This window comes from Clostridium sp. Marseille-Q7071 (assembly GCF_965112025.1).
On record NZ_CBCOPR010000001.1, the window covers coordinates 1,996,917 to 2,112,259 of the forward strand.

Sequence of the window (115,343 nt, forward strand, 5' to 3'; positions counted from 1 at the left end):
ATGCAGGTATTAGGATTTTTCCTTCCAGTAGTTATTTACCTTTTAATAACTAAAGAAAATGTAAGAGATACTTTAAAGTTAAACAAACTTCCATTAAAAGATATTATACTAATAATTTTATTAGCAATAGCATGCCAACCTCTAGTAATGGGATTAAGTGGCATATCTTCTGTAATATCACCTAATAGCTTTAGTAGTGTAATGATGAATCCTGTATCTGAAACTTCTATGCTCTTAACTATATTCTTTGTGGGAGTTGTTCCTGCCATATTTGAAGAGTTAGTTTATAGAGGAATAATACTATCAGGGTATGATAATGTTAGTATTAAAACAGCAGCAATATTTTCAGGATTATATTTTGCTTATATGCATTTAGATATTCAAAGACTATTATATACTCTAACTTTAGGAATATTATTTGGATATCTTGTAAGAATAACTAAATCTATATATTCTTCAATGCTTTGTCATTTTCTTGTAAATTCTATACAGATGGTATTTTTAAAAGTAATGATGAGCCAAAATCAACATATGGATTCTGCTTCTCAATCTATCAAAGATTTACCGGGATCAGAACAAATAACTACAATCATAACATTAATTATCATGATAGCAGTTGGGATATTACTAACTAAATTAATAATGAATAAATTAAAGAAAAATCATAAGTTAGATAGTATAGAGCTTGATGAAGATACTGTAGTTGAAAAACCTGTAAATTGGCCATTTATAGTTACAACAATAATCTTTGTAGCTATAGTAATACTTAATTATATAGCCTTATCGGTTCTAAATGCTGCATAATAAAAGCCCTTTCTTAAATTAGAAAGGGCTTTTTATCTTATATTTATTAAAAGGATTTAAAATTAAAGACTAGAATAATAAATCATTGATTAAAAAATAGAGAAAAATTTTAAAAAGTACTTCTTATATATTGATGTAAGGAAGGTGAAAGAATGCTAATACCTAATTTATTAAAAGGAGATAGAATCAAATTATCTGCATTAAAAAAAGAAGATGTAGATAAAATTACAATGTGGTATGAGGATGTAGATTTTTTAAGAAATTATGATGGTGGGATAGCGTATCCAGAAACTAAAGAGTCTATGGAAAAATGGTATGAAGAAACTATAAACAGTAAAGAAAATTTCTGCTTTAGCATTAGAATATTAGAAGAAAAAAATATGATAGGTTTCTTAGTGCTTTCAAGTATAATGTGGAACAATGGTTCTTTCTGGATATCCATATGTATAGGTAATGAAGAAAATAGAAAAAAGGGATATGGCAGCGAAGCTTTAAAACTATTAATAGATTATAGTTTTAGGGAGCTGAATCTTCATAGACTTCAGCTAACGGTATTTAGCTATAATACTTCAGCTATTAAAACTTATGAAAAATTAGGATTTAAAAAAGAAGGAGTCTATAGAGAAGCAATCTATAGAGATAACAATAGATATGATATGTATTTATATGGATTATTAAAAAAAGAATGGTGTATGGATTAGAAAAAAAGATAAGATAAGCTTGAGGTGAATTATAGTGTTAATATATAAATAGTTAAAGTAGGAATATTCCTTCTTTAGCTATTTATATATTAGTTTTAATATTGTATTAAAATGTATCTAAAATTTTATTTTTGTAATGAGTTCATCTCTAGCTAGAAAAATGCTGGGTTCCATAATAAATATATTTAAAGCCTTTTAAGTTCTGTGCTCTTACTATACTTACAGACATTTTTTTATGCTTGGGATCTAACATATTTGCCTTATGTGAAGGTGAATTTAACCATAAGGTAAATAAATTTTTAGCATTATATTTTGAATTGTTATCTGATGCAGCCATAAGTATATTTTCACCATATCCACTATATTTATAATTGAAAGCTTCTGCTAGTACCTCTGGACCGGCATTACTATAATTAGGATTTCCATGACTAAAATAGTTTAGTTGTATCATAGAGTTAGATTTATATTTAGCTATAGGATAAATTTTCTCATCCCAAATCAATGGCTCAATACCATGCTTTTTTCTAAGTTCATTAGTTAAGTTAAAAATTTCTTTATCAAAAGAAGATATATATTCTACTTTATATTTGTTAGGTAAAATTTTAGGTGATTTTGGGATATGGCTATTTTTTTCATATATGAACTTTAAAAGGTGACTATCTATATCCTCTCCAACTAAAAACTTATTAATTATAGTTTTATTCTCTAATAAATTATCTATTTTAGGTACTGCGTCTTCGTTTATATTATTACTAAAAAGTAGTATAGGTGCTTTATTATTTCCTGCTACAATACCTATAGAAAGTGCATCAGGAAATTTAGAACCTTTTGTTATATATAGATTAGTGAAGTCTAACTCTCTTTCAAAGTGTTTTATTATATTAAAGTTGGTTTCATATCTATTTTTACCACCAATTCTCACTGCATTAGGTAAGAGGTTTTTTACTTGATCTGATATAACTCCATTACCACCTATTATATAAGAACTTTTTATCTCATTTTCTGATATATAATCAATAACTTCAGAAGGTATATAATTTTTATTGGTAAATAAAATAGGTATATTTTTTATTGCTGAAATCGTTGAGATAGAAAGTGAATCTGCAAAACTATCCACTGATACTATAAATACCTCATCTGCGTTTTCTATCATAGAGGCTATTTTTATAGAAGTTTCAAAATAATCTCTTCCATAAACTCTTTCAATATTTAGGTTAATTTCTTTTAATGTATTTTCTACAGCTTGAGATATATTACTATAATCTCCTACAATATAAGCATTTTTAGCCTTAAGATTAATTATTTCATCTCTTACTTTATCATTAATTTCATTTTTTGAAACAAGCAAAATAGGTGCATTTTTTGATTTAGCAAGTGTAATTGCCATAAGAGCATCTTGAAAATTTTCACCACTGGCTATTACTATATTATCGGTAAGATCAAAATTGTGATTAGAAATAATAGCAGAGGTTTCATATCTATTACTACCTTGATAAAGATAATATTCAATAGGTATGTTTTTAGCTTGTACTTTATTTAGATTAGAGAAGGTGAATAGGAATAAAGGTATAAGCAGTAATTTACAAAAAACATTATTTTTCATAAGTATTTTCCTCCAAGTTAAATTTTAATTGTTTATACATTATTATACATTTTTCCCTTTGTTTTTACAATTATATGTAATATAATCTGTGGAAAAATTTTAAATATTATAATAATATAAATGGAGAAGAAAAGGTAGTCTAGCTATCTATAGAGAAATTACTTTAAAATTAATCTATAACTAATAACTATGTGATTAAATATTTCAATTAACAACTTAAAATAATGCACAATTCAAAATTCACAATTAAGGAGGAAATTAATTTTATAAATTAATTTCTTTAACTATTTTCACATATACATTTAGAACTAGCATATCTGTATGGTCATAACTTAGAGTTTAGTAAAAATGAATTAGTGTCCAATGAAAAATAATTACGTAAAATATAATAAATAAGTATCAGAGGTGTGTTTATGTGAAGAAAAGAAAATTTATTACTAAAATTTTAATTTTATTTATTATATTTTATATGATACTTTATAATTTAAGTGTAAAATTTTATATAGATGAAGGAAAATTTGCATTAATCCATTATAAGTATGAAGAAGCTTACAACAAAAATGACTATATAAGTGTAATTAGATTAAATAAGCCTTTAGCTCGTATTGAGAAATATAAAATAGAAAAAGAAAATGTTGTAAATATAATCACTAAAGATGAAGAAAATATTATAGTATCTTTTTTAGGAGAAGCAGAACTTTGCAATATAGGGAATGAAAATGTAATAGATTGGATAGATACCTATTATTTAAGTCCTATAGAGCTGAACTTTAATATGGATTCCTATAAAGTAAAAAGAAAAAACTTTGTTTTTCAAGTAAAGAACAGTAAAGAAAATATTATAAGTTTTAAATATAGAGAAGAGATAATAAATGTAGTTTTAAATTAAAATAGCGAACTTATTTTTAAGTTCGCTATTTTAATTTAATAAAGATAAATTTCAGCTTAATGTGCAAACTATAACTTAGTTTTATAAGCGCTAGCGTCATATATAGATAGCAAAAAAAATTCTAATTGTGTTATAATTAAGTAAAGAGTCATAAAAGTTTTACGATTTTGGTGGTGATGAAGTGAGTTTAAATTTTGATTTAAAGCTTACAATGGAACAAAAATTAATTATGACTATGGAGATGCAACTATCAGTAAAGCTTCTACAAATGTCTTCATATGATTTATTGAAGCATATAAATAATGAGTTAGAAGAAAATATAGTTTTAGAAGCAAAATCACAAGAGAGTGATGAGCCAAGAAAAGAAGAGATTAATTATTCTAAGTTGATAAAACATTTAGAAAACGGTAACAAAACCTTTGAATATGGATATAAAGATGAAGAAGTTTCTCCTTTAAACTTTGTTTCTGCAAAAAAAAGCTTAAAAGATTTCCTAAAAGAACAGTTAATAGAAATAAGTCTGGAAAGGCCAATGATAGATTTATGTAATTATATGGTGGAGTGTATAGATGAAAGAGGATATTTAGATACTTCATTAGAACAGATAGCAAAGATTAAAAAACAATCATTAGAATATTGTGAAAGAGCTTTAGGGGTAATCCAAGATTTAGAACCTATAGGAGTAGGGGCTAGAGATTTAAAAGAATGTCTAAAAATTCAATTAAAAAGAAAAAAACTAGGGAATTCATATATATATGAAATTGTAGATGAATACTTAGAGCTAGTTTCTAAAAATAAATATAATGATATAGCTAAAAAACTAAAAATAGATAGTAAAACTGTTCAAGATTATGTGGACATAATTAAAACTTTAGAACCTAAACCTGCAAGAGGATATTTTACAGGTGAAGAAATAAGCTATATAATTCCTGATGCTACTATAAGAAGAATAGAGGATGACTTTATAATTATTATGAATGACACTATTCTTCCTAAGTTAAACGTAAACACTGTGTATAAAGAAATATTAAATAATAGTGAAGAAAAAGAAGTTGTGGATTATGTAAAAGAAAAGATGAATAAGGCAATGTTTTTAATTAAAAGCATAGATGAGAGAAGAAATACATTATATAAAGTTATAGAAGAAATAATTTCATTACAAAAACTTTATTTTATGTATGGAGAAGATTATTTAAAACCTATGACTATTAAAAATGTAGCAGATAATATAAATTTTCATGAATCTACAATAAGTAGAGCTATAAAGGATAAATATATTGCTCTTCACATTGGAAAAGTAATTAAAATAAAGGATCTGTTCACAAATTCATTAAATACTATGAATGATGATATTTCCACCAATAATATAAAGAAAAAAATTAAAGAAATAATTGATGGTGAAAATAAGAAAAAACCTTTTTCTGATTCAACTATATGTAATATGTTGAATAATGAAGGAATAATGATTTCAAGGAGAACTATAGCAAAATATAGAGAACAGCTAGGTATTTTCAGTTCTTCTCAGAGAAAAAGGTTATAATTTCTATTATTGAAAAAATGCACTAAAATATTATAAAAGCTATTCACAAAAATAGCTTTTTATAGTATAATATAAGAGGGACAAAAAATGACCTACGGGCGTTAAATGTCCAGGGGAGTACAATGATGCAAGAAATTTTAAAACTACAATTAAAGTTAGTACCAGAATTATTGGAAATTATGGAGGAACGGTATAACATTCTAAAAAATATTTACTATAATCAACCTATTGGAAGAAGACTTTTAGCAACAAACGTTAATTTAAGTGAAAGAGTAGTAAGGAGTGAAATAAACTTCTTAAAGGAACAAAAACTTATAGATGTTAATAGCTTAGGAATGACTATTACCAAAGAAGGAGAAGAAATATTACAGGGATTGAAAAATTTTATTGGAGAATTAAGAGGATTTCAATCTATAGAATGTTATATTAAAGGAATATTAAACTTAAGAGAAGTTATTATAGTTCCTGGAGATGTAGATGAAGATAAAGCTGTATTAAATGAATTAGGCAAAATTGCTTCTAATTATGTGAAAAATATTTTAAAGGATGGCATAATAATTTCTTTAACAGGAGGAAATACTGTAAAGGAGATTGTAGATAATTTTCCGAAAATAAACAATTTTAACAATATAACAGTACTTCCTGCTAGAGGTGGTATAGGAAAAGATATAGAAATTCAATCAAATACACTAGCTGGCAGATTAGCATCAAAATTAAATGCCAACTATGAAATATTAAATATTCCCGATAATATCAGTGAGGATACCTTCGAGGCCTTAATAAATGAGAAGGGAATAAGAGAAATATTCAGTAAGATAGAAAATTCTTATATAGTTATTCATGGAATAGGCGATGCTAATGAAATGTCTCAAAAAAGAGATTTAAGTAAAGAAGTTATTGAAAACATAAAAAAACTTAATGCAGTAGGAGAAGCTTATGGACATTATTTTAATTATAGTGGAGATATTGTCTATTCAATGCCTACTATAGGTATAAAAATTGATAAGATTTCCTCTGTAGAGAATATGATTGCTGTAGCAGCAGGAAAATATAAAGCTAAAGCAATTATATCAGCTATAAGAGATAGAAGTAATGAAGTTTTAATTACTGATGAAGCTACTGCTAAAGAAATTTATAACACATTATTAACTGATGGTATTAAACTTTATTAAGTTAAACAGACACTTAAAATATATAATTATTTTTTAGGAGGAGAACTTAAATGATAAAAGTTGGAATTAATGGATTTGGAAGAATAGGAAGAAATGTTTTTAAAGTATTAATTAAGAAATATGGAAGTGAATTAGAAGTTGTAGCTATTAACGATTTAACTAATCCAAAGACACTAGCTCACTTATTAAAGTATGATGCATTATATGGTAAATTTGACGGAACAGTAGAAGCTAAAGAAAATTCTATAGTAGTTAATGGAAAAGAAATAAGAATATTTGCAGAAAGAGAACCTAAAAATATTCCTTGGGGTATTTCAGGAGTGGATATTGTTATAGAATCAACAGGATTATTCACTGATGCAACTAAAGCTAAAGCACATATAGAAGCAGGAGCTAAAAAAGTATTAATTTCTGCACCAGCTAAAAATGAAGATATAACAGTAGTTTTAGGTGTTAATGAAGAAGAATATGATAGTTCAAAACACAATATAATATCAAACGCTTCTTGTACAACTAACTGTTTAGCACCATTTGCTAAAGTATTAGATAAAGAATTTGGAATAGTAAAAGGTCTTATGACTACTGTTCACTCTTATACAAATGACCAAAAAATATTAGATGCACCTCATAGCGATTTAAGAAGAGCGAGAGCAGCAGCAGAAGCTATGATTCCAACTACTACAGGAGCTGCTAAGGCAGTATCATTAGTTTTACCTCAATTAAAAGGAAAATTGAATGGTATGGCTGTAAGAGTACCAACACCAACAGTTTCAATGACAGATTTAGTTTGCGAATTGGAAAAAACAGCTACAGCAGAGGATATAAATGCAGCATTTAAAAATGCCGCAGAAGGCGAATTAAAAGGAGTATTAGAATATAGTGAGGAACCATTAGTATCCATTGATTATAGAGGAAATGAACATTCATCAATAGTTGACGGATTATCAACAATGGTAATTGAAGGCAATTTAGTTAAAGTTGTTTCTTGGTATGATAATGAATGGGGATACTCAAATAGATTAGCTGATTTAACAAAATATGTTGCTGACAGACTATAATTTTAAATTTGATTATAGTATAAGTAAAAATAAAAATCTAGTTCTGTAACATATGCGGGACTAGATTTTTTTGTTATAAAATATAAGGCATATTCAAGAAAATAACTATTCAGTATGCTTGTCTATTTTTAATCATACTGCGTCGTCAGAACTCCATGATAGCTAAGGCTATCACGAAAACCTATTTCCTTGTCTGATACAAAATATACACCCATCTTTGATTAGTTATTTTAGTTCATATACCTAAGCATCTTCAAAAAAATTATAAAGAATTAAATATGTTGTTTTAGTTAATTGCAATAAAATCCAAATTATTGTAGAATTTTAAGAGAAGTATCTAGAAGAATGAAAGGGGATTAACAATGGTATTCAACAAAAAAACTATAGAAGATGTAATTGTTAAAGGAAAAAAATTATTAGTTAGATGTGATTTTAATGTTCCAATTGTAGATGGATTAATAACAGATGAAAATAGATTGTTAGGTGCTCTTCCTACAATAAAATATTTAACTGATAATGGTGGGAAAGTAATCTTATGCTCACATCTTGGAAAACCAAAAGGAGAGCCTAAAAAAGAATTATCTTTAGAACCAATAGCAAAGAGATTGTCGGAGCTTTTAAATATAGAAGTTAAATTTGCAGATGATGATAATGTAGTTGGTGAAAATGCTATAAGACTAGTAAAGGAAATGAATGAAGGCGAAGTGGTATTACTTCAAAATACCAGATTTAGAAGTGAAGAAACTAAGAACGAAGATACATTTTCTAAAGAGCTAGCATCACTTTGCGATGTTTTTGTTAATGATGCATTTGGTACTGCACATAGAGCTCATTCATCTACAGTTGGTGTTACTAAATTTGTAGATGTAGCTGTTTGTGGCTATCTAATACAAAAGGAACTTAAATTTTTAGGCGAAGCAGTTGAAAATCCAGTTAGACCTTTCACAGCAATCTTAGGAGGAGCTAAGGTTTCTGACAAAATAAACGTTATAAATAATTTGTTAGAAAAGGTTGATACCTTAATAATTGGTGGAGGAATGGCTTATACATTTTTAAAAGCAAATGGACACCAAGTAGGAAATTCGTTAGTAGAAGAAGATAAAGTGAAATATGCACTTGATATGATGAAAAAAGCAGAAGAAAAGGGAATTAAACTTTTAATTCCTCTAGATCATGTAGTAGCTGATAAATTTTCAAAAGATGCTAAACCTATAATAACAGAAAATGAAAATATTAGTGATGGATATATGGGATTAGATATTGGGCCGAAGACAAGAGAGCTTTATAAGAGTTCAATAGCAGTATCTAAGACTATAATATGGAATGGACCTATGGGTGTATTTGAGTTTAGTAACTTTGAGGAAGGCACTAAAGCTGTTGGAGAGGCAATGGCAAATAATAGTGAAGCTACTACTATAATAGGCGGAGGAGATAGTGCAGCAGCGGTAAATATATTCGGATTTGGAGATAAAATGACTCATATATCTACTGGTGGTGGTGCATCACTTGAATTTTTAGAAGGTATAGAGCTTCCAGGAATAGTTGCTCTAAATGATAAATAAAAAATATTAGCTTCGGAGGGATAGTTATGAGAAAAGCAATAATTGCAGGTAACTGGAAAATGCATAAAACTGTAAGTGAAGCTACAGCTTTAGTAGAAGAATTAAAACCATTAGTTAAGGGAGCAACTTGTGACGTAGTTGTGTGTCCAACTTCTATATGTTTACCAGCAGTAGTAGAAGCAGTTAAGGGAACTAATATAAAAGTAGGGGCACAAAATATGCATTTTGAAGAAAGTGGTGCTTTTACAGGAGAAATTTCACCAATAATGCTTAAGGATTTAGGTGTTGAATATGTAATTATAGGACATAGTGAGAGAAGACAGTATTTCAATGAAACTGATGAAACTGTTAATAAAAAGCTAAAATCTGCTTTTAACCATGGATTGGTTCCAATATTATGCATTGGTGAATCATTAGAAGAAAGAGAAGCTAATATAACAGAGGAAATATTAGCTAAACAAGTTAAATTAGATTTAAATGGAATTACATCAGAAAATGTTAAGGAAATGATTATAGCTTATGAACCAATTTGGGCCATAGGAACTGGAAAAACAGCTACAGCAGATGATGCTAATGAAACAATTGGTTTTATAAGAAAAGTAATAGAGAAATTATATGGTAGCGAAGTAAGTGAAGCTGTAAGAATTCAATATGGTGGTTCTGTAAAACCTTCTACTATTAAAGAACAAATGGGAAAAGAACATATAGATGGAGGGTTAATTGGAGGTGCTAGTCTAAAAGCACAGGATTTTAGTGCCATTGTAAATTATTAATTTAAAAGGTGGGATAAATAATGGCTAAGAAACCAGTGATGTTAATGATTTTAGATGGATTTGGCTTAAGTGATAATTTAGATGGCAATGCAATAAGAAATTCATATAAGCCAAATTTTGATAAGCTATTTAATGAATATCCACACACTACATTAAAAGCTAGTGGCATAAGTGTAGGTCTCCCAAAAGGCCAAATGGGAAACTCAGAGGTTGGACATTTAAATATTGGTGCTGGAAGAATAATTTATCAAGAATTAACAAGAATAAGTAAGGATATAAATGAAGGTTCATTCTTTAAGAATGATGCATTTAATAAGGCGATAGATAATGCTAAAGTGAATAATTCTTCTATGCATTTAATGGGACTTTTATCAGATGGAGGAGTACATTCTCATATAGAGCATCTTAAAGCGCTAATTACATTATGTAAAGATAAAGGACTTAAAAAAGTATATGTACATTGTTTTCTAGACGGAAGAGATGTATTGCCTTCTTCAGCAAAGACTTTTATAGAAGAATTAGAAGCCCATATGAAAGCTGAAAATACAGGAAAGATTGCAACTATATCTGGAAGATATTATGCTATGGATAGAGATAATAGATGGGAAAGGATACAACTTGCCTATAATGCTGTAGTCAAAGGTGAAGGTATTAAAGCAAATAATCCTACAGAAGCTATTGATATGGCTTATCATGATAATAAAACTGATGAATTTGTTATTCCTACAGTGATATTAGAAGATGGAAGTCCTATAGCTAAAATATCTAATAAAGATTCGGTGATATTCTTTAATTTTAGACCAGATAGAGCAAGAGAGATAACTAGAGCCATAAATGATAAAGTATTTACTCACTTTGAAAGAGAATCTTTTGAATTAACTTATGTAACTATGACTCAGTATGATAAAACTTTAGAAAATGTAATAGTAGCTTATACTCCTGAGAGTTATAATAATACTCTTGGGCAATATGTGAGCTCTAAAGGTTTAAAGCAACTTAGAATAGCAGAAACAGAAAAATATGCCCATGTTACATTTTTCTTTAATGGAGGAGTAGAAGCTCCAAATCCTAATGAAGATAGAGTATTAATCCCTTCACCTAAGGTTGCTACTTATGATTTAAAACCTGAAATGAGTGTTTATGAAGTAACAGAAGAAGTTTTAAATAGATTAGATAGCAATGAGTATGATATGATAATATTAAATTATGCTAATCCAGATATGGTAGGTCATAGTGGTGTTATAGAAGCAGCAATTAAAGCCATAGAAGCAGTAGACATCTGTTTAGGTAAGGTAGTAAATAAGATATTAGAAATGGATGGAACACTATTTATAACTGCGGATCATGGAAATGCAGAGCAAATGATAGATTTCTCAACAGGAAAGCCAATGACTGCACATACAACAAATGAAGTGCCATTTATTTATGTTTCTAAAGAAGCTAAAGAATTGAGAGAAGACGGAATATTAGCGGATATTGCACCGACTATGTTAAAGGTTATGAATTTAGAGATTCCAAGTGAAATTACTGGAAAATCATTAATCAAATAGTAAATATCTTAATATATATTTCTAAATATTTACCTTATGAGGAGGAGAACTTATATGAAACAACACGTTGAAATTATTGACGTATACGCAAGACAAATATTAGACTCAAGAGCATTCCCAACTGTAGAGGTTGAAGTAACTCTAGAAGATGGAACAGTAGGAAGAGCTGCAGTGCCATCTGGAGCTTCAACAGGAATATATGAAGCTGTTGAATTAAGAGATGGAGATAAGTCAATATACAATGGAAAAGGTGTTCTAAAAGCTGTTGATAATGTAAATGACGTAATAGCTGAAGAATTAATAGGAATGAATGTATTTGATCAAGTTGTAATAGATAAAGCTATGATTGAAATTGATGGAACAGAAAATAAAGGTAAATTAGGGGCTAATGCAATGCTTGGAGTATCTTTAGCATGTGCAAGAGCTGCTGCTGAATATTTAGGACTTGGAATTTATCAATATATTGGTGGAGTAAATGCAAAGGTTTTACCAGTACCAATGATGAATATATTAAATGGTGGAAGCCATGCTGATAATAATGTAGACTTACAAGAGTTTATGATAATGCCTGTAGGAGCTAAGTCTTTTAGTGAAGCACTAAGAATGTGTTCAGAAGTTTATCATGAATTAAAAGCCATATTAAAAGCTAAAGGATTATCAACTGGTGTTGGTGATGAAGGTGGGTTTGCACCAGACTTAGCTTCAAATGAAGATGCTATAAAAGTTATCATGGAAGCTATAGAAAAAGTTGGATACAAAGCTGGCGAGGAGATATTTATAGCACTTGATCCTGCTTCATCTGAGTTCTATGAAGATGGAAAATATAATTTAGTAGGAGAAGGCAGAGTTCTAACTCCAGAAGAAATGGCTAATTACTATGTTGAGCTTTGTGAAAAATATCCTATAATCTCAATCGAAGATGGTATGGCAGAAGAAGATTGGGAAGGATGGAAGTATTTAACTGAAAAACTTGATAAAAAAGTTCAATTAGTAGGAGACGATTTATTTGTTACAAATACTAAGAGATTAGAGATGGGAATTGAAAAAGAAGTTGCTAACTCAATTCTTATAAAATTAAACCAAATAGGTACATTAACTGAAACAATAAATGCTATGGAAATGGCTTCTAGAGCTGGATACACTGCTGTTGTTTCTCATAGAAGTGGAGAAACTGAGGATACAACAATAGCTGATTTAGTTGTAGCAATGAATGCAGGACAAATTAAAACTGGTGCACCAGCTAGAAGTGAAAGAGTTGCTAAGTATAATCAATTGTTAAGAATTGAAGAAGAACTAGGTGACATGGCTGAATATAGAGGAATAAAAGCATTCTATAACATCAAAAGAAAATAATTTATTGTAGCACAGGAGATTTAACTCTCCTGTGCTAACTTTTATGGAATTTTATAGTTAAATTTTTATATACAATAATGACTTTACATTGTAAATTATAAATTAATATGTTAAAATAGGTACATTAATGGTTAGGTACAGGAGGGGTGTACAAGTGAAAAATACACTTTTAACGATTCAAATAATTTCTGCAATTGTAGTAATAGTGTCTATATTATTACAACCAAGTAAAGGAAATGGAATACAAGGGTTAGTATCAGGATCTTCAGATACATTTTATTCTAAAAACAAAACTAAAACTAAGGAATCTTTTCTAATGAAACTTACTATAGTTTCCTCAGTAATATTTATTATTTCTATAACATTAATAAATATGAATTTATAAAAGCTAAAGTAGCGCAGGCTGCTTTAGCTTTTTTTTAAGCTGTTATAACTTTTTAAATAGATAAATTTAGAAGATTAAACATAAAGTGTTTAACTTTTTTAAGATATTATTGAATAAGATTAAATTGTATATGAATTTTATTCAATTCACTTAGTGATTAGTTAAAATATTCCCTTTCCTTTGTTATAAATATTCCTTAAAATTTCTAATAATTATAATGAAAATAAAATATAATTTAACTTATTTGTAAAAATAATAATTAATTAACATTTATAAACTAAAATGTATTTTCCTTTATAAATTCATATTTACATGTTAAATCATTAAAGTATATAATTAAGATATGGTAAAGAATAGGTTTGTAACAAGGGGGAGAACTCATGGGGGAGTATAAATCAAAGCTAGAAAGCAAGGAAATGGACTTCTTATTTGAGGGAATAGCAAGTTTAAAAACTAAGGAGGAATTTTATAGATTTTTTGAAGACATATGTACAGTTTATGAGATAAAAGCAATTGAGCAAAGATTACAAGTTGCAAGAATGCTTATGGAAAAAAGAACATATCTTGATATTGCTAGTAGTACTGGAGCAAGTACTGCGACTATTAGTAGGGTAAATAGAGCTTTAAATTATGGCAGTGATGGATATAAAATTATTTTTGAAAGAGTAAAGTGGATAGAGGATAAATAGTTAATTATAGAGTAAGAAATCGTGGCATTAAGTCACGATTTTGTTTTTTAGGTTTATTACAAATGTATCTGTGTTATAATAATAAGATAGTATGTTCGTAACCTATATTTAGTTTAGGAGTGATTTAATGGACTTAAAACAATTATTAAACAAAGAACAATATGAAGCAGCAGTATGTGTTGATGGACCATTACTAATATTAGCAGGTGCGGGTTCAGGAAAAACTAGAGTTTTAACTTATAGAATAGCCCACATGATAGAGGATTTACATATATATCCTTCTCAAATTCTTGCTATAACTTTTACTAATAAAGCAGCAGGAGAAATGAAGGAAAGAGTTATGACTTTAGTAGGAGAAAAAGCAGAAAACATGTGGATTTCTACTTTTCACTCTAGTTGCGTAAGAATACTTAGAAGAGAAATTGATAAATTAGGCTATAATAAAAACTTTACTATATATGATAGCTATGATGCTAAGACTTTAGTTAAACAATGTATGAAAGAACTAAGTATAAATGAAAAAGACATAACTGATGGAGAAATTTTAGGTAACATTTCTTCAGCTAAAAATGATTTAGTTTCAGCGGAAAAGTTTAAAAAAGAAAATGAAAGCGATTTTAGAAAGAATAAAATAGCAGATGTTTATCTTTTATATCAAAAGAAACTTAAGGCTAGTAACTCATTAGATTTTGATGATCTAATATTTAAGACTGTAGAAATTTTAAGAAACTATCCTGATGTAAAAGAATTTTATCAAAAGAAGTTCAAATATATAATGGTTGATGAATATCAAGATACCAATAGAGCACAATATGAACTTGTGAAGCTTTTAGTAAATGAAATGGAGAATATCTGCGTTGTTGGAGATGATGATCAATGTATTTACCAATGGCGAGGTGCGGATATCAGAAATATCTTAGACTTTGAAAAGGACTATCCTAATACAAAGATTATTAAGTTAGAACAAAACTATCGTTCTAAGGGCAATATTTTAAATGCAGCTAATATGGTTATTAAAAATAATGCTCAAAGAAAAGAAAAAGTACTAAGAACAGATAGTGAATTAGGAGAAAAGCTTAAAGTTTATAGAGCTTTTAGCGACATAGATGAAGGAAATTTTGTTGCAAGTGAAATTAAAAGGCTTATGAAAGAGGAAAATAAAGATTTTAAGGATTTTGCTATACTTTATAGAATGAACTCTCAATCGCGTATTTTAGAGGAAGCCTTTAGGAAACAAGATATTCCATATAAAATTGTAGGAGGATTGAAGTTCTACGATAGAAAAGAAATTAAAGACATAATGGCATATTTAAAGCTTATAAATAATCCATTAGATGATATAAGCTTAAGAAGAATTATAAATGAACCTAAAAGAAGTATAGGGGATACCACTGTGGGTAAAATTCAAGAGGTAGCAAGTGAGCAGGAAGACTGTCTTTATAATACTCTTTTAGATGCAGATATGATACCTAATTTAACTGCAAGAGCGGTAACATCTATAAATAAATTCACCAGTCTTATTAATAGCTTTATAGCAAGAGCCGATGACATGCCTATTTCAGAGCTTATTATGGCAATTTTAGATGAAAGTGGTTATATGGCTATGCTTAAAAATTCTAATACTACAGAGGATGAAAGTAGGATTGAAAACTTAAAAGAATTAGTTTCTGATGCAGTAGAATTTGAGAAAACCAGTGATGATAAGTCACTAGCAGCATTTTTAGAAAAAGTTACCCTTGTTTCAGACATAGATAATTTAGAAGAAAAAGAAGAAACTACTGTAATGATGACTGTGCATAGTGCAAAAGGACTTGAATTCCCTGTTGTATTTTTGGTTGGTATGGAAAATGGAATTTTCCCAGGTATGAGTTCCTTAAATAGTTTTCATGAAATGGAAGAGTCAAGAAGACTTTGTTATGTTGCTATAACTCGTGCTAAAGAGAATTTATATATATCTTCTGCAGAAACTCGTATGGTTTTTGGAAGAACAGTAAATTATCCTGTATCAGATTTTGTATCGGAAATTCCTCAAAGTCTTAAAGAGGTAGTAGGTGGAGAAAAAGCAAGAGGAGTAAATACATTTAAAAGTAAAGCTAGGGCTTCTTCAGCAGTAAATCCACATTCTTTAAGGGGAATGGAAATGCAGAGAATTACAAATTCTATAACAAAATCAGCAACTTTTATTATAAATGGAGATGAAGATAGTAAAACTATAGATACAACTGAAGCTACTCCAGGAAGAAAAGTTAAGCACACTAAATTTGGTGTGGGAACAATAATTTCTGTTTCAGGAACTGGAGAAGATATGCTCTTAACTATTGCTTTTGACCAGATGGGAATTAAAAAGTTAATGCTGACTAAATCACCAATGGAATTTCTTTAAGGTCTCTGAAATAAAATAACTAGTCAAAGGTGGAATGAATATTTTTTTCATAGAGGTTGATAAAATTCATTAATAGTGATTTTATCATTAGATTTTGTGGAGAAAATATAATCTAATAGCATACCATATTGACTAGTTATTTTTAAGATGACTAACATTCGAAAGGAAGTTTTATGATGAATAATAGAGATAGAATGATTTCATTAATTGAGGAGCTTAATAAGCATGCATATGAATATTATGTTTTAGATAAACCTTCAATTTCAGATAAAGAGTATGATAAATTATATGATGAATTAGTTGCTTTAGAAAAGGAATTAGGAGAAATACTACCACATTCTCCAACTCAAAGAGTTGGAGATATAATATTGCCTGAATTTAAAAAGTATGTTCATAAAGGAAAGTTATGGAGCTTAGACAAGGCTCAAAATTTGCAGGGAATTATAGATTTTCATAATAGAAACTTAAAAGCAATAAGAGAATATAACAATAATCATGAAGATAAATTACCTAATCCTAGTTATATAGTAACTAAAAAATTTGATGGACTTTCTATAAACCTAACCTATAATGAGGATGGGGTATTGAGCACTGCAGCTTCCAGAGGCACTGGAGAAATAGGAGAGGATATCACTGCACAGGTTAAGACTATAAAATCTGTACCGCTTAAGATTAATAGTAATAGTGTGATTGAAGTACGTGGAGAGGCCATAATGACAAAGGAAGCCTTTGAAAGTTATAATGCTACTGCAGAAGTACCACTTAAAAATCTGAGAAATGGTGCAGCAGGGGCCTTAAGAAACTTAAATGTAAGGGAAACAGCAAAGAGAAATTTATCTGCTTTTTTTTATGATATACCATACAATGAAGGAAATGCTTTTAAAACCTATGAAGAAATGATAAATTTTATTATAGAAAAAGGTCTTCCAGTAGATTCCTATTTTAAAGTATGTACTACTATTGAGGAATTGGAAAGTGAAATATCTTATATAGAAAGCGTACGTAACGAATTAAATTATGATATAGATGGAGCAGTTATCGCAATAAATGATATGAAGACTCGTGAGCTTTTAGGATATACAGTAAAGTTTCCTAAATGGGCAATTGCTTATAAGTTTGAAGCAGAAGAGGCAACTTCTAAAATATTATCTATAGAATGGAATGTTGGAAGAAGTGGAAGAGTTACACCTACAGCCATATTAGAACCTATAGAATTAGGTGGTGTTACAGTAAAGAGAGCCACGCTTAATAATATGGATGATATTAATAGGAAAGGTGTTAAGTTAGGCTGCGATGTTTTTGTACGTCGTTCAAATGATGTTATTCCTGAAATTATGGGAGTAGTAGAAAGTACTATAGAAAATTCTTCTGAAATAGAACCACCTAAAGTTTGTCCAAGTTGTGGAACTGAGTTAATTCAAAATGGAGTTCACTATTTTTGTGAAAATACACTATCATGTAAACCTCAAATGGTAAAAAGCATAGTTCATTATGCTAGTAGAGAAGCAATGAATATAGAAGGGTTCAGTGAAAAAACTGCAGAGGCATTATTTGAGAAGCTGAATATAAAATCTATTCCAGATCTATATAAAATTAAAAAAGAAGAACTTTTACACTTAGAAAAATTTGGAGAAAAAAAATCTCAAAATTTAATTAATGCATTAGAAAAAAGCAAGAACTGTGAATTAGCTTCATTTATATATGCTTTAGGCATTCCAAATGTAGGAAAGAAAACTGCAAAAGATTTGGCTAATGAGTATAAAACAATGGAGAATTTAATGAATTCTTCTTTTGAATCTTTAATTAGTATTCCGGAAATTGGAGAAATTGTAGCTAAAAGCATTATAGATTTCTTTAATTTAGAGCAAGTTGTAGAAAATATTCAACAATTATTCCAATTAGGGATAAAACCTTATTTTGAGGAGATAGAGATAAAAGAAAATCCTTTTGCAGGTAAAACTATGGTAGTTACAGGAACTTTGGAAAATTATTCGAGAAATGAAATTAAAGAAAAATTAGAAGCTTTAGGAGTAAAAATATCTAGTAGCGTAAGCAAAAAAACTGATTACGTTTTAGTAGGTAAAGAACCAGGTTCTAAATATGCTAAGGCATTAGAATTAGAAATTAAAGTATTGAATGAAGAAGAATTTAGGAAAATGATAGATGGATTATAGCATAGAAAGTTAGTCAAAACTTTATTATGAACTTTTATGTTTTAATTTAATAAAAACTTATATGTAAAGCAGTAAAAATAAATGAAGAAATAAAGATAAATAAAGCATTAATCAAAGGATTAACGCTTTATTTTGTATTATATGCTCTCTTTAGATATATTCTCACATAAATCTTTTTTCTCTGAGATTTCATCTTCTGAAGTTTCATCCCCATGGTTATAATTAACAACCACATCATTATTTTCAATAGCTTTTGTTAATCTATAAATATTATGAGAAAGTTTTTCTAAAAGATAATTTCTATATCTTGTTTGATGGAAAAATTGATTAAAAATTACAAAGCTCCATATTCCTAAAAATGTAAAAGTGAAAAGAGCAATTATTCCCAAAATTTTAAGTAATAATGTTAACATTATCTTACCTCCAGTAAACTAACCATTTATATAAACATGATTTTATACAGATCATAATTTTTATTATTTAGTATTATATCATATAATTACCCTATTTAGTATTTTTATGTTATAAATTTTTATTATATGAATTGAATTAATATATATAATTTGTAAATAATTAATAAATGAAATATGGTATTGAGGAATGATATTTAATGAAGAAAGTAGTATTTGCAATATTTTTAGTTATAATCTGTATATTTTCTATTTCCATTGAAGATTCAGATAATATGTTTGTGAGAAATACAGAGAAAGATTATATAGTTTATAATATGGAGGAAAGACCTAACAATTTAATTATGACATCTTCTACAAATGCAAGAGAAAAAGATTTGTTATTAGCATTATTTCAAGGGTTGATTAAAAAAAATAGCAATGACGATATAGAACCAGCTTTAGCAGAAAGTTATGAAATAAGTGAAGATAAAATAGAGTACAATTTTAAGATAAGAAATGACGCTAAGTATAGTAATGGAAAACCTATAACTGCTGAAGAATTTGTAAAATTTTTTCAAGAATTTCTTCAGGATGAAGATAATATCTATAGTAAAAATTTTGACATAATTTTTGGTGTTAAAGATTTTAGAGAAGGAAAAATACCTTTCTCTAAAGTAGCTATAACCTCTAAGAATGATAATGTGCTGTGTATTAGATTAAATAAACCCTCTAATAATTTATTAAATATTTTATCCAATCCTGTTATGGGACTTAGAGATTATAATGATTTAAAAAATGATTATAAAAATAACTATAAAAATATCTTATATAGTGGGGCTTTTATTATTGAAAGTATAAAGAATAATGAAGATATTATTATAAGTAAAAATGTTAATTATTATGATAATAAAGAAATCACTGATGAGAAAATATTATTCACATTTGTAGAGGATAGCGAAAAAGCATTGGCTTATTTTGAAGTAGAAGAAAATAAAAGCAATATAGATATATTAATGAATCCTCCTGTTAATGAATACTTAAGATTGACGGATGAAAATAAATTAGAGGGATTTCCAGGAAACACTAGTATTTATCTTAACTTTAACTTAAAAGAAAAAAGAATATCAAAGGATATAAATTTTAGAAATTCTATAAATAGCTCTATATCAAAAGACTATTTTGCACAGCAAATGTCAAAGGATTTTGCAGTAGCAGCTTCAGCTTATACTATAAGTAAAGAGCAAATTTTTAATACCTATGGCAACAAATCCTTAGGAGAAAAATTTTTATCTGCTAGTAATTATTCTAAGGAAAATATTTTAACATTACTTTATGAAAACAATTCTCTTGAGAAAAGAGTTGCGGAGGATTTAGTAAAGGATATTAAAGAAGACTTATCAATAAATATAGAAATAACACCCTATGAAAAATCAGAGAGAGAAAAAATGATAAAAGAAGGTAAGTACGATATGATATTACAAGTTCATTCTTTTAAAGACAATGATGAGTTATCTTACTTTGAACTATGGAGTAGCTTTTCTGAAGAAAATAATTATGGATTTTCTAACAATGAATATGATATGTTGTTAAACAAAGCAAAAAATGAGTTAAATTTAGAAGAAAGAAAAAAGCTATATTTAAGTTGTGAAAAAATTTTAAGACAGCATTTACCATCCATACCTATATACAATTTAAATACAGTGATTTGTAAAAAGCCATATATTCGAGGAATACAAATGACAAGAGACGGAAATATAATATTTGATAATATTATATTAGATGATAAGATGTCTGAACAAAATAAATAGTTGAAAATTTAAAATATATTCTTAAAATAAGGACAAAAATACTATCATTTATAAATTCTAGCAATAAGTATAGTATTGAATAGTTATTTTTGAAGATAGCTAAAACTAAATAATTATATAAATTAATAGTTTTTAAAATAGCTTTGCAAGTTTAATATAGAAATTTAAACTTGCAAAGCTATAAAATCTTATATGGTTTTAATAAATAAAATAACATAGAAAATAAGCATGTTTCTATAGGCATCAAAGCTTGGCTTACTAGGTTTAAATGTTTCTTTTTTATTATTATAAGTTACATACTTTGTAAAAATTGGTGCCAGTTCATTATTTTCTGGTGTAGACATTGATGACATTCTAAAAAATTCATCTTGAAGCAGATCATCTGTTTTAGATGAAAAATTCCTGTATCTTTCTACATCATCTAAAGTAGGAGCTTCAGGCCAGCTTAAAATTAATCCTGAACCAACTACTTGATTTTTATATATATTATGAACTAATGAATTATCAGGATTTTCTCCTTCATCTTTTTCTATATCATAATGAAGCATCATTGCATATAAATATAGCATTATCTCATCTGCGGTAAATTTATTTTCTTTTTCTTGAAAATTTTTTATGAAAATGCCATTATCTCCTTGATAAAGACTTTCCAGTATAGAGTATGCTTTTTGACTTTCATCTTTAAATTTCTTTATATTTGTAGTTTTATATAAAATCATACAATTTATATAAAGTAAACAGGTAGTATCTAAATTCTCTCTTAGGGATGATATAGGAATGTGCCTTAAATTTTCAATCATAAGCTCTGAAAAATCTAAAAGTAGAACTAATGCTTCATCTAATTTAGAATATTTATAAAAAATGTTAAAAGCAAAACAAATTTTCACTAGTTCATCGTGAGAAACATTATAGATTTCTTCTTTAAATTGTTGAAACATATTCAGTATATCTAGAGCAAAATTTTTAAATTGATTGTCTTCACTAATTTTATCATAGGTAGAGTATTTATAGTAAGCAGTCATTAGTAATGCTTGATTAGAAAATTTAAATTTATTTTCCTTATCACGAAGATTATATTGACCTAATAATGGTTCAGAATCATCTACCTTATCAACAAAAACTCCTTCATTATTTCTACAGTTTAGAGCATAAAACTCAAGTTGTTCTCTTGCTAAATTTAGATAATAATTTTTAAGTGAGTATTTATTATTATCAATATCTATAAAATCATTATAATAATCTGCTAGCTCTAAGAGGCTTAAAGTCATATAAGCATTAGAAGCAATGTTTATTTCTTTTTTAAACTTTCTATCATTCCATCTAAGTTTTTCATTATTATTTATTAGTTTTCCATCAGCTTTTTTATATAGGCTTAATAGTGGAGAATTTCCATCGTTTATGCTATCATCATTTGTAGGTAATATTTTATTCCTCAAATGTTCACTAGGTGAAACAATGCCACAACTGGAGCCTAAAACTATGTGTGCTATAGATTCTTTAGATAAGTAAAAGAGTTGACTTTTTATGTTTTCGTTATCTAAAATATTAATTCGTAAGAACGGTCCTATATATTTCAACGTAACACCACCATAATATTGATTATATTTAATAATATGATGGTAAATGGGAAAATGTGCTAACTATTTACATTAGAAAAAGTTAAAGGAGAATTAAAATGGAAGTTGGAAAGCTAAATTGGGATGATTTAAAATATATTATTGATAAAAACAAAAGTGTAAAAAGAGATGAGGTTAGAGTTAGAAACGGGATTGGTGAAGATTGTGCAGTTATAGAATACGGGGACTTTGAATGTGTTGTTTCTACTGATCCAGTGACAGGAGCAGATGAAAATATAGGAAAAATTGCAGTACATATAAATTGTAATGATATTGCTTCCTGTGGAGTTGAACCTATAGGTATACTTGTAACAATCTTAGCACCTCCTACTTCTAGCTTAGAAGATATAAAAAAAATAATGAATCAAATCGATGAAGAAACAAAAAAATTAAATGTTGAAATATTAGGAGGACATACGGAAATTACGGAAGCGGTAAATAAAATTGTAGTATCTTGTACTGCTATAGGTAAAGGAAAAAAGAATAGCGCTATATCTACTTCAGGAGCTAAAGTTGGAGACTCCATCATAATAACTAAGAAATTATGTTTAGAAGGTACTTCAATTTTAGTTAATGACTTTTATGATAAATGTAAAAAAGTTCTTACAGAAGAGGAAATCAATATAGCAAAATCATATGTTGAGAGTATAAGTGTTGTAAAAGAAGGAAAAATTGCTGGAGATCATAGAGCAAATTCTATGCATGATATCACAGAGGGAGGAGCATTAGGAGCACTATGGGAGATGGCAAAAGCTAGTAATGTAGGCTTTAAAGTTTACAAAGAAAAAATGCCTATTTCTAATATTACTAAAAAACTTTGTGATGAGTTTGGCATAGATCCATTAAAATTTATTTCTTCAGGAAGTATGGTAATAACAACTGAAAATGGAGAAGAATTAGTAAAAAAGATGGTTGAAAGTGGTATAGAAGCTACTATTATAGGGTGTATTATAGAAGAAAAAGGTATATTAGTTGATGAACAAATAGAAATAGAAGTAGCACCGCCAGAAAGAGATGAACTTTTTAAAATATTTTAAATCAAAACTAAATATTGTAGTTATACGGAGGAGAATATGAAAAAATTAATAATAGCAAGTAATAATAATCATAAAATACAAGAGATAAAAGAGATGCTTAAAGATTTTCCATTAGAAGTTTTAGGATTAAAAGAAGCAGGAATAGATATTGATATTGAAGAAAATGGCACTACATTTATAGAAAATGCATTAATAAAGGCTAAAGCTATACATAATATATCAAAAGAAAATATGGTATTGGCAGATGACTCAGGATTGATGGTAGATGCGTTAAATGGCGCACCAGGAGTTTATTCAGCAAGATATAGTGGGGAACATGGCAATGATGTAGCTAATAATAAAAAGCTTATAAAAGAGCTTGAAGGAGTATGCTTTGAAAAAAGAGATGCTGCCTTTGTTTGTGCTATGGCTTTAATTGTAAATGAAGAAAACATAATAAAGGTTGAAGGCAAGGTAGAAGGAAAAATCAAAGAACAGTACATAGAAATAAAAGATGCTTTTGGATATGACCCATTATTTTATATAGAGAGTTTAGGTAAAACCTTTGCAGAAGTAAGTTCACAAGTAAAAAACTCTATGAGTCATAGAGGAAGAGCATTAGAAAGTTTAAAAAAAGAATTAGTTAAATATATAGATTAAACAATGGAGAATTGACAATGGACAATTGACAATTATGGTTGAAATTAATTCTTACAAATTAACTTCTTTAAATAGATTTTTCAATAAAAGTGACTGAGCCACTTTGACAAGAAATAAATTTAGAACTTCTCTTATAAAGAGAAGTATCGATAATTCTCCATTGCCAATCGTCAATTCTCAATTGTATAAGGGTTCCACTAAGGTGAAAAAAGCTAGCAATTGTATTGATAGAGAAAAATTAGTTAAAGAAATTAGTTTGATTAAAACTAATTTCCTCCTTAATTATGCATTGTGAATTAAATAAAATTGTCCATTGTCAATTCTCAATTAGATGTATTGATTTTATTGAAAACTTGATTTTTTATGGCGATAATATTATACTGTTGTTTTAATTTTAATATTTCAGTAGGAGGAATGTATATTGAAAATAGGCGTAATAAGTGACACTCATGGGAGCTTAAAAAGTATAGAAAATGCTATGAAGGTCTTAAAAGATTGTGACGTAATATTTCATTTAGGTGATTATGCTAACGATATAAATTATATTGAAGAAATATATGACGGAAAGATTATAGCTGTAAGAGGTAATTGTGACTTTTATAGTAATATTTGCGAAGAAAGAATAGAGCAGATAGCTAATAACACCATATTTTTAACACATGGTGACAAATATGGTGTTAAAATAAATATTTTTAAGCTAAGATATAAAGCTATGGAGGTAGGAGCTAATATTGTATTATATGGTCATTCCCATGTATCAAAGATAGAATATGAAGATGGAATATGGTTTATAAATCCTGGAAGCCCATCACAGCCTAGAAATAGAATTAAAACTGTATGTATTATTAATATAAATAATAATGAAGTTAACCCGCAGATTGTTGAAATATAAGGTGATTTAGTGTATTACTTTTCAAATGTTAGCAAGATTTACTAAAAAAATTACCTAAATTTTTATAAAAAATTTCAAAAAGATGTTGACTTATAAAAATAAATGATGTAAAATAATCATTGTCGTCAGGATAAAACAATAAATTGACAAGCCAATAAAATGAAGTGAAATCTTCGGGGTGTGGCGCAGATGGGAGCGCGCGTGGTTTGGGACCATGAGGTCGCAGGTTCAATCCCTGTCACCCCGACCACTAATTTTTAAATTTAATATGCGGGTGTAACTCAATGGTAGAGTGCTAGCCTTCCAAGCTAGTTACGAGGGTTCGATTCCCTTCACCCGCTCCAAAGTGTAAAAACACATATGCGTTTTTAGCTCAGCTGGATAGAGCAACGCCCTTCTAAGGCGTGGGCCAGGGGTTCGAATCCCTTAAAACGCACCATATATATGGTGGCCGTAGTTCAGTTGGTAGAGCACCAGATTGTGGCTCTGGGTGTCGTGGGTTCGAATCCCATCGGTCACCCCATATATACATATTGGGATGTCGCCAAGCGGTAAGGCACCAGACTTTGACTCTGGCATTCGTAGGTTCAAATCCTGCCATCCCAGCCAAATGGTTCACTAGCTCAGTCGGTAGAGCACATGACTTTTAATCATGGTGTCCGGGGTTCGATCCCCCGGTGAGCCACCAAAAACTAAAGATAAAAATATGCAGGTGTGGCGGAATTGGCAGACGCACTAGACTTAGGATCTAGCGCCTTCGGCGTGGGGGTTCGACTCCCTTCACCTGCACCAATTAAAACAAAAGATTATGCGGGAGTGGCTCAGTGGTAGAGCGTCACCTTGCCAAGGTGAACGTCGCGAGTTCGAATCTCGTCTTCCGCTCCAACATGCGGGTGTAACTCAATGGTAGAGTGCTAGCCTTCCAAGCTAGTTACGAGGGTTCGATTCCCTTCACCCGCTCCAAGGTGCAAAAGCACATATGCGTTTTTAGCTCAGCTGGATAGAGCAACGCCCTTCTAAGGCGTGGGCCAGGGGTTCGAATCCCTTAAGACGCACCATATATGGTGGCCGTAGTTCAGTTGGTAGAGCACCAGATTGTGGCTCTGGGTGTCGTGGGTTCGAATCCCATCGGTCACCCCATATATAAATTAAATATTGGGATATCGCCAAGCGGTAAGGCACCAGACTTTGACTCTGGCATTCGTAGGTTCAAATCCTGCTATCCCAGCCAAATGGTTCACTAGCTCAGTTGGTAGAGCACATGACTCTTAATCATGGGGTCCGGGGTTCGAGACCCCGGTGAGCCACCAAATATAAAAATTAATATGCAGATGTGGCGGAATTGGCAGACGCACTAGACTTAGGATCTAGCGCCTTTGGCGTGGGGGTTCGACTCCCTTCATCTGCACCAATTAAAACAAAAGATTATGCGGGAGTGGCTCAGTGGTAGAGCGTCACCTTGCCAAGGTGAACGTCGCGAGTTCGAATCTCGTCTTCCGCTCCAATATGCGGGTGTAACTCAATGGTAGAGTGCTAGCCTTCCAAGCTAGTTACGAGGGTTCGATTCCCTTCACCCGCTCCAAAGTGCAAAAGCACTGATGTGCGTTTTTAGCTCAGCTGGATAGAGCAACGCCCTTCTAAGGCGTGGGCCAGGGGTTCGAATCCCTTAAGACGCACCATTTTTTATTAATATATTAAATTGAGTGATAAATTCAAATATCGGGGTGTGGCGCAGATGGGAGCGCGCGTGGTTTGGGACCATGAGGTCGCAGGTTCAATCCCTGTCACCCCGACCATTGAATTTTAAACTTGATATGCGGGTGTAACTCAATGGTAGAGTGCTAGCCTTCCAAGCTAGTTACGAGGGTTCGATTCCCTTCACCCGCTCCAATTATTTTTTGTACTAAAGATAAATTTAAAAGTATATCAATTACTAAATAGTCTTCATAAGAAGCACAGATATATTTAGTAATTTTTTTGTATAAACTAAAAATTATGCACCTATAGCTCAGCTGGATAGAGTGGTGGACTTCGAATCCAAAGGCCGTGAGTTCGAATCTCGCTAGGTGCACCATAGATAAAGCTAGAGAAATCAATGGTTCTCTAGCTTTTTTTGTATATTGAAAACCACCTGCTATGCAGGTGAGTTCAGAAAAGCTTTAGTGATGAGTATGACAAAAAAGACCTCCTTTTGTTAAAATAGAAATGGTTTCGTCAGCCAAGTCCAAAAACAAAAGGAGGTCATCCAAAATGGATAGTAATAGTTTATCACACACAAAGTGGAACTGCAAATACCATATAGTATTCGCGCCAAAATTCAGAAGGAAAGAAATATATGGGGAAAAGAAAGCAGAGATAGGGAAGATATTAAGGCAACTGTGTGAATGGAAAAGTGTTGAAATAATACAAGCAAATGCATGTGTAGATCATATACATATGTTGGTTTCAATTCCACCAAAAATGAGTGTATCAAGTTTTGTAGGATTTCTTAAAGGGAAAAGTAGCTTAATGATATTTGAGAAATTTGCAAATTTAAAATATAAATATGGAAATAGGCACTTCTGGTGTAGAGGATTTTACATAGATACAGTAGGGCGCAATAAAAATGCAATAGAAGAATATATAAAAAATCAGCAAAAAGAAGATATGATGTCAGATCAAATAAGTATAAAAGAATATATGGACCCTTTTAAGGGTAGCAAGTAACAAAAGATGCAGCTGGCGGAACAAAAAAGCGCCTTAAGGCGCAATGCTAGTAAAATGTCCTTATAGGACGATAGAAATACCACCAGCTAAGCTGATGGATTCTTATTTAAACTGTAAGGCAAATTTTAATATTTTTAAAACGTAAACTTTTATGTATTAACCTTCTTTAATAACTTTATCAGCTTTAGTTAAATCATTTTTAAGTTGTTCTTCTGGAGTAGCATAAGCAGGATACCATCCTTTGCTTATTGCCATATCAGACAATTTAAAATGATCATTAATGCAAGAGTTAAGTTGACTAGTTAACATTTGTCTAAGTTGAGGATTAGTTGCTTCAGGTATAGCTTTACTTAATGAAGATATATCTGCTTTTGAATCTGTTAAGGCACTTAAAGCTATATCTTTATCATCCATAATATTCATATTTGTATCATTCGTATCAAATAGTCCCATTTTTTGCCTCCTAATATTGTAAATTTTCTTTTGCAAATGTTTGCAATTCTTGAAGCTTAGTTTTCTTACCATCTAATGAAGAAGTTAAGAAATTTTTTAATTCTTGGTCATTTACCATATTTAAAGTTGCAGTAGCCTTTTTTACACCAAGAATACTAGTTGATAATAACTCATGAAGTTCTAATGTTTCATGAGGAGCTAGTTTTGGATTATTTTCCATAATTAATCACCTCCATGATAGTATTATTACTAAACGAATATTAATGTATTCATCAAATATGTATAATTCATAATGAATGATAAGCATAACGGTAATATAATCTTATTTATTGGCATATTTATATTAAGTAATTTAAATTAACAATGTTTTGGAGGGTATTTTTGAATATTAGTAATATTAAAGAAATAATATTGTTTGAGCATCATTTTTGGTTACAGATTTTAGGGGATCATTCTAGATTTCTTTTAAACTCACTTTCAACAAAAGAGATGCCTTTTATTGAACAAGCAAATAGATTTAAAGATTTATTTGATAAATTACTAATGAAATCGAAACAATCGCTTTCAGAAGAAGAGATTGTTGCCTTAAATAATCATGCTTATGATGCAGCTATGAAAATTAGAGAGTTTAAGCTAGATATACTTGATAGGCAGATTACTGATAAAATCACCATTTCATTACCACCTACATTTATTAATCATATGGTTAATGAAGTTGAAGAATATATATTTATATTAACTAGATTGATAGAAGGAAATGTATTTAATATAGACTCTATTGATCTCCATCTTTTATGGCTTCCAGATGGAGCAGGTCATGCATCCAGTATAGCTAGTAGCCTTGATATGACAGAAAAAGAGTTGATTAAAAAGAGCAATCAATATTCTAAGGAATTTGATAACTTATACTTAAGGACTATAGAATACAATGGTTATACAAGAACTGGTATCTGTGATTTCCCTGCACTTGATAGTCTCAATAATACTGCTGATAAAATAATGAGTTGTTTTAAAGAATTCTTAAATGAATTAAAAAAAGGTATTATAGAAAAGAAAATACTTGGAACTCTTGTACCATTGGTGCCTGATCATATGTTTAGAGAAGAATGTTACTATTTAACGAAGCTTTCAATGGTTTCAAACATAAAAAGACCTGAATGTAATCCTACAAAGCCAAGAGTAGAGAACTAAATATAATCATTAGAATAAAAAAGGATTAGTTAGTATTATCTAATTAATCCTTTATTTTTATTTTATAAAGGAAAACTTAAACAGTTATGGAATAAATAATGTAGATTATTAACCTTTTAACATAGGATGTATCTAAATAGATTAATATTAGACTATAAATCTATAAAATTTAGGGGGAACTTATATGGCACACTGTCCAAATTGTAATAATAAAATTTCATCACGGAAGGTACTTTTATTAACAGAGTTTAATAATATATACTGTGATTATTGTGGTAAATATATTACATTTAATAAAAAGAAAAATTTTTTACCAGGAGTAATACTTACTATAATTGGAGCTTTAGTTCTTCCGTATGTTGTATATAACTTTGTCTATAATAACTTTGGAATAATAGATATAATTTTAATAGTATTATGGATTTCTTTAGGAGTATTTTTCACTTTAAAATTTACGAAACTTGAAATCGATGAAGAATATGAAAAATACTATAGGTAAGCAAAGTGAGTTTTTAACTTAGATTAGGAGCTGCCTTTTTTTATTTGCATATATGTATTTAATTATCTATATTATTAATCTTACATTATAATATTAATAATATATTCTGTGTAAATAGAGGAATTAAAGTTATAATTAATACTTGATTATATAAAATTGTATAAGATGTTAATGTACATAAAAAAGGGGGAGATTTTATGAAAAAAATATTATCAGCAATTATAATTTCTATGGCTATGCTTTTCTTATTAGTTGGATGTGGTAATTCTAAAGCTAAGGATGTCACAATAGACTCTATAAAACAATCATTTGCTGATGCTGGAATGACTATTGGAGAAAATAAAGAAGTTATGTATCAAATGATTGGAGCAAATAACGGAATTAAATTTGATATAAATGATGATACAGTTGAACTGTATTTCTATGATAGTAAGAACCTATTAGAAAATGGGAAGGAATATACTAAACAAGCAAAAGAAGGTGAAGTATCTTTAATGGGTAAAAATATGCAAGTGCTTTATAAAGATGGGTTCATGTTACTTAACTACGATGATCATAAAGATAAGGATAAAATAGTTGAAACATTTAATAACAATTTTAAATAAAAAAATAATTTAACTAAAGCAAAAAGAGGACCTGCAAATCACAAGTTCTCTTTTGCTGAACCTTAACATATAATGTTATAAATAAAAAGGATTATTAAGAATTGTACCTGGTAATCCTCTCTTTATTTTCCCATACTTTTCCCACATAAGTTTTAGATGCTTGTATAAAGTTATAGAATTATATATTGTCCAAAGCATTGATGTATCTAAGTTTTAGAAAGATATAGAAATCTTTAAAATGAATAAATTCGAATTCAAAGGTCGTGAGTTCGAATCTTGCTAAGCGTACAATAGATAAAGCTAGAAAAACCATTAGTTTTCCTAGCTTTTTTATTTTACGAAAAAACTAAGAAAATATAATTTTGCGGGGATAATAAATTCTCTAATTTAGAAATAGCATTTTCTTTTAATGAAGGTAATACATGACTGTAAATATTTAGTGTCATACTTACGGTACTATGTCCCATGAGTTTGGCTACAACTTTAGGATTAACATCAGCTATTAATAATAAAGTAGTATAGATATGTATCAAATCATGAAATCTTATATATGGAATTTTAAGCTTTTCACATATTTTATAATCTTTCATAATACGCCTATAATTCCTAGAGATATAGTCAGGATCATATGAAGAATCATCTTCCTTACATACTAAAAAATTATTCCCTATATGTTTATTCATATCTTTATCTCCAAAATAGATTCTATGTTCTTCTTGCTTTTTATATTCTACTTTTAATTTATCAACAGTACAATCAATCAGATGTATTTTTTACTTGTAAACTAGTTTTAGCTTTTTTAGGTTTCTCAACTGACATAGCAGGATTAGTGCTAATCAGTTCCTATTTTACAGTTTGATTTAATGCTTTATGCAATAGGGCATGATATTGCTTCACAGTATTCGATGAGGTTCTATTCTTAATATGGTCTGTATAAAAATCTTGAATATGTTTTATATTGAAGGTGCAAGAAGACAATTCTTAAAAGAAGCATTAGAATGTTCAGAAAGACATTACTATAGACTTAAGGGGATGGCGATAAGAAGATTAGCAGTACAATTCTTTGAAATAAAAGGTTTAGGAGAATAAGAACAAAAGCAAGAATAAAAGGAAATAGCATTGTGAAGCTAACACCAAAACAAAAAAATATTATGGCGTAGAGGATACCAATGCAAATATAAATTATATGTAAATTATACATAATTTAATAAAATAGTTAGCATACTAATGCATAAAAAGAGGTGAGCATATGCCAAGTGAAGATAAATGGAAATTTTATAAAGATAATGATGGAAAATGGAGATGGAGAAGAACGGCTCCTAATGGAAGAATAGTTGGTGCTTCTGATGAGGGATATGTGAACAGATTAGATTGCATAGGAAATGCAAAAAGACATGGTTACAAAGGTTAAGTATTAAAAGAGCTCATAAGGGCTCTTTTTTAATACATAGAAATTAGAAATGAGGTGAGGATATGCTAAATATTTATAGTTCATATAGATGTAGAATTTGTAGAGATGAGTTTGCATTATTAACTGAAGAAGTTGAAAGGCAGTAAGACAAGAGAGATATTTGGTATGTCCTTACTGTAGTTCACAGAGGGTTAAGAAGCAAAGGTCAACAGATAGTCTAAAAGAGTGTATGCAGGAAAGGGCTTATAAGAGAGTTAATGGGGCTTTAAGGCAGAAGTAATTTAAGATTATATATTGTTAAAAAACACTAATTTTTAAGGGGTTGAATACAACAATCATATAAACGCTAAAAAAGGAAGAGATTAATATAATGGGTGATTTTTACTATAAATTATGGGATGATTATCAAGGGCCTTAGCTAATTAGTCCTGAAGAAGCTGTCAAATTTAAAAATCGTAAAAAGGGTGCTAGACAAATTAAAATGACACTTAAAAATGAATTTAACATTAACTACAATTTAAAGCGCATCAGAAGAATAATGAAAAAATATGATATTGTTTGCCCTCATAGAAAAGCAGATCCTTATAGAAGAATGATGAAAGCATCAAAAAAACATAAAGTCCTACCGAACCTATTAAATAGAGAATTTAGGCAACAAGCACCTGGCAAAGTATTACTAACAGATATAACTTATCTATTTTATAGGAATGGTCAAAAGGCTTATTTGTCGACTATTTTAGATGCGTCTACCAACGAAGCTTTAGCATACAATATTTCTAAGAGTCTAAAAATTGATATTGTTACAGACACAATTGATAATTTGATAAAATATAATAAATATTTACTACATAAGGATGTGTTTATCCACTCCGATCAAGGAGCTCATTATACTAGTCCTACATTTCAATCAAAATTAAAACAAAATAATATTGGACATCCATGTCTAGATGTGGTAACTGTTGGGATAATGCTCCACAGGAGTCATTTTTTGGTCATTTAAAGGATGAATCTAATATAAAAGATTGTGAGACATTTAAAGAACTAATACATGAAATTGATGAGTACATAGATTACTATAATAACCATAGATGCCAGTGGAACTTAAAAAAGATGACTCCTGTTCAATACAGAAATCATCTTTTATTTTAATATGGCTTTTTATAAAATAACCTTGTCAAAGGGTACACTTTATATGAATATGCAGTATTTTTATTTCACAATAAAATATATCCCGAATTAATTGGAGGGGTTTTATATGAATAAAAATGAACATATTAAATGGTTAAAATCAGAATATGAAAAGCCAGAATAAGAAGGTAGAACAGAAGATATGAACAAAATTGCTGAACTATTAGAAAGAAAAAAATGTTTTTATGCCCTAAATTTTTGATATGCAACGTATATTATATATAACTGTGCTTTAAACAGCTCTTCTGGAGTTTTGTATTTGAGTATTTTTCTAGAGAGTGTGTTCGTTCAATTCTCTAGAAATGCAATATTATCGTAACTATAGTTTCACATATGTTTTTCTTTTGGGATAAATTGACGGAGGAGACTGTTATGACGGTCATTAGTTCCACTCTCAAAGGATGAATAAGGATGAGTGAATTTATACATTTGTATTAGTGTCAGTTTCAATTGTAGATAAATTAGATTTATCTATAATAAAATGTTAGAACATTATAACTAAACTGGTGAAATGGTTAAAATTTCTCTTTTAGAGAATGGATTTGTCCAAACTGTGTAACACATCACGATAGAGATTATAATGCCAGTAAAAACTTAGAAAATTTTATAGCCTAAATTAGGCAATATTGAGGTAAGGACCACATTATAAGCTTGGATAAACTTGTTTCGTTAGGAACATTAGCCAAGAAGCTCACACTTCTAAAGTGGGAGTAGTTCATTGTAAACTAATAGTCAATAGATATGGAGGAATATATTATGAAATCAACAGGAATAGTAAGAAAAGTAGATGAGTTAGGTAGAATGGTGATACCGAAAGAATTAAGAAAAACTTTAGATATTAATATTAAAGATGGTTTAGAGATATATGTAGATGGAGAACAAATTATATTAAAAAAATATGAGCCAGCATGTGTATTTTGTGGAGAAGCTAGCAACATTAAAGATTATAAAGATAAAAATATTTGTAGTAGCTGCTTAAATAAATTAAGAAGTGGATTGTAATAGAAATAGAAGAATTGCTTAAGAAAGCTCATAAAAATGCTAGGAATCATGGCTTTTGGGAAGATTATAAAGCATCCAAAATGGTACTAATAGAATACATTATACTTAATTATAAAAAAGAAGATTTAATAAAAAATAATATTAATAATGAAATAGCAACAAGATTAATGCTTATAACACGTTAATTAGTGAAGCTCTAGAGAGATTAAGAAAATGGAAAAGAATAAAACTAGCTTATATAAGCATGGAGAAGTTTTTTAAAGCCTATGGTTGTATAGTAAATTTAATTAATCCGATATAAACTATTAGAATTAAGTAATAACAATGCTTTGTTTGCTTAATTTTAATAGTTTTTTTATTCTTATATGTTATATATATATACATACTTATCTTAAATTTTAATGTATAGCTTAATATAACTACATCTTTAAATATTTCAATTCACAATTATGGTGGAAATTAATTCTTACAAATTAATTTCTTTAAATAGATTTTTCAATAAAATTGACTGAGTCACTTTGAAAAGAAATAAATTAAGAACTTCTCTTATAAAAGAGAAGTATCAATAATTCTCCATTGTTAATCGTCAACTTTCAATTGTATAAGGGTTCCCCTAAGGTGCAGTATAGCTCGGAACAACACCTAAACTCAAGTAAAAAGATCAGCTATTAAAAAAGCATTTATAGTATGTGGGTTATCGCCATTGAACCCTAACATATTGATGTAATTAAAAGAAGGATTATTAGGAGTTAACTAGTAATCCTTTTTAAACTTACTAAGTTATTAATGAAAAATTTAAAATCTATAAGATTATTAACATAGAATAAGATAATAATAATTACGATATCAAAATAAAATTTGCTACTGTTTTATCACCCTAATTAAGTATCAAAACAATATTAAAAGGTATATTAAAATATTTATCTGTGATTATAAGTCATGTACAGTATGTTTTAATATTAAAAAATATAACTTGATATTAGCTTTTTTGAATACAGAACATGGGAAGTATTTCATAGAAATCAGTATTTCTCATGAGTTATTAATAAAAAAACAGACCTATAACACCTGTTAGAATCATAAGCAATATTGGATTCATTTTATACTTTCTCAGTAAAAATAGAGAAATGATAAATACAATGATAGCAATAATATTAAAATCAATAGCCTTTATATCAAATGACGTAGATCCCAAAAATGTAATCAAAATAATGGTAGATGCAGAAGATGCAATAAGGCCAACAGAAGTAGAGCGTAGTCCTTTCAAAATATTAGAGATACTAGCTACATCTTTATTCTTTCTGAAAAACTTGTATAAAATAATAGAAAGGATAAATCCAGATAGAATACATCCTAATGTAGCTACTATAGCACCAAGTATACCTGCTATGCGTATACCAACAAAGGTGGAGGTATTAATAGCCAAAGGACCAGGTGTCATTTGAGAGATTGTAATAATATCTACAAATTCTTGCAATGTAAGCCAATGATTAGAGTCAACTACTCGTTCTTGTATTAATGGTATTATCGCATATCCACCACCAATACTAAATAATCCAATCTGTAAAAAATTAATAAGTAAAGTAAAAATACTTTTAATCATATTTTATTCCTCTTTTTTTACTTTTTATATAAGCTTGAGCAAAACATAAACTAGAGCAGAAAAGAATAATAGCTAGAACATTAATATTTAAAAAGAAACTGGCGAAAAATGAAGCAGGAACAATTAGTGTTAATAGCCAATTTTTTTCCTTCAAGATTCCTTCGTTCATATCAATAACTAAATCCACAATTGTGGCAGCAACGCCTGCTTCCATTCCTTTTAATATTGAAGAAATAACTTTATTACTTTGAAATGTACTATAAAAATGGGATATGATAGACAATATCAACAAAGGAGGCAGGACTGTTCCAATACAACTAATGACTGCACCTTGGAGTCCTGCAATACGATAACCTACTAATACAGAAATGTTAACGGCAATCGCACCTGGAGTTGATTGTGCAATTGCTGCCATATCTAATAATTCTTGCTCACTAATCAATTTTAAGTTATTAACAAAATATTTTTGCATCATAGGGATAACTATGTATCCCCCTCCAAAGGTAAATGCACTAATAGAAAATGTGATTTTAAAAAGTAAAGAATATAGTTTTAATTTTTTAGATTGCATAATATTATTCCCTCCATCAAACTAACTCTCAGCATTTGTATTATATAACATAGACTTACCATAAGTATAATAGTATAATTTTATATAATACATAACTAAATAGTAATGAATGAGGAGTTAGGTATGAAAATAAGACATTTGCGTATTTTTAAAGCTGTATGCGAAGAAAGAAGCATTACAAAAGCATCTGAAAAACTGTTTATGACACAGCCTGCGGTTTCTCATGCAATTAGTGAGCTAGAAGAATATTTAGGAATTTATTTATTTGATAGAATTTCAAGAAAACTTTATTTAAATGAAACAGGCAAATTATTTCTTGAAAAAGCAATAAAATTGTTAGATTTATATGATGATTTAGAACAAAATGCCAGAGAATTAGAAGACAATGCAACAATTAAAATTGGATCAAGTATAACCATAGCAAATTTTATTTTACCTCAAGCAATAAAAAAGTTTGAAACAATTTGTAAGAATACTCCAACCAAAGTTATAATCGATAATGCCAGAAATGTTGAAAATATGTTACTTAATAATGAAATTGATTTAGGATTGATTGAAGGAGTTATTTATAATGAAGAATTAATAAAAATTCCATTTTCAGCCTATCCATTAGCGGTAATTTGTTCTTCTAAACATAAATTTGCTTTAGAAGAATCCATAGATTTTAATACATTAATAAGGGAAAGATTATTACTAAGAGAAGAAGGCAGTGCGATTCGTGATGTTTTTGATAGTGCATTATTGTTACATAATATAAGAGTAAATCCAGAGTGGACAAGTGTAAATTCACAAGCTTTGATTTATGCGGTAAAACAAGGATTAGGAATAAGTGTGTTGCCTAAAATACTAGTGGAAAAGGAAATTAGTAATAGAGAGCTTTTTGAGGTAAAAGTAAATAATTTTGAATTAATCAGTGTAAATCATATTGTATTTCATAAAGATAAGATTCAAACGAAGAGTTTTAAAACATTAATTGAAATAATCAAGAATGAAGTAATTGATAAGTGAATATGCATTTAATTTAATATCTTAACTATCGTATATATCTCACATGATTATAACAAAAGATTAATAAAAAGGTATTTATATAAGAAGTAAAATGAAATAGATTTATTTTAAATTAAGAAAGCTTACTAATAAATTTTTTACTAAGAATACATTTAAACAAGTTTTTTAGAAGATTTAATAGTTTAGACTTATATAAAGTATAAAGAGATTAGTGAGCAGATATAACAAAGCTACCACCGCAAATAAAGAGCATATAGGAAAATATAAAAACTACCTCCACCTATAAAAATGATTAATGTCAATGGACTAAAATCTTTTATAATATACGAATAGTAATTAAATACATTATTAGATTTAGATGAATGTCTATTTTAAGTCATTTATACTACTAAATGTAATTAAGATAAATTATACGTAATTAATAGCGTAGAACTTCGAATCCAAAGGCTGTGAGTTCGAATAACGCTAGGTGAACTATAGATAAAGCTAGAGAAGTTAATGGTTTCTCTAGCTTTTTTATTTTACGAAAAAACTAAGAAAATTTTTAAAAGCATCTAGATGAATAGGTACTTTTAAAATCTTATCAATTATTTATATTTTGAAATGGAAATGAAAATATATCTTTATTATTAACTTGATGGACTTTCAATAAGAGTCGTAAAAATAAAATGATGAATATGTCCATCATCTAATGTTGTAGTACCTGTTGTTAAGTGAATATGTTTGCCATTACCAACATCGATAGCTGGTCCTGTAACTACATCTATTCCATGATAGTGATATGAGAAAAAATCAGTATTAGTTAAGATAGCGTGAACGTGAGAATTACCCATAGAAATAACTGGGCCTGTAACACCAGCAAATCTATGATTATGCCTATCATTTCCTTGTTCAGCGAATTTATCACTTCCTAAGAATTCGTGAACATGGGTTTGACGATTATTAAAATTTTCAGCTCTTAAGTATTCATCTAACATGATAACACCTCCTTACATAAAATATTCAATAGGTAAAATATTGATACTATATAATAATTTGGAAATGGTTAAGTATGTGAGCGTAAGAAAGAGCAAGACTTTATTAGAACTAAATAATATCTAGGCTACTATGTAATTTTTTATTTATATATGAAACAACATTTATACACATTTACGAATAAGCTTCATATTATGTTTATAGAAAGTCAAGTTTTTTAAGAAGAATATTGAAAAGCTTGACTTGAAAAATAATGGTGGAAATAGAAAATAGAAATTTTTATGAATTTTGTAATGAATTATTAGAAAAGTAACAGGAGCACTTTGTATATTAGGAAGATAAAATAGCAATCTAAAATTATATTAAAGCACTTACTTAGGTAGGTGCTTTTTTAATACAAAAAATTAGGTATAAGGTAAGGAGAGGCTACATATTTATAGTACATATACATGTAGAAGTTATAAAAATTAGTTTGTATTATTAGCTACGGAAATTGAAAAGAGTGTATGTCATAAAGGAACTATAAAAAATTTAGCAGAGGTTTAAGGTGGAAATAGTCGAATTTTCAGTAAAGGAAAACCTTTTGAAGTGTAGAAGTAGTTATATATTAAGGGGGTAATGATATGGCAAAAAAACGTGTTTCTAGAGGTAGTGTAATCATTAATAAACAAGAAAAACTAAAAGCTGTTTTTAATGAGATAAAAAAAGACATTAGTGAAGAAAATTTTAAAAATAAATTTAAGGAGATGTTTCCAGAAGCATGGAATAGGATAATTAGAAAATACAATGAATATGAAAAGATTACAAAACCAAATAAATCTCATCCGATGCCTGAGCCAGAGAAGTATTTGTCGGGCTTATATAAAACAAATATAGAAAAATACAAGAGCTCATAATAGAACTCTTCTAAATATAAATAAAGATCTATTTGCAAAATGTAGAAACACTTATTAATTGAAAATCATAGATTTGATACAATGCAATTAGTACTTAATTATAAGAAATATTTTAAAGCCATGAGTTACTTTAGATTAGCTCATGGCTTTTTATTAAAACCTTCAAATTAAAGGCATTTTTAATAATTCTTTAAACGTCATATTTACTTTATCTATTAATCTTCTTTAATAACTTTCTCAGCTTTAGTCAAATCATTTTTAAGTTGCTCTTGTGGAGTAGCATAAGCAGGATACCATCCTTTGCTTATAACTATATCAGATAATTTAAAATGATCATTAATGCAAGAATTAAGTTGACTAGTTAACATTTGTCTAAGTTGAGGATTAGTTGTTTCACCTATAACTTTACTTAATAAAGATATATCTGCCTTTGAAGCTGTTAAACTACTTAAAGCTATATCTTTATCATCCATAAGATTCATAGTTCTGTCATCAGTATCTAACATATCAAATAGTCCCATATTTTTACCTCCTAAAATATTATAAATTTTCTTTTACAAATCCTTGTAATTCTCGAAGACTAGTTTTCTTACCATCTAATGAAGAAGTTAAAAAATTTTTTAATTCTTGGTCATTTACCATATTTAAAGTTGCAGTAGCTTTTTTTACACCAAGAATACTAGTTGATAATAATTCATGAAGTTCTAATGTTTCATGAGGAGCTAGTTTTGAGTTATTTTCCATAATTAATCACCTCCATGATAATATTGTTGCTAAATGAATAATAATATATTCATGAAAAACGTAATAAAAAGATTTATATTTTCCATTAAATAAAAGATTTAAAAAAGAAATTAAAGATAGCAAAAACCAATATTAGAATTTTATGAAGGTCTTTCAGATAATAGAAAAAAGAATAGATATAATAAACTATTTTTGAATTTGATAATTAGGTTCTTATGTTATGAAATTTTGTGATAGCACAGGAAAATGTTACGAATCATAACAGTGTAGGAAAGAAAATTATAGTATGAGTAGAAATCTACAAATATATTGGTAAATGAAGATATTAATACAAAAAGGTATAAAAAACCATTTATAAATAATAATAAGACAATAGGAGCAATTATTGTGTGTGACACTAAAAAATTACCATTACATAACTTTATATATAGAACAGAAGAAAGTATAAAAACTTAGGTGGCATTTAGAAAATGTTAATTTAGAAGTGGAACTTTGTTTAGCATATTGTGGAGATTGTAGAAAGCTCCTTTTGTTTTGTAAATAAATCATAGGAGGTATATTAAAATGAGTGAAACTATATTAGAAAAAACTGAAGGACGTGTTAGTTATCATGATTCCGTTGAGGAAATGCTTAAAAGAATTAGAGAAGATGGCATGTCAAATGTATTTGACAGATGGGCATCTCAGGAAAAAATTAGATGTAAGTTCTGTCTAGAAGGATTAAGTTGCCAATTATGCTCTCAGGGGCCATGTAGAATTAACCTTAAAGGGGAACAAGGAAAAGGTGTTTGTGGTATTGGTCCAGATGCTATGGCAATGAGAAATATGTTACTAAGAAACATTATGGGAGCTGGTACATATGGTCACCATGCATATGAAGCCTTTAGAACATTAAGAGCAACTGGAGAAGGGAAGACTCCCTTTACAATTAAAGATGTAGATAAACTTAAATGGATGTGTGACAAGGTTGGAATTAATACAAATCAAGATATTAATAAAATGGCCATAGATTTAGCTAATTTTCTAGAGGATGAAATGGGAAGTGATATTGATGAGCCAAGCGTAATGGTAGATGTATTTGCACCAAGAAAGAGAAAGCAAGTATGGAAGGACCTTGGAATATATCCTTCAGGAGTAGTTCATGAAGAACAGAATGCAGTAGCAAGCTGTCTAACAAATGTTGATGGAGATTATGTATCTCTAGCAAAGAAATCATTAAGTTTAGGTTTAGCTACTATTTATACAGCACAAATAGGTCTTGAAATGGTGCAGGATATATTATTTGGAACTCCTACTCCACATGAGGTAGATGTGGATTTAGGAATTATGGATCCTGATTATGTAAATATTGTATTTAATGGACATCAACCTTGGCCTGGGGTAGCCACTCTGCAAAAGGCAAAGATGCAGGAAGTACAAGAAAGAGCAAAAGCAGCTGGTGCAAAAGGACTTAGAATAGTTGGTTCGATTGAAACAGGTCAGGAATTATTACAAAGATTTGAAATGGACGATGTATTTGTAGGTCTTATGGGGAACTGGTTAACAATAGAGCCACTTTTGGCTACTGGTACAGTTGATGTTCTTGCCATGGATGAAAACTGCTCACCACCTGCAATAGATCATTATGCTGAAAAATATCAAGTAACCTTAGTAGGAGTAAGCACTATCATTGGTATTCCTGGACTAAATCATATGATTCCTTATAATCCTTCAAAGGTAGATGAAATGGCTGATACTCTAATAGATTTAGCCATAGAAAATTTTAAGAAGAGAAAAGATAATATTGTACCAATGGTTCCTAAAATGACACAGAAGGCAATAGCAGGATTTTCTACTGAAGCAGTTATAAAAGTTCTAGGAAATAAATTAGATCCATTAGTGGATGTTATTGCAGCAGGTAAAATTAAAGGAATAGTAGCTTTAGCCAATTGTTCTACTTTAAGAAATGGTCCTCAAGATTGGAACACAGTTAATTTAGTAAAGGAATTGATTAAAAAAGATATTTTAGTTGTAGCAGGTGGATGTGGTAATCATGCACTTGAAGTAGCAGGACTATGTAATTTAGATGCAATAAATATGGCTGGTGAAGGGCTAAACGAAGTATGTAATATGCTGAAAATTCCTCCAGTATTAAGTTTTGGAACATGTACTGATACAGGAAGAATATCTATGCTTGTTACAGAACTTGCTAATCATCTTGATGTTGATATACCAGAGCTTCCTATTGCTGTAACAGCTCCTGAGTGGATGGAACAAAAAGCTACCATAGATGGTGTATTTGCTGTAGCTTATGGAGCTTATACACATTTATCTCCAACTCCATTTTTAACAGGTGCAAAACAGCTTGTAAAATTACTTACTGAAGATGTAGAAAGCTTAACCGGTGGTAAAATTGCACTAGGCAATGACCCAAGAGAAGTAGCTAATAATATTGAAGAACATATATTAAATAAGAGAAAAGGTTTAGGGTTAAGTTAATTAATATATAAAAGATAAAGCATATTTAATACTCAATTTTTTACATAGTAAATATAGTTAACTAAAAGTATTATAAAATAAAATTTTAAAACATAGAAAGCAGAAGAATTTAATATATGTCATAAGTAAATAAAAGACCTACAGTATAATAGTACTGTAGGTCTTTTGAGAGCATGTTCTATATAGGATTCCTTTTAATTATTAATCCTTAATTTTTAAGGTGTTAAGCTATTTTTATAGCAAATTTATTTTTCAGAGCATATTTTAAACTTTCATATTGTATATCTGTTTTGGGAAAATATAGAAAGATTTAAAATGTATAAATTCAGATTAAAAGGTAGTGAGTTCAAATCTCCCTAGATGCACCATAGATAAAGCTATAGTAATCAATGGTTACTTAGCTTTTTTATTTTTGTTAATATGTCACAAAATTTAATTTGGTTAACCAAATGTCAACCAAAATATTAATTATTAATATTATCAATAGGCTTGGTAAAATTAGAAAGTTTTTAGTAGAGTATTTTTGAATGTCTGAAAGTACGGGAATATATTTACACTTAAGTGAATAATCTATTAATAGAGCTATTATTCATTGGAGGTTATAAGTGGGGTACTATATTAGGGTAGAACCAAATGTAAAAATTTATGTGGAGGATCTTAACCCAGAGGGAAAGAATACAATCTTATTTTTACACGGCTGGCCTGGTAGTCATAATTTATTTGAATATCAATTTAACCAGCTTCCAAAAATGGGTTATAGATGCATCGGAATAGATATGAGAGGATTTGGAGATTCGGATAAGCCTTATACAGGTTACGACTACAATCGATTGTCAGATGATGTTAGATGCGTAGTTGATGAGTTAGAACTACGTAATTTCACACTTGCAGGACATTCAACTGGGGGAGCTATAGCTATTCGATATATGGCTCGTCATAGAGGACATGGAGTATGTAAACTTGCTCTTTTTGATGCAGCGGCGCCTAGTCTTATCAAACGTCCCAATTTCCCATATGGTTTAGAAAAAGAAGATGTAATCAAAATTATTCAGGGAACATACACTGATCGTCCTAAAATGTTACGGGATTTCGGAGACATATTTTTCTTTCAGCATATAACTGAGGCATTATCTGATTGGTTCTTCCAATTGGGATTACAAGCAGCTGGGTGGGCAACTGCCAGTATTGCAAATACTTGGCTACGGGAAGTATTATTTTCTGATTTAGAAACAATAAATGTTCCAACCTTAATTATTCACGGCATTCATGACAAAGTTGTTCCATTCTCGCTAGGTGAAGTACAAAATCAATGTATTAAAAATTCAAAACTTATACCATTTAAATTCAGCGGTCACGCAACATTCTATGACGAACAAGACAGATTTAACAAAGAATTGATGAAATTTATTGAAGAATAAAGTTTTGTAGAAGTTAGAATAAATTTTAGAAAAGCATCTAGGGGACTAGATGCTCTTTTGGTATTCTTTTACAAATATAAGAAATTTAATAAAACTTAACATTAAGGTATAAAATAAATAAAGCATTTCTTTATTTCATATCTTTTTAAAATATATTATTTAATTGGAAACTAAAGTAAAATTATCTACAAATATAAGCTTTGTATTTGTAGATAATTTAGCTATTTAAAAGGTAAGTATTAGTTGTAAGATATTTATTTCAATTACTCTCTAATTTTTTAACATAATGAAAGTCTGTGAACTCCTTTGAATATCTTTCCATAGTATATCCCAAATTAGGTTCACACAGACTTTTTACACATTCTTAAAAATAAATGTCTAATTAAAACATTATTTAGAGTTTATTAAATCTATTGCAAAGTTTAGAGACTTTCTCAACTTCATTAAATCTTCTTCTTTAGGAGTAAATTTAACTCTAATGGGAAATAGTATATCACTAACTCCTGTAGAGGTTATAACCTGTGAAGTAGATAGAGTATTCATATTTGTTTTTAGCAAATAGTCTTGAATTATTTCAATTGCTTCTCCACTCCAGCCATAAGATCCAAAAGCTACAGCAAATTTATTGCTATAATCTTTATTTTTTAATTTTTTTAATATGTCTTCCATTTCTCCGATCATATCACCATATTTGGTAGAACTACCTAAGAAAATTAAATTAGCTTCATCTAGTGATTTAAAGATTTCTTCCTTAGAACTCTTATTAACATCTATTATTTCACTAGTTATTCCTTCTTCTGTAATATAATCATAGATTTCATTTGATATTTTTTTGGTATTATTAGTCATAGTAGAATATAATATTAACGCCTTTTTATCTTTAACATTTTTACTACTCATTTCATCATATATTGATATGAATTTTTTAACATCACTTCTTAATATATAACCATGAGAAGGAGCAATTATATCTATATCTAATTTAGAAATCTTCTTTATCATATCTTGTACATACTTTCTATGAGGGTGCATTATTAAATTGTAATAAATCTTAAAATCTTCAACAATGTCTTCTTTAGCTAAATCATTAAAATAATCATAGTTTGCTATATGAGTACTAAATATATCACAAGGAAATAATATTTTATCCTCTTCTAAATAAGTTATCATCGTTTCTTCTGTATGAAGATAAGGAGTTTCTACAAATCTTAAAGTTTTTCCACCAATATCTAAAGTATAGTTATCTTCTACAGTTAAAAATTCTCTATCGTGAAGTTTATACATTTCTCTAAGTTGTTCAGCTGCTAACTCTGTACATACAATTACTGCATTTTTTGCTTTATTTGCTAATGCAATTAATCCACCTGAGTGGTCAGGTTCTGTATGATTTATAACTATATATTTAATTTCTTTAGGATCTATAAATGTTTTTAAATTCTCTACATATTCTTTTCCAAAGGCTATATCTACTGTATCTATAATTGTTGGATACTCTGACATTATTAAATAGCTATTATAAGTGGTACCTTTAGCTAGAGTTAATCTATGAAAAGGAACCTCTCTATCATCAATTTTCCCTACCCAGTAAATATTATCTTTTATCATTACATTACTCATAATTATTACCTCCCAATTGTTCTAACCTATATTATGGCTTAATTATAGTTTTAATTAAGTTTTTAAAATATGATTCAAATCAAATTTTTAAAATTTAATATAAATTAAATTTGGAAGGAGTAAAAATTTTTAAAATATATATTCTTTTTTATTCATGCAAGTGAATTAAAGAACATAATATGAAAAACAATTTGAATACTAGATTTATACAAAATTTAAAGATTTATCAAAAGTACTAAATAAAATAGTATGTAGAAGATATTTATAATCCAATTCTATTATGTCGACAATTTATTGAAACAATGTGGATATTATGGTATAATATTACTTAATTTCAAGAAATTTAAATTATAATGTAATAAAAGGTCATGGTAAAAAATAGTTATTAATAAATTTATATTTTAAGGGGGAAGTTATGAAAGAGAAAAAGGGGCTAATAACATTTTTAATTTTATTTTCAATACTATGTATGAGTATTCCTGTTTTAGCTAGAATTTTTAGGGAAACCATAGAATTATATAGATTTGATTTCTCTTTATTTCCAAGTAACTATATAAAAGAGGTAACTTTAAGTTCAGAAACATATAGAAGCTTTCTAAATTTTAAAAATCCAGTTAATGGATTAGGTTTAGCTATAATTATTATATTTTTCCTTTCTTACATTATCAATAAATTAGGATTGTTTAAGGTTAAAGACAAATATGAACAATTTGAAGGTTATGGATCTCATGGAACAAGTAGATGGCAAAGTGATAAAGAGATTAAAGATAACTATTATAAAGATAATTTAGGTTGGTTCTTAGGAACTATAGAGAAGAATAAAACTTATGATATTGGTATGAGAGCGGCCTATCATCCTGTAAATGGTGAACTAAATATGCAACAAGTAGTAATTGGGCCACCAGGTTCAAATAAAACTACGGGATTTGTATTAAATAACATATTTCATATATGCAATGTATATAAGGATAAAAAAGAAAAAGCAGATATTATAATAACAGATCCTAAAAGCGAATTATATTCACTTACAGCAGGTTATCTAGAGAAAAATGAATATGATGTTAAAGTTCTTGATTTTATACACTTAACATATGGCGATTGCCTAAATCCTTTGGATTTTATAAATGATGATAAATCACTAATGGAAATAGCAAAAGGATATATTGATTCTGTTGAAAGTTCTAATGGTGACAAAGCTAGTGGTGATATGGCATTTTGGAATAATCAAGAAGCACAGTTATTAGCAGCTCTTATAGGCTTTGTAAAGCAAGCTTACCCAAAAGAAAAGCAAACCTTTTCAGAAATTTCTCAAATACTAACTAGTGAAGATGTTAGTGATATAGATAATGCTAGATACTTTTTTGAAGATAATAATATAAAAGGAGCAGCAAGACAGCTTTGGAATAACTTTTTAATGTTAGCGGAAAGTGAAAGGACTAGATCCAATATCTTAGGGGGACTATCCGAAAAACTAAAATTATTTTCGATAAAAGGAATACAAAATATAACAAGTAGAACTACTGTAGATATAGGTAAATTAGGAACAATAAAAGATAAACCTATGACTTTATTTATTCTAATTCCCGATAGCGATAGAACTTTTGCGCCGGTTATAAATATAGTAGTAAATACATTATTTAAGCAACTATATAAAACAGCTTATAATACTAAGAATAAGCTTGAATTTCCAGTATATTTTTTATTAGAAGAGATGGCTAACATAGGGAAAATTCCAGGAATTCAAGAAATGCTTGGGACTATGAGAGGAAGGCGAATATATCCTATGATGATATGGCAATCTCTTTCACAAATGAAAGACCGCTATGGTGATAAAGGATTTGAAGATATTATGTCAATGTGCGATACCCATGTTTATTTAGGTGTGAATGACCAATTTACAGCAAAGTATTGTAGTGATAGTTTAGGAAATACAACTATTAAAGTTCAAGGATTATCTCAAAAGAGTGAAGGTGGGTTATTTAACATTAATGAAAAATCCGGTAGTGAAAATTATCAGCAAAGAAATTTACTAATGATTGATGAATGTATGAGATTAGATAATAAAAAAATGGTAATAAGGCAGAGAGCTAAAAATCCTATACTACTCAATAAAGTTCAATATAGATACTGGGAATATAATCTCTGCGAAAGTAAAGAAATATTTGATTTGAGAACTATAGAAGAAAATGAAGAAATTGAGGAGGATAATTTTTGTAAAAGTGTGTAGAAACAGTATAAATATAAAAATAATATGATTTACAGATAAAAAATAACATAAATACATTTTGAATAGTAGATTAATTTTATATAAAAAGATTATTTATAATTTAAAATAATCTAATTTGCTTAAAGGAGAAGTTTATGTTAAAAATTATGCCTTTGATAAAATCGAAAGACAGTTATAAAAGAATAAAGTCAGAGTTTGATTTTGTTGATTTTGAAGAACAAATAACATCATTAGAAAATCTTCAAGAAAAGATGGTTATATGTGATTATGATATAGCAATTGTAGATATTAAAATATTATGGTATGAAGAGGCCTTAAATTTACTAAGAAAAAGTGAAATTTTTATAGTTTTATTTAAGGGAGATTTTCAAGATTTAGCCAATGAATTGAATAATACCATAAATGAAGTAAAAAGAAAAATATCTAAAGTAGAAGAAAATGAAAGTTTAAGTAAAAAAATTGAACCAGAGATTAAATATGTTTATTTAGATAGACTTTCTGCTGAAAATGAGCCCAAGATTGAAATTAAAGAAGTTGAGAAAATAGTTGAAAAAATAATTGAAGTAGAAAAGCCTATCATTATTGAAAAGGAAGTAGAAAGAGAAGTAGAAATTGAAGTAATAGATACTGCAACTATAGCAGTTATGTCTAGCTGTAGTAATGGGAAATCATTTATTACTTGGAATGTAGCACATGGTTTTGCCAGTAGAGGATACAATACTTCAGTTATAAATTTAGATAGAGGATATAGCGCTAATATCTACTATTCAATAGATAAAGAAGAAGAAAGTGCTTTAAAACATGTAAGCAAAGTTAAAAACTTTAATAAAATTTTAGACAAGGCTTATTATGTTAATGAAAACCTTAGAATATTTACAAATGAATTATGTAGTGAAGAAGAGTTGAATAATGGAGAGTTTCTTAAAATTTTAAATTTAGTACAAGCTGATAGTCAAATTACAATTATAGATTGTAAATCAGAAACAAATGATTTATTAAAATCGGCTATATCATATAGTTCTTCTATATTATTTATTTTTGATAATGATAATATGCATTACAATTTGAATGAAAGAATGCTTAAAAAAATAAATGATGTATTTAATACTCAAAAAACTATTGTAGTACTAAACAACATATTTTATGAAGGATCAGAATTAAAAAATACAATAAAATTCATTAAGAATATGGAGTTAAATTTTAGAGATATAGTAACTATAAAAAATTGTGGAGCAGCTGCTACAGATATGATGTTTACAGATACTTGCCCTTATATCTCTAGTAAAGATGAAAAATTTAAAAATGATATGGATGAATTAATGAATAGCTTAAAGTCTAAGGGAAAAAAGAAGACTTTATTTCAGAAATTATTTAGAAAATAGTACAAGAAGGGAGTAATTATGTTAAAAAAGACTTATTTAACTAAGGAACAACAAATTAAAAGAAGTTTTAGAAAAGGACTAATAGTAAGTTTTATAATTGTAATTGGTGTAGTTATATTATATCAATTTTATGTAATTCCAAAAGTGAAAAGGTCAGAAAAGTCTAAAATATTAGTTGATTTATCAAAAGAAGAGAATCAAATGGATATTATTGCGTTAAATAAAGATATTAATCAAGGTGAATTAATAACAGAAGATATGATTAAAATAGTAACTTATGATAAAGAATTATTACCCACAGATACTTTAAAAGGTAGAGAAGAAATAAAAGATAAGGTAGCTAGAATGAAATTAAAGGCTAATACAATAGTAACTAATTCAATGTTACTAGAAAGAGAGGATGTTCTAACCACAGATTTAAGAAAGCAAGATTTTGATCACATTTTACTTAATGTAAATTTACAGCCAGGGAATTTTATAGATATAAGATATAGAAAAAAAGATGGTAGCGATTTTGTAGTGGCTTCTAAGAAAAAAATACTTGATAGAAATGATGGAATAATGATAACTAATATTACAGAAAAGGAAAGAAATTATATTAATAATTCTACAGTATCAGCAGCATTAACAGGAGCAGTATTATATACAACTATATATGTAGATCCAGAGAATCAGCCGCCAGCTAAAATTACTTATGAAATAAATAAAAATGTAAAAGAAATTATAGAAAAGGATCCTAACATAATTAGAAGTTCACAGGAAGAGTTAAAAAACAGAATAAATCAAGAAAATGATAATGATAAAAATAAAGAAGATATAGGTATTACTAAAAATCATAATGATAAATCAAAAGATGAATTTAAACCTATGTTTATAGAGTAGGAGGAAAAGTAATATGAATATCAATTTATTTATAGGAGCAAATGGTACAGGTAGAAGCCATACAATGCTCATATTAGCTAAAATACTAGCTAGGCTAAATAATAATGTGTTAGTTATAGATACAACTAAGAGTCAGGGCGTATTCAATTATTTTGAATATAACACTGATGTAGAAAGTGAGGTAGCTTTAACAGAGTTAGATCCAATTATTAGAGAAGAGATATCAATATTAGTCGATAACCCTTTAAATAATAGGCTAGATATAGATTATAAAACTTTATTAGAAAATGTAGAACTAAACAAATATAACTATATATTTATTGAAGTTGATGGGGTAGTGGATAGTACATTGATACAAGAAAGCAGTAAAATTTTTATGGTTCAAAATAGTGATAAGGATAAGCTAATAAGAAACAAAAAAATTTTAAAGGAGATAAATATAGATTCTACTAAACTTCATTTTATATTTAATCAAATTGTTGATAGTAGATATGATAAAAGTTATTTATTAGAGAATTTATTTTCTAGTCTAAATAATAAAATAGCAGTTCTGAATAATGAAGATATAGAAATCCCCTTTTTAGAAGAAGATTTAATATGGAGTTATGAAAATAAATTAGATGGGAAGATATCACTAAAAGGATATTCAGGAGATTTTAAAAAAGCGATGTATGAGCTCATTAATATAATTACTTCTGTAGATAATAAAACATTTAAAAAGATAACCAGTGAAAGGTGGATTTAAATATGCAAATAGCATTTTGGGGCAACTATCATGGACAAGCAGGAGTCACTTCAAATACTATAGCTACAGCCATTTATATAGCTATGAATTATGATTTTAAGATATTACTTACTCATACTCAATATAGTAAATCTAATATGGAAAGTGCATTTTTTAGTGACAATGAAAATAAAAGTTCTATTAATTTTGATGATATAGGTATAGATTCTATTGAAAGACTATGCAAATCAAATAAATTAAATTCTAATGAATTTAGTAGCTATACTAAAACATTAATTGATAATAGATTAGATATTTTAACTGGAAGTAATAAATGTAAAAAAGAATTATTTGAAGATATGTCTAATAGCATTGTAAAGGTTTTAAAGTATGCCAATGAAGCTTATGACTTAGTTTTAGTAGACTTAAATTCTGGAATGGAAAATGTTATAACCAATAAAGTTCTAGAGCAATCAGATATTATAGTTGTAAATTTATCTCAAAATGAAAGAGTTATAAGAGAGTACTTTAATAAAAAGGAATGGAATGAGGCTTTAGAAGATAAAAAGACTATTATAGTCTTAGGTAGATATGATTTTGATAGTAAATGTAGTAGTAAATATGTAAAAAAAGTTTATAAATATAAGGATGATATATATTGCATACCTTATAGTTCAGAATTTATGGATTCCAACAATAATCATAATGTATTAAGTTTTTTTCTTTCAAATAGGAAGGCAAAAAGTAATAGTAATAATTATTTATTTTTCAAAGAGATAGAAATGTTAACCAATAATATATTAGAAAACATTAATACAAATATTAAAGATTTAGAAAAACCAATAGAAGACCGTGGAATATTGAGGCAATTCAAATTACTTTTAGGAATGAGTTCGTAGGTGAAGATATGTTAAAAGATAATAAGGATATGCAAAGATATAAGATAGAAAATATAAAGATTTTTATAAGAAATACAATAGATGAACTTTTAAAAAATACTATTGACGAAAAGAATTTAACTATAGAAGAATATGAGAAAAAGAAAGTAAGGAAAGAAAAACTAAATCAATGCTTAAAAAGATGTGGAATAGGGGATTTAGGTGCTAAAGAATTTGTAAAAAGTTATATAGAAGATTTAATAACAAAAGTATATGGGATTAATGAAGGGAATATAAACTTTATAATTAATTTTAATAAAGCCATAAGCCTTACAATACAAGATAAATTTGAAATAATATTGCATCATTATAAGAAGATATACAGATATAATGCCTTAAAAGCATTAATAAAAGAATACAATTTAGATACTTTAAGATATTGGGAAGAAGAACAAATGTATTTTATTTCAAGCAAGGATATAGAGTTTATATTTAATAAAGAAAGTATAGAATTGTGTTTTGAAGATAAATTGAAAATTATAACTCAAAGAATTTATTCAAATTATAAAGGATTAGGTGTAATTGATGAGATCAGAGATATGAGAGTCAATGGGGTATCTTTAGGCGTTTCAGGAATACCAGAAGATTTTTTATCAAACTCACAAATAGATTTAAGCTCTTTAAGAAATAGGCTAGAATATATACCCAAAAGTTATGATAGTATTTGGCTTTATTATGAAGGTAAAGAAATACATCTAAATTTTATGAGTTTTGGAAGCTATAAAGAGCTTGAAAGAGTATGTAAAAACTCATATAAATTTAATAATCCAGGGCAATTTTCTCAATCCGATGGCTATATATTTAATACAACTGCTGATAATTGCAGAGTTGTTGTATTTAGACCACCATTTTGTGAAAGTTGGGTTTGTTTTATACGTAAATATGATGTTGATGGTAATTTGAAAGAAATTATAAAGGGAAGAAATGCAGAAAAAGTAATAGAGCTAAGTAAATATATGATAAAAGGGTGTACTAATATATCAATAACTGGTCAACAGGGGAGTGGTAAGACAACTCTTTTAATAGGTCTTATTAGAGAAATATTACCTACATATACCCTAAGAGTTGCTGAAAAATTCTTTGAAACTCATTTAAGAATAAAAATGCCTAATAGAAACATTGTAACTATACAAGAAACTCCAGATATATCAGGAGATAGAGCTTTAGATGTATTAAAGAAAACCAATGGATTGGTAACAATAGTGGGAGAAGTTGCTGAAGACTCAGACGTAAAATATATCATTAAAGTTGCACAAGTAGCAAGTAAATTTACATTATTCACTCATCATGCTAAAAAATTTTCAGACTTAGTTAAATCATTAAGAAATTCTTTACTAAATATCAATATGTTCACTAATGAAAGTGCTGCAGAAGAACAAATTATAAGTGTTTTAGATTTTGATATTCATCTTGAAATCACCGCAGAAGGACAAAGATATATAGAAAGAATTACAGAATGTATCCCTGTTGAAGAAGAGAATTTTTCAATGGATTTTCAAAGCTATGGTAATATGAATGAAAAATTAAATGCTTTTATGAAAACTACTGTAGAGTTTTTTGAAAAGATAACTATCAAAAAGAAATATAGAGCTGTTAATATAGTTGAATACAACATAGATAAAGGTAAATATGAATTTAAAAATAGCATAAGTGAAGAAAGAATAAGAGAAATGTATAAAAATATGTTGAAAGAAGATAGAGAATCCTTTAAAAAGTTTATTGAAGAATTTTTTAATGAGGAGGTAACGTAGATTCTATGTTAAAAAATTATTTAATAATACTATGTATGGTATTAGCTATATTAGCAGTTTGGATACCAATATATTTAATTATAAAATCTGATTCTAATAAAAGTAAAAAAAATAATTTTAAGAAATACAAGTTATTCCTTAAAATATATGATGTATTACTTACAATTCCCATAATAGGCAATTCAATATTGAATATAAAAAAATCACTATATGCAAATAGTGATAATAATGAATATATATTAAGATACAAAGCCATAGTCTATTATCTCATAGGATGGTTCGTAACCTTAAGTGTATTTGTAACATTATATATTATCTACGGTAAAAATATATATATAACCTGTGTATTACTTCTTATATCTTATTATTTAAAAACTATATTAATAGATAAATTTATAGGGGATGATACAAAACTTTTAAAAGACTTAATTGAATTTATTAGGGATTTAAAACACCAATTTCATATTAAGAATGCAGTTGATGAAGCTATGTATGAATCTATAAATATGGCAACACCACTTATGGCGGTACAAGGTAAGAAAATGTATGGAGCTATTGAAGATGAAGATACACTACAAAATTATTATGAAGAATGTTCTAATAAGTACTTAAAAATTGTAACAGGGTACATTTTTTTAACAAATGAATATGGGGATAAAAGAGTAAATGGAATGTCAGTATTTATAAAAAATATGAATTATATTATGAAAGAAGTAATGCTAGAAATTTTAAAAAGGGATCAGCTTCATTATTGGTTAAAGGCTCTTACAGGAATATCCTTAATTCCAATAATATTTCCTAATATAATGGAAAAATGGATGAAAAATAATTTTCCACAGGCTAATTTTTTCTATGATAGTTCTTTGGATATTATAGCTAGAATAATTATATTAATTGTTGCTTTAATATGCTTTATTGGATTAAGGCAATTGGAAAAATATAATGATAAACAAGTTAAGTTAACAGTAAAAGAAAAAAGCTGGGAAAAAGCTTTACTAAAAGTTAAACCTATAGAAAAAATAGTTCACATATCAATGCCTAAACCGAGTTCAAGCTACTATCATAAAGCAATAAATCTGTTACAAGAAGCAGGAAGCTATTTAACTATTGAGTGGTTATATCTTAGAAGAATAATTTCAGGACTTTTAGGTTTTATTTTTGTTATTATATCAGTTGTAGCTTTGCAAAGAATTCATATAGACAATGTTTTAAATAACACTTCTTATAGATTTATAACCCCTTCTTTTAATAGTGTAATAGTCATTGGTAAAGATCAAGTGGATATAGGAAAATTTGATAGTGAAATTATAACTAAAGTTAAAAATGAAGATAAAATATATAAAACTACAACAGAAAATTTAATCAAATATATGAGAGCGTATGGAATTGATGATGACGAGATATTAAAGGCGGCTATTATAAGAATTGAAAATAAGCTAAATTATCTAAATAATCAATATTTTAACTGGTATCACATCATTTTAGCAATAGTAATAGGATTTTTTACTACAGATATACCTATATGGGTACTAAAATTTCAAAAAAAACTTAGGCAAGCTGATATGGATACTGAAGTTTTTCAATTTTATACAATTATATTACTTTTAATGCATCATGAAAAAGCTTCTATTGAAATGATACTTGAATGGATGGAAAGATTTTCAGATGTATTTAAAAATCCTATAAGAAAGTGTCAAAATAATTTGCAAAATGGAACTGTCGAAGCTTTAGAGCAACTAAAAGAAGACGTAAAATATAAGCCATTTAATAAGATTATTGATAATTTAATTATAAGTGAAAAAATAAAATTATGGGAAGCTTTTGAATCACTAGAAAGTGAAAGAGAATTTTTTGAAGAAGAAAGAAAAGAACTTAATAAAAGGATAGTCCATGAAAGGGTGAGTTTGGGAGAGCTTTTAGGGTTTATACCAATGTATGTTACTGTAATAATTTATTTTGTTTTGCCACTAGTGTGGACAAGTTATATAGAATTAGACAATATATTAAACAATTTTAAGATTTGAGGGGGACAATATAATGGATAATATTAAAAAAGCAATTATGTTTGCTGTAGGAATTTTAATAACAGTAGGTATTATAGCTATGGGACTTTCCTTCTATGGAAAAGCAAATAATATGACCAAATCCGCAGATACAAGTCTCAATGATATAACTCAAACCATAAGTAATTCCAAATATACTGAATATGATGGAACAACAGTTTCAGGAACACAGGCTATAAATGCCATAAGACTTTATGCTTCAAATAATTTTACGGTTTCAGTTTCCACAAAAAAAACCACAACAAGCTACAATTCAGCTACATCATATAATATAACTGATATTAGCAATTCTGATTATATTGAACCTACTGGAAAGTTTAAATCGGAATTAGAGAAGACAGCTAATGACACAGTTAACAAAATTAAATTAACACAACAATAGCTTTATAATTTATTTCCCTCACTTTTAAAGTGAGGGAAATTTATAAGGAGGAGTTATGATTAATTCTATTTCGAAGGTAGTTAGTATAATTATTGCTGTAATCTTAATGGTGATGATCACTTATAATATGTTTTGGATCATAGATAGGATGGTCTATAATCAAGTAAATGTAATTAATAATAGATTTCAGAAGGAAGTAAGAACTAGAGGCTATATAGATAGAGAAATGTACGATAATTTCATGAGAGAACTCACAAATACTGGAAGGATTTATGATATAGAAATGCTTCACAGGAGTATTAAATATTATCCATTAAGCGAAGATTTAAAAGAATATACAGTTGAAAAGCCTTATAGTATTGAATATTTTAAACATAATGAAAATGAAATATTAAATGAAATTTATAACAAGGATAAAAGATACTTAATGAGGATTGGCGATGATTTTACTGTAACGGTGAGAGATCAAGGTACTAGGGGAAGTAGAGTACTTTGGAATGTGATAGGTGGAACTAAAGAAAATAATACATTAATATTCTCCACATATGGGGGGATGGTAGAAAATGAAATTAACTAATTTATTTGTAGTTATTTTAATAGTTATAGGAGCTGTATCAATTCCCATTGGAGTTAAACAAAAGAGAATGATAGAAGCAGAGGAGCTAAAAGTAAGATATAACGAGATAATTGATAATGCGGTAAAAGACTCAGCAAAGACACTATTAGATCCAATAGATAATGAATCTATAGAAATATTAGCAGAGGGAAAAAATATAAATTTTAAAACTACTAATTTAAACCTTGATAAAGCGCTATGGAGATTTTATCAGACTATGTTTTTAAATCTTAATATAGAAAATGACTATATGCAGCAACAGGCTTTTTTAGATAAAGTACCTATAAAGTTAGCTGTAGGCTACGACGGATACTATATAAATACTTGGACAGAAGTTGTTGAAAATGGTGAGAAAAAAGTTAAGGAAATATGGCAGCCTAAAAAAGAGTTTCTGTACTATGACGATAAAAATAAAATAAAAATCAATCTTACATTAGATGATTATGTTTATATTACAGATATTAATACAAATGAAAAATTACAAGGCAAACAAGAAGAATTTAAAGATAAATATAAAAATATGCTTTTTAGCGATAAATTTGACCATGTAAGAAGGCAAATAATAGTTGATTCTATAAGAAAGGAATTAGAATACTATAGTAGTTTAAATAACCAAATAGCATTAAAGAATGGATGGGGTTACACTCTTAAACTACCACTGATAGATGAAAAAGCAATTAATGATATAACTTTTATAGCTTTTCTTCAAGGGCTACCACTTAATGGAGTAGAGCTTTACAATACTTATGGTTTTGGTGTAGCTAGAGTAGTAAGAAAAAACAATGTTTATGGAAATGAAGAAAAGGGTGTTAAATATTATCATACTAATAAATGTAACCATCGAGCTAATACAGATGTAATATTTGATAGTCCTATTGATGCTTGTAAAAATGGTTATTATCCACATTCTTTGTGTAATTAGATTGTAATATATGTTGTTAGTATATAAAGTAAAGAGAAAAGAGAGGAATATATTATGTTAAATAAAAAAACTTTTACTAAATTAATAGCGTTAGGACTTTTAGGAGTATCTTTATTAGGCTTTGCTCCAGAGGTAAAGGCAGAGGCAAATGATGGATTTACTAAGTCATCCTACGGATATAATATGAAAAGATTAGAAGGTAGTGATAGGTTCGAAACTGCGATAGCAGTATCAAATGAATTTAAAAGATTATCGGACAAAAATAATGAAAAGGTAGAAAATGTAGTCCTTGCAAACGCATTTGATTATCCAGACTCAATAGCTTCAGCACCGTTATCTAAGATATATAATGCACCATTACTTTTAACTGAGAAAGATAAGTTAAATAGTAAAACAGAAGCACAACTTAAAAAGCTTAAAATTAAAAAAGTATTCATAGTAGGAGGTACTGGTGTAGTTTCTCAAAATGTAGAAGATAAACTTAAATCAATGGGGATTACAGTGGAAAGATTAGCAGGAGAAGATAGATACCAAACATCTTTAAAAATAGCAAACAAAGTTTTAGATTATCGTTTAGCAAATGCACCAATAGAGTTTACAGGATACAAATATAGATCGATTTTTTTAGTTGGTGGATATAGATATACTGATGCTTTAACATTAGCAGGAATGTCAGGACGTAATGATACACCTATAGTGCTATTACCTTCAAACGAAGATTTAAAGCCAAGTGATGTTAAAGGCTTAAATGAACTTATAAATAAAGCTACAGAAGGTGAAAATGGTAAAGAAATTGCTACAGAAAAATTAGAGATATATTGGTTTTTACCATATTTCAATAAAAACTTTTTCAACAGTGTTCCTAATTGCTATATGCATGGAGCAAATGAAAATAAATATATGTCAAATCTTGGAATAAATCATCTGAATGAAGCCATTTTAAGAAGTGATGACAATGTAATGATGGCTACAGGTGAAAATTTTCCAGATGCCTTAGCAGGTGGAGCTTTAGCAGCAAAGTTGAATATGCCAGTTGTATTTAGTGGTGAGAATTTAAAAGAGACATATAAGGGCATAGGAAATGCTAAGGAAATTATAAAAGAGGAGACCAAGATATATAGGGATACTAAAAATGTTTATTTAGTTGGTGGAAAAGCTATAGTTAAGGATGGAGCAGAGAAAAAATTAAAAGGGGTTGACTAGGAACGTGAAAAAAAGGTCAAAAATTTTATCTTTAGTTTTATCTTTAGTTTTCTTAATAAATATTTTCTTACCTGTTAAAGTGCTTGCTTCAGATGACTTTGGTTATGTTGATATAGAATACCTTGACATGGATACAGGAAACCACGTAGCACCATTTAGAACACAGCCAGTAAAATTAGATGGAAAGCCATTTATAGATCATAAAGTAGATTATGTATCGGTGTCAGGATATGCTTGTCAATATGCAATTCAAGATGGAGTTGAAAAAATTCCTCAAAACGTTGTTGTACATGTAACGGAAGGTTCGCGGTCAAAAGTAACTTTTTATTATAAAGAAAGTTCTAAAACTAGAACGGTGAAATATTATGGAGTGCTAATTGGAACAGGTGAAATTTTCGATGTTAAGCAAAAATCTGTTCAAGTTAGTGGGAGTCCTGTAAAGGTAGAAACTACTGCACCTACACCAACTAATCCTAACTGGAAGTTTAAATATTCAACAATCGGTAAGGATGGAAGTAAAAGTGATTCTAAAAGTGTGACTGTTGATGTTAAAGACAATGATGTAGAAGTTTACTATTGGTTTGAAACGTCATATGGAGAAGCTGAAGTAATGCTTACTATAGTAGATAATGAGCTTGATAGCTCAGGTAAATTTGTTAAAAATCAAGAAAACGGTAAGGATTTCTTTGGAAGAGAGGACAAAAAATTCAAAGTAAATGGAAGCGAAAATATAACTGTATCTTCTCCAACAGGTGGAAAAGAGGGATTAGACTTTGCGTATGCAGTAATAGAGCATAATCAAGGAAATCCAAATGATGCTATTAATAATCATATACAAAAGTTTAATTCTAAAACATTTAAATTCGATATAACAACAATATCCACCAACTGGTACGTACACTTCTATTACATACCTAAAGGAAGTAATCCAGGTGATGGGGGTGGACCTACGGACCCTAACGGTGGAAAAATAGTATTTGACCCAAATGAAACTGATTGGACAAATTTAGGAAAGACAGGGGAAGGTACTGGTAGGTATCCTATAGTAGTTAAATATGATGGTGAAAATCCTGCTATTGGACAAGGTAATATTACTTGGCATCACTGGGAAGAAGGAAAAACAGAAACAATTTTGGTAGGAAATCCACCAGTTGAAGTAGAAGTTCAGGGACCGCCGATAGAAATGGATCATTCAGATACATTTGATGTTAAGTTTCCACTAGATAACATCACAGTAACAGGAGATGGAAATGGAAGCTTTGGGGGCGACGGAGGAACTGTATATATTGAAAAAGAAGGGGAAGGGCTTAAATTAGAAGCTACAGGAAAATGGGGTAGTTCAGAGTATAATAAACCTTCATCACCTGATGGGCATGATAGCGAAACAAGTGTAAATATTCCTAATGCACCACCTGATCCAAAAGGGCAATCAGGACTATATAATATAGACTGGACTAAACCTGAAATTCACATTGATGATCCACAATCAAAGTGGGTTAAAGATCCTGTGCCATATCCAGTAAAGGTTACTGTAGATGATAACCTTTCAGGGCTTGCAAATGGTAGTGTAGATGTTACTGACTCTAGCCATTATGGCAGAGATAATAGCGATAGCTTACCATATGCAGAAAAGAGCTATAGTAAAACTGTAATGTTGCATGATGGAATGTATAAAATAGCTGTAAATGCAGTTGATAGAGCTACAAATGATAATGCTGATAGTAAGAATACCTATTATATTGATGGAACAGATCCAGAAGTGACATTTAACATTAAGGCTGGAATATTTTCAGTAGAAAATGGAGCTGTAAGGAAACCTAGTAAAAAAGGCATAGATGATGGCTTTTACGGAGAGTTAACAGCGTCAGATAATCTTTCAGGAGTAGCAAAAATCCAGTATGGATGGACATTTGAAAATAAAAAGAATGATGTAGAATACGAAGTAATCTATACAAGCCCATATACTTATACTGATAGGTACCAAGAAAGAATTAAAAAAGAAATAGAAAAACCAGTAGGTGACAATTTATATCTTCATGTAGAACTATGGGATACAGCAGGTAATTACACTTATAAAGTCTTTGGACCATATGAAGATCCTATAAAATTAAGAGATTTTCAAGTTACGGATGTTAGAGATTCTAAATGGCAAGAAGTATTTTGGCACGGAAATAAACCTACAGGAGTGCATTTTAAAGCAGATAAATTACCACTTGATAATACAAGTAATCCTACATACAAAAATGCTGATATGAAAAAAGGTTATGCTTTTTACTTTGATGTTACCAGTGAGTATCTATATAGGGAAGAAGATAAAATTGTAATTGCACCTACATTATATTGGGTAAAGGATAGTAAAAAGGTTCCAGTGGATATGTATTATCATCTTAATAACAATCCTTTTATCAAGATGGGAAGTGAAGAAGATACCATAAAACTTCACATGAAAGTCAATAAAAAGAAAACTGTTATAGGGGAACTTTCAGAACTTATTCTTGAAAAGCCAGTGCGAATATGCAAAGGTAAAGAATGGCTAGGAATAGGTCGATGGAAACATAAATACCCTGCTGATGTTCAGTATAAAGATGGTAAAGAACAATATTGGTATGGCAAATACCTTATACCTCAAACAGCTGTATTTGTAAAGAAGGGTGACTCTCCAAGACCTGAAAATATCTTAGAAAGTGGAGAAATACTTATTAATTTTCAAATTATAGCATATAAAAATGGAATTGAAACATTAAGTACGGATCAAATATATGTATATGTACCTGACCAATGGAAAGCAGAAGGTGGTCCAAAATCAAGTAAATATGTAGAAGGTGATGTTATTCTTTATAATAACAGAAGGAGTAGCTTAGATGATTTTAAAACTAATATAACACATTAATAATAGTATTAGTTTTTAGTGTTAGGGAGGGACTATGATTAGCTATATTTTAATAAGTGCAATATTTTTACTTATTTATATTTCTTCTTTTATAATTATAATAAGAAAATATAATAAAAAAATAAATGAGTTAAAAACAAGTTCATTTTCTACAAAAGAAAACAATATAATGAAAAGTATATTGGATTCAGGGATAAATAATAGTGTTACATTTACACTAGAAAGTTCAGCATTCTCAATAGTAAATATACTTATGAATAATTATAAATTAGATTATTGTAGCATTTTAATTGATAGAGATAGATTAATAAATATAGCTTCAAATGTGGAAAGTCAGTATGTAGAAGATGTTGAGGAGTATTGTAATGAGGCTATAAGAAGTATGAATGGAGCAGCTAAGATTAGATCTTCAGAAAGTTATTTAAACTACAAATCTGCTAATAGAAGAAGAATTAAGTATTCATATTTAATACCTTTAAATCAACAAAATAAACAGATAGGAGCTATATTTATAGAAAACTATGAGGATTATAAAGAAAATGAATTTGAATTAGAATTCTTTAAATTAGTTATAAAAAACATAGCTATAGCTCTTCAAAATTGCATTTATCGTAATGAGATAACATCTATGGCAATGAAAGATAATTTAACTCAGGTATATAACAGGAATTATATGAAAATGCACTTACAAGAACAAATTGATTCTAATAAAAAGTTTACACTGGCGCTGCTTGATATTGATTTTTTTAAGAAGTTCAATGATACCTATGGTCATGACTTCGGAGATGTTGTTTTAAAAGAAGTAAGTCAGTTTATTAAAAAGAGTATAAAGGAATATGATGAGATATATAGATGGGGTGGAGAAGAATTTGTAATATATTTTAACAATACAGAAAGTAGTGGAATATATGAGAGATTAAACAATATAAGAGATAATCTTTCAAGATATAAAATAGGAAATGAGAAATCTGTAGAAGTTAGTGTAACTGCAAGTTTTGGTACTGTAGATGGTGGAAGTGGAAAAACTATCGATGAATTAATTTCCTTAGCAGATAAAGCTTTATATCATAGTAAGGAAACTGGGAGAAATAAGATTACAGTGTATGAAAAAATGTAAAATTATACAAAGATTATGTAACATAGTCTTTTAACTATACATAATATTTTAGTATAGATATCTTAGCATATTATTTAATTTATAAATTTATTTAAGACATCTTCAAAAAAATAATAGACCAGTATGTTAGCCTATTTTTCATCATACTGCGTTGTCAGGTTCTGCTCATAGCACCACTATGAGCAGAACCTGACGTCTTGTCTGATATAAAATATACCAACATCTTTGGTTTATTATTTTCTTTCAAATGTCTAATTGATTCATTATTAAAGTTGAGTATATGGCAAAGCTAATGTAAAATATAATAGGATATTTTATATTAGGGGGTTAATACATGAATTACGATGAGGCGATTAAATATATAAAGGAAACTGCGAAGTTCGGTAGTAAATATGGTCTCGATAGAACAGAAAAAATATTAGAATTTTTAGGAAATCCACATAAACATATAAAAACTATACATGTGGCAGGAACAAATGGAAAAGGGTCAACTACTGCTATGCTTACTTCTATACTGATGGAGGCAGGATATAATGTAGGGAGTTATATATCGCCGTACATAGAGGAATTTGAAGAAAGAATACAAATTAATAGAAATAATATTCCAAAAGAAGAATTAGCAGAAGTAGTAACGGAGGTATCGAAGGCTGTTTCTAAAGTTGTAGATTTAGGATATGTTAACCCTACAGAGTTTGAAATAATAACCTGCGCAGGATTTTTGTATTTTCATAAAAAAAATATAGATTATGCACTAATAGAAGTAGGATTAGGTGGTAGATTAGATTCTACAAATGTTATAACTCCTATTTTAAGTATTATTTCTTCTATAAGCTTAGATCATACTCAAATATTAGGAGATACTTTAGATAAAATAGCCTATGAAAAAGCGGGAATAATAAAGGAAAAGGTTCCAGTTGTATTGTTTCCACAGGAAGAAGTGGCAGAAGATGTTATAGAGAAAACTTGCAAGGAAAAAAATTCTAAGCTTATAAAAGTTCCTAGAGATATTTCAGAATATGTTGCAGTAACTTCTAATACATTGGAAGGAAAAGAAATTAAAACTCAACAAATTAATTTAAAGAATGAATATATTGATAGTTATGAGCTATCATTACTAGGTAAACATCAAATACTAAATTCAACAGTAGTTGTGTATGCAGCTAGAGAGCTTATGAATTTAGGAGTAAAAATAAGTAAGGATAATATTATCAATGGTCTAAAAAGTGTTCAATGGCCAGGGCGATTAGAGATTATGAAAAATAATCCACTGGTTGTTATAGATGGGGCACATAATATAGATGGAATTAAAAAACTTACAGAAAGTATAGATTTATATTTTAAATATAATAAGTTAATATTGATTCTTGGAATATTAGCAGATAAACAGGTTGAGGATATGATCAAGACCATTGCACCTAAGGCAGAAAGAATAATTTCAGTAACTCCACATAGCGATAGAGCTGAACTTGCAGAAGACTTAAAGATAGAAATAGAAAAGCTAGGGGTTAGCTGTGAAGCTATAGATAGTTATGAAGAGGCATATAGAAAAGCACTCTCATACTGTAATGATGATGACTTATTATTAATATCAGGTTCATTATACATGATAGGGGACATGAGAAAAATTATAAGGAATTTTAAATAATAGTTTTTTGTAGAATTTTTGAAAAATCATGACTTTTTAATCGTAGCATAAATTATCACCTCCTCATAGTATATTGTGAGGAGGTGATTCACGTGAGGTATCTTTATGTGTGTAATGCCACTAAAGATAGAATTGAGAAAATAGAGTTAGATAATTTTGAAGAAGTTGAGTCCATAGATATTAAGGATTCAGAAGGTGAGAAATTATCACCCCGTGGAGTATGTCTATACGAAGATATGCTCATAACTTCGAATTACAATAATAGCTCTATTTCTTTTTTGTATAAAGAGGGAACTAGCGAAAAATTCTACTTAGGCGGTGGATGTACAGAGGCTTCTGTTTTAGATAAATACGCTTATGTAATTTGCGAAGACTCTAATACAGTGGTATGCTTTGATATTAAAGCTAAAGATGTGGTAGAAATAATACCTTGTGGAAGTTCACCTCACAGTTTGGAAATTTGTAAAAAGAGTAATAGAATACTAATTTCTAATATGTATAGTGATAATTTAAGTATTATAGATGTAACTAAGGGAGGAGAAGTCAAAAATATATCCGTAGGAGCATATCCTACAAAAGCACTATGGTCATCAGATGGTAATTATATACTAGTTTGTGAAAGTAATTTAGGATATTGTGGAAAGGGATGTGTAACTATTATATCTTTAAGGAATAATAGTATCCTTCATAAAATTCCTGTAGGAAATGCTCCTATGGATATGTATTGTGATGGACGATATTGCTATGTATCTAATTATGGTGATGGAAGTATAAGTATAGTAGATATAAATAAATACGAAGAGGTTAAAAAAATTCGTATAGGTGGAATGGTAAAAGCCATAACCACAGATGAAAAGTATATATATGTAGGTGATATATACAATAATTCTCTTATTAGAGTAAATAAAATAGATGAAAGCAAAAAAGTCATTCCGATGAGTGGAGAACCCATGGGAATGATTGTGAATTGACTTTTAGTGATTAGCTTATGCAAATTTATTCACTAGCTAATATAGTTATAATTTTATTATAAAGCTCTGATGAATTGGATTTCCATTTATAACATAGTTCACGAGCTTGCTTATTTGATGCAACACTTATTTTAATATCGATAAGTGTTGTGTCATTTTCTGAAGCTATTAAATTAACTAGGTAGCTATTTTTATTTTCAATAGTATAATCAGCAGTAACTGTTAATTCTTTTTTTATTTTAGATAGGCTACTTTCTAAATAGTCATTTGCTTTTTCAATTTTACTTTCTGAAATTCTATTTTCAAATAGCGATAATACCTTCTGTCCATCATCTGTTATAACTAATCTATCTTTTTCATGTTCAATTGTATGTTTTAACAAATTTGAAGAAGTTAATTCCACTATGTATTGCTGAAGCGTAAAATAGTTCATAAAATTATTTTCTAAAACAATTTCAGTAATTTGAATGTTTGAAATTGGAAGTTTTATTTTATTAAATATATATAGCAGAAGAAGTTTATTTTCTGCTAAATCCAAAGAATCTTCAAACATATTTCATCCCCCTTTGAATTTTAAAATGAATTAAATTCATACCTATTATAACACAAAAAATAACAATTTTATTAGAATTTTATTTTAAATATATTTTGCTATAAAGAAGAATATAATTTTAGAAACTCACTTATTACATAAAACATTGTATTTACTGCATTTTTATAATTTATAAAAAGTTAATTTAATGAGATAAATAGAATTTATTATTAATAAGCTCATTAAGTTTTATATGTAATATAACTATAAAGATGTGAATATTATTTATGGAATAGAAATATTATTTTAGGGGGAAATATGGATTTTATAAAAAAACATAAAAAGGTATTTTTAAGCGTTGCTTTATTACTTATTGCATCTGTATTGACAGTAGCTATAAGTAGTAAGGGAACTTTTGCAGTTTTTTCACAAGGTAAAAAGATGCCTATATATTGTGTAGATACAGAGGAAAAGAAGGTAGCTATAACCTTTGATACTACTTGGGGAGAAAGCAATACTATGGAATTATTGGACATACTTGACAAGCATAATGCAAAAGCAACTTTTTTTGCTATAGGACTATGGGTAGATGATTTTCCTGATATTGTTAAAGAAATAGACAAAAGAGGACATGAGATTGGAAATCATACTAATAAGCATCCTAACATGACTACAGTTTCAAAAGAAAGAATGTTAAAGGACACTGAAATTGCAGATGCTAAAATTTTAGATCTTACAGGAAAAACTACTACGTTATTTAGATTTCCAGAAGGAGCATATAATGATTTAGCTATTGAAACAGTAGAATCCACAGGAAGAAAATGTATTCAATGGGATGTGGATAGTATAGATTGGAAAGCACAGGGAGCTGATATTGAGTATGAAAGAGTTATGAAAAAAGTAAAGCCAGGTTCTATAATATTATTTCATACTGATGTAAAATATACACCTCAATCATTACCAAAAATATTAGAAACCTTGAGTTCACAGGGTTACAAATTTGTTACAGTTTCTGAACTTATATATAAAGATAACTACGATATAAATAATGAAGGAAAGCAGATAAAAAGCAAATAATCCATTGCATAAATGTATAATTTGTATTATAATGGAAACATGTGTTAAGGCTTTAAAATTGTTTCGGAAGAATTATAAGAATTTTCATAATATTGGTTATAGTTCGCTATTTCGGTGAATATATTATGGTATATGAAAATGAACAAAAAACTAAGGGAAAGAGGGGTTACGATGGACAATACTATGTTGAATAACAAAATTTACTTGGAAGGAAAAGTTATTTCAGAATTGGAATTTAGTCATGAAATGTATGGGGAAGGCTTTTATAATTTTGATTTTGAAGTACCAAGATTAAGTGATGCTACTGATGTTTTAACTATAACTGTTTCAGAAAGATTAATAACAGGTATGAATGTTGGAATAGGTAGCGAACTTATAGTAGAAGGACAATTAAGATCATATAATAAGTTTGTTGATGGATCAAACAGGCTTATATTAACAGTATTTGCAAGAGATATTAAGGAATTAAAAGAAAGAAGTAAAAATCCAAACCAAATTTATTTAGATGGCTATATATGTAAAGCACCAGTATATAGAACAACTCCTTTTGGACGTGAAATTGCAGACATGCTTTTAGCGGTTAATAGATTATATAACAAATCCGACTATATCCCTACAATTGCTTGGGGAAGAAATTCTAGATTCTGCAGGAGTTTAGAAATAGGAGATAACATAAGGATTTGGGGAAGAGTACAAAGTAGAGAATATCAAAAAAGAATCTCTGAAACTGAAGTTATTAAAAAAATAGCATATGAAGTTTCAATATCTAAAATGGAAAGAGTAAATGATGAAGGTGAAGAAGAAGATGCAGAAAATACAGCAACTGCTTTAGTTGAGGAGAATACAGAATCCGATGTTAATATAGAATCAGATATTGATATAAATGATGCAGTTTAAACTTTTAAAATAAAATAGCTAGTTAAATATGACTTGTGTCAGAGGAGCTATAGATTTAGCTGATAGTGATGTATTAGCTGGTTTAGTATTGCACAAAATAGGGTAATATACTGATTAGTTATTTATTTGCCGATATCATAAAAATGGTGGTCATTGACCACCATTTTATTTCTCTATTTTCTTAAGTCATCCAATAATTCAGTTTTACCTTTGGTCTTAACATCAACAGTTTTAATTATTTTTGCAGGGCATCCTGCTACTACTACATTTTCAGGCACATCTTCAGTAACGATTGATCCAGCAGCAACTACTGAATTATCGCCTATTTTAACGCCTTCTAATATAACCGCATTTGCACCTATTAAAACATTGTCGCCAATCTCACAAGGGGATTTACTTGGTGGTTCTAAAACTCCTGCCACTACAGCACCAGCTCCTAGATGAACTCTTTTTCCAAGTTTTCCTCTAGCACCAACTACGGCATTCATATCTACCATAGTTTCATCACCAATTTCAGCACCTATATTTATAACTGCTCCCATCATAATAACTGCATTTTTACCGATACTAACCATGTCTCTTATAATAGCACCAGGTTCAATTCTAGCATCTATATTTTTAATGTCCAGCATTGGAATTGCAGAATTTCTTCTATCGTTTTCTATTCTGTAATTCTTAACTTTTTCATTATTATTTTCTAGGAAATTTTGTACCTCATCATAATTTCCAAATAATATGTAGAAACTTCCTTCACCATAACATTCTATGTTATTGAAATCACAATCCTTAATATTACCATTTACATAAGCTTTAACAGGAGTAGCTTTCTTAGATTCTTTAATATATCTTGCTATTTCATATGGATCTGTTAAATTGTAATTCATGTTGAATCTCCTTTCTAAGTGTAGTTTGAATATGAACATATAACTTTTGTTCATACACTAAATAATATAATATTAAAGTTATATTTGCAATACTTAACCAATTGAGAATTGAGGATTCTTATTGATAATTAACATTAAAAGTAATTATTGTTCAATTGATTTCTTATAAGAATTTATAAAATAACGTAAAAAGAAGAAATATCAGATAATTGTTCCTTATCTGTTGTAAACCCTAAATTATATAAGGATTTTTAACAATTTGGTATAATTTATAGAGAATGATATAATAAAATCAACGTATAGGAAAGGGGTAGTGATACCATGGGAAAATTAAAAGAGGGATACATACAAATATACACAGGCAATGGAAAAGGAAAGACTACTGCTGCAGTAGGGCTTGCAACAAGAGCGGCAGGAAATGAGTTTAAGGTTACTATGGTACAATTTTTAAAAAGTGGATCAACTGGAGAATTAGAAAGTGCTAAAAAACTTTCGACCTATTTTAATATATACAGATTTGAAAAACCACGAGGATTTTTCTGGACGTTGAATGATGAGCAAAAGGCTGAATTAAAAGAAGAAATACAAGAAGCATACAAATTTTGCTTAAAAGTTATGGAAGACAAACAGTGTGATATATTAATTATGGATGAAATCATGGGAGCTTTGGGTAATGGATTGGTCTCAGAAGAACAATTATTAGAACTTATGGATAAGAAACCAAAGGATATAGAACTTATTATGACAGGTAGGAATGTTCCAAAAAGAATTATGGAAAAAGCTAACCTTGTTACAGAAATGAAAGACATAAAACATTATTTTAATGAAGGTGTACCAGCTAGAAAAGGCGTAGAGTTTTAAAGACTATAATTAAATTATTATTTTATAATTAAAAAGGACTGATTATATGAATGATATATTCTCAAAAAATGTAGAGAGTATAGAGATATCTGGAATAAGAAAATTTTTTAATCAGGTATCCAAAATACCTGATGCAATATCCTTAACATTAGGTCAACCGGATTTTCATACACCTAATGCAGTTAAAGATGGAGTTATTAAAGCGATAAATGAGAATAGAACAGTATATACTCCTAACGCAGGGATACTAGAACTTAGAGAAGAAATATCTAATTTTCTAAAAGACTTCCAAATTCACTACGATGCTGATGAAATTTGTGTCACTGTAGGCGGGAGTGAGGGGTTAATGTGTGTATTTGCCACACTACTAAATAGTGGCGATAAAGTGCTAGTTCCTAAAATAGCCTATCCTGCCTATGAAAGTTTAGTGAAGATGTTAGGAGGAGAGGTTATTAATTATCCTTTAAAAGAAGATTTTTCTATAGATTTCAATAAATTAAGGGAATTAATAATAGCTGAAAAACCTAAAGCTTTAGTAGTGTCATATCCTAGCAATCCAACAGGTAGTATACTTTCTAAAGAGGAGAGAGATGAGTTTTATAAAATAATAAAAGAAAATGATATAATTGCTATATCTGATGAGATATATTCTTCTCTTTGTTATGATAATTACTATTCTATATGTCAATGTAAGGATATAAAAGATAAGATAATTTTAGTAAGTGGATTTTCAAAAATGTTTTCTATGACAGGACTTAGAGTAGGATATGTTGCTTCAAGTGAATATATAATGAAAAATATAATTAAAGTTCATCAGTATAATGTTTCTTCAGCTACTTCTATAAGTCAATATGCTGCATTAGAAGGATTAAAATGTTCTCTGAATGATGTTGTATATATGAAGGAACAATTTAAAAAAAGAAGAGATTATGTATACAATAGATTAAAAGATATGGGACTTAAGGTTGATATTCCTAAAGGTGCTTTTTATATATTCCCATCTATAAAAAGCTTTAATATGAGTAGTGAAGAATTTTGTCATAGACTTTTACATGAAGAAAAGGTAGCTATAGTACCTGGTTCAGCTTTTGGAGAAGGTGGGGAAGGCTACATAAGAATATCTTACTGCTATAATGAAAAAGAGCTTAAAGAAGCTTTAGATAGAATGGAAAAGTTTATTGGAAGGCTCCGTAGTGGAGAAACATATACAACTTAGACAATGGATAATTGACAATTGAAAATTATAGTAGAAATTGGTTTAAATCAAGCTAGTTTCTTTAATAAATTTTTTACTAACAATACAATTGCTAGTTTTTCACCTCTGGGGAACAGTAGTGAAGCCCTTTAGGGTTCTCCTGAGGTGCAGTATAGTTTGGAACAATATCCAAAAAATCAAATCAATATTAATGGAGATAACCAATATAATTTAAATAGTAGTTAATGTATTAAATATTGTTTTATATCATACTGCACCCTCAGGGGTATAATCAAAAAGTAGTTACATGTTAAATTTGTGTAGCTATTTTAATTTTACTTAAACTTCATAATCTTATTATAGACCCCAGGGGTGTAAACTAATTATTTATAAGAAGTTACTGCATAACTTTAAAATCAATTTATTTTTAAATTGTGAATCGAAAATAACTAAGGTATGCTTAAAAAAATAGATGCCTAAAATAAAAAAAGTGGTGATATATATCACCACTTTTTTAAAAATTTATTTTACTACATCATCCATTGAGTACATGCCTTTTTCTTTATTATAAACAAAGGCACATGCTCTTAAGGCACCTACTGCAAAAACTTCTCTGGAAATTGCAGAGTGCTTAATTTCAATAACTTCACCTTGACCAGCAAATATTATTTCATGGTTTCCAATTATATTTCCACCACGAATAGTATGAATACCTATTTCTTGTTCATCTCTTTTAGCTATTCCTTCTCTTCCAAAGATAAATTTCGTTTCATCTTTTATAGAGTCTTTAATAGTATTTGCTAATAGAAGAGCAGTTCCACTAGGGGCATCTACTTTTTGATTGTGATGCTTTTCTATAATTTCTATATCAAAGTCATTATAAAGCGTATTACTTATATTCTTTAATATATTATTTATTATATTTATTCCTATGGACATATTAGCAGAGAAAAACACAGGAATAGTATTACCTAAAGCATGAATATGAGCTTTTTGTTCTTCATCATATCCTGTAGTACAAAATACAACAGGTTTATTTTTATTAATTGCAAATTGAGAAATTTGCTTTAATGTATCTGGTCTTGAGAAATCTAAAATAACATCTATTTCTTCATTACATTCATCTATATTATCATAAATTGGATATTTAAGAGATTCTTCTTTAAATTTATCCACTCCAGCTACAATAGATAAGTTTTCAAATTTTTCAGCGGTAGAAGAAATCATTCTTCCCATTTTTCCACTACATCCAACTAAAAGGATTTTAATCATATTAGTCCTCCTATTTAATTAAGTCATAAGTTTTTAATTCGCATTGTAAAGTTTTAAGATTTTTTTCCTCCATATCTACAAGAGGTAATCTTAAAGAACCTACTTCCATACCCATTAAATTAAGTGCAGTTTTAACAGGAATAGGATTTGTCTCTATAAAAAGAGCATTAGTTAATGGTAAAGTCTTAAGCTGTAAATCTAAAGCATCCTTTACATTTCCATTTAAATAGTATTCACAGATATTGTGAACATCTTTAGGAATTACGTTAGCAAGTACAGAAATAACCCCTATACCACCCATTGACATTATAGGAACAATTTGATCATCATTTCCAGAATATATGTCTAATTTATCTTTACATAATGATTTTATCTTTATAATTTGACTCATGTCACCACTAGCTTCTTTCACAGCAACTATATTATCAAGTTCACATAATTCTGCAAGGGCAGAAGGAGGAATATTCATTCCTGTTCTAGAAGGTACATTATAAACTACTATAGGTGTTTTTACACTATTAGCAATGGCTTTAAAATGTGCTATAAGTCCTTTAGAACTAGTTTTGTTATAGTAAGGATTTATAACTAGTAGTCCATCTGCTCCAACTTCTTCTGCATATTTACTCATTTCAATTGAAGCTTGTGTATTATTTGTACCAGTACCGGCAATAACAGGAATTCTTTTATTAACTACATCTATAACAAATTTAATAGTTTCTTTTTTCTCATTTGTTGACATTGTAGAAGCTTCACCAGTAGTTCCACAAACTATAATAGCATCTGTTTTATTTTCAATGTGCCATTCTATAAGCTCTCTTAACTTATTAAAGTCAACACCAGTTTCATTAAAAGGAGTAACGATTGCTACACCTGAACCCTTAAAAATACTCATAATATTATCTTCCTTTCTAAAATATAATAAAAGACCATACTCATTTAGTCATTTATTTGCTAATTCTTTATATAATTCTAAATTAAATCTTTTTCTATAAAGGTTTCTGCAATTTGAACTGCATTAAGGGCTGCTCCTTTTCTTATGTTGTCAGCAACAACCCATAAGTTTAAACCTCTATCTACACTAAAATCTCTTCTTATTCTACCAATATAAACTTCATCTTTTCCAGCAATATTTATTGGCATTGGATAGATTTCTTCCTTAGTGTTATCCATTACAACTATACCTTCTGATTTTTTGTAAAGTTCAAAAATATCTTCTATATTAAAGTCTTTTTTAAGTTCAACATTAATACTTTCGCTATGACCATGATAAACAGGCACTCTAACTGTAGTAGCAGTGATTCTTAAATTAGTATCATGAAGCATTTTCTTACTTTCATCAATCATTTTCATTTCCTCTTTGGTGTAACCATTATCTAAGAATACATCAATTTGAGGGATTACATTATAAGCAATTGGAGAAGTAAATTTTTTAGGTGCTTCACCTTTAATACCATTCTCTAAATCACTATACCCATGCATTCCAGCACCAGATACTGCTTGATAAGTAGAGTAAATAACTCTTTCAATACCATAGGCATCATATAGTGGCTTTAAAGCTACCATAGCTTGTATGGTAGAGCAATTAGGATTTGCTATTATACCATTATGATTTCTAATATCTTCTCCGTTAACTTCTGGCACTACTAGAGGAACATCTTCGTCCATTCTAAAAGCACTGCTGTTATCAATAACTATAGCTCCATATTTAACGAATATCTTTGCATATTCTAAACTAGTGCTTCCACCAGCAGAAAAAAGGGCGAAGTGTATTTTTTTATTACATATATTTTCTTCTTTTAATTCTTCAACAACAATTTCTTTTTCTTTATAGTTAACACGAGAGCCAGCAGAACGTTTAGAAGCAAAGAGATAAAGATTTTCTATAGGAAAGTTTCTCTCTTTTAAAATTTCAATAAATTGTCTTCCAACCATACCTGTGGCTCCAACAATAGCTACATTATAAGTCAATTAAATCACTCCTTAAAAGTTCTTTACTATATTATATAGTTTTAGAATAAAAAGTTATATAGTTTTAAAAAAAATAAATTTTATTGTTATTGTTAAACTAATAATTATCTTTTTATAAATTAGAAAAAAATTACATAAAAAACCATGGGAAAATATTATTAATTAATTGCTGCACATAAAATATCATTTTATGTAATAATATAAAATCTGAATTGTTAATATAATGGAAATATTTTTAAAATTGTATTAACTTTGATAAGTTTAAATAAACAATTATGAAACTAAATTGTTTGACAATTAATATAGTATATGATAGTATTATAAAAAATGAAATTCTTGTAGAATTTTTATTCAAAATTCATATTGTTCAATTATATGAAGCTTTCAAATTGCAATATAAATAAAAGAATTAATGATATATTAAACTCAATTATAGTTAATAATTAAATTTAAGCAACTTTTGCTTGATATTTAGACAAGCACTTTTTGTTATATCATTGTAAATTTTATGACCAGATTGTTAATAAAAATAGAATTATCAAAACATTCAGAAAATATAGCTAAAATCTGTGAATTTAAATTTAAAACATTGCTGTATAGATGTGAAGAAGATTAGTTGATAAAAAGTAAAGAAATGTTAGCCATACTACTAACATTTTTATTTTCTACTTAACTTAATTGTTCTAAGCTGAGAAGTAGGATACTGAAGATGAAAATTAATAATTATAAACTGTATACTAAAGATTTTTTAATTTATTTGAAAGATTTGAATAAGTTCTCAATTTAAATTAGTAAAGTATTATTTAGAGTTTAAAGAATAAAAATAAGTACATAAGAATATGTTATAAAAAATAAGCAAAAGAAATTTATGCGAAGATTTATAATATATAGTTATAATTATAAAAAGTAAAAATGATTTTATTTATATCTTTATAAAATTAGGTATTTACAATGAGATATAAATAAGGTATAAAAGTAAGAAAAGAAATTTTACTAAGTTTCCTTAATAAGTGCAATAAAGTTAAATATGAAAAAATAATGGTTTTAGTGGGCAATATTCTACAACATACCTACAGTAAAGTTTGAACTAAAGTATACAATCATTTAATAATTTTCTTCATAGTATTGTATCTTTAGTATAAATAAACCCTAAATATGATAAACAATAAAGAAAACTAAATAGCTATAAAGTAAAAATAAAATTGAAATTCTTTGAAGAGGCTAAAAGAATTTTATTGCGTTATATATGAATAAGAACATATATAGCATTATATGGTTTTTTAAGTTTTATAGACCTAGAGTACATATAAAAGTTGTGTTGAAGTTAGTATTTGGAGTACAGGTATATAAATATTCTTATACTTTTAATAAAAGGTAAGGATATATATAATAAGTTGCAATAAGTGAAAATTTTTTGCAACAACTTTATGCTAAAATGGAGGGATGATGATGTTAAAATTTACTCTAAAGAGATTTGGGTATATGCTTGTAACGCTGTTCATATCAATAACAATTACGTTCATGCTAATACATGCTATACCTGGTGACCCACTAGCGTCAATGGCTAGAAATTTACCGCCACAAATTAGGGCAAACTATTATGCTAAGTATGGACTAGATGAACCAGTTATAATTCAATACGGAAAATTTATGTCTAATTTAGTTCTACATGGAGACATGGGAGAATCCTTAGCTTACTCAGGAAGAAGTGTAGGCAAAACTATAGCTAGTTATGCACCTATATCAGCAAGAATAGGTGGACAAGCAATTCTAATTGGATTTACTATTGGAGTTATTTTAGGTATTTTAGCGGCATTTAAGAGAGGTAAATGGCCAGATTATTTAGTAATGTTTATTGCTATATTGGGTATTTCAGTACCAGGTTTCGTTATTGCGTCATTGTTGCAGTTTACATTTACAGTTCATTGGATGGTTTTACCATCAACTGGTTGGGGACAATTTAAACACACTATATTGCCAACTATAGCCTTAAGTTTTGCTTCTATAGCAACTTATGCAAGATATATGAGAGCTAACTGTTTAGATGTTATTGGACAGGATTATATATTAACAGCAAAAGCAAAAGGTGTTTCTAAGTTAAGCTTAGTATTTAAACACGTTATAAGAAATGCTATACTTCCAGCTATCACATTATTAGGACCACAAATTGCAAATATATTTATAGGATCATTTGTTGTTGAAAGTATATTTGCTATACCTGGATTAGGTCAATATTTCGTTTCTTCCATATCAGATAGAGATTATACTATGGTAATGGGACAAACTATTTTTATATCAGCATTATTTATTGTTTCATTATTTATAGTTGATATAGTTTACGGACTAGTTGATCCAAGAATTAGAGTTTCTAATAGTAAGAGATAGGAGGGAAAGTTATGGCAGAGTTATCAAAAGACAAGTTTAAGATTATCGGGTGCGATACATCAAAATCTAATGAGATTTTAAGACCTAGTATGACTTATTGGCAAGATGCGTGGAGAAGACTAAAACAAAATAAAGTTGCAATAGTATCTCTTTGCATACTTATAATCATATCAATAATGGCAATTGTAGGGCCTAGCATTGGTAAAGCTATATCTGGAGTAAGTTATGAGGTTACAAATAATAGTTTACTTAATCAAGGGCCAAGTTCAAATAACTGGTTTGGAACAGATATGTTAGGAAGAGATACCTTTGGTAGAGTTTGGCAAGGTGCTAGAATATCTCTGATAATCGGTCTTATAGGTGCATTAATAGATACAGTCCTTGGTTCCATTTATGGAGGGATTGCAGGTTTCTTCGGTGGAATAGTTGACGACATAATGATGAGAATACTAGAAATATTAGTAAGTATTCCTTATCTTGTTATAGTTATATTAATATCTATGATATTTGATAGTAAAGGTATTTTAACTTTAGTTGTTGCCATGACAGTTACAGGATGGTGTGGTATGGCAAGACTTGTTAGAGGGCAATTATTACAAATAAAGGAACAAGAATACGTTCTTGCAGCTAAAGCTCTTGGGGCAAGTCCTTCAAGAATAATTGCTAGACATTTATTACCAAACACTTTAGGTGTTATGATAGTTGCAATAACTTTTGATATACCAAGTTTTATATTTGGTGAAGCGTTCTTAAGCTACATAGGTTTAGGAATTCAATCTCCAAAGACAAGTTTAGGATCATTGGCTTCTGCAGCACAACAGAACTTAATGTTCTATCCAGAACAATTACTTTTCCCAGCTTTAGTAATATCTCTAATAATGTTATCATTCCAATTACTAGGGGATGGTTTAAGAGATGCACTAGATCCGAAATTACGTCAGTAGGAGGGGAAATCGATGGAAAAAATATTAGATGTTAAAGATTTAAAAGTTTCATTCCATACTTATGCTGGAGAAGTTCAAGCAGTAAGAGGAATAAGTTTTCATTTAAATAAAGGTGAGACATTGGCAGTAGTTGGAGAATCTGGATGCGGAAAAACAGTTACAGCTAAGGCATTAATGAGATTGCTTCCTGAACCAATGCCTGCAGAAATAAAAAAAGAATCAAAAATTACATTTGAAGGAAAAGACATTTTAGCAATGGATGGCAAAGAGTTAAGGGAACTTAGAGGTTCTGATATATCTATGATATTCCAAGACCCTATGACTTCTTTAAATCCAACTATGACTATTGGTAAACAAATTGCTGAAAGTTTAATTATACACAGAGGAATGAGTAAAGATGAAGCTCTAAAAGAAGCTATAAAAATGCTTGAATTAGTTAATATACCTAATGCTGATAAAAGAGCACATCAATATCCACACGAATTTTCAGGTGGTATGAGACAAAGAGCTATGATAGCTATAGCACTTGCTTGTAATCCCAAAATACTTATAGCGGATGAGCCAACAACAGCTCTTGATGTTACAATACAATCACAAATTATGGAACTTATAGGAGATCTTCAAGAAAAGCTTGGAACAGCGGTTATTCTTGTAACACACGACCTTGGCGTTGTTGCTGATGTTGCAGACAGAATTCAAGTTATGTATGCGGGACAAATAATCGAAAGAGGAACAGTTGATGAAATATTCTATAACCCTCAACATCCGTATACTTGGGCTCTATTACAATCAGTTCCTAGATTAGATACTAAGAATAAAGGAAAATTGTATTCATTACAAGGAACACCACCAGATTTGATCAAGCCACCAGTTGGATGTCCTTTTGCTGCAAGATGCGAATATTGTATGCAAATTTGTAAAGAGGAAGTGCCAGAAGTTACAACTGTTACTGATTCTCATGAAGTATCATGTTGGTTAAAACATCCAATGGCTCCCAAAGTAGAAGTTCCTGAAGTTTTGAGAGGAGTGAAGAATAATGGCTAATGAAAAAAATGAAGTCTTAATAGAAGTTAAAAACTTAAAAAAATATTTCCAAGTTGGAAAAGCTGCTACTTTAAAGGCTGTTGACAATGTTAGCTTTGATATCTTCAAAGGGGAAACTTTAGGTTTAGTTGGAGAGTCTGGTTGCGGAAAAACAACTTGTGGAAGAACTGTTATGGGATTATATGATGCTACAGAAGGAACAATATCATTTGATGGTCAAGATGTAGGAAAATTAGATAAAAAGCAAAAAAAAGATTTTGCTAGAAGAGCACAAATAATATTTCAAGATCCTTATGCTTCTTTAAACCCAAGAATGACTGTTGGGGATATAGTTGGAGAAGGTATAGATATCCATGGGTTATATAGTGGACAAGAAAGAACAGATAGAATATTTAATTTATTACAATTAGTTGGCTTAAATAAAGAACACGCTTCAAGATTCCCACATGAGTTTTCAGGTGGACAAAGACAAAGAATAGGTATTGCTAGAGCGCTTGCTATAGAGCCAGACTTTATAGTATGTGACGAGCCTATATCAGCTCTTGACGTGTCAATTCAAGCACAGGTTGTTAACTTATTAATAAAACTACAAAATGAATTAGGATTAACTTATCTCTTTATAGCTCATGACCTTTCAATGGTTAAGCATATTTCAGATAGAGTTGGAGTTATGTATCTTGGTACAATGGTTGAGCTTGCGTCAAGCCATGATTTATATGAAAAGCCATTACATCCATATACTCAAGCATTATTATCAGCTATTCCAATTCCAGATCCTGAAGTGGAAAGAGGTAAAAAGAGAATTCAGCTTGAAGGTGAAGTTCCTAGTCCAATTAACCCAAAACCAGGTTGTAGATTTGCAGCAAGATGCAGATATGCTAAACCAATTTGCAGCGAAAAACTACCAGAGTTTAAGGAAATTGAGCCAAAGCATTTTGTTGCATGCCACTTATTATAATAAATATGAAAGACAGGGATCTCCTGTCTTTTTTTATGTGATGTATTTAATAAAGTTATGCTATACTGATTGATAGAAGTTTAGTCAAAGTAATTATCAAAGCCTTATAGTAAAGTATTAGTGATAGTAGAAATACTGAATTTGAAGCGTGAGAATAATGATGGCATGAAAATGCGTGTGTAACCAAGTAAAAATTATGTTGCATTTTTAAGCAGCTTATGAAGATAAATAAAGAATAAATTTCATTTTTGTAAAAATAACGTAAGAAGTTTATGAATAAATGGTTAGAATATGTTAAATGTATGATTATGGGTTACGGTATTAAAGCGATTGATGTTAATATCGATTCGTATTTTTTCTAATTAGTTTTAAAGGTAATCATAAGAAAAGTAAGGACCTTATATACAAACATAACCTCATAACCGTGGTGAAAAAGTAGAGAAAGAAGGTATCTTCAAAGAGAAGGTTTGTGTAGAATGTGCTGTAGATAGAATATATAGTATCATTGAATTTAGTATGATTAGAGAATGACAAATAAGCGATTAGAAGATTATAGTGATCATATATGGGTATCTCTTTACTGACAGCATAAGCGTCTTAAAATTGATTATAACAAGAAAAGAAGTAGATGACTCTACACAGTAAGTTAAGAAGTGTATTATTAGAAAATAAAGATGATTGTGACTGGAATTTAAATTCTAAAATAGTAAATGGAAAAGATTTAGAAGCAAAAAATATTAGAAGACGTTTAGCAGAAATCGTTAAAGAGTATTAATTATAGGTAAGATATAAATATATCGAATATGCTCAATTGTAAATTCAATTATCTTTTACAAGATTACATAATCATAGGGATGGAAAATTTAAATGATATTCTTAATTCCTATGATGATATTAACATTATCTTAAAATAAAGCTCAAATTAAATATGTATAATTAAAATTAATTTTCAAGTAAAACTAGCAAGCGATTTGCTAGTTTTTTATACGTTTAACATGCTTGAAGGATGATAGGATAAGAAAAGTTCATACGACTAGATACGTATCTAAAAGACTATAGAAATCGAATAAGGATAATTAAAGAAGCTGTATTTGTAAGTATATGATGGGAATAACAAAGTAGAAGGTGTTATTTTCTTGGTTTCGTTATTATAGGAAAGTAAGTTTTAGTATATTCCTTACGACGAAAAATTGATAACTATTTAAAACTATTTAAAGTTTTAATGATTTATTAATATTTCAGTGTAAATTTAAAAAAATGTAATAGATCTAAACTTTCAATAATATATATATAATGTTATAAAATCATGATATTTCCACAAAAGTTGATAAATATACAATTGAATAAATTATTTAATAGTATGTCAAAAATAATACATTTTATGTAAAAAAACAGAATAATAAAGGGTAAAACACTAATCAAATTTAAAAAATTAAAGTAAATGTGATAAAAATATTTCAAAGTTCATAAAAAGGTAACTTGATTTTGTGAATATGTTAGATTATTGTATATGTATAGAATATTGGCATTTGATAGTAAAATTTACGACAAATGAAATACATTTAATGTTGTAAATTAAAAGTAGTAAAACATAGTAGTAATGAGTTTAAACATAGCGAAGTATACTTTGCTAAGTCACTAAAAAAGGGGGATTATTTGTGAAAAGTAAAAGATTGTTAGCAGCATTATTAACAGTTTCATTGACTGCTTCAATGGCACTAGTAGGCTGTAAGAAGGATGAGGCAACTACAGATGATAATAAACCAGCTGAGGGAAACAAAGAAGAAGCTAAAATGGATAAGGATCAATATTTAAATGTATTATTACGAGCTGAACCTAGATCGCTAGATCCTTCAAAAAGTACAGATGGATATTCTTCAGAGGTTTTAACTAATGTTATGGAATCACTTACAAGACTTCAAGCTGATGAAAATGGTCAAGGAAAGATTGTACCAGGAGCAGCTGAAAGCTGGAAACAATCTGATGATGGATTGACTTGGACGTTTAAGTTAAGAGATATGAAATGGTCAGATGGTCAACCAGTTACAGCAGAGCAATTTGTTTATGGTATGAAAAGAACCTTAGATCCTAAGACAGCTTCTCAATATGCATTCTTATTATATCCAATAAAAAATGCAGAAGCTTATAATGGAGAGAAATCTAAAGCGGAAGATGTTGGAGTTAAGGCTGTTGATGAGAAAACTTTAGAATTTACTTTAGAGAGACCTTGCTCTTATTTCTTAGATTTAACATATTTTAAGGTAATGGAACCACAAAGACAGGATGTAATTGAAAAGCATGGTGATAAATATGGTACAGAGGCAAACACAATGGTATTCTCTGGACCGTTTATGATAAAAGAATGGGTGCATAATAATAAAGTTGAACTGGTTAAAAATCCAGAATATTGGGATGTTGAAAATGTAAAATTAGAAAAAGTAACAATGAAGATTATAAAAGAACCTAATTCAAGAATGAATGAACTTTATAATGGTTCATTAGATTTAGGAGAGGTTAATAAACCAGAGTGGATAGAAAAGCTTGACAAAACAGGCAATTTTAATGTTAAAAAATACTTTGAAGGTGGAACAACATATGTGTTCTATAATCAAAATACAAAATATTTTAAAAATGCTAAAATAAGAAAAGCCTTTACAGTAGCAAGAGATAGAGAGGGAACTGTTAAAACATTATATAAAGGTATAGGAGAACCGGCATTAGCTTTTTGTACTCCAGCAGTAAAAATAGATGGAGTAGATTATAGAGAAAGAGCTAATTATTCGCCAGTGGAGGATTTGAAAAAAGATAATCCAGATCCTAAGGCACTATTTATAGAAGGATTAAAAGAGTTGGGACTAGATCCAGATCCATCTAAGCATACAATAAAGTTGATTCAATCTGGGACAGATGCTACATCTAAAGAGTTTGCTGAATTTGAACAACAAAATTATAAGAATGTATTAGGCGTAAACATTGAGCCAGACTACTGTGAATGGGCAGTATTCCAAAGTAGAACAGATGAGGGAGATTATGAAGCGGCAGGTCAAACTTGGGTTGGAGATTACAATGATCCTAGTACTTTTTTTGATATTTGGTTATCAAATGCAGGTATAAATAATACTGGATGGTCAAGCGAAAAATATGATGAGATAGTTAAGAAAGCTAATGGTACTGCTGATCCAGAAGAGAAAACCAAATTATTTAAAGAGGCTGAAAGGATATTAATTTATGAAGAGGCGGTAGTTAACCCAGGTATATATAGATATTATAATACTTATCTTCGTAACTATGTTAAAAACTATTCAAGGGCAGCTTTTGGATCAATTGATTTGAAAAACACTTATACTGATGGAAGAGAGTAATTTATAAAAAAGGTGAAAATGAGTGATGCAATTTTTATTGCATCACTTTTTTTATTATCAGACTTTTAACTATTGTAATGTTTTAACTAAATATGAAATATGTATATATATTAAAAAGTAAATTAACAAACTGTTATTAAAGTATGTATAAAGTTTTAAATATTATTAAAATAGCTATAAATGAGGAAATATCTATTGATTTCTAAAATGTCATTATATATAATCATAAATATAAAATGAACTCATAAATATCTATTTAAACTAATTATATTAATACAGTTAATAGTTTAAAAATTGTGAAAAATGAGAAATATGAAATATGTTTAAAATAATATTTTCTTTGCGTGATATTCAGTTCTTTTAAGAAATTTAAAATAGAGAAAGTATTATTAATATATAAAAAGATATAAATTAGTTTTATATAACCTTCATGGTTAGTAATTTCCATGTGGGAGTAAAGATAATTTAAACACAATAAATAAAATTATTGGGTAATAAAAGAGGGGGAACTAATTGTGAAAAGTAAAAGATTATTAGTTGCATTATTGACTATTTCTTTAACTGCTTCCATGGCATTAGCTGGATGCGGAAAGAAAACAGATGAAAAACCAGCTAAAGGTGGTAATGAGAATACTAGCGAAATTAAAATGGATAAGGAACAATATTTAAATGTACTATTGCAGTCTGAACCTAGAACGCTAGATCCTTCAAAAAGTACAGATGCGAATTCTTCAGACGTTTTAACTAACGTTATGGAAAGTCTTACAAGGCTTCAAGGTGATGAAAGTGGCAAGGGAACTATTGTACCAGGGGCAGCTGAAAAATGGGAGTCATCTGAAGATGGCTTAACTTGGACATTTAATTTAAGAGATATGAAATGGTCAGATGGACAAGCAGTTACAGCAGAACAATTTGTTTATGGTATAACTAGAACTTTAGATCCTAAAACTGCTTCACAATATGCATTCTTACTATTTCCAATAAAAAATGCAGAGGCTTATAATGGAGGCAAAGCTAAAGTTGAAGATGTTGGAGTTAAAGCAGTTGATGAAAAAACTTTAGAATTTACATTAGAAAAGCCGTGTACTTATTTCTTAGATTTAACCTATTTTAAAGTAATGGAACCACAAAGAAAGGATATAATTGAAAAACATGGCGATAAATATGGAACTGAAGCAGATACAATGGTGTTTTGTGGTCCATTTACGATAAAAGAATGGGTTCATAATAATAAAGTTGAACTAGTTAAAAACTTAGAGTATTGGGATGCTGAAAATGTAAAATTAGAAAAAGCAACAATGAAAATTATAAAAGAACCTAACTCAAGAATGAATGAACTTTATAATGGATCATTAGATTTGGTAGGTGTTAATAAGCCAGAGTGGATAGAGAAGTTTGATAAAACAGGTAAGTTTGATGTTAGAAGATACTATGAAGGTGGAACAACATATACGTTCTTTAATCAAAATACAAAATACTTTAAAAATGCTAAAATAAGAAAAGCATTTATACTGGCAAGGGATAGAGAAGGAACTGTTAAGTCACTATATAAAGGCATAGGAGAGCCAGCAACGGCTTTTTGTTCTCCAACAGTAAAAATAGCAGGAGAAGATTATAGAGAAAGAGCTAATTATTTACCGATAGAGGATTTGAAAAAGGATAATCCGGATCCTAAAGCTCTATTTATAGAAGGACTAAAAGAGTTAGGATTAGATCCAGATCCATCTAAACACACAATAAAGACCATTCAATCAGGTACTAGTGCTACAGATAAAGAGTTTGCTGAATTTGAACAGCAAAACTATAAGGAAGTGCTAGGTGTAAATATTGAACCGGATTATTGTGAATGGGCAGTGTTCCAAAGTAGAACAGATGAAGGTGATTATGAAATGGCAGGTCAAACTTGGGTTGGTGATTATAATGACCCTAGTACTTTCTTTGATATTTGGTTATCAAATGCAGGCATGAACAATGTAGGATGGAAAAGTGAGAAGTATGATGAGTTAGTTAAAAAAGCTAATGGTTCTGCTGATCCAGAAGAAAAAGCTCAATTATTTAAAGAAGCTGAAAAAATATTAATTTATGAAGATGCAGTATTTAGCCCAGGTATATATAGATATATAAACACTTATGTTCGTAAATACGTTAAAGGTTATTCAAGACCAGCCTTTGGAGCAATGGAATTGAAAAATGCTTATACAGAAGGAAGAGAATAAATTATATAAAATATAGAGAAATGAGTGATGCAATAAAAATTGCATCACTTTTGCTTTTGTGAATTTTTAAATATTAGTAATAAAGATAAATTTGATGATTTAATATAAAGAAAATAATATTAATTAAAATTATTAATAAACTATTAATATAATATGAAGAAAAGGTTAAAAATTTCATAATTATGAGAAAAAGAGAGTTTTGAATTTTTAAAATAAATTTAAAAAAAATTTAAAATAATTATAATAAAAAGAATAAAATGCCATATATGGAATGAATATTTCAATTAAATGAGAAGAAATTTGTAAAAAGAATTGAAGAACATAAGAAAAATTTTTCAGAAAAATAAATAATGTATAAATTATTAAATCTTTATTCAGAAAAAACTTCTTGATTTGTTAAAAAATTTGGTTTAATGTATATGTATGTCAAACAAGCTATTGAAATACTAAAATATTTAATGGTTATACATCTAGTAAAATGTTAAACTTTCGTAATATTTTTTAAAAAAGTATTAAAAGATTATTAAGATTGTTTTATAAAAGAGGGGGATTAATTGTGAAAAGTAAAAGATTATTAGTATCGTTATTAACAGTTTCACTTACTGCTTCTATGGCATTAGCAGGGTGTGGAAAGAAAGCAGATGAAAAACCTGCAGAAGGTGGAAATGAGAATGCTAGTGAAATTAAAATGGATAAGGATCAGTATTTAAATGTAGTATTAAGATCTGAACCAAAGTCATTAGATCCATCTAAAAGTGCAGATGGCTATACTTCAGAGGTTTTAACCAATGTTATGGAATCTCTTACAAGAGTTGAAACTGACGAAAATGGTAAAAGAGTTATTAATCCAGGAGCAGCTGAAAAGTGGGAGTCATCTGAGGATGGATTGACTTGGAAATTTCATTTAAGAGATATGAAATGGAGCGATGGTCAACCAGTTACAGCGGAACAATTTGTTTATGGTATAAGAAGAACATTAGACCCTAAAACTGCTTCTCAATATGCATTTTTATTAAATCCAATAAAAAATGCAGAAGCTTATAATAAAGATAAAGATGGTAAATTTAATGTAGAAGAGCTTGGGGTTAAGGCTATTGATGAGAAAACTATAGAGTTTACTTTAGAGAGACCATGTTCTTATTTCTTAGATTTAACATATTTTAGAGTAATGGAACCACAAAGACAGGATATAATTGAAAAACATGGTGATAAATATGGAAGTGAAGCAGAAACAATGGTATTCTCAGGTCCATTTATGATAAAAGAATGGGTGCATAATAATAAGGTTGAACTAGTTAAAAACCCGGAATATTGGGATGCTGAAAAGGTAAAATTAGAAAAAGTTACAATGAAAATTATAAAAGAGCCTAATTCAAGAATGAATGAGATTTACAATGGTTCTTTAGATATAGGAATGGTTAGTAAACCAGAGTGGATAGATAAGCTTGATAAAACAGGTAATTTTAATGTTGAAAGAGGCTATGATGGTGGAGCAACATATGTGTACTTTAATCAGAATACCAAATATTTTAAAAATGCTAAAATAAGAAAAGCCTTTATAACAGCAATGGATAGAGAGGGAATGGTTAAAACACTATATAAAGATTTAGGAGAACCAGCAACAGCATGGTGTCCTCCTGAAGTAAAAGTAGGTGAAGTAGACTACAGAGAAAGAGCTAAGTATACACCAGTAGAGGACTTGAAAAAAGATAATCCAGACCCTAAGGCGTTGTTTATAGAGGGATTAAAAGAATTAGGATTAGATCCAGATCCATCTAAGCATACAATAAAGATAATTCAATCTGGAACAGATGCGGGTGCTAAAGAGTTTGCTGAATTTGAACAAGAAAACTATAAGAGAGTATTAGGTGTAAACATTGAACCGGATTATTGTGAATGGGCAGTATTCCAAACTAGAACACTAGAAGGGGATTATGAAGTTGCGGGCAAAAATTGGTCTGGAGATTATAATGATCCTAGTACGTTCTTTGATATGTGGAAATCAGATGCAGGTGTAACTAATACTGGGTGGAAAAATGAAGAATATGATAAACTAATAAAGAAAGCTTCTGAAACTCAAGATCCAGATGAAAAGAGTAAATTATTTGCTGATGCGGAAAAACTATTAGTTTATGAAGAGGGAGTATTTAGCCCAGGCGTATGGAGATATAAAAATTATTATATACGTAATTTTATTAAAAATTACTCAAATCCACTATTCGCAGTACCTGATTACAAGTATGTTTATACAGATGGAAGAGAATAATTAAATATTAAAAAAGAGACAATTACTCATAACTAAAATTAGTCATGAGTAATTGTCTTTTTTTATTTAACAATTTAAATAGTTATTTAATAGCTATTTAAATTGTTTAATTGTGTATAAATTATTTTGTTAATCATAAGAGAGCAATATATATTATAACAAATTTCATTTCTAGAAAAGGGAAGAGAGATTTTAAAAAAATATAATAATTATTTATTAGAAATTGCGAGAAAACTATTGAAAAGAATATTTACAATAATTAATTTTTTAGTACATATTTTGAATAGGATACTTTGTGGGAGTTAAAAAGTATAGGGAAAATTGTAAGAGGTAAAATTGCAAAAAAATTAACATGTTATTGCAAAATATAAATTTATAGAATTATCTTTTATTTATAAGTTTTTATTCAAGAAAACAATATAAATCTTTGAAAATATAAAACAAAGTAAAAGTTTACAAAAATTTATTTAAAAATTAATAAAAAATTTAAGAAGCTATAATATATTGCAAACCACGCTATAATAAGGGGTTCAAATATGTATTAAAAGTTAATTCTTAATATTTTATTAATAAGTTTAACAAAAGAATTAATAAAATTAAATTTTTTATTTAAAAAATATTTCGCATAAAAAATATCTTGATTTTATAAAATTTTTAGTATATTATTTATTTCAAGTGAGAGATAAAAGACAAAAACATTCAAATAACAATAAATTTAAACAATTTATGACAAAATATTTAAACGAATAAAGAAGAAATTAATATTTTTATCTAATTTAATTAATATTTTAGAAAAAATATATATTAATAAACAGTAATAATAAGAAGAATACAAAAGGACTTATTATTTAAAAGAGGGGGATTCACTATGAAGAGTAAAAGATTATTAGTATCATTATTAACAGTTTCACTAACTGCTTCTGTAGCACTAGCAGGATGTGGAAAAAAGGCAGAAGACAAACCAGCAGAAGGCGGAAATGAGAACGCAAATGAAGCTAAAATGGACAAGGATCAATATTTAAATGTTCTATTACAGTCTGAACCAAAATCACTAGATCCTTCTAAAAGCACAGATTCATACTCTTCTCAAGTTTTAACCAATGTAATGGAAGCACTTACAAGAGTCGAAACTGATAAAAATGGAAAAGATATAATTGTGCCAGGAGCAGCTGAAAGTTGGACTACATCAGATGATGGCTTAACTTGGACCTTTAAGCTAAGAGATATGAAGTGGTCAGATGGCCAACCAGTTACAGCAGAGCAATTTGTTTATGGTATAAAGAGAACTTTAGATCCTAAAACTGCTTCTCAATATGGATTTTTATTATATCCAATAAAGAACGCAGAAGCTTACAATTCAGATAAAGCTAAAGCAGAAGATGTTGGGGTTAAAGCTACCGATGAAAAAACTTTAGAGATTACTTTAGATAAGCCATGTCCTTATTTCTTAGATATAACACATTTTAAAGTAATGGAACCTCAAAGACAGGATATAATTGAAAAACACGGCGATAAATACGGGACTGAAGCAGAAACAATGGTATTTAATGGACCATTCATGATAAAAGAATGGGTTCACAATAATAAAATTGAACTAGTTAAAAATCCAGAGTATTGGGATGCTGAAAATGTAAAATTAGAAAAAGCAACAATGAAAGTTATAAAAGAAGAAGCCTCAAGAATGAATGAACTTTATAACGGTTCATTAGATATGACAGCAGTTACTAAACAAGAATGGATAGAAAAGCTTGATAAGACTGGAAACTATGATGTTATAAAAGGATATGATGGCTCAGCAACTTATATGTTCTTTAATCAAAATGATAAATATTTTAAAAACGCTAAAATAAGAAAAGCATTTACTATAGCTATGGATAGAGAAGGTATGAGTAACACTTTATATAGAGGTTTATCAGAACCAGCAAAGGCTTGGTGTCCTCCAGCAGTACAAATAGGTGAAGTAGAATTTAGAGAAAAAGTTAAATCTGAACCATTAGAGGATTTAAAGAAGGATAATCCAGATCCTAAAGCTTTACTTGTAGAGGGATTAAAAGAAGAAGGATTAGATCCAGATCCGTCTAAACATACTATCCAATTCATTCAATCTGGTACTAGTGCTAGAGATAAAGAATTTGCAGAATTTGAACAAGAAAACTTTAAAGCAGTATTAGGTATAAATGTTCAACCAGATTATTGCGAGTGGGCAGTATTTCAAAGCAGAACAGATTCAGGAGACTACGCAATTGCATCTCAAGCATGGACTGGAGATTACAATGATCCTAACACTTTCTTTGATTTATGGACATCAAATTCTGGTATGAACAGAACTGGATGGAAAAATTCTAAATATGATGAACTAATAAAGAAAGCTAGTGAAACACAGGATTCAGAAGAAAGAGCTAAAATCTTTGCTGATGCGGAAAAAATATTAGTCTATGAAGATGCAGCAATTAGTCCTGGAGTATGGAGATTTAAAAATACTTATGTTCGCAAATATGTTAAGAATTACTCATCTCCAACTTTTGGAACGGTTGATTTAAAACATACTTATATTGAAGGCAGATAAAAAATAAAAAATAGAGCAATTTTGCTCTATTTTTTATTTATACCTGAATTGTGAACTATGAAATATATACTGTGAATTTAATAGTTTTAATTAGAATACTAAAAGGCTAATTATTTTGGCATAAACATTAATTTCAGAACCAGGATATCTATGTATAGCCTAATACATTTATAAAGGAACAGTTTTATTTACCAATTTATAAAAATAAATTTACAATATTAAATAAAATATAACATTATTAAAAGAATAAAATACAAAAATTATTTTTAGAAAAAATATTTTTTAAAATTTAAGTTTATTAGGCAATATTTAGGTATAAAAAACCTTTCCTGGTAGAGAATATAACTATAGCAGGAGGGGTATAAACATGGGAAAAACGCCATTAAAAAAGGTTATCAAAGCTAAGCTTAAAAGTAATAAAGAATTAACTCCTTATGAGGAGATGAGAGAAAAGATAAAATATGAAATTGCAGAAGAATTAGGACTTATAGATAAGGTAAAAGAATTAGGATGGAGTGGTCTTACCGCAGAGGAAACAGGACGAATTGGGGGATTGATGACTAAGAAAAAGAAGATGTTAAATATTCCTAAAAATGAAGATGCATATTAATAAATTAAATACTATGAATTTTTAGCACTGTTGTTGATTTAACATTTAATATATTTAATTATAAAACTTTGGACAAATATTTAGAAAAGCTGTAATATATTATTGTTATTTATTATAAGAATTTATTAATTTTATATAATTTTAAGGAGAAGAAGAATGTACTGTTATAAGAATTTTGCCAGTATATATGATGAACTTATTTATGGTGATGTGGATTATAAAAATTGGGGTGAAAAAATATTAAAAATATGTGAGGAATACTCCTTAGAAAGAAGAAACTATTTAGATTTAGCCTGTGGCACAGGGAATTTAACCGTAGAATTAGGTAAAAGCTTTCAAAATGTTTACGCCGTGGACTTATCACAAGAAATGCTTACAATAGCAGAAGAAAAACTTCGTGGTAACGGTATAAGAGCAAAGGTTTTTTGCCAAAATATATGTAATTTGAACATAAAAAATAATTTTGATTTAATTACCTGTGCTTTAGATTCTACTAACTATATTACAGAAAAACAAGATTTAAAAAAATACTTTGAAGGTGTCTATAGCTTATTAAGAGAAGATGGATTGTTTATATTTGATGTAAATTCGCGACATAAACTTATTAATATATTAGGAAATAACATTTTTAATTATGATAGTGAAGATGTTGTATATATATGGGAAAATTACTTAGAGGATGATATAGTAAATATGTACTTAACCTTTTTTGTAAGAGAAGGACAAGTTTATAAACGATTTGATGAAGAACATTGTGAGAGAGCTTACAGTGAAGAAGATATTGAGGATATTTTTAAAAAGTTAGGATTTAAATTAGAGAAAAAGTTAGATTGTTATGATAATATACCAGTAAGTGAAAAAACTGAAAGAATTACCTATGTATTAAGAAAATAAATTTAAGTTGTATAAAATAGTTAGTTAAAAATAGTAATACTATTTTATATTAGATTAAGAAATAAAATTCACTCATAGCAGTGCTATGGGTGAGTTTTAATAAGATAACATAATAAAAAAATAAACTAGCGTATTGGCTAGTGGTTTTTGAAGATATACAAATATATGGATTTAAACTAGGAGGAAGAAGATGGATAAGTTAGTAAGAGCAACAGCACATAATGGTGATGTTAGGATAATAGCGGCAATAACTACAAATATGGTTCAAGAAGGGATAAAGGCTCATAATTGTACGCCTACTGCATCAGCAGCTTTAGGAAGAATGCTGACAGCTGGAGGTTTAATGGGGGCTATGCTTAAAGCTAAAGGAGATAGCTTAACTCTTAATATAAATGGAGGTGGAGAAGCAGAGGGGATAGTAGTAACTGCTCATGCTGATGGAAGTGTTAAAGGATACATAGGAAATCCAAATGTAGATTTACCATTAAATCAGAAGGGTAAATTAGATGTTGGAGGGGCTATAGGGAAAGATGGTTATCTAAAGGTTATAAGAGACATGGGGCTTAAAGATCCGTATATAGGGCAAGTTCCTATATATACTGGTGAAATAGGTGATGATTTAGCCTATTATTTTACTGTTTCAGAGCAAACACCATCTGCAGTGGCATTAGGTGTATTAGTTGATACAGATTTAAGCATAAAAGCATCTGGTGGATTTATAATTCAAATGATGCCAGGAGCTTCTGAGTTTTTAGCAGATATAATAACTTATAGGCTTGAAGAAATTCCTTCAATAACTACTATGATAAGTGATGGAATGACAATAGAGGAAATATTAAAAAATATATTTGAAGATATCGATGTTAACATATATGAAGAAGGAAAAATAGAGTTTAAATGTGATTGCTCAAGAGAGAGAGTAGAAAGAGTTTTGATTAGTATAGGTAAAAAAGAATTACAAAACTTATATGAAGAAGGAAAAACAGAAGAAATAAAATGCCATTTTTGTAATAAAGCTTATGACTTTACGACAGAGCAAATAGGTGAATTATTAAAAGAATTATAAAATAGGTAATCCTGTTGAAATTAAGAATAAAAAATTATAGTTGAAATTAAATCTTCACTAATAATTCTATTGAGGGTTTTAAAAAAGGAAAGGTTATTTAAGTTAACTTTTCTTTTCTTTTTATTATAGAAAATACTCAGTACTTTAAAAAAGAAATCAAATTTAAAATTCTGCCATAGAAGAAAAGTTGTTATATATTTTTCATTGTCAGTTCTCAATTGTATAAGGAGATCTTTATAAATCTTTCATTTTTCATTCTTAATTAATAAACAAATTAATAGGTTGTTAAAATATAAGAAAATAAAAGATATATTTCAAAAAATAGAGTAATATAAAAATAATTTCTTTAAATGGCAAAATAATCTATTGACAATAATGCATATTTCTTATAAAATATAAATGTGTTCGGCAGGTTGTCGAGAGGAAGTGGTCGCATAGCTCAGCTGGGAGAGCATCTGCCTTACAAGCAGAGGGTCACAGGTTCGATCCCTGTTGCGACCACCATATAATATGGCCCAGTGGCTCAGTTGGTTAGAGTGCCGGCCTGTCACGCCGGAGGTCGAGGGTTCGAGTCCCTTCTGGGTCGCCATTTAATTTTGAATATGACAGTTATTTTTGGCTTGATAGCTCAGTCGGTAGAGCAGAGGACTGAAAATCCTCGTGTCGCTGGTTGGATTCCTGCTCGAGCCACCAGACAAGTGCGGGAGTGGCTCAGTGGTAGAGCGTCACCTTGCCAAGGTGAACGTCGCGGGTTCGAATCCCGTCTTCCGCTCCAATATGGCGCTATAGCCAAGTGGTAAGGCAGAGGCCTGCAAAGCCTTTATCCCCAGTTCAAATCTGGGTGGCGCCTCCAAAAAAAGCATTGCTATTTAGCAATGCTTTTTTGCTTGATATAAAAATAAATTGATTACCCTTAATGTTAAGAGTGTATTTTATCTCTCTTTTTAACTATATATAAAATAAATATTTTCTAATATAAATAATAATCCCATAAGTTTAGGAAATATGTACATATTTCCTATCAACTTTATATGCTTTTAATATTTCATTTTATATCTATATGTAAAATCCTTTTTAAAAGAAAAACATACAAATGAATTTAGATATCTAAAAAGAAAATACTACCTCTATCAATTAAGTTATTATCACTAAGATAAATAGGAGTTATATTGTGCTTATCTAAAAATGCCAATACTTCACTACCATATTTATAATTTTTAAGGCTTCCATAAAAAACCAAGTTTTTTTCATCCAATAGACCACAACTACCACCTATAAAACCGTAATTCAATCCAGGGAGTTCAATATCCCCAGGAGGAAGTAACAATATATCTACATCTGTTTCTTTTAAAGCTCTTACAATTGACTTATCACTAGTAATAATTGCATTATTATTAACTATTGCAGTAGAGCATTTAGTGTAACCTTGTTTAACATTAATAAGAGTTTTATTTGTCATGTATTTCAATAAAAATTCATCAGTATATTTAATATTATGTATAAAATACTTCTTTAGATTTACTGCATTTAAAGTAATATCATAGGGGTATTTTTCATTTAGCTCACTTTTAGAAAATATAACATCAAAATTAAAATCATTTTGTAATAAATTGATGAAAGTTTTGTCCATGCTAAGGTGTGTCATTAACATGCTTTTTGAAATAGTATGAATTAGCATATCTGGATGACCACATACAGCATCATATAGTTTAGTGCTAGGAGGACATTTTAAAACTTTACAACCTAAAGTCTGTAAGGCTTTTATTTCACTATTAGAAATTCTAAAGTCTACTATAGCAAGTTTCATTTTATCACCTCAATTCGAATGTCGATAAATGTTTAAATTATTAATGCATATCCATTGTAAGAAAACGCATAATAAGATAGACAAATAATTTTTAAAATTATATTAGCATTTTAAAAATTAATTTACAAGTTATAGCTTTTGAGTTGTGGTAATTAAGCCATGTTATAAAGGAGTGAGCTATATGTTATTATTAACATTGATACAGGATGATAGCAAAGAGTATATAATAGATGAGATAAGAAATGCCAGAAATTATTTTAAATTAAAGAATGTAACGGTAGGTATTTCAGAAAGCTTAGAAAACAATCTTCATATTGTTAAAGTTTATTGTGATGATGAGAATTTTGATGAGAAGTTTCATAGAATGTTTAACTTATATATAGGTACTGTACTTTTTAAAGTTGTTATAAAGGAGTTTTGTAAGAAAAATATTTCAAAATATTTATCAGAGAATTTTTACTTTTTAAGAGGTGAGGATATAAAGGAAGTAAAAAATATGATAATTGATGTATTTGAAAATGAAAGCAGCAGAATAGATGACAATATGATATATTATATGAATAGAAAGAATGAAATCATAGATAAAATTGTTCTTTGTTTAGAGGATAACAATGAGGTGAATATTAAAGGCTTTTTAACTTTTAGAATGAAAGAAATAGCACATGATTTAGAAAGTATAATAGATAAGATAGTTGAAAAGTTTATGATAGAAAAAGAATATAATGAATTCATTAAGCTATTGAAATATTTTGTTGATGTTCAGGAAAGTAAGATAAATGAAGTTAATATTATGATAGATAAAGATGGAGATTATCTAGTGAAAGATGAACTTGGAAATGATATCTTAAATAACTTAATAAATGAACTTTATGATAGCAGAATAAATTCAAAAGTAAGTTCAGAGGATTTAATAATAAGTGGCTTAATTACTTCTGCTCCTAAAAAAATAGTCATACATTGTGTGGAAAATTCCAGAAATAAAGAATTGATAGAAACTATTAAAAATGTATTTGTTGAAAGAGTAGAATTCTGCGATGATTGTGCAAAATGCACACAACTTAAAAATAATATAAAGATATAGCTTAAAATTGTTGACAACTAGAAAAACATATATTATAATACTACTTGTTGAATAAATGAATAATGTTATTAATTAAAGAAGAAACAGCCGTTTCTCACCTTACAGTTAAGCTAGTAAGGTTAAACTGTAAGGTGAATTTGTGTATTACAGAGGGCGGCATTTGTCGCCCTCTTATTTATATAATTTTATAACACCTGGAGGTGAAAACTATTAGTAAAAACAAAGACTTTATAATGAATGAAGATATAAGGGAAAAGGAAGTAAGAGTTGTTAGTAATGATGGTGAGCAATTAGGGGTCTTAGCAACTAAGGAAGCCCTAAAAATTGCAGAAGAGAAGGAACTTGATTTAGTAGTTATTTCTCCAAATGCAAATCCACCAGTATGCAAGATTATGGACTTTGGTAAGTATGTTTATGAGCAACAGAAAAAGGATAAAGAAGCTAAGAAAAAGCAAAAAATCATAAACATAAAAGAAGTTAGAATGAATGCCACTATTGAAGACCATGATATTGAAATCAAAGCAAACCATGCTAGAAAATTCTTATTAGACGAAGACAAAGTTAAAGTTACTGTGAGATTTAGAGGAAGAGAAGTTCAAAACTCACATGTAGGACATCAAATATTGAACTCTTTTGTAGAAAAGCTTGGAGATGTGTATGTAATTGAGAAGCCTGCTAAACAAGAGGGGAGAAATATGATACTGATATTAGCTCCTAAAAGAGCATAAACACTGAGAGGAGGAATTTTATTATGCCAAAAATGAAAACTCATAGAGGTGCAGCAAAAAGATTCAAGAAGACAGGAACAGGTAAGTTAAAAAGAGCGAAAGCTTTCAGAAGCCATATATTGACTAAGAAAAGCGCAAAAACTAAGAGAAATCTTAGAAAAACTGGATATGTTTCAACTTCACAAGAAAAAGCAATGAAAAAATTATTACCATACTTATAATCGAAGGTGAACTAGGAGGTATTTTAAATGGCAAGAGTAAAGAGAGCTGTTAACGCTCGTAAAAAACATAAAAAAGTATTAAAACTTGCAAAAGGATACTATGGTGGAAAAAGCAAGTTATTTAAAACTGCAAATGAGTCAGTTATAAGAGCATTAAGAAATGCATATGTAGGAAGAAAATTAAAGAAAAGAGATTTTAGAAAACTTTGGATCGCAAGAATAAATGCGGCTACAAGAATGAATGGACTTTCTTACTCAAGATTCATGAATGGAATGAAACTTGCAGGAGTAGACATCAACAGAAAAATGCTTTCTGAAATAGCTATTAATGATCCAAAAGCATTTTCAGAATTAGTTGAAGTTGCTAAAAAGCAATTAGAAGCTTAATTTAATACTTAATTTAATATATGACCTTAAAATGTAGCCATAGGCTACATTTTTGTATTATAAACTAATTTTAAATATTAATATGGAAATACTATAATATACTAAAAAAAAAGTATATAATGAAAATTACTAAAGGTTAAATACAGAGAGAATTGAGGTGTTTTTAGTGGAATTGAAGATGAAAGATGTTTTAAAGAAGAGACAATTTACTCCTATGCAGGTATTAGCCATTGGATATGCAGTTATTATATTTTTAGGTGCAATGCTGTTAGCGCTGCCTATATCAACAAATGCTAGAGTATATACACCTTTTTTAGACTGTATATTTACGTCTACTTCAGCAGTGTGCGTAACAGGACTTATCACAGTGGATACAGGAACCCATTGGAGTTATTTTGGTAAAACAGTAATTATGATGCTTATTCAAATTGGAGGCTTAGGATTTATGTCTTTTGCTACTATGTTATCATTAATCATAGGTAAAAGAATTACCTTAAAAGAGAGATTAGTAATGCAAGAATCTATGAATTCAACTTCTCTTCAAGGTATAGTTAAACTAGCAAAATACATATTAATATTTACTTTTTCTATAGAAGGATTAGGGGCACTTTTATTGAGCACTCAATTTATTCCTGAATTTGGATTCTCGAAAGGAATTTTCTATAGTATATTCCATTCTATTTCAGCCTTTTGTAATGCAGGTTTTGATTTAATGGGTAATTTTAATAGTTTAGTTAATTATAATGGAAATATAGTTATAATTTTTACTATATCTGCCCTTATAGTTACAGGTGGATTAGGATTTTATGTTTGGAATGAAATATATAATTACAAGAATATTAAAAAGTTATCACTTCATTCAAAACTAGTAATATCTATGACCATTGCATTGCTAGTAGGTGGCGCAATTTTATTCTTCTTATTTGAATTTTCAAATGAAGCTACAATGAAAGGGATGAGCTTTAAGGATAGAATATTAGCATCAATTTTTGCATCAGTTAGTCCTAGAACAGCAGGATTTAACTCTATATCCTTAGCAGATATGACTATACCATCTATTTTTTTAACTATTATATTGATGTTTATTGGAGGGTCACCAGGGTCAACAGCAGGTGGACTAAAAACAACAACTGCTGGTATATTATATATGACAGTTAAATCAGTTATTAAAGGTCGAGAAGATACAGAGATATATAAAAAGAGGGTAAGTAAGGATATAGTTTATAAGGCATTTTCTATTATGATTATAGCCTTAGGTTTAGTTATAACAGTAACAGTACTTCTTTCTATTACGGAGCATCAAACTGGCGTACCTTTTGAATATTATATATTTGAAGCAACTTCAGCTTTTGGAACAGTTGGATCTACATTAGGACTAACTCAAAAGTTAAGTGCCATAGGAAAGATAATTGTAGCCTTAACTATGTATGCTGGTAGAATAGGACCATTAACATTAGTTTTAGCAATTTCAATCAATAGACGTAAGAAAGCTTTAGCTATAAAGTATCCGGAAGATAAAATATTAGTTGGGTAGAAGGTGGAAATTATGATTAAAAAGCAATTTATTGTAATTGGATTAGGAAGATTTGGAACATCTGTAGCGGAAACATTATACTCATTAGGGAATGATGTATTGGCAGTTGATGTTGATGAGGAAGTTATACAAAATATATCAGAAAAGGTAACTCATGCAGTTCAAGTTGATGCAAATGACGAGCAAAGCTTAAGAGCATTGGGAGTTGGAAATTTTGATGTTGCCATTATAAGTATAGGTTCAGATATTCAAGCCAGTATATTATCTACGCTACTTGTTAAAGAACTAGGTGTTAAGCATATCATTACAAAAGCTAATAATGCACTTCATGCTAAAGTACTATATAAAATTGGAGCAAACAGAGTTATATTTCCAGAAAGAGATATGGGAGTAAGAGTTGCACACAATTTATGTTCTTCAAATATATTAGATTATATTGAATTATCACCAGACTTTAGCATTGCTGAGATTGTAAGTCCACAAGAATGGCATGAAAAAAGCTTAAAAGATCTTAATTTAAGAGCAGAATATGGAATAAATGTTATGGCAATAAAGAGAAATAATGAAATAGATGTTTCTCCTTCTGCTGATGAAATTATTGAGGCTAATGATATAATTGTAGCTATTGGTGGTAATCAAGAGCTAAATAATATAGAAAAGTTAGTAAGATAGGAGAAGATAATTTGCAATATATCAGTAGCAAAGAGAATTCACTAATAAAGCAAATAAAGAAATTAAAAGAAAAAAAACATAGATTAGAAAATAAGGCTTTTTTAGTTGAAGGCTTTAGATTTATTGAGGAAGCATTAAAGTCATCCTTTAATATAAAATATATTTTTATAAATGAAAATGCAGATAAAGAATATTGTGAAAAATATATAAGCATACATCAATGTAATGCTGAGATTTATATTGTAAGTGATATAGTTTTTAAGACCTTAACTAGCACTGAAACACCACAGGGAGCAATTGCGGTAGTGGAGAATAAAGTCCTTAATTTAAAATACTGTGAGGGATTTTATGTATTAGTAGATAAGGTGCAGGATCCAGGAAATTTAGGTACAATTATAAGAACTGCTCATGCAGCAGATGGACTAGGAATTATATTAACTAAAGGTACAGTAGATGTATATAATGAAAAAACCTTGCGCTCAACTATGGGATCTATATTTAATATTCCTATTATGGAAGACAAGGATTTAAGCCTTGTTAAGGAGTTAAAAAATAAAGGTTATAAGCTTATTACAAGTTCTCTTGATACAAATAACAACTTTTATGATATAGATTTAAGCGGCAAATGCATTATTTCTGTGGGAAATGAAGGAAAGGGAATTAGTAAAGAAATATATGAGCTTTCTGATGAAAAAGTTAAAATTCCTATGCCTGGCGGTGCAGAGTCATTAAATGCATCAGTTGCTGCATCTATTATGATGTATGAGACTGTAAGACAAAAAAATGTTATTAAATAGTATTGAAATTTTATACAAACATAGGTATAATAGGTTTTAAATTAAAAATTAAATATCTTAAACTGTGAAGGAGAGAGTAGGTATAAGGTTACATACAGGGAGTAAAGGTCATAGATTGAAAGCCTTTATATGATAAATTTATGCTGAAGTTCACTCTTGAGTTCTAATTGTGAAAATAGGTTTTTATTAAAACATTATAAGTAATGATTAGCGATTAAAATCGATAAATTTACTAAGAGGGTCTATTTTATAGTCCAATTAGGGTGGTACCGCGGATATTCCGTCCCTTTTTTAGGGGCGGTTTTTTTATTTCCAAATATATATTAGAGTAATTTATGTTAAAGGATTGCATTATTCAATGAAATTAATGTTGTCTAAGAATTTTAATTAATCATTGTTATTTGAGAATTAATAAAAGGTAATAATTATTAATTATAAGAAAAATATGAAAGGAGATTTTAAAATGAGAGAAAAATTAGAAGATATTAAGCTGTCTGCTCTAGATGAATTGAAAACTGCCGCTGAGAAGGTTCAACTTGAAAATATTAGAGTGAAATATTTAGGTAAAAAAGGAGAGCTTACTCAAATATTAAGAGGAATGGGAGGCTTATCACAAGAAGAGAGACCACTTGTAGGTAAGGTTGCTAACGACGTAAGAGAAACATTAGAAAATGCTATTGCTAAGGCAACTGAAGAAATCAAAAATAAAGAAAAAGAAAAAAGACTACAAAGTGAAATAATTGATATTTCTATGCCAGGAAAAAAACAAACTATAGGCAATAGACATCCTCTTGATTTAACTTTAGAAAAAATCAATGAAATATTTCTATCAATGGGATTTTCTATAGAAGAAGGACCAGAGGTAGAAAAGGATTATTACAACTTTGAAGCATTAAATATACCTAAAGACCATCCGGCTAGAGGAGAACAAGATACTTTCTATATAAATGATAATGTAGTTTTAAGAACTCAAACCTCCCCAATACAAATTAGAACAATGGAGAATCAAAAACCACCAATAAAAATGATAGCTCCAGGAAAGGTTTATCGTTCAGATGCAGCTGATGCTACTCATTCACCAATATTCTATCAAATAGAAGGATTGGTTATAGATAAAGGAGTAACTTTTGCAGATTTAAAAGGAACTTTAGAGCTATTTACTAAGAAGATGTTTGGAGATGTTGAAACTAAGTTTAGACCACATCATTTCCCGTTTACTGAACCTTCAGCAGAGATGGATGCTACTTGCTTTGTTTGTAATGGCGAAGGATGTAGAGTTTGTAAAGGAAGTGGATGGATAGAGATACTAGGATGTGGTATGGTGCATCCACAAGTTCTAAGAAATTGTGGAATTGATCCAGAAGTTTATAGTGGATTTGCTTTTGGATTTGGTCTTGATAGAATGGTTATGCAAAAATATGGAATTGATGATATTAGATTATTATACGAAAGTGATATGAGATTTTTAAATCAATTTTAATAAAATGTTAAAGGAGGATTACCAATGAAAGTTCCAGTTAAATGGCTTAAAGATTATGTTGATATAAATATTTCCCCTAAGGAGTTATCAGATAGACTAACGCTATCTGGTTCTAAGGTAGAAGAGCTAGTTGTTTCAGGAGAAGAGATTTCAAATGTAGTAACAGGAAAAATAATAAAAATAGATAGACATCCAGATGCAGAAAAACTTGTGGTTTGTCAAGTTGATATAAAGGCTGAAGAACCAATTCAAATAGTAACTGCAGCTACAAATATGAAGGAACAAGATATAATTCCTGTAGCATTACATGGGTCAACATTACATGGTGGACTTAAAATTAAAAAGGGTAAATTAAGAGGCGTAGTATCTAATGGGATGTTCTGTTCAGAAGAAGAACTTGGAATAGCAGGAGATAAACCAGTTCATGGTCTTATGATACTACCAGAAGATACTCCAATAGGAGTAGATATAAAAGAAGTAGTTAATATAGGAAGTGCAGTAATAGAATTTGAAATTACATCAAATAGGGCAGATTGTTTAAGTGTTATAGGAATAGCAAGAGAAACAGCAGCAACATTGGGAACTAATTATAAAATGCCTAATTTAGAATATACTTCTACTTGTAATGAAAATGTCAAAGATGATTATAATGTAGAAATAAAAGATGAACTTTGCAGAAGGTTTATGCTAAAAGGAATTAAAAATGTAAAAATAGAGCCATCACCACAATGGATGCAAGAAAGACTATTAGAGGCAGGAGTTAGACCAATAAATAACATTGTTGATATAACAAATTTTGTTATGTTAGAGCTTGGTCAACCACTACATGCTTATGATGCAAGAGAAATAGCAAGCAAAACTATAGTAGTTGAAAGAGCTAAAGATGGTGAAAAATTTGCTACTTTAGATGAAGTAGAAAGATCTTTAGATAGTGATATACTATGTATTAAAGATGGAGAAAGAACTGTTGGACTTGCAGGAATAATGGGAGGATTGAACTCAGAGATAAAAGAAGACACTGAAATGGTTATTCTAGAATGTGCAAACTTTGATGGCATCAATGTAAGAAAATCATCTAAGAAGTTAAATTTACGAACAGAAGCTTCAACTAAATTTGAGAAAAATCTAGATCCTAATTTATGTGAAATAGCAGTAGCTAGGGTTGCTTCATTGGTAAATGAATTAAATGCAGGAGAAGTAATGGAAGGAGTAATAGATGTTTATCCAGAGCCTAAAACTCCGCATTATTTAGAAGTAGATTCAAATTGGATCAATAAATTTTTAGGTATTGATATATCCAAAGAAGACATGAAGAAGTATTTAGATAGATTAGGATTAGCTACAGAAATTAAGGAAGATATATTAGTTGTAAAATCTCCTACTTTTAGAAGTGATATTAATATTAAAGAAGATATTGCAGAAGAAATAGTAAGAATTTACGGGTATAATAATGTACCTTCTACAATAGCATTGTGTGAAGCTACAAAAAGTGGAAAAAGTGAAGAACAAAAACTTGAAGAAAAGGTTGTAGATTCATTAATAAATAGTGGATTAAATCAATCTATAAGCTATTCTTTTGTAAGCCCAAAAATTTTTGACAAATTATTAGTTTCTGAAGATAGTAACTTAAGAAAATCTATTTCAATTAAAAATCCTCTAGGTGAAGATTTTAGTATAATGAGAACTACTACATTAGCATCTGCTATGGAGGCATTATCAAGAAATTATAGTAAAAGTAATGAAGAAGCAAGATTGTTTGAAATAGGAAAGATATATATACCTAATGAAGATGAAAATAAGCTTCCAGAAGAAAGAAATATAATTACAATTTCAATGTATGGAAATATGGACTATTTAGATATTAAGGGAGTAGTTGAAAATGTAATTGAAGAACTAGGAATCGGAAGTGTAAGCTTTAAGAGAGAATCAGAGAATCCAAGCTTTCATCCAGGAAAAACTGCTGCACTATATATAGGAAAAGAATATATAGGTGTTATAGGTGAAATTCATCCTGATGTAGCAAACAATTATGATATGGATATAAGATGCTATATATCTGAGTTAAATTTAGATTTATTATTAAAACATGCTAAAGTTGATAAGAAGTATGTTCCATTACCAAAATTCCCAGCAGTAACTAGGGATATAGCACTTTTAGTTGAAGATGGAATATTGGTTCAAGAAATAGAGGAGACTATTAAAAAACAAGGCGGAAGCATATTAGAAAGTATTAAATTATTTGATGTATATAAAGGTAAGCAAATACCAGAAGGTAAGAAGAGCATTGCTTATTCAATAGTATATAGAAATAAAGAAAAAACTTTAACGGATAATGAAGTTAATAAGGTCCATGATAAAATTTTAAGGGCACTAGAGCATAAGCTAGGTGCAGAGTTAAGGCAGATTTAATTAATTGATAATAAAAAATGACCATTGATTATTTAATTGGATAATTTTTAAGAAAAGTGATTTAGTCACTTTTCTTTTTTTATGTAAAAAATTAATTATGAACTTTTATATGAATAAAGAAGTATATATAATTATTTCATTATGTAAGGTTTATGTAAAATTTTAAAGTATACTTTATATAGCTTATAAAAGTTTTTTACATAAATATTAAAGGTTAATATTTATTGACTTCGAGGAAAATAGGTTAAACTAGAGAATAATCAAGAAAACAGTGGGAATTATAGCAGTATTTTATTATTTTGGTTTATTTCATAAAGGTTTTATGATAAAATAAGAACAACTATAATCTTTAAGAGGGTGTTTTAGTGAACATTATAACAGTTAAAATAAATGGTATGGAATATAATTTAAAAGGTGAAGAAAATGACGAGTATTTACATATGGTAGCCAAATTTGTGGACAAACGTATTCGCACCTTAATGGAAAATAATTCTAAGTTAGGCTCAGGGGATGCCACTATATTAGCTGCTTTAAATATGGGAGATGAACTTTTAAAGAATAAAGAAAGCTACGAAAGGTTATCTGAAAACTTCACAAAAGCGAGTAATGACAATAAGTTTTTAATTTCAGAATTAGAGCAAATGAAAAAACAGGTTGAATCTTTAGAGAATATTAACAAGGAGCTTCAAGAGCAAGTTGAAAGTTTGTCTGGTAACCAAGATCTTAGATTAAAAGAAGAAATGCAAAAAATTGATTCTGAGATGGAGGTTATGACAGAGGTTTCAAAAGAAATAAAAAGTGAAAATGAAAAGCTTACTATGTTAAATAAAAAGCTGGCAGCTAGAAATAGAGAACTAAGATCGGATATTTGCGATAAAACTAGAAATATTAAAGAATTAGCAAAAGAATTAGATAATAAAAATGAAGAATTAATAAGAGAAAAATTAAAAAAGAACTCATTATTAAAAATTAAAGAATAGCTTTTGATAAGAATGAAACATTTAACCTCCAGTTGGTAAAAATATGGAGGTTAAATTATTATAAATAAAGGAGAAAAGGTTATGTGCAAGTATGATATTTCAGTAGAAGAAATGTGGTTAAGCTATTTAGAAATTTTAGGTGAGAATGAAAAAACTACGAAAAAAAATTATACCGCTTGGCATTTTTGTAATGATGTGAAATCTGCCAATGAGTTAGCGGAACTTGTTTTGGAAGGAACAAAAAGAGGAACAGCCTCTTTATACTATTGGTATAAAGAAGAAGGAGAAGAACTGCCAAAAGTTGATGAGTATAGCATAATTACTAATTGGCAAGGTATTGCTAAGTGTATTATTAAAACCACTAAAATAGAAATTATCCCTTTTAAAGATGTAACAGAGAAGTTTGCTTCAATAGAAGGTGAAGGCGATAAATCTCTAGACTATTGGAGAAATGTCCATCGAATATATTTTGAAGATGAATTAAAAGAAATAGGAAAAGAATTTAATGAAGATATGGAAATAGTATGTGAAGAGTTTGAAGTAGTATATAAATAAAAATTTTAAAATATAAATATGAATAAAGAATTTTCTTTGTAGCATAAAACTCATAATTAATCAAATAATTATGAGTTTTTTATTTAACAACTTTTTATATTTAGAAAGTTGTTAAATAATTTTGATAAAATAGTTTTTTAAATTAATAATAGAGCTATTTGTCTTATTAAGATAAACTATTTTATTTAAATAATTAGTGATAAAAACTACTATGATTGCATAGTTATATTTTAAGTAGCAAACATAGGAGGATTATCAATGAAGGTTTTGTTGTGTGCAAGACAGGATTATTTAAAAAGTTCTGCTGGTGACTCCATCATTGTAAAAAAAATTTACAAAAATTTAAAGCAGTTAGGAGTTAATGTTGATATAGATAGAGGAGAGTTATATGAATATAATGATTATGATATTATTCACTTATTTAATATCAATGTTCCAGGAGAGATATATAGGTATTATAGACAAAGCCTAAAAGGAAAAAGTAAAATTGTGATTACTCCTCTTTATTTTAATATGAGTAATTATTATAACCATATAGGAGAAACTGAAAAACTAAAATTGTGGAATAGTTGTAATATATATAGAAGAGAACTTTTAAGAAAAAGTCATATGATTTTTTGTAATAGTAAGTGGGAATTAGAAAATTTAAAAAGAGATTTTAAGTTTGATACTCCTTGTAAGGTAATTTATAATGGAGTGAATATGTTAGAATATGAAGACGTACCACTTTATAATTTTACAGAACGACATGACGTAAATAATTATGTGCTATCTGTAGGAAGAATATATGAGGCAAAAAACCAACTAATACTTTCAAAGGTTTGTAATGAGTTGAATTTACCTTTAGTTTTAGTAGGAGGAGTTTCGAATAAAAACTATTTTAAAAAATGTTTAGCTTATAAAAATGTACAATACTTAGGTTTTATGGATAACTATAATGTATATAATGCTTATAAATTTGCTAAAGTTCATGCATTACCTAGTTTTATGGAGCTAACAAGTCTTTCTTCTTTAGAAGCAGCGGCAAGTGGATGTAATATCGTAGTAACAGAAGAAGGAGCTTCAAGAGAATATTTTAAAGATTTAGCTATATACTGTAATCCTTATGATGAAAATTCTATAAAAGAAGCCATAATTAAGGGATATAATAATAGAAAAAATAATGACTTAAAGGAATATGTGTGTAAAAGATATACTTGGGAAAATACTGCTAAGCAAATATATGAAGAATATTTGAAATTAATAAATAGTTAGTGGACTTTTTAGTCCACTTATTTTTATTTGTAGGAATTTGCATTTTCACTGTTTAATATGGTTTAAACTATATTTATAAATAAATAGATAATATAAATAGGTTTTTATTTTTATAAATAAAAACTATATAATGGAATAAAAACTTTGTCTTATATACTTACTATTGGTATAATTATATTCGTAATTATAAGCTCAGTAATAGGAGAGATGAACATGAAGAAAATAGAACTATTAGCACCAGGTGGAAGCGTAGAAAGTTTGCATGCAGCAGTGCTTTCAGGGTGTGATGCAATATATATGGGCGGAAGCAAGTTTTCAGCAAGAGCTTATGCTAATAATTTTGATGATGAGAAATTAAAAGAAGCAGTAGATTACTGTCATATATATAATGTTAAGGTTTATATAGCTGTAAATACTTTAATTAAAGAACTTGAGTTTGAAGAGGCTATAGAATATGTGAGATTTTTATACGAAGTTGGAGTAGATGCAATATTAGTTCAAGATCTAGGTCTGTTTTATGCTATAAAGAAGCTATTACCGGATTTTGAAGTTCATGCTTCAACCCAAATGACAGTTCATAATGGGGAAGCTGCCTCATTTTTGAAACAATTAGGCTTTAAAAGGATAGTACTTTCGAGAGAGCTTTCATTAAAGGAGATTGAATATATATCTAAAGAATTAGATATAGAGACAGAAATATTTGTTCACGGTGCGTTATGCGTTAGTTATTCAGGGCAATGTCTTATGAGTAGTATTATAGGTGGAAGAAGTGGAAATAGAGGACGTTGTGCACAGCCTTGTAGATTACCCTATACACTAATTAATAAAATTTCAAATGAAACAAGAGGAGGATACTTACTAAGTCCTAAAGATATCTGTACTTTTGAAGATATCAAAAAAATTATAGAAAGTGGAACTTCTTCTCTAAAAATTGAAGGGAGAATGAAAAGACCTGAATATGTTGCAGGAGTAGTTTCAAGTTATAAAAAAGCTATTAATGCTTTTTATGAAAATAATGATTTTGTAGATATTAAAGGTGAATATAATAAATTGGCTCAACTTTTCAATAGAGAAGGGTTTTCTAAAGCATATATGTTTGGAAATGTAGGAAAAGATATGATGGCATATAATTTTCCTAAGAATACTGGCGTGTATATTGGAAAAGTAGAAAAGGATTTGACCATTAAGTTGGAAGAGGATATTCATCTTAAAGATGGAGTTAGAATAGGAGAAGGTGGATTTACCGTATCTGGTATAAAGATAGGTAAGAATGAAGTGCAATATGCTGTAAAAGGAGAAAAAGTAATATTAAAGCCTACTAGATATAAAGAAGGAGATATGTTATATAAAACTTCTGATATAGAACTTTCAAAAGAACTTTCAAAGATTTATGAAAATGTATATGGTAAGAAACTTTTAATAGATGTAAAAGTGGAGTTTATAGTAGATGAATCTATAAAGATTATCACGAATTTTGAAGGAAGTAATTTTATTGTAGAAGGAGATTTAGTTCAAAAAGCAATAAAAAGGCCATTAGATAAGGAGAGTATAATTAAAAATCTTCAAAAATTAGGAGATACTCCATTTGAATTTAATAATATTGAATTTAAAACCTTTGAGGAAGGATTTATACCGGTGTCTTCAATTAATTCTGTAAGAAGAGAGTTAACTGAAAAAATATTAAGCTTTATAAAGGAAAGCTACAGAAGAGAAGATAAATTGAAGTTAACTGTTAATAATATAGAAAAACAGCCACAAAAAGGTAAAATTCCTGAACTTTTAGTTGCAGTTAGCAACTTGCAACAATTAAAGGCAGCTTTAGATAGTGGAATAGAAAATATTGCAGTGGACTTTTTCTTTAAAGGTAATCAGCTGAAAATTGAGGAAGTTAAAAACTATGGAAAGTTTAATTTATATATAAAAACTCCGAATATAATTAAAGAAGAATTTGAAGGTATTTGTGAATTTATATATAAAAATTTAGAGGATGTTAGAGGTATAGTAACAGCTAACTTAGGTATTATAAGTAGATTTAAAGATAAAACATCTTTAATTGGAGATTATAAACTGAATATATTTAATAGCTATAGTGGAGAATTTTATAATCAATATTTAGATGGAGCTTCAATAAGTGTAGAACTTAATAATAAAGAAATAAATTCAGTTGTGAAAAATACTAGTATTGCATCTCAAATAATAGTTTATGGTAAATATGAGCTTATGGTTAGTGAATACTGTGTAATAGGAAGTACCTTTGGAGGAAAGTCACTATGCTCTAATTGTGCTGTCAATTGCGCTAAAGGTAACTATATTTTAAGGGATAGAAAAGGTGAAGACTTTAAAGTGTTAACAGATAAATACTGTAGGAGTCATATATTTAATAATGTTCCCGTTAACTTAATTCCTAATATGAAGGAACTAAGAAAGAACAATATACAAAGCTTCAGAGTAGATTTCATAGATGAGGATTATAATAAAACAAAGGAAGTTTTAGATATAATTAAAAAGGAAGAGTTTTTAGGAGATTATACAAATTTTACAAGAGGACATTATAAAAGAGGAGTAGAATAGAGAAAGTTGGTGGTACAATGCAGGAGAAAACTTTAAGAGTATTAGAATACCCGAAAATAAAAGAAAATCTTAAAAAATATACAAGAACATCCGCGGCAAAGGACATTATAGATAGATTAGAACCTTATAATAATATATATGAGGTAAAAGAGCATTTACAGGAAACTAAGGAAGCTTTTCAATTATTAACAAAAAAAGGTAATCCTCCTTTTGAAGGGATATATGATGTTAGGGAAGCTATAAAAAGAGCAGAAAAAGGGTCAGTGCTTTTACCAGAACAGCTTATTAGAATTGCATCTATGCTTAAATGTGCAAGATTATTTAAGGATTATATAGCTCATAAAGAAGAGGAAGAAAGCTATAGAGTATTAGAAGATATATGTATAGGTATTGTTCCTCTTAAAAAAGTAGAGGATGAAATATTTAGAGCTATAATTAGTGAGGAAGAGATAGCTGATAGAGCATCTCAGGAGCTTTATGATATAAGAAGAAAACTAAGAGAAAAATCTTCTTCTGTAAAGGATAAGGTAAATTCATTAGTTAGAAGTAATTCTAAGTATCTTCAAGAACATTTATATACTATAAGAGGAGATAGATATGTTCTTCCTGTAAGAACTGAATATAGAGATGCAGTGCCAGGTCTTATACATGATCAAAGTTCAAGTGGTGCTACTTTATTTATTGAACCTATGGGTTTAGTTAACTTAAATAATGAAATAAGAGAACTTACATTAGAAGAAAAAGCAGAGATAGAAAGAATCTTAAGGATATTATCTCAAAGTGTTACGGACAATGTTGAAGTTGTTGAAAATAATGGAAATATATTATGGGAATTAGATTTTATTTTTGCAAAAGCTAAATATGCTAGTGAAATTAATGCTATTTGTCCGGAAGTAAATAATGATGGAATTATAGATTTAATAGAAGTTAGACATCCACTTATAGATCCTAAGGTAGTAGTACCTAGTGATATATATTTGGGAAGAGAATTTACTTCACTTGTAATTACTGGTCCTAATACAGGAGGAAAAACTGTAACTCTTAAAACTGTAGGACTTATTCAATTGATGGCAATGAGTGGTATCTTAATTCCAGCAAGACAAAATTCTGCAGTAAGCTTTTTTCATAAGGTTTATGCAGATATAGGAGACGAGCAAAGTATAGAACAAAGCTTATCTACTTTCTCTTCACATATGACCAATATTGTTGGAATTATAGAAAATGCAGATGATAATTCTCTAGTACTATTTGATGAGTTAGGTTCAGGTACAGATCCTACAGAAGGAGCAGCTCTTGCAGTTTCAATACTAGAAAATTTAAGGAAAAGAGGATGTAGAGTGGTTGCTACTACTCACTATAGTGAGCTTAAGGGATATGCATTAAAATCCATAGGAGTAGAAAATGCTTCCGTAGAATTTAATGTTGAGACCCTAAGACCAACATACAAATTACTTATAGGTATACCAGGAAAATCTAATGCTTTTGAAATCTCAAGAAGACTAGGACTTCCAGAATACATTATAGATAGTGCAAGGGAAAATATTTCCAAAGATACCTTAGAATTTGAAGAGCTTATTCAAAGCTTACAACAAAAGAGTATTAAAGCTGAAAATGATGCAAGAATTGCTGAAATGCTAAAGAAAGATGCAGAAAAGCTTAAAGAAAGATATGCAGAAAAGCTTTATAAATTTGAGAAGTCTAGAGAAAATGCACTTTATGATGCACAAAGAGAGGCAAAACAACTTATAAGAGAAGCTAAAGAAGAATCTGATACTATTCTTAAAAATATTAGAGAGCTTGAAAGAATGGGATATAGTTCGGAAGTAAGAACAAAACTTGAAGAAGAGAGAAAGAAAATTAAAAACAAGCTTGAAAATGTAGAATTTGCATCACAAAAAACAGAGGAAGCTAAAGGAGAAAAGCTTAAGTCTATTAATGAAGGTGATGAAGTTTATCTTCCAAAATTAAATCAAAATGTTATAGTTATATCAAAAGTAGATTCTAAAGGTGAAGTTCAAGTACAAGCAGGAATAATGAAAATAAATGTAAAGCTTTCTGACCTTAGAAAATCAAAAGTATCACCTGAGGATAAAAAGATTAGGAAGATGGAAAAAAGAGAAGCAAAATTAAACTTAAGAAATGTAGCAACTTCTGTAGATTTAAGAGGTATGGATTCGGAGGAAGCTAGTTATACTGTTGATAAATATTTAGACGAAGTTTACTTAGCAGGTCTTAATGAAGTGTCAATAATCCATGGAAAAGGTACAGGGGTACTTAGAAATGCAATAACTGACTTATTAAAAAGCCATCCTCATGTAAAAGGATTTAGATTAGGAAATTATGGTGAAGGTGGTACAGGAGTTACTGTTGTAGAAATTAAGTAAATATAAAAGATAATAATATAATAAGAAATAAAAATTATAGATGAAATTAATTTTGTAAGAATTGATTTCATCCATAACTGTGATTGTTTATTGACAGTGATTAAAAGATTAGAAAGTATTAGTTATTTTGATATATATGTTACGAAATCCTATATATTTGTATGAAAGGAGTGAGATTTTGGTTTTAGTAAGTGCATGTCTTTGTGGCGTTAACTGTAAGTACGATGGTGGGAATAATCTTAGAGAAGAAGTTTTAAAGCTTTTAAAAGAAGGAAAGGCGATACCAGTTTGTCCAGAACAGTTAGGTGGCCAAGAAACTCCAAGAGAACCACATGAAATTGTACAAGGTGATGGTGCTATGGTTTTAGATGGCAAAGCTAGAATATTAGGACCTAAAAACGATGATGCTACTAAAGAATTTGCAAAAGGAGCAGAAGAAACCTTGAAAATTGCAAAGGCTATAGGAGCAGAATATGCTATTTTAAAAGCTAGAAGTCCATCTTGTGGAGTAGGAACAATATATGATGGAACTTTTAGTGGTAATAAAAGAAGTGGCAACGGAGTTACCGCAGAACTTTTGATACGTAATGGTATAAAGGTATTTACGGAGGAAAATCTTAAAGAATTCTTTGATATATACAATAGTTAAGGATGGGAGCGGTATTTTATGAATATGAATGAAGTTAAAAAAGTTGCAAGAGAAAATTTAAGTAATAGTTGTAGAGTATGCAAGGCTTGTAATGGGGTAGTATGTTCTGGAGAAGTGCCAGGAATGGGTGGAAAGGGAACAGGAGACTCCTTTAAAGCTAACTTTGATGCATTAAATAATATAAAGCTAAATATGAGAGTTATTCATGATGCTAAAAATCCTGATATAAGCACAGAGCTATTCGGAAGAAAAATGGATATTCCTGTTTTTGCAGCACCAGTTACTGGAACTACTTTAAACATGGGTGGAAAACTTACAGAAGAAGAATATATTTCTTCTGTTATTGATGGATGCGTACAAGCTGGTATATATCCAATGGTTGGAGACACAGCAGTTGATGCTTTTCTAATGACTAACCTGGAGGTGTTAAAGAAATATAATGGTAATGGTATAGTATTTATTAAGCCTTGGGAAAATGAAAATATTATAAATAAAATTAAACTTGCAGAAGAAGCAGGAGCTTTTGCTGTAGGAGTGGATATTGATGCCTGTGGCCTTATAACATTAGCATTACACGGTAAGCCAGTTATGCCTAAAGGTGTAGAAGAGATAAAAGAGCTTGTAAGTAGTACAAAACTTCCATTTATATTAAAAGGTATAATGACTGCTGATGAAGCTATACTTGCAGTTGAAGCAGGAGTAGATGCAATAGTTGTTTCAAATCATGGTGGAAGAGTACTAGATCAAACACCAGGAACTGCTGAGGTCTTAGAGGATATAGCTAAAGCTGTTAAAGGAAAAGTAAAAATACTGGTAGATGGTGGAATAAGAACTGGAGTAGACGTATTAAAAATGTTAGCTCTTGGTGCTGATGGAGTACTTATAGGAAGGCCATTTGTAACGGCTTCCTTTGGTGGAAAGGTAGAAGGAGTAAAAACATATATTGAAGAACTAAAAGGTGACTTAAAATCCTCAATGGTATTAACAGGTTGTAAAAATATAAAGGACATAGATAGTAGGATCCTATATAGAAAATAATATTTCACATAAATGAAAATCCACCTTTGGGGCAGATAATTGTTCAAAGGTGGATTTTTACTAGGGACGGTTCATTAAAAAATATTCATGTTTTCTAATTATCCTATGACAATTTTGTTTAGGGATTTAGACAATGGCAATAATTATAAAAAACTGTGTTAATTGGAGGAGTTCCTGTGGCTAGAGTAGCTAGAGTATTAAGTGAAAGTGGAATATATCATGTTATGACTAGAAGTTTTCCTGATAAGCCTTTATTTTATGATGACCAAGATAAAGAAAAAATGCTTCAAATTCTAAGAAAACTACAAATTGAAGAAAATTTTAAGATTTACGCTTACTGTTTAATGGATACCCATACTCATTTTTTAATAGACATTAATGGCGGAGATTTAGGTAAAATGATGAAAAAATTTAACTTAAGATATGGAGGATATCTTAGAAAGTGTAAGAAGCATAACGGACCAGTATTTAGAGACAGATATAAAAGCAAGCCCATAAATAGCGATACATACTTAATAGAAGTTTCTAAATATATACACAGAAATCCAGTAGATATAAAAGAATACAAAGAAAAACCAGAAGATTATATGTATTCAAGTTTATCACTGTATTTAGGATTAGAAAAAAACAGATTTAATATTTGTAATGAAGAATATATAATGAGTTTCTTTGGGAGAAGAAAAAGAAGAGCAAGAAAGAATTATTATAATACTATGTTTAGCATAGAAGAAGAAAAACTCAAAGAAACGGAATTTGAAAATAATAAGTCAGAATATAGAAGTGAAAAAATTGTTTTACTTAGAAATTGTTCGGAAAAGGAAATAAGTAATTTTATTTGTGAGAGAACAGGAGTTGAGCAGATAGAGTTAAAATTAAAACATAGAAGAAAAGGTAGGAAGGCGAAGGCTATATATGTAGTGTTTTTAACTCAGTTTAGTGGTAAAAGTCAAAAAGAAATATGCAAGATACTACAAAATATAACACAATCTAATGTATCTGCGCTTTGTAAATATGGAGTAGAATTAATAATTAAAAATAAATTTTATCAAACTATGCTAGATGAATTGGTAGATTTAAATGCTCAGAAAATAGCATAGAAATTTAAAATAAAACTTTTTATATAATATCTTATGCTATTTGTATACAAGCAAAATAGGACAAGCTTAAAAATAAAATGAAAATTTCAATTAATAACATGAAAATAAGTAATAAAAATACATTATTATTTCTAATTTATATTTTAATTATCATTTCTAAGGGACGGTTCATAACTATATTCAGTTTGGAATTATATTTTAGATAAGATTGTGGTATTTTTATAAAAATAAAATGAACCGTCCCTTAGAAAAAATGAACTTTTTGTTGATTTTCTGTATATGGGGTATATTAAGCATTATATTTTATGTTAATATAAGAATATATTAAATTTAATTTCATAAGGATAAGAAAAATTGTAGTTTTATTTTGTAGGGAATTATGTTTTTAAAAATCAAAAATAATAATCAGAATATTTAGTTAATTAGCGCGAATCTGTATATAATACTCTATAAAAAGCATATAATTAGGTAATTTATTAATAATAGTTTGACTATATGATTTTATTAGGTATGGATAATGAAAATAGGAGGGACTTATGATTAAAATAAATGATTATAAGCTTTCATATAAGTTTATTCCAGTAATCATAATAATTTTACTATTATTTTTGAGATTTCCTTTGCATTTCCAGTTATTTTTAAAATACTACCTTTAGATACTGATATAATGAATAGCATTTTTACCAACGGTACTTATTTATTAACTTCTATTTTGATAATATATGAAAGAAAAAAATTATCACAATTTAATTTTACATTTTTTTCAATGATATTATTTACTACAATGCCTATAATAGGCTTTTTAGTTACTATTTTTAGTAGTAATCCTCAACAAGTGCAATATAATTTTCTTGATTATATAACTTTAATTATGGCAATATTTTTATTAATATTATTAATTAACCACAAATTTTTACTACCAAGGAAAAGTTTAAAGCAAGTAATTATTGGATTAATGATTTCTATTATATTAGGGATTGTATTTAGCTTTTTAATAACTGGATTTAAACCCATTGATAAATTAGGAGATATAAAAATTTCTCGATTATTACCATTATCTTTGTTTCAATTCAACTATGTGGTAATTAGTGAAGAACCGCTTTTTAGAGGATTTATTTGGGGTTATTTACGTAAGTTTAAATGGAAGGAGTCATGGATTTTAATATTTCAATCAACAACATTTATGCTAGGTCATATTTATTATTTAGGCAATTATCCTATATTTGTTTTTATAAGGACATTTATTGGTGCTTTTGTTTTAGGTATAATTGCTTGGAAATCTCGCTCTGTAGCAAATAGTATGGTTGCTCATAGTATTATCAATTCATTTTCTCAGGTTATAGAAGATTTGTAGGCATACAACTATAATAAAGAAAATTAATTAGCATAAAAGATTAATTTAGTATTTTTTATATTAGTTACATTAATTATTCAAATATTAAAATTCAGTAAATAATAAGTATATTTACGGATTAAAGGGGGGCTTTTATTATGATATTATTAAATCCAGTGGTTATTTCAGTTATGGTTATGATAGTTCTATGTCTTTTTAAGCTCAATGTAATACTAGCTATTTTAATTTCTGCAATTGTTGCAGGATTATC

The 115,343-nt window shown here is 28.7% G+C and carries 99 protein-coding genes, 25 tRNA genes, 4 pseudogenes and 2 other annotated features (2 of these 130 cut by a window edge); of the genes and pseudogenes, 109 read left to right on the forward strand and 19 right to left on the reverse strand.

What is annotated here, in order from left to right; genetic code table 11:
* Both ACWPW7_RS09235 and ACWPW7_RS09240 read left to right on the forward strand, forming a co-directional pair.
* Nucleotides 1-804: the 3' portion of a CPBP family intramembrane glutamic endopeptidase gene (locus ACWPW7_RS09235; protein WP_454053290.1), read on the forward strand. Its footprint begins 126 nt before the window's first position; only the last 804 of its 930 coding nucleotides appear in the window; its start codon lies beyond the left edge, outside the window; the stop codon is at nucleotides 802-804.
* Between the two features lie 152 nt (nucleotides 805-956).
* Nucleotides 957-1,505, forward strand: a complete 549-nt coding sequence (locus ACWPW7_RS09240; RefSeq protein ID WP_454053291.1) for a GNAT family N-acetyltransferase — start codon at nucleotides 957-959, stop codon at nucleotides 1,503-1,505.
* Between the two features lie 148 nt (nucleotides 1,506-1,653).
* Here ACWPW7_RS09240 and ACWPW7_RS09245 read toward each other — a convergent pair whose 3' ends face one another.
* Nucleotides 1,654-3,108, reverse strand: coding sequence for a cell wall-binding repeat-containing protein (locus ACWPW7_RS09245; protein WP_454053292.1), 1,455 nt, complete (start codon nucleotides 3,106-3,108; stop codon nucleotides 1,654-1,656).
* 415 nt (nucleotides 3,109-3,523) lie between these two features.
* Here ACWPW7_RS09245 and ACWPW7_RS09250 point away from each other — a divergent pair, with 415 nt between their 5' ends.
* The 12 genes from ACWPW7_RS09250 to ligA all read left to right on the forward strand — a co-directional run bounded on the left by ACWPW7_RS09250 (nucleotide 3,524) and on the right by ligA (nucleotide 18,636).
* Nucleotides 3,524-3,997, forward strand: a complete 474-nt coding sequence (locus ACWPW7_RS09250) for a hypothetical protein (RefSeq protein WP_454053293.1) — start codon at nucleotides 3,524-3,526, stop codon at nucleotides 3,995-3,997.
* Nucleotides 3,998-4,178: 181 nt separating this feature from the next.
* Nucleotides 4,179-5,537 carry an RNA polymerase factor sigma-54 gene (gene rpoN, locus ACWPW7_RS09255; protein ID WP_454053294.1) on the forward strand — a complete coding sequence of 453 codons (1,359 nt, stop codon included), beginning with the start codon at nucleotides 4,179-4,181 and terminating at the stop codon, nucleotides 5,535-5,537.
* Nucleotides 5,538-5,662: 125 nt separating this feature from the next.
* Nucleotides 5,663-6,709: a sugar-binding transcriptional regulator gene (locus tag ACWPW7_RS09260; protein ID WP_454055490.1), complete on the forward strand. Its 1,047-nt coding sequence runs from the start codon at nucleotides 5,663-5,665 to the stop codon at nucleotides 6,707-6,709.
* 50 nt (nucleotides 6,710-6,759) lie between these two features.
* Complete coding sequence (gene gap, locus ACWPW7_RS09265; RefSeq protein WP_454053295.1) at nucleotides 6,760-7,767, forward strand: type I glyceraldehyde-3-phosphate dehydrogenase; 1,008 nt, start codon at nucleotides 6,760-6,762, stop codon at nucleotides 7,765-7,767.
* A gap of 362 nt (nucleotides 7,768-8,129) precedes the next feature.
* Nucleotides 8,130-9,329: a phosphoglycerate kinase gene (locus ACWPW7_RS09270; protein WP_454053296.1), complete on the forward strand. Its 1,200-nt coding sequence runs from the start codon at nucleotides 8,130-8,132 to the stop codon at nucleotides 9,327-9,329.
* Nucleotides 9,330-9,355: 26 nt separating this feature from the next.
* Nucleotides 9,356-10,102: a triose-phosphate isomerase gene (tpiA, locus tag ACWPW7_RS09275; protein WP_454053297.1), complete on the forward strand. Its 747-nt coding sequence runs from the start codon at nucleotides 9,356-9,358 to the stop codon at nucleotides 10,100-10,102.
* 20 nt (nucleotides 10,103-10,122) lie between these two features.
* On the forward strand, nucleotides 10,123-11,652 hold the full coding sequence (gpmI, locus tag ACWPW7_RS09280) for a 2,3-bisphosphoglycerate-independent phosphoglycerate mutase (RefSeq protein ID WP_454053298.1): 1,530 nt from the start codon (nucleotides 10,123-10,125) through the stop codon (nucleotides 11,650-11,652).
* Between the two features lie 54 nt (nucleotides 11,653-11,706).
* Nucleotides 11,707-13,005 (forward strand): phosphopyruvate hydratase, encoded by a 1,299-nt coding sequence (gene eno / locus ACWPW7_RS09285; RefSeq protein WP_454053299.1) that lies wholly within the window; start codon nucleotides 11,707-11,709, stop codon nucleotides 13,003-13,005.
* Nucleotides 13,006-13,159: 154 nt separating this feature from the next.
* Entirely contained in the window at nucleotides 13,160-13,390 is a 231-nt protein-coding gene (gene secG / locus ACWPW7_RS09290) for a preprotein translocase subunit SecG (RefSeq protein ID WP_291567803.1), read from the forward strand.
* Nucleotides 13,391-13,770: 380 nt separating this feature from the next.
* Nucleotides 13,771-14,079: a YerC/YecD family TrpR-related protein gene (locus ACWPW7_RS09295; RefSeq protein ID WP_039634100.1), complete on the forward strand. Its 309-nt coding sequence runs from the start codon at nucleotides 13,771-13,773 to the stop codon at nucleotides 14,077-14,079.
* Between the two features lie 127 nt (nucleotides 14,080-14,206).
* Nucleotides 14,207-16,462, forward strand: a complete 2,256-nt coding sequence (gene pcrA, locus ACWPW7_RS09300; protein ID WP_454053300.1) for a DNA helicase PcrA — start codon at nucleotides 14,207-14,209, stop codon at nucleotides 16,460-16,462.
* A gap of 173 nt (nucleotides 16,463-16,635) precedes the next feature.
* Nucleotides 16,636-18,636, forward strand: a complete 2,001-nt coding sequence (ligA, locus tag ACWPW7_RS09305; protein ID WP_454053301.1) for an NAD-dependent DNA ligase LigA — start codon at nucleotides 16,636-16,638, stop codon at nucleotides 18,634-18,636.
* Between the two features lie 137 nt (nucleotides 18,637-18,773).
* Here the strand turns inward: ligA and ACWPW7_RS09310 are convergent, their stop codons facing one another.
* Nucleotides 18,774-19,049, reverse strand: coding sequence for a hypothetical protein (locus ACWPW7_RS09310; RefSeq protein ID WP_454053302.1), 276 nt, complete (start codon nucleotides 19,047-19,049; stop codon nucleotides 18,774-18,776).
* 197 nt (nucleotides 19,050-19,246) lie between these two features.
* Here ACWPW7_RS09310 and ACWPW7_RS09315 point away from each other — a divergent pair, with 197 nt between their 5' ends.
* Nucleotides 19,247-20,836, forward strand: a complete 1,590-nt coding sequence (locus ACWPW7_RS09315) for a peptide ABC transporter substrate-binding protein (protein WP_454053303.1) — start codon at nucleotides 19,247-19,249, stop codon at nucleotides 20,834-20,836.
* Nucleotides 20,837-21,024: 188 nt separating this feature from the next.
* On the opposite strand, the gene ACWPW7_RS09320 is transcribed toward ACWPW7_RS09315, so the two are convergent.
* Nucleotides 21,025-22,413, reverse strand: a complete 1,389-nt coding sequence (locus ACWPW7_RS09320; protein WP_454053304.1) for a hypothetical protein — start codon at nucleotides 22,411-22,413, stop codon at nucleotides 21,025-21,027.
* 98 nt (nucleotides 22,414-22,511) lie between these two features.
* Here ACWPW7_RS09320 and ACWPW7_RS09325 point away from each other — a divergent pair, with 98 nt between their 5' ends.
* The 24 genes from ACWPW7_RS09325 to tnpA all read left to right on the forward strand — a co-directional run bounded on the left by ACWPW7_RS09325 (nucleotide 22,512) and on the right by tnpA (nucleotide 27,726).
* Nucleotides 22,512-23,489, forward strand: a complete 978-nt coding sequence (locus ACWPW7_RS09325; RefSeq protein ID WP_454053305.1) for an AIR synthase family protein — start codon at nucleotides 22,512-22,514, stop codon at nucleotides 23,487-23,489.
* A 36-nt stretch (nucleotides 23,490-23,525) separates the two neighbouring features.
* Nucleotides 23,526-24,128: an XTP/dITP diphosphatase gene (locus tag ACWPW7_RS09330; protein WP_454053306.1), complete on the forward strand. Its 603-nt coding sequence runs from the start codon at nucleotides 23,526-23,528 to the stop codon at nucleotides 24,126-24,128.
* 421 nt (nucleotides 24,129-24,549) lie between these two features.
* Nucleotides 24,550-25,020, forward strand: coding sequence for a metallophosphoesterase (locus tag ACWPW7_RS09335; RefSeq protein ID WP_454053307.1), 471 nt, complete (start codon nucleotides 24,550-24,552; stop codon nucleotides 25,018-25,020).
* A 174-nt stretch (nucleotides 25,021-25,194) separates the two neighbouring features.
* Nucleotides 25,195-25,270: transfer RNA gene (locus tag ACWPW7_RS09340), tRNA-Pro, on the forward strand.
* A gap of 20 nt (nucleotides 25,271-25,290) precedes the next feature.
* Nucleotides 25,291-25,364 (forward strand) — tRNA-Gly (locus ACWPW7_RS09345).
* 18 nt (nucleotides 25,365-25,382) lie between these two features.
* Nucleotides 25,383-25,459 (forward strand) — tRNA-Arg (locus ACWPW7_RS09350).
* Nucleotides 25,460-25,467: 8 nt separating this feature from the next.
* Nucleotides 25,468-25,543 (forward strand) — tRNA-His (locus ACWPW7_RS09355).
* Between the two features lie 11 nt (nucleotides 25,544-25,554).
* Nucleotides 25,555-25,629: transfer RNA gene (locus tag ACWPW7_RS09360), tRNA-Gln, on the forward strand.
* Between the two features lie 3 nt (nucleotides 25,630-25,632).
* A tRNA-Lys gene (locus tag ACWPW7_RS09365) sits at nucleotides 25,633-25,708 on the forward strand.
* Between the two features lie 20 nt (nucleotides 25,709-25,728).
* A tRNA-Leu gene (locus ACWPW7_RS09370) sits at nucleotides 25,729-25,812 on the forward strand.
* Nucleotides 25,813-25,830: 18 nt separating this feature from the next.
* Nucleotides 25,831-25,905: transfer RNA gene (locus tag ACWPW7_RS09375), tRNA-Gly, on the forward strand.
* A 4-nt stretch (nucleotides 25,906-25,909) separates the two neighbouring features.
* Nucleotides 25,910-25,983, forward strand: a tRNA-Gly gene (locus ACWPW7_RS09380).
* Between the two features lie 18 nt (nucleotides 25,984-26,001).
* Nucleotides 26,002-26,078: transfer RNA gene (locus ACWPW7_RS09385), tRNA-Arg, on the forward strand.
* A 6-nt stretch (nucleotides 26,079-26,084) separates the two neighbouring features.
* Nucleotides 26,085-26,160: transfer RNA gene (locus tag ACWPW7_RS09390), tRNA-His, on the forward strand.
* A gap of 16 nt (nucleotides 26,161-26,176) precedes the next feature.
* A tRNA-Gln gene (locus tag ACWPW7_RS09395) sits at nucleotides 26,177-26,251 on the forward strand.
* 3 nt (nucleotides 26,252-26,254) lie between these two features.
* Nucleotides 26,255-26,330 (forward strand) — tRNA-Lys (locus ACWPW7_RS09400).
* A gap of 17 nt (nucleotides 26,331-26,347) precedes the next feature.
* Nucleotides 26,348-26,431: transfer RNA gene (locus tag ACWPW7_RS09405), tRNA-Leu, on the forward strand.
* An 18-nt stretch (nucleotides 26,432-26,449) separates the two neighbouring features.
* Nucleotides 26,450-26,524 (forward strand) — tRNA-Gly (locus ACWPW7_RS09410).
* Between the two features lie 4 nt (nucleotides 26,525-26,528).
* Nucleotides 26,529-26,602, forward strand: a tRNA-Gly gene (locus ACWPW7_RS09415).
* 20 nt (nucleotides 26,603-26,622) lie between these two features.
* Nucleotides 26,623-26,699 (forward strand) — tRNA-Arg (locus ACWPW7_RS09420).
* Between the two features lie 41 nt (nucleotides 26,700-26,740).
* Nucleotides 26,741-26,816, forward strand: a tRNA-Pro gene (locus tag ACWPW7_RS09425).
* Between the two features lie 20 nt (nucleotides 26,817-26,836).
* Nucleotides 26,837-26,910 (forward strand) — tRNA-Gly (locus tag ACWPW7_RS09430).
* A gap of 107 nt (nucleotides 26,911-27,017) precedes the next feature.
* Nucleotides 27,018-27,094 (forward strand) — tRNA-Arg (locus tag ACWPW7_RS09435).
* A 176-nt stretch (nucleotides 27,095-27,270) separates the two neighbouring features.
* On the forward strand, nucleotides 27,271-27,726 hold the full coding sequence (tnpA, locus tag ACWPW7_RS09440; RefSeq protein WP_454053308.1) for an IS200/IS605 family transposase: 456 nt from the start codon (nucleotides 27,271-27,273) through the stop codon (nucleotides 27,724-27,726).
* Nucleotides 27,727-27,882: 156 nt separating this feature from the next.
* Here the strand turns inward: tnpA and ACWPW7_RS09445 are convergent, their stop codons facing one another.
* Both ACWPW7_RS09445 and ACWPW7_RS09450 read right to left on the reverse strand, forming a co-directional pair.
* A complete protein-coding gene (locus ACWPW7_RS09445; protein ID WP_454053309.1) occupies nucleotides 27,883-28,179 on the reverse strand; it encodes a spore coat protein in 297 nt (98 codons plus the stop codon).
* Between the two features lie 10 nt (nucleotides 28,180-28,189).
* Nucleotides 28,190-28,399, reverse strand: a complete 210-nt coding sequence (locus tag ACWPW7_RS09450) for a hypothetical protein (protein ID WP_039634121.1) — start codon at nucleotides 28,397-28,399, stop codon at nucleotides 28,190-28,192.
* 161 nt (nucleotides 28,400-28,560) lie between these two features.
* Here ACWPW7_RS09450 and ACWPW7_RS09455 point away from each other — a divergent pair, with 161 nt between their 5' ends.
* From ACWPW7_RS09455 to ACWPW7_RS09465, 3 genes are all read left to right on the forward strand, one after another.
* Nucleotides 28,561-29,370 (forward strand): DUF2935 domain-containing protein, encoded by an 810-nt coding sequence (locus ACWPW7_RS09455; RefSeq protein ID WP_454053310.1) that lies wholly within the window; start codon nucleotides 28,561-28,563, stop codon nucleotides 29,368-29,370.
* 184 nt (nucleotides 29,371-29,554) lie between these two features.
* On the forward strand, nucleotides 29,555-29,869 hold the full coding sequence (locus tag ACWPW7_RS09460; RefSeq protein WP_454053311.1) for a hypothetical protein: 315 nt from the start codon (nucleotides 29,555-29,557) through the stop codon (nucleotides 29,867-29,869).
* Nucleotides 29,870-30,066: 197 nt separating this feature from the next.
* Nucleotides 30,067-30,474: a hypothetical protein gene (locus ACWPW7_RS09465; RefSeq protein WP_454053312.1), complete on the forward strand. Its 408-nt coding sequence runs from the start codon at nucleotides 30,067-30,069 to the stop codon at nucleotides 30,472-30,474.
* A gap of 335 nt (nucleotides 30,475-30,809) precedes the next feature.
* On the opposite strand, the gene ACWPW7_RS09470 is transcribed toward ACWPW7_RS09465, so the two are convergent.
* Complete coding sequence (locus ACWPW7_RS09470; protein ID WP_454053313.1) at nucleotides 30,810-31,157, reverse strand: tyrosine-type recombinase/integrase; 348 nt, start codon at nucleotides 31,155-31,157, stop codon at nucleotides 30,810-30,812.
* A 241-nt stretch (nucleotides 31,158-31,398) separates the two neighbouring features.
* Between ACWPW7_RS09470 and ACWPW7_RS09475 the strand changes: the two genes are divergently transcribed.
* From ACWPW7_RS09475 to ACWPW7_RS09490, 4 genes and pseudogenes are all read left to right on the forward strand, one after another.
* A complete protein-coding gene (locus ACWPW7_RS09475) occupies nucleotides 31,399-31,563 on the forward strand; it encodes a DUF1492 domain-containing protein (RefSeq protein WP_454053314.1) in 165 nt (54 codons plus the stop codon).
* A 160-nt stretch (nucleotides 31,564-31,723) separates the two neighbouring features.
* Nucleotides 31,724-31,885 (forward strand): YegP family protein, encoded by a 162-nt coding sequence (locus ACWPW7_RS09480; protein WP_454053315.1) that lies wholly within the window; start codon nucleotides 31,724-31,726, stop codon nucleotides 31,883-31,885.
* Between the two features lie 62 nt (nucleotides 31,886-31,947).
* Nucleotides 31,948-32,165, forward strand: a pseudogene (locus ACWPW7_RS09485) (hypothetical protein).
* 156 nt (nucleotides 32,166-32,321) lie between these two features.
* Nucleotides 32,322-33,034: pseudogene (locus ACWPW7_RS09490) on the forward strand (IS3 family transposase); the annotation flags it as partial.
* A 222-nt stretch (nucleotides 33,035-33,256) separates the two neighbouring features.
* Here ACWPW7_RS09490 and ACWPW7_RS09495 read toward each other — a convergent pair.
* Nucleotides 33,257-33,539: pseudogene (locus ACWPW7_RS09495) on the reverse strand (IS30 family transposase); the annotation flags it as partial.
* A 71-nt stretch (nucleotides 33,540-33,610) separates the two neighbouring features.
* Here ACWPW7_RS09495 and ACWPW7_RS09500 point away from each other — a divergent pair.
* The 3 genes and pseudogenes from ACWPW7_RS09500 to ACWPW7_RS09510 all read left to right on the forward strand — a co-directional run.
* A pseudogene (locus ACWPW7_RS09500) lies at nucleotides 33,611-33,688 on the forward strand (zinc ribbon domain-containing protein); the annotation flags it as partial.
* 141 nt (nucleotides 33,689-33,829) lie between these two features.
* Nucleotides 33,830-34,075, forward strand: coding sequence for an AbrB/MazE/SpoVT family DNA-binding domain-containing protein (locus tag ACWPW7_RS09505; protein WP_454053316.1), 246 nt, complete (start codon nucleotides 33,830-33,832; stop codon nucleotides 34,073-34,075).
* A gap of 14 nt (nucleotides 34,076-34,089) precedes the next feature.
* Nucleotides 34,090-34,260 carry a hypothetical protein gene (locus ACWPW7_RS09510; protein ID WP_454053317.1) on the forward strand — a complete coding sequence of 57 codons (171 nt, stop codon included), beginning with the start codon at nucleotides 34,090-34,092 and terminating at the stop codon, nucleotides 34,258-34,260.
* An 857-nt stretch (nucleotides 34,261-35,117) separates the two neighbouring features.
* Here ACWPW7_RS09510 and ACWPW7_RS09515 read toward each other — a convergent pair.
* Both ACWPW7_RS09515 and ACWPW7_RS09520 read right to left on the reverse strand, forming a co-directional pair.
* Entirely contained in the window at nucleotides 35,118-35,678 is a 561-nt protein-coding gene (locus tag ACWPW7_RS09515) for a chromate transporter (RefSeq protein WP_454053318.1), read from the reverse strand.
* Nucleotides 35,671-36,249 (reverse strand): chromate transporter, encoded by a 579-nt coding sequence (locus tag ACWPW7_RS09520; RefSeq protein WP_454053319.1) that lies wholly within the window; start codon nucleotides 36,247-36,249, stop codon nucleotides 35,671-35,673. Before ACWPW7_RS09520 ends, ACWPW7_RS09515 begins: the two co-directional genes overlap by 8 nt.
* A 123-nt stretch (nucleotides 36,250-36,372) precedes the next feature.
* Here ACWPW7_RS09520 and ACWPW7_RS09525 point away from each other — a divergent pair, with 123 nt between their 5' ends.
* Complete coding sequence (locus ACWPW7_RS09525; RefSeq protein ID WP_454053320.1) at nucleotides 36,373-37,257, forward strand: LysR family transcriptional regulator; 885 nt, start codon at nucleotides 36,373-36,375, stop codon at nucleotides 37,255-37,257.
* Between the two features lie 629 nt (nucleotides 37,258-37,886).
* On the opposite strand, the gene ACWPW7_RS09530 is transcribed toward ACWPW7_RS09525, so the two are convergent.
* Entirely contained in the window at nucleotides 37,887-38,234 is a 348-nt protein-coding gene (locus ACWPW7_RS09530; protein WP_454053321.1) for a YmaF family protein, read from the reverse strand.
* Nucleotides 38,235-38,855: 621 nt separating this feature from the next.
* Between ACWPW7_RS09530 and ACWPW7_RS09535 the strand changes: the two genes are divergently transcribed.
* Nucleotides 38,856-39,128, forward strand: coding sequence for a hypothetical protein (locus ACWPW7_RS09535; protein ID WP_454053322.1), 273 nt, complete (start codon nucleotides 38,856-38,858; stop codon nucleotides 39,126-39,128).
* Nucleotides 39,129-39,343: 215 nt separating this feature from the next.
* On the opposite strand, the gene ACWPW7_RS09540 is transcribed toward ACWPW7_RS09535, so the two are convergent.
* On the reverse strand, nucleotides 39,344-39,649 hold the full coding sequence (locus ACWPW7_RS09540; RefSeq protein WP_454053323.1) for a spore coat protein: 306 nt from the start codon (nucleotides 39,647-39,649) through the stop codon (nucleotides 39,344-39,346).
* Between the two features lie 19 nt (nucleotides 39,650-39,668).
* A complete protein-coding gene (locus ACWPW7_RS09545) occupies nucleotides 39,669-39,872 on the reverse strand; it encodes a hypothetical protein (protein ID WP_454053324.1) in 204 nt (67 codons plus the stop codon).
* A gap of 309 nt (nucleotides 39,873-40,181) precedes the next feature.
* Here ACWPW7_RS09545 and ACWPW7_RS09550 point away from each other — a divergent pair, with 309 nt between their 5' ends.
* The 3 genes from ACWPW7_RS09550 (at nucleotide 40,182) to ACWPW7_RS09560 (ending at nucleotide 43,768) form a co-directional block, all read left to right on the forward strand.
* Nucleotides 40,182-40,328, forward strand: a complete 147-nt coding sequence (locus tag ACWPW7_RS09550) for a hypothetical protein (RefSeq protein ID WP_454053325.1) — start codon at nucleotides 40,182-40,184, stop codon at nucleotides 40,326-40,328.
* A 108-nt stretch (nucleotides 40,329-40,436) separates the two neighbouring features.
* Nucleotides 40,437-42,350, forward strand: coding sequence for an anaerobic carbon-monoxide dehydrogenase catalytic subunit (gene cooS / locus ACWPW7_RS09555; RefSeq protein ID WP_454053326.1), 1,914 nt, complete (start codon nucleotides 40,437-40,439; stop codon nucleotides 42,348-42,350).
* A gap of 605 nt (nucleotides 42,351-42,955) precedes the next feature.
* Complete coding sequence (locus ACWPW7_RS09560) at nucleotides 42,956-43,768, forward strand: alpha/beta fold hydrolase (protein WP_454053327.1); 813 nt, start codon at nucleotides 42,956-42,958, stop codon at nucleotides 43,766-43,768.
* A gap of 390 nt (nucleotides 43,769-44,158) precedes the next feature.
* Here ACWPW7_RS09560 and ACWPW7_RS09565 read toward each other — a convergent pair whose 3' ends face one another.
* A complete protein-coding gene (locus ACWPW7_RS09565) occupies nucleotides 44,159-45,388 on the reverse strand; it encodes an FprA family A-type flavoprotein (protein WP_454055491.1) in 1,230 nt (409 codons plus the stop codon).
* Nucleotides 45,389-45,800: 412 nt separating this feature from the next.
* On the opposite strand from ACWPW7_RS09565, the gene ACWPW7_RS09570 reads away from it, so the two are divergent.
* The 15 genes from ACWPW7_RS09570 (at nucleotide 45,801) to ACWPW7_RS09640 (ending at nucleotide 65,098) form a co-directional block, all read left to right on the forward strand.
* A complete protein-coding gene (locus ACWPW7_RS09570; RefSeq protein ID WP_454053328.1) occupies nucleotides 45,801-47,612 on the forward strand; it encodes a VirD4-like conjugal transfer protein, CD1115 family in 1,812 nt (603 codons plus the stop codon).
* A 134-nt stretch (nucleotides 47,613-47,746) separates the two neighbouring features.
* Nucleotides 47,747-48,994, forward strand: a complete 1,248-nt coding sequence (locus ACWPW7_RS09575; protein WP_454053329.1) for a hypothetical protein — start codon at nucleotides 47,747-47,749, stop codon at nucleotides 48,992-48,994.
* A gap of 18 nt (nucleotides 48,995-49,012) precedes the next feature.
* Nucleotides 49,013-49,876: an SAF domain-containing protein gene (locus ACWPW7_RS09580; protein ID WP_454053330.1), complete on the forward strand. Its 864-nt coding sequence runs from the start codon at nucleotides 49,013-49,015 to the stop codon at nucleotides 49,874-49,876.
* 13 nt (nucleotides 49,877-49,889) lie between these two features.
* The gene (locus tag ACWPW7_RS09585; protein WP_454053331.1) at nucleotides 49,890-50,621 is read left to right on the forward strand and encodes a hypothetical protein; all 732 of its coding nucleotides are present in this window, start codon (nucleotides 49,890-49,892) and stop codon (nucleotides 50,619-50,621) included.
* Nucleotides 50,622-50,623: 2 nt separating this feature from the next.
* Nucleotides 50,624-51,499: a hypothetical protein gene (locus ACWPW7_RS09590; RefSeq protein WP_454053332.1), complete on the forward strand. Its 876-nt coding sequence runs from the start codon at nucleotides 50,624-50,626 to the stop codon at nucleotides 51,497-51,499.
* Between the two features lie 8 nt (nucleotides 51,500-51,507).
* The gene (locus ACWPW7_RS09595) at nucleotides 51,508-53,289 is read left to right on the forward strand and encodes a pilus assembly protein CpaF (RefSeq protein WP_454053333.1); all 1,782 of its coding nucleotides are present in this window, start codon (nucleotides 51,508-51,510) and stop codon (nucleotides 53,287-53,289) included.
* 5 nt (nucleotides 53,290-53,294) lie between these two features.
* Nucleotides 53,295-55,313 carry a hypothetical protein gene (locus ACWPW7_RS09600; protein WP_454053334.1) on the forward strand — a complete coding sequence of 673 codons (2,019 nt, stop codon included), beginning with the start codon at nucleotides 53,295-53,297 and terminating at the stop codon, nucleotides 55,311-55,313.
* A gap of 13 nt (nucleotides 55,314-55,326) precedes the next feature.
* Complete coding sequence (locus ACWPW7_RS09605) at nucleotides 55,327-55,734, forward strand: hypothetical protein (RefSeq protein ID WP_454053335.1); 408 nt, start codon at nucleotides 55,327-55,329, stop codon at nucleotides 55,732-55,734.
* A gap of 55 nt (nucleotides 55,735-55,789) precedes the next feature.
* The gene (locus ACWPW7_RS09610) at nucleotides 55,790-56,311 is read left to right on the forward strand and encodes a hypothetical protein (protein ID WP_454053336.1); all 522 of its coding nucleotides are present in this window, start codon (nucleotides 55,790-55,792) and stop codon (nucleotides 56,309-56,311) included.
* The gene (locus tag ACWPW7_RS09615) at nucleotides 56,298-57,272 is read left to right on the forward strand and encodes a hypothetical protein (RefSeq protein ID WP_454053337.1); all 975 of its coding nucleotides are present in this window, start codon (nucleotides 56,298-56,300) and stop codon (nucleotides 57,270-57,272) included. Before ACWPW7_RS09610 ends, ACWPW7_RS09615 begins: the two co-directional genes overlap by 14 nt.
* A 54-nt stretch (nucleotides 57,273-57,326) precedes the next feature.
* Nucleotides 57,327-58,475, forward strand: a complete 1,149-nt coding sequence (locus tag ACWPW7_RS09620; protein ID WP_454053338.1) for a cell wall-binding repeat-containing protein — start codon at nucleotides 57,327-57,329, stop codon at nucleotides 58,473-58,475.
* Nucleotides 58,476-58,479: 4 nt separating this feature from the next.
* On the forward strand, nucleotides 58,480-61,365 hold the full coding sequence (locus tag ACWPW7_RS09625; RefSeq protein ID WP_454053339.1) for a hypothetical protein: 2,886 nt from the start codon (nucleotides 58,480-58,482) through the stop codon (nucleotides 61,363-61,365).
* A 34-nt stretch (nucleotides 61,366-61,399) separates the two neighbouring features.
* The gene (locus ACWPW7_RS09630; RefSeq protein WP_454053340.1) at nucleotides 61,400-62,482 is read left to right on the forward strand and encodes a sensor domain-containing diguanylate cyclase; all 1,083 of its coding nucleotides are present in this window, start codon (nucleotides 61,400-61,402) and stop codon (nucleotides 62,480-62,482) included.
* Between the two features lie 334 nt (nucleotides 62,483-62,816).
* Complete coding sequence (locus ACWPW7_RS09635) at nucleotides 62,817-64,127, forward strand: bifunctional folylpolyglutamate synthase/dihydrofolate synthase (protein ID WP_291568953.1); 1,311 nt, start codon at nucleotides 62,817-62,819, stop codon at nucleotides 64,125-64,127.
* 92 nt (nucleotides 64,128-64,219) lie between these two features.
* Nucleotides 64,220-65,098 (forward strand): YncE family protein, encoded by an 879-nt coding sequence (locus ACWPW7_RS09640; RefSeq protein ID WP_454053341.1) that lies wholly within the window; start codon nucleotides 64,220-64,222, stop codon nucleotides 65,096-65,098.
* Between the two features lie 25 nt (nucleotides 65,099-65,123).
* On the opposite strand, the gene ACWPW7_RS09645 is transcribed toward ACWPW7_RS09640, so the two are convergent.
* Nucleotides 65,124-65,651 (reverse strand): DUF4364 family protein, encoded by a 528-nt coding sequence (locus ACWPW7_RS09645; protein ID WP_291568958.1) that lies wholly within the window; start codon nucleotides 65,649-65,651, stop codon nucleotides 65,124-65,126.
* Between the two features lie 297 nt (nucleotides 65,652-65,948).
* Here ACWPW7_RS09645 and pdaB point away from each other — a divergent pair, with 297 nt between their 5' ends.
* Both pdaB and ACWPW7_RS09655 read left to right on the forward strand, forming a co-directional pair.
* Nucleotides 65,949-66,707: a polysaccharide deacetylase family sporulation protein PdaB gene (pdaB, locus tag ACWPW7_RS09650; RefSeq protein WP_291568960.1), complete on the forward strand. Its 759-nt coding sequence runs from the start codon at nucleotides 65,949-65,951 to the stop codon at nucleotides 66,705-66,707.
* A gap of 171 nt (nucleotides 66,708-66,878) precedes the next feature.
* Nucleotides 66,879-67,604 carry a single-stranded DNA-binding protein gene (locus ACWPW7_RS09655; protein ID WP_291568962.1) on the forward strand — a complete coding sequence of 242 codons (726 nt, stop codon included), beginning with the start codon at nucleotides 66,879-66,881 and terminating at the stop codon, nucleotides 67,602-67,604.
* 173 nt (nucleotides 67,605-67,777) lie between these two features.
* On the opposite strand, the gene dapD is transcribed toward ACWPW7_RS09655, so the two are convergent.
* Nucleotides 67,778-68,488, reverse strand: coding sequence for a 2,3,4,5-tetrahydropyridine-2,6-dicarboxylate N-acetyltransferase (gene dapD, locus ACWPW7_RS09660; protein WP_454053342.1), 711 nt, complete (start codon nucleotides 68,486-68,488; stop codon nucleotides 67,778-67,780).
* 321 nt (nucleotides 68,489-68,809) lie between these two features.
* Here dapD and ACWPW7_RS09665 point away from each other — a divergent pair, with 321 nt between their 5' ends.
* A complete protein-coding gene (locus ACWPW7_RS09665; protein ID WP_454053343.1) occupies nucleotides 68,810-69,349 on the forward strand; it encodes a cob(I)yrinic acid a,c-diamide adenosyltransferase in 540 nt (179 codons plus the stop codon).
* Nucleotides 69,350-69,395: 46 nt separating this feature from the next.
* Nucleotides 69,396-70,565 (forward strand): pyridoxal phosphate-dependent aminotransferase, encoded by a 1,170-nt coding sequence (locus tag ACWPW7_RS09670; RefSeq protein ID WP_454053344.1) that lies wholly within the window; start codon nucleotides 69,396-69,398, stop codon nucleotides 70,563-70,565.
* A 501-nt stretch (nucleotides 70,566-71,066) separates the two neighbouring features.
* Here the strand turns inward: ACWPW7_RS09670 and dapB are convergent.
* The 3 genes from dapB to ACWPW7_RS09685 form a co-directional block, all read right to left on the reverse strand.
* Nucleotides 71,067-71,816, reverse strand: coding sequence for a 4-hydroxy-tetrahydrodipicolinate reductase (gene dapB, locus ACWPW7_RS09675; protein ID WP_454053345.1), 750 nt, complete (start codon nucleotides 71,814-71,816; stop codon nucleotides 71,067-71,069).
* 10 nt (nucleotides 71,817-71,826) lie between these two features.
* Complete coding sequence (gene dapA, locus ACWPW7_RS09680; protein WP_454053346.1) at nucleotides 71,827-72,708, reverse strand: 4-hydroxy-tetrahydrodipicolinate synthase; 882 nt, start codon at nucleotides 72,706-72,708, stop codon at nucleotides 71,827-71,829.
* Nucleotides 72,709-72,785: 77 nt separating this feature from the next.
* Nucleotides 72,786-73,784 (reverse strand): aspartate-semialdehyde dehydrogenase, encoded by a 999-nt coding sequence (locus ACWPW7_RS09685; protein WP_454053347.1) that lies wholly within the window; start codon nucleotides 73,782-73,784, stop codon nucleotides 72,786-72,788.
* Nucleotides 73,785-75,233: 1,449 nt separating this feature from the next.
* Here ACWPW7_RS09685 and ACWPW7_RS09690 point away from each other — a divergent pair.
* From ACWPW7_RS09690 to ACWPW7_RS09770, 17 genes are all read left to right on the forward strand, one after another.
* Nucleotides 75,234-76,169: an ABC transporter permease gene (locus ACWPW7_RS09690; protein WP_454053348.1), complete on the forward strand. Its 936-nt coding sequence runs from the start codon at nucleotides 75,234-75,236 to the stop codon at nucleotides 76,167-76,169.
* 11 nt (nucleotides 76,170-76,180) lie between these two features.
* Nucleotides 76,181-77,113 carry an ABC transporter permease gene (locus tag ACWPW7_RS09695; RefSeq protein WP_454053349.1) on the forward strand — a complete coding sequence of 311 codons (933 nt, stop codon included), beginning with the start codon at nucleotides 76,181-76,183 and terminating at the stop codon, nucleotides 77,111-77,113.
* Nucleotides 77,114-77,125: 12 nt separating this feature from the next.
* Nucleotides 77,126-78,157 (forward strand): ABC transporter ATP-binding protein, encoded by a 1,032-nt coding sequence (locus ACWPW7_RS09700; RefSeq protein WP_454053350.1) that lies wholly within the window; start codon nucleotides 77,126-77,128, stop codon nucleotides 78,155-78,157.
* Nucleotides 78,150-79,115 carry an ABC transporter ATP-binding protein gene (locus tag ACWPW7_RS09705; RefSeq protein ID WP_454053351.1) on the forward strand — a complete coding sequence of 322 codons (966 nt, stop codon included), beginning with the start codon at nucleotides 78,150-78,152 and terminating at the stop codon, nucleotides 79,113-79,115. Before ACWPW7_RS09700 ends, ACWPW7_RS09705 begins: the two co-directional genes overlap by 8 nt.
* A gap of 628 nt (nucleotides 79,116-79,743) precedes the next feature.
* Nucleotides 79,744-79,890, forward strand: a complete 147-nt coding sequence (locus ACWPW7_RS09710; RefSeq protein WP_454053352.1) for a hypothetical protein — start codon at nucleotides 79,744-79,746, stop codon at nucleotides 79,888-79,890.
* A gap of 883 nt (nucleotides 79,891-80,773) precedes the next feature.
* The gene (locus ACWPW7_RS09715) at nucleotides 80,774-82,477 is read left to right on the forward strand and encodes a peptide ABC transporter substrate-binding protein (RefSeq protein WP_454053353.1); all 1,704 of its coding nucleotides are present in this window, start codon (nucleotides 80,774-80,776) and stop codon (nucleotides 82,475-82,477) included.
* 515 nt (nucleotides 82,478-82,992) lie between these two features.
* Nucleotides 82,993-84,693: a peptide ABC transporter substrate-binding protein gene (locus ACWPW7_RS09720; protein ID WP_454053354.1), complete on the forward strand. Its 1,701-nt coding sequence runs from the start codon at nucleotides 82,993-82,995 to the stop codon at nucleotides 84,691-84,693.
* A gap of 556 nt (nucleotides 84,694-85,249) precedes the next feature.
* Entirely contained in the window at nucleotides 85,250-86,959 is a 1,710-nt protein-coding gene (locus ACWPW7_RS09725; protein WP_454053355.1) for a peptide ABC transporter substrate-binding protein, read from the forward strand.
* An 868-nt stretch (nucleotides 86,960-87,827) separates the two neighbouring features.
* Nucleotides 87,828-89,525, forward strand: coding sequence for a peptide ABC transporter substrate-binding protein (locus tag ACWPW7_RS09730; RefSeq protein WP_454053356.1), 1,698 nt, complete (start codon nucleotides 87,828-87,830; stop codon nucleotides 89,523-89,525).
* 367 nt (nucleotides 89,526-89,892) lie between these two features.
* Nucleotides 89,893-90,135, forward strand: coding sequence for a small, acid-soluble spore protein, alpha/beta type (locus ACWPW7_RS09735; protein ID WP_291568991.1), 243 nt, complete (start codon nucleotides 89,893-89,895; stop codon nucleotides 90,133-90,135).
* A 156-nt stretch (nucleotides 90,136-90,291) separates the two neighbouring features.
* The gene (locus ACWPW7_RS09740; protein WP_454053357.1) at nucleotides 90,292-91,029 is read left to right on the forward strand and encodes a class I SAM-dependent DNA methyltransferase; all 738 of its coding nucleotides are present in this window, start codon (nucleotides 90,292-90,294) and stop codon (nucleotides 91,027-91,029) included.
* Between the two features lie 190 nt (nucleotides 91,030-91,219).
* The gene (hslO, locus tag ACWPW7_RS09745; protein WP_454053358.1) at nucleotides 91,220-92,095 is read left to right on the forward strand and encodes an Hsp33 family molecular chaperone HslO; all 876 of its coding nucleotides are present in this window, start codon (nucleotides 91,220-91,222) and stop codon (nucleotides 92,093-92,095) included.
* A gap of 428 nt (nucleotides 92,096-92,523) precedes the next feature.
* Nucleotides 92,524-92,599, forward strand: a tRNA-Val gene (locus ACWPW7_RS09750).
* Between the two features lie 8 nt (nucleotides 92,600-92,607).
* Nucleotides 92,608-92,684 (forward strand) — tRNA-Asp (locus ACWPW7_RS09755).
* A gap of 28 nt (nucleotides 92,685-92,712) precedes the next feature.
* A tRNA-Phe gene (locus ACWPW7_RS09760) sits at nucleotides 92,713-92,788 on the forward strand.
* 7 nt (nucleotides 92,789-92,795) lie between these two features.
* Nucleotides 92,796-92,870 (forward strand) — tRNA-Gly (locus ACWPW7_RS09765).
* A gap of 4 nt (nucleotides 92,871-92,874) precedes the next feature.
* Nucleotides 92,875-92,948 (forward strand) — tRNA-Cys (locus ACWPW7_RS09770).
* Nucleotides 92,949-93,194: 246 nt separating this feature from the next.
* On the opposite strand, the gene ACWPW7_RS09775 is transcribed toward ACWPW7_RS09770, so the two are convergent.
* Nucleotides 93,195-93,902: a DUF6873 family GME fold protein gene (locus ACWPW7_RS09775; RefSeq protein WP_454053359.1), complete on the reverse strand. Its 708-nt coding sequence runs from the start codon at nucleotides 93,900-93,902 to the stop codon at nucleotides 93,195-93,197.
* A 181-nt stretch (nucleotides 93,903-94,083) separates the two neighbouring features.
* On the opposite strand from ACWPW7_RS09775, the gene ytxC reads away from it, so the two are divergent.
* The 19 genes from ytxC to ACWPW7_RS09870 form a co-directional block, all read left to right on the forward strand.
* Nucleotides 94,084-94,983, forward strand: a complete 900-nt coding sequence (gene ytxC / locus ACWPW7_RS09780; RefSeq protein WP_291564435.1) for a putative sporulation protein YtxC — start codon at nucleotides 94,084-94,086, stop codon at nucleotides 94,981-94,983.
* 69 nt (nucleotides 94,984-95,052) lie between these two features.
* Nucleotides 95,053-95,168, forward strand: a sequence feature (ribosomal protein L20 leader region).
* Between the two features lie 15 nt (nucleotides 95,169-95,183).
* A complete protein-coding gene (gene infC, locus ACWPW7_RS09785; RefSeq protein ID WP_291564433.1) occupies nucleotides 95,184-95,711 on the forward strand; it encodes a translation initiation factor IF-3 in 528 nt (175 codons plus the stop codon).
* Nucleotides 95,712-95,734: 23 nt separating this feature from the next.
* On the forward strand, nucleotides 95,735-95,932 hold the full coding sequence (rpmI, locus tag ACWPW7_RS09790) for a 50S ribosomal protein L35 (protein ID WP_291564431.1): 198 nt from the start codon (nucleotides 95,735-95,737) through the stop codon (nucleotides 95,930-95,932).
* A gap of 27 nt (nucleotides 95,933-95,959) precedes the next feature.
* Complete coding sequence (gene rplT, locus ACWPW7_RS09795; RefSeq protein ID WP_454053360.1) at nucleotides 95,960-96,319, forward strand: 50S ribosomal protein L20; 360 nt, start codon at nucleotides 95,960-95,962, stop codon at nucleotides 96,317-96,319.
* 178 nt (nucleotides 96,320-96,497) lie between these two features.
* Nucleotides 96,498-97,853: a TrkH family potassium uptake protein gene (locus tag ACWPW7_RS09800; RefSeq protein ID WP_454053361.1), complete on the forward strand. Its 1,356-nt coding sequence runs from the start codon at nucleotides 96,498-96,500 to the stop codon at nucleotides 97,851-97,853.
* Between the two features lie 12 nt (nucleotides 97,854-97,865).
* The gene (locus ACWPW7_RS09805) at nucleotides 97,866-98,525 is read left to right on the forward strand and encodes a potassium channel family protein (RefSeq protein WP_039631145.1); all 660 of its coding nucleotides are present in this window, start codon (nucleotides 97,866-97,868) and stop codon (nucleotides 98,523-98,525) included.
* Between the two features lie 11 nt (nucleotides 98,526-98,536).
* A complete protein-coding gene (locus tag ACWPW7_RS09810) occupies nucleotides 98,537-99,322 on the forward strand; it encodes a TrmH family RNA methyltransferase (RefSeq protein WP_454053362.1) in 786 nt (261 codons plus the stop codon).
* Between the two features lie 55 nt (nucleotides 99,323-99,377).
* Nucleotides 99,378-99,613 (forward strand) — a binding site (T-box leader).
* Between the two features lie 172 nt (nucleotides 99,614-99,785).
* Entirely contained in the window at nucleotides 99,786-100,802 is a 1,017-nt protein-coding gene (gene pheS, locus ACWPW7_RS09815) for a phenylalanine--tRNA ligase subunit alpha (RefSeq protein ID WP_454053363.1), read from the forward strand.
* A gap of 24 nt (nucleotides 100,803-100,826) precedes the next feature.
* Nucleotides 100,827-103,211 carry a phenylalanine--tRNA ligase subunit beta gene (gene pheT / locus ACWPW7_RS09820; protein ID WP_454053364.1) on the forward strand — a complete coding sequence of 795 codons (2,385 nt, stop codon included), beginning with the start codon at nucleotides 100,827-100,829 and terminating at the stop codon, nucleotides 103,209-103,211.
* A 365-nt stretch (nucleotides 103,212-103,576) separates the two neighbouring features.
* Nucleotides 103,577-104,191 carry a cell division protein ZapA gene (zapA, locus tag ACWPW7_RS09825; RefSeq protein ID WP_291564419.1) on the forward strand — a complete coding sequence of 205 codons (615 nt, stop codon included), beginning with the start codon at nucleotides 103,577-103,579 and terminating at the stop codon, nucleotides 104,189-104,191.
* A gap of 81 nt (nucleotides 104,192-104,272) precedes the next feature.
* Complete coding sequence (locus tag ACWPW7_RS09830) at nucleotides 104,273-104,746, forward strand: ASCH domain-containing protein (RefSeq protein ID WP_454053365.1); 474 nt, start codon at nucleotides 104,273-104,275, stop codon at nucleotides 104,744-104,746.
* 258 nt (nucleotides 104,747-105,004) lie between these two features.
* Nucleotides 105,005-106,000 carry a glycosyltransferase family 4 protein gene (locus tag ACWPW7_RS09835; RefSeq protein WP_291564416.1) on the forward strand — a complete coding sequence of 332 codons (996 nt, stop codon included), beginning with the start codon at nucleotides 105,005-105,007 and terminating at the stop codon, nucleotides 105,998-106,000.
* A gap of 213 nt (nucleotides 106,001-106,213) precedes the next feature.
* Nucleotides 106,214-108,571: a DUF3656 domain-containing U32 family peptidase gene (locus ACWPW7_RS09840; protein ID WP_454053366.1), complete on the forward strand. Its 2,358-nt coding sequence runs from the start codon at nucleotides 106,214-106,216 to the stop codon at nucleotides 108,569-108,571.
* A gap of 17 nt (nucleotides 108,572-108,588) precedes the next feature.
* The gene (locus tag ACWPW7_RS09845) at nucleotides 108,589-110,955 is read left to right on the forward strand and encodes an endonuclease MutS2 (RefSeq protein ID WP_454053367.1); all 2,367 of its coding nucleotides are present in this window, start codon (nucleotides 108,589-108,591) and stop codon (nucleotides 110,953-110,955) included.
* A 178-nt stretch (nucleotides 110,956-111,133) separates the two neighbouring features.
* Nucleotides 111,134-111,604, forward strand: a complete 471-nt coding sequence (locus ACWPW7_RS09850; protein ID WP_454053368.1) for a DUF523 domain-containing protein — start codon at nucleotides 111,134-111,136, stop codon at nucleotides 111,602-111,604.
* An 18-nt stretch (nucleotides 111,605-111,622) separates the two neighbouring features.
* Nucleotides 111,623-112,642, forward strand: coding sequence for an alpha-hydroxy-acid oxidizing protein (locus ACWPW7_RS09855; RefSeq protein ID WP_454053369.1), 1,020 nt, complete (start codon nucleotides 111,623-111,625; stop codon nucleotides 112,640-112,642).
* Nucleotides 112,643-112,818: 176 nt separating this feature from the next.
* Nucleotides 112,819-113,739 carry a transposase gene (locus ACWPW7_RS09860; protein ID WP_454053370.1) on the forward strand — a complete coding sequence of 307 codons (921 nt, stop codon included), beginning with the start codon at nucleotides 112,819-112,821 and terminating at the stop codon, nucleotides 113,737-113,739.
* 667 nt (nucleotides 113,740-114,406) lie between these two features.
* On the forward strand, nucleotides 114,407-115,093 hold the full coding sequence (locus tag ACWPW7_RS09865; protein WP_454053371.1) for a CPBP family intramembrane glutamic endopeptidase: 687 nt from the start codon (nucleotides 114,407-114,409) through the stop codon (nucleotides 115,091-115,093).
* Between the two features lie 137 nt (nucleotides 115,094-115,230).
* On the forward strand, nucleotides 115,231-115,343 hold the beginning of the coding sequence (locus tag ACWPW7_RS09870) for a Na+/H+ antiporter family protein (protein WP_454053372.1). Its footprint extends 1,192 nt past the window's final position; the window shows 113 of its 1,305 coding nt (coding positions 1-113); it begins with the start codon at nucleotides 115,231-115,233; its stop codon lies off the right edge, out of view.

Bases quoted from the DNA above. Each gene is read 5' to 3' on its own strand.
- ACWPW7_RS09535 (WP_454053322.1), top strand. From the start codon at position 38,856: ATGGCAAAAAAACGTGTTTCTAGAGGTAGTGTAATCATTAATAAACAA.
- pheS (WP_454053363.1), top strand. From the start codon at position 99,786: ATGAGAGAAAAATTAGAAGATATTAAGCTGTCTGCTCTAGATGAATTG.
- ACWPW7_RS09645 (WP_291568958.1), bottom strand. From the start codon at position 65,651: ATGTTTGAAGATTCTTTGGATTTAGCAGAAAATAAACTTCTTCTGCTA.
- ligA (WP_454053301.1), top strand. From the start codon at position 16,636: ATGATGAATAATAGAGATAGAATGATTTCATTAATTGAGGAGCTTAAT.
- ACWPW7_RS09635 (WP_291568953.1), top strand. From the start codon at position 62,817: ATGAATTACGATGAGGCGATTAAATATATAAAGGAAACTGCGAAGTTC.
- ACWPW7_RS09315 (WP_454053303.1), top strand. From the start codon at position 19,247: ATGAAGAAAGTAGTATTTGCAATATTTTTAGTTATAATCTGTATATTT.
- gap (WP_454053295.1), top strand. From the start codon at position 6,760: ATGATAAAAGTTGGAATTAATGGATTTGGAAGAATAGGAAGAAATGTT.
- dapB (WP_454053345.1), bottom strand. From the start codon at position 71,816: ATGATTAAAATCCTTTTAGTTGGATGTAGTGGAAAAATGGGAAGAATG.
- gpmI (WP_454053298.1), top strand. From the start codon at position 10,123: ATGGCTAAGAAACCAGTGATGTTAATGATTTTAGATGGATTTGGCTTA.
- ACWPW7_RS09620 (WP_454053338.1), top strand. From the start codon at position 57,327: ATGTTAAATAAAAAAACTTTTACTAAATTAATAGCGTTAGGACTTTTA.
- ACWPW7_RS09615 (WP_454053337.1), top strand. From the start codon at position 56,298: ATGAAATTAACTAATTTATTTGTAGTTATTTTAATAGTTATAGGAGCT.
- ACWPW7_RS09840 (WP_454053366.1), top strand. From the start codon at position 106,214: ATGAAGAAAATAGAACTATTAGCACCAGGTGGAAGCGTAGAAAGTTTG.
- ACWPW7_RS09295 (WP_039634100.1), top strand. From the start codon at position 13,771: ATGGGGGAGTATAAATCAAAGCTAGAAAGCAAGGAAATGGACTTCTTA.
- ACWPW7_RS09520 (WP_454053319.1), bottom strand. From the start codon at position 36,249: ATGCAATCTAAAAAATTAAAACTATATTCTTTACTTTTTAAAATCACA.
- ACWPW7_RS09735 (WP_291568991.1), top strand. From the start codon at position 89,893: ATGGGAAAAACGCCATTAAAAAAGGTTATCAAAGCTAAGCTTAAAAGT.
- ACWPW7_RS09515 (WP_454053318.1), bottom strand. From the start codon at position 35,678: ATGATTAAAAGTATTTTTACTTTACTTATTAATTTTTTACAGATTGGA.
- ACWPW7_RS09595 (WP_454053333.1), top strand. From the start codon at position 51,508: ATGTTAAAAGATAATAAGGATATGCAAAGATATAAGATAGAAAATATA.
- ACWPW7_RS09245 (WP_454053292.1), bottom strand. From the start codon at position 3,108: ATGAAAAATAATGTTTTTTGTAAATTACTGCTTATACCTTTATTCCTA.
- ACWPW7_RS09575 (WP_454053329.1), top strand. From the start codon at position 47,747: ATGTTAAAAATTATGCCTTTGATAAAATCGAAAGACAGTTATAAAAGA.
- ACWPW7_RS09545 (WP_454053324.1), bottom strand. From the start codon at position 39,872: ATGGAAAATAACTCAAAACTAGCTCCTCATGAAACATTAGAACTTCAT.
- ACWPW7_RS09460 (WP_454053311.1), top strand. From the start codon at position 29,555: ATGGCACACTGTCCAAATTGTAATAATAAAATTTCATCACGGAAGGTA.
- ACWPW7_RS09445 (WP_454053309.1), bottom strand. From the start codon at position 28,179: ATGGGACTATTTGATACGAATGATACAAATATGAATATTATGGATGAT.
- ACWPW7_RS09855 (WP_454053369.1), top strand. From the start codon at position 111,623: ATGAATATGAATGAAGTTAAAAAAGTTGCAAGAGAAAATTTAAGTAAT.
- ACWPW7_RS09505 (WP_454053316.1), top strand. From the start codon at position 33,830: ATGAAATCAACAGGAATAGTAAGAAAAGTAGATGAGTTAGGTAGAATG.
- pcrA (WP_454053300.1), top strand. From the start codon at position 14,207: ATGGACTTAAAACAATTATTAAACAAAGAACAATATGAAGCAGCAGTA.
- ACWPW7_RS09690 (WP_454053348.1), top strand. From the start codon at position 75,234: ATGTTAAAATTTACTCTAAAGAGATTTGGGTATATGCTTGTAACGCTG.
- hslO (WP_454053358.1), top strand. From the start codon at position 91,220: ATGGATAAGTTAGTAAGAGCAACAGCACATAATGGTGATGTTAGGATA.
- ACWPW7_RS09540 (WP_454053323.1), bottom strand. From the start codon at position 39,649: ATGGGACTATTTGATATGTTAGATACTGATGACAGAACTATGAATCTT.
- ACWPW7_RS09835 (WP_291564416.1), top strand. From the start codon at position 105,005: ATGAAGGTTTTGTTGTGTGCAAGACAGGATTATTTAAAAAGTTCTGCT.
- ACWPW7_RS09330 (WP_454053306.1), top strand. From the start codon at position 23,526: ATGAAAAAATTAATAATAGCAAGTAATAATAATCATAAAATACAAGAG.
- ACWPW7_RS09530 (WP_454053321.1), bottom strand. From the start codon at position 38,234: ATGTTAGATGAATACTTAAGAGCTGAAAATTTTAATAATCGTCAAACC.
- ACWPW7_RS09610 (WP_454053336.1), top strand. From the start codon at position 55,790: ATGATTAATTCTATTTCGAAGGTAGTTAGTATAATTATTGCTGTAATC.
- ACWPW7_RS09475 (WP_454053314.1), top strand. From the start codon at position 31,399: ATGGTCTGTATAAAAATCTTGAATATGTTTTATATTGAAGGTGCAAGA.
- cooS (WP_454053326.1), top strand. From the start codon at position 40,437: ATGAGTGAAACTATATTAGAAAAAACTGAAGGACGTGTTAGTTATCAT.
- ACWPW7_RS09845 (WP_454053367.1), top strand. From the start codon at position 108,589: ATGCAGGAGAAAACTTTAAGAGTATTAGAATACCCGAAAATAAAAGAA.
- rpmI (WP_291564431.1), top strand. From the start codon at position 95,735: ATGCCAAAAATGAAAACTCATAGAGGTGCAGCAAAAAGATTCAAGAAG.
- ACWPW7_RS09480 (WP_454053315.1), top strand. From the start codon at position 31,724: ATGCCAAGTGAAGATAAATGGAAATTTTATAAAGATAATGATGGAAAA.
- ACWPW7_RS09465 (WP_454053312.1), top strand. From the start codon at position 30,067: ATGAAAAAAATATTATCAGCAATTATAATTTCTATGGCTATGCTTTTC.
- ACWPW7_RS09710 (WP_454053352.1), top strand. From the start codon at position 79,744: ATGACTCTACACAGTAAGTTAAGAAGTGTATTATTAGAAAATAAAGAT.
- rplT (WP_454053360.1), top strand. From the start codon at position 95,960: ATGGCAAGAGTAAAGAGAGCTGTTAACGCTCGTAAAAAACATAAAAAA.
- eno (WP_454053299.1), top strand. From the start codon at position 11,707: ATGAAACAACACGTTGAAATTATTGACGTATACGCAAGACAAATATTA.
- ACWPW7_RS09705 (WP_454053351.1), top strand. From the start codon at position 78,150: ATGGCTAATGAAAAAAATGAAGTCTTAATAGAAGTTAAAAACTTAAAA.
- ACWPW7_RS09470 (WP_454053313.1), bottom strand. From the start codon at position 31,157: ATGAATAAACATATAGGGAATAATTTTTTAGTATGTAAGGAAGATGAT.
- ACWPW7_RS09590 (WP_454053332.1), top strand. From the start codon at position 50,624: ATGCAAATAGCATTTTGGGGCAACTATCATGGACAAGCAGGAGTCACT.
- ACWPW7_RS09260 (WP_454055490.1), top strand. From the start codon at position 5,663: ATGCAAGAAATTTTAAAACTACAATTAAAGTTAGTACCAGAATTATTG.
- ACWPW7_RS09665 (WP_454053343.1), top strand. From the start codon at position 68,810: ATGGGAAAATTAAAAGAGGGATACATACAAATATACACAGGCAATGGA.
- ACWPW7_RS09605 (WP_454053335.1), top strand. From the start codon at position 55,327: ATGGATAATATTAAAAAAGCAATTATGTTTGCTGTAGGAATTTTAATA.
- ACWPW7_RS09800 (WP_454053361.1), top strand. From the start codon at position 96,498: ATGAAAGATGTTTTAAAGAAGAGACAATTTACTCCTATGCAGGTATTA.
- ACWPW7_RS09580 (WP_454053330.1), top strand. From the start codon at position 49,013: ATGTTAAAAAAGACTTATTTAACTAAGGAACAACAAATTAAAAGAAGT.
- ACWPW7_RS09450 (WP_039634121.1), bottom strand. From the start codon at position 28,399: ATGGAAAATAATCCAAAACTAGCTCCTCATGAAACATTAGAACTTCAT.
- ACWPW7_RS09740 (WP_454053357.1), top strand. From the start codon at position 90,292: ATGTACTGTTATAAGAATTTTGCCAGTATATATGATGAACTTATTTAT.
- ytxC (WP_291564435.1), top strand. From the start codon at position 94,084: ATGTTATTATTAACATTGATACAGGATGATAGCAAAGAGTATATAATA.
- dapD (WP_454053342.1), bottom strand. From the start codon at position 68,488: ATGAATTACAATTTAACAGATCCATATGAAATAGCAAGATATATTAAA.
- ACWPW7_RS09775 (WP_454053359.1), bottom strand. From the start codon at position 93,902: ATGAAACTTGCTATAGTAGACTTTAGAATTTCTAATAGTGAAATAAAA.
- ACWPW7_RS09805 (WP_039631145.1), top strand. From the start codon at position 97,866: ATGATTAAAAAGCAATTTATTGTAATTGGATTAGGAAGATTTGGAACA.
- tpiA (WP_454053297.1), top strand. From the start codon at position 9,356: ATGAGAAAAGCAATAATTGCAGGTAACTGGAAAATGCATAAAACTGTA.
- ACWPW7_RS09525 (WP_454053320.1), top strand. From the start codon at position 36,373: ATGAAAATAAGACATTTGCGTATTTTTAAAGCTGTATGCGAAGAAAGA.
- ACWPW7_RS09570 (WP_454053328.1), top strand. From the start codon at position 45,801: ATGAAAGAGAAAAAGGGGCTAATAACATTTTTAATTTTATTTTCAATA.
- pdaB (WP_291568960.1), top strand. From the start codon at position 65,949: ATGGATTTTATAAAAAAACATAAAAAGGTATTTTTAAGCGTTGCTTTA.
- ACWPW7_RS09730 (WP_454053356.1), top strand. From the start codon at position 87,828: ATGAAGAGTAAAAGATTATTAGTATCATTATTAACAGTTTCACTAACT.
- pheT (WP_454053364.1), top strand. From the start codon at position 100,827: ATGAAAGTTCCAGTTAAATGGCTTAAAGATTATGTTGATATAAATATT.
- ACWPW7_RS09695 (WP_454053349.1), top strand. From the start codon at position 76,181: ATGGCAGAGTTATCAAAAGACAAGTTTAAGATTATCGGGTGCGATACA.
- ACWPW7_RS09655 (WP_291568962.1), top strand. From the start codon at position 66,879: ATGGACAATACTATGTTGAATAACAAAATTTACTTGGAAGGAAAAGTT.
- ACWPW7_RS09865 (WP_454053371.1), top strand. From the start codon at position 114,407: ATGAATAGCATTTTTACCAACGGTACTTATTTATTAACTTCTATTTTG.
- ACWPW7_RS09240 (WP_454053291.1), top strand. From the start codon at position 957: ATGCTAATACCTAATTTATTAAAAGGAGATAGAATCAAATTATCTGCA.
- ACWPW7_RS09700 (WP_454053350.1), top strand. From the start codon at position 77,126: ATGGAAAAAATATTAGATGTTAAAGATTTAAAAGTTTCATTCCATACT.
- ACWPW7_RS09600 (WP_454053334.1), top strand. From the start codon at position 53,295: ATGTTAAAAAATTATTTAATAATACTATGTATGGTATTAGCTATATTA.
- ACWPW7_RS09270 (WP_454053296.1), top strand. From the start codon at position 8,130: ATGGTATTCAACAAAAAAACTATAGAAGATGTAATTGTTAAAGGAAAA.
- ACWPW7_RS09325 (WP_454053305.1), top strand. From the start codon at position 22,512: ATGGAAGTTGGAAAGCTAAATTGGGATGATTTAAAATATATTATTGAT.
- tnpA (WP_454053308.1), top strand. From the start codon at position 27,271: ATGGATAGTAATAGTTTATCACACACAAAGTGGAACTGCAAATACCAT.
- ACWPW7_RS09830 (WP_454053365.1), top strand. From the start codon at position 104,273: ATGTGCAAGTATGATATTTCAGTAGAAGAAATGTGGTTAAGCTATTTA.
- ACWPW7_RS09585 (WP_454053331.1), top strand. From the start codon at position 49,890: ATGAATATCAATTTATTTATAGGAGCAAATGGTACAGGTAGAAGCCAT.
- ACWPW7_RS09630 (WP_454053340.1), top strand. From the start codon at position 61,400: ATGATTAGCTATATTTTAATAAGTGCAATATTTTTACTTATTTATATT.
- ACWPW7_RS09670 (WP_454053344.1), top strand. From the start codon at position 69,396: ATGAATGATATATTCTCAAAAAATGTAGAGAGTATAGAGATATCTGGA.
- dapA (WP_454053346.1), bottom strand. From the start codon at position 72,708: ATGAGTATTTTTAAGGGTTCAGGTGTAGCAATCGTTACTCCTTTTAAT.
- ACWPW7_RS09310 (WP_454053302.1), bottom strand. From the start codon at position 19,049: ATGTTAACATTATTACTTAAAATTTTGGGAATAATTGCTCTTTTCACT.